This is a genomic window from Anaerobutyricum hallii (assembly GCF_900209925.1).
In the GTDB taxonomy this organism is placed as follows: domain Bacteria; phylum Bacillota; class Clostridia; order Lachnospirales; family Lachnospiraceae; genus Anaerobutyricum; species Anaerobutyricum soehngenii.
In genome coordinates this window covers 3,108,428-3,223,770 of record NZ_LT907978.1, presented here as the reverse complement: position 1 = coordinate 3,223,770, position 115,343 = coordinate 3,108,428, and the positions used below count along the sequence as shown (strand labels likewise).

The 115,343-nt window shown below is 38.9% G+C and carries 94 protein-coding genes, 5 tRNA genes, 1 pseudogene and 1 riboswitch (1 of these 101 cut by a window edge); of the genes and pseudogenes, 72 read left to right on the top strand and 28 right to left on the bottom strand.

The annotated features are described in order from the left end of the window. Nucleotides 1–31: 31 nt before the first annotated feature. From EHLA_RS14595 to ftsH, 4 genes are read left to right on the top strand one after another with little or no spacing between them, the layout of a single operon-like run. On the top strand, nt 32–1,423 hold the full coding sequence (locus EHLA_RS14595; protein ID WP_157908609.1) for a SpoIIE family protein phosphatase: 1,392 nt from the start codon (nt 32–34) through the stop codon (nt 1,421–1,423). Then, the gene (gene tilS, locus EHLA_RS14590) at nt 1,413–2,813 is read left to right on the top strand and encodes a tRNA lysidine(34) synthetase TilS (protein ID WP_162290870.1); all 1,401 of its coding nucleotides are present in this window, start codon (nt 1,413–1,415) and stop codon (nt 2,811–2,813) included. Before EHLA_RS14595 ends, tilS begins: the two co-directional genes overlap by 11 nt. 16 nt (nt 2,814–2,829) lie before the next feature. Further along, complete coding sequence (hpt, locus tag EHLA_RS14585) at nt 2,830–3,429, top strand: hypoxanthine phosphoribosyltransferase (protein WP_242970736.1); 600 nt, start codon at nt 2,830–2,832, stop codon at nt 3,427–3,429. Between the two features lie 4 nt (nt 3,430–3,433). Beyond that, complete coding sequence (gene ftsH, locus EHLA_RS14580) at nt 3,434–5,275, top strand: ATP-dependent zinc metalloprotease FtsH (RefSeq protein WP_123864884.1); 1,842 nt, start codon at nt 3,434–3,436, stop codon at nt 5,273–5,275. 829 nt (nt 5,276–6,104) lie between these two features. Here the strand turns inward: ftsH and EHLA_RS14575 are convergent. After that, nucleotides 6,105–7,019, bottom strand: a complete 915-nt coding sequence (locus EHLA_RS14575; RefSeq protein ID WP_096241314.1) for an Ig-like domain-containing protein — start codon at nt 7,017–7,019, stop codon at nt 6,105–6,107. A gap of 394 nt (nt 7,020–7,413) precedes the next feature. Between EHLA_RS14575 and nadA the strand changes: the two genes are divergently transcribed. From nadA to EHLA_RS14555, 4 genes are read left to right on the top strand one after another with little or no spacing between them, the layout of a single operon-like run. Further along, the gene (gene nadA / locus EHLA_RS14570) at nt 7,414–8,322 is read left to right on the top strand and encodes a quinolinate synthase NadA (protein ID WP_021906359.1); all 909 of its coding nucleotides are present in this window, start codon (nt 7,414–7,416) and stop codon (nt 8,320–8,322) included. Nucleotides 8,323–8,342: 20 nt separating this feature from the next. Then, nucleotides 8,343–9,548, top strand: a complete 1,206-nt coding sequence (locus EHLA_RS14565; protein ID WP_096241313.1) for an L-aspartate oxidase — start codon at nt 8,343–8,345, stop codon at nt 9,546–9,548. Nucleotides 9,549–9,596: 48 nt separating this feature from the next. Continuing rightward, nucleotides 9,597–10,448, top strand: coding sequence for a carboxylating nicotinate-nucleotide diphosphorylase (gene nadC / locus EHLA_RS14560; RefSeq protein WP_096241312.1), 852 nt, complete (start codon nt 9,597–9,599; stop codon nt 10,446–10,448). A 25-nt stretch (nt 10,449–10,473) separates the two neighbouring features. Then, entirely contained in the window at nt 10,474–10,986 is a 513-nt protein-coding gene (locus EHLA_RS14555; protein ID WP_021906356.1) for a transcription repressor NadR, read from the top strand. A 669-nt stretch (nt 10,987–11,655) separates the two neighbouring features. Here EHLA_RS14555 and EHLA_RS14550 read toward each other — a convergent pair. The 3 genes from EHLA_RS14550 to EHLA_RS14540 all read right to left on the bottom strand — a co-directional run bounded on the left by EHLA_RS14550 (nt 11,656) and on the right by EHLA_RS14540 (nt 14,577). Next, a complete protein-coding gene (locus tag EHLA_RS14550; RefSeq protein WP_096241311.1) occupies nt 11,656–12,297 on the bottom strand; it encodes a chloramphenicol acetyltransferase in 642 nt (213 codons plus the stop codon). A 394-nt stretch (nt 12,298–12,691) separates the two neighbouring features. Next, nucleotides 12,692–14,137: a nicotinate phosphoribosyltransferase gene (locus EHLA_RS14545; RefSeq protein WP_096241310.1), complete on the bottom strand. Its 1,446-nt coding sequence runs from the start codon at nt 14,135–14,137 to the stop codon at nt 12,692–12,694. A gap of 5 nt (nt 14,138–14,142) precedes the next feature. Continuing rightward, nucleotides 14,143–14,577, bottom strand: coding sequence for an SH3 domain-containing protein (locus tag EHLA_RS14540; RefSeq protein WP_096241309.1), 435 nt, complete (start codon nt 14,575–14,577; stop codon nt 14,143–14,145). A gap of 443 nt (nt 14,578–15,020) precedes the next feature. On the opposite strand from EHLA_RS14540, the gene ileS reads away from it, so the two are divergent. The 22 genes from ileS to EHLA_RS14430 all read left to right on the top strand — a co-directional run bounded on the left by ileS (nt 15,021) and on the right by EHLA_RS14430 (nt 40,112). Continuing rightward, a complete protein-coding gene (gene ileS, locus EHLA_RS14535; protein ID WP_096241308.1) occupies nt 15,021–18,179 on the top strand; it encodes an isoleucine--tRNA ligase in 3,159 nt (1,052 codons plus the stop codon). 181 nt (nt 18,180–18,360) lie between these two features. Then, nucleotides 18,361–20,796, top strand: a complete 2,436-nt coding sequence (locus EHLA_RS14530; protein WP_096241307.1) for a glycogen/starch/alpha-glucan phosphorylase — start codon at nt 18,361–18,363, stop codon at nt 20,794–20,796. A 289-nt stretch (nt 20,797–21,085) separates the two neighbouring features. Beyond that, nucleotides 21,086–21,748 (top strand): cobalamin B12-binding domain-containing protein, encoded by a 663-nt coding sequence (locus EHLA_RS14525; RefSeq protein ID WP_162290869.1) that lies wholly within the window; start codon nt 21,086–21,088, stop codon nt 21,746–21,748. A gap of 48 nt (nt 21,749–21,796) precedes the next feature. Continuing rightward, the gene (locus tag EHLA_RS14520; RefSeq protein WP_162290868.1) at nt 21,797–23,032 is read left to right on the top strand and encodes a PocR ligand-binding domain-containing protein; all 1,236 of its coding nucleotides are present in this window, start codon (nt 21,797–21,799) and stop codon (nt 23,030–23,032) included. 119 nt (nt 23,033–23,151) lie between these two features. After that, the gene (locus tag EHLA_RS14515; RefSeq protein WP_096241304.1) at nt 23,152–24,219 is read left to right on the top strand and encodes a response regulator transcription factor; all 1,068 of its coding nucleotides are present in this window, start codon (nt 23,152–23,154) and stop codon (nt 24,217–24,219) included. After that, nucleotides 24,206–25,360, top strand: coding sequence for a 1-propanol dehydrogenase PduQ (locus tag EHLA_RS14510; protein ID WP_021907062.1), 1,155 nt, complete (start codon nt 24,206–24,208; stop codon nt 25,358–25,360). The genes EHLA_RS14515 and EHLA_RS14510 overlap by 14 nt, the downstream gene beginning before the upstream one ends. A 234-nt stretch (nt 25,361–25,594) precedes the next feature. After that, a complete protein-coding gene (gene pduA / locus EHLA_RS14505; RefSeq protein WP_005344403.1) occupies nt 25,595–25,867 on the top strand; it encodes a propanediol utilization microcompartment protein PduA in 273 nt (90 codons plus the stop codon). A 43-nt stretch (nt 25,868–25,910) separates the two neighbouring features. Next, a complete protein-coding gene (gene pduB, locus EHLA_RS14500) occupies nt 25,911–26,723 on the top strand; it encodes a propanediol utilization microcompartment protein PduB (RefSeq protein ID WP_021907063.1) in 813 nt (270 codons plus the stop codon). Between the two features lie 190 nt (nt 26,724–26,913). Next, nucleotides 26,914–28,575 carry a propanediol/glycerol family dehydratase large subunit gene (locus tag EHLA_RS14495; protein WP_096241303.1) on the top strand — a complete coding sequence of 554 codons (1,662 nt, stop codon included), beginning with the start codon at nt 26,914–26,916 and terminating at the stop codon, nt 28,573–28,575. 23 nt (nt 28,576–28,598) lie between these two features. Beyond that, nucleotides 28,599–29,246, top strand: a complete 648-nt coding sequence (locus EHLA_RS14490; RefSeq protein ID WP_096241302.1) for a propanediol/glycerol family dehydratase medium subunit — start codon at nt 28,599–28,601, stop codon at nt 29,244–29,246. A gap of 15 nt (nt 29,247–29,261) precedes the next feature. Beyond that, nucleotides 29,262–29,756 (top strand): diol dehydratase small subunit, encoded by a 495-nt coding sequence (locus tag EHLA_RS14485; RefSeq protein ID WP_096241301.1) that lies wholly within the window; start codon nt 29,262–29,264, stop codon nt 29,754–29,756. Nucleotides 29,757–29,788: 32 nt separating this feature from the next. Further along, the gene (locus EHLA_RS14480; protein WP_096241300.1) at nt 29,789–31,603 is read left to right on the top strand and encodes a diol dehydratase reactivase subunit alpha; all 1,815 of its coding nucleotides are present in this window, start codon (nt 29,789–29,791) and stop codon (nt 31,601–31,603) included. A gap of 9 nt (nt 31,604–31,612) precedes the next feature. Beyond that, entirely contained in the window at nt 31,613–31,975 is a 363-nt protein-coding gene (locus tag EHLA_RS14475; RefSeq protein ID WP_021907066.1) for a glycerol dehydratase reactivase beta/small subunit family protein, read from the top strand. A gap of 43 nt (nt 31,976–32,018) precedes the next feature. Continuing rightward, a complete protein-coding gene (locus EHLA_RS16805; protein WP_162290867.1) occupies nt 32,019–32,816 on the top strand; it encodes a BMC domain-containing protein in 798 nt (265 codons plus the stop codon). A 202-nt stretch (nt 32,817–33,018) separates the two neighbouring features. Continuing rightward, nucleotides 33,019–33,837, top strand: coding sequence for an ethanolamine utilization protein EutJ (gene eutJ, locus EHLA_RS14465; RefSeq protein ID WP_021907068.1), 819 nt, complete (start codon nt 33,019–33,021; stop codon nt 33,835–33,837). Nucleotides 33,838–33,845: 8 nt separating this feature from the next. After that, entirely contained in the window at nt 33,846–34,724 is an 879-nt protein-coding gene (locus EHLA_RS14460) for a flavoprotein (RefSeq protein ID WP_096241298.1), read from the top strand. A 12-nt stretch (nt 34,725–34,736) separates the two neighbouring features. Continuing rightward, nucleotides 34,737–35,012 (top strand): EutN/CcmL family microcompartment protein, encoded by a 276-nt coding sequence (locus tag EHLA_RS14455; RefSeq protein WP_021907070.1) that lies wholly within the window; start codon nt 34,737–34,739, stop codon nt 35,010–35,012. Nucleotides 35,013–35,023: 11 nt separating this feature from the next. After that, a complete protein-coding gene (locus EHLA_RS14450) occupies nt 35,024–36,037 on the top strand; it encodes a cob(I)yrinic acid a,c-diamide adenosyltransferase (RefSeq protein WP_021907071.1) in 1,014 nt (337 codons plus the stop codon). Next, nucleotides 36,037–37,443: an aldehyde dehydrogenase family protein gene (locus EHLA_RS14445; protein ID WP_021907072.1), complete on the top strand. Its 1,407-nt coding sequence runs from the start codon at nt 36,037–36,039 to the stop codon at nt 37,441–37,443. Before EHLA_RS14450 ends, EHLA_RS14445 begins: the two co-directional genes overlap by 1 nt. Before the next feature lie 16 nt (nt 37,444–37,459). Continuing rightward, complete coding sequence (locus EHLA_RS14440) at nt 37,460–38,788, top strand: SLBB domain-containing protein (protein ID WP_021907073.1); 1,329 nt, start codon at nt 37,460–37,462, stop codon at nt 38,786–38,788. 17 nt (nt 38,789–38,805) lie between these two features. Beyond that, nucleotides 38,806–39,357 carry a BMC domain-containing protein gene (locus EHLA_RS14435; protein ID WP_021907074.1) on the top strand — a complete coding sequence of 184 codons (552 nt, stop codon included), beginning with the start codon at nt 38,806–38,808 and terminating at the stop codon, nt 39,355–39,357. A 407-nt stretch (nt 39,358–39,764) separates the two neighbouring features. Then, nucleotides 39,765–40,112 carry a hypothetical protein gene (locus EHLA_RS14430; RefSeq protein ID WP_021907075.1) on the top strand — a complete coding sequence of 116 codons (348 nt, stop codon included), beginning with the start codon at nt 39,765–39,767 and terminating at the stop codon, nt 40,110–40,112. Between the two features lie 479 nt (nt 40,113–40,591). On the opposite strand, the gene EHLA_RS14420 is transcribed toward EHLA_RS14430, so the two are convergent. The 8 genes from EHLA_RS14420 to EHLA_RS16705 all read right to left on the bottom strand — a co-directional run bounded on the left by EHLA_RS14420 (nt 40,592) and on the right by EHLA_RS16705 (nt 47,058). Continuing rightward, nucleotides 40,592–41,815 (bottom strand): phosphotransferase, encoded by a 1,224-nt coding sequence (locus EHLA_RS14420; RefSeq protein WP_096241296.1) that lies wholly within the window; start codon nt 41,813–41,815, stop codon nt 40,592–40,594. Between the two features lie 14 nt (nt 41,816–41,829). Beyond that, nucleotides 41,830–43,083: a phosphotransferase gene (locus EHLA_RS14415; protein WP_157908608.1), complete on the bottom strand. Its 1,254-nt coding sequence runs from the start codon at nt 43,081–43,083 to the stop codon at nt 41,830–41,832. Nucleotides 43,084–43,100: 17 nt separating this feature from the next. Further along, nucleotides 43,101–43,580, bottom strand: coding sequence for a EutP/PduV family microcompartment system protein (locus EHLA_RS14410; RefSeq protein WP_021907080.1), 480 nt, complete (start codon nt 43,578–43,580; stop codon nt 43,101–43,103). 34 nt (nt 43,581–43,614) lie between these two features. Next, the gene (locus EHLA_RS14405) at nt 43,615–43,992 is read right to left on the bottom strand and encodes a BMC domain-containing protein (protein WP_005351801.1); all 378 of its coding nucleotides are present in this window, start codon (nt 43,990–43,992) and stop codon (nt 43,615–43,617) included. A 579-nt stretch (nt 43,993–44,571) separates the two neighbouring features. Continuing rightward, nucleotides 44,572–44,835 carry a Txe/YoeB family addiction module toxin gene (locus EHLA_RS14400; RefSeq protein WP_096241294.1) on the bottom strand — a complete coding sequence of 88 codons (264 nt, stop codon included), beginning with the start codon at nt 44,833–44,835 and terminating at the stop codon, nt 44,572–44,574. After that, nucleotides 44,828–45,088, bottom strand: coding sequence for a type II toxin-antitoxin system Phd/YefM family antitoxin (locus EHLA_RS14395; RefSeq protein ID WP_021907082.1), 261 nt, complete (start codon nt 45,086–45,088; stop codon nt 44,828–44,830). Before EHLA_RS14395 ends, EHLA_RS14400 begins: the two co-directional genes overlap by 8 nt. Before the next feature lie 270 nt (nt 45,089–45,358). Continuing rightward, entirely contained in the window at nt 45,359–46,294 is a 936-nt protein-coding gene (locus EHLA_RS16710) for a transposase (protein ID WP_242970779.1), read from the bottom strand. Nucleotides 46,295–46,335: 41 nt separating this feature from the next. Beyond that, on the bottom strand, nt 46,336–47,058 hold the full coding sequence (locus tag EHLA_RS16705; RefSeq protein WP_242970735.1) for a transposase: 723 nt from the start codon (nt 47,056–47,058) through the stop codon (nt 46,336–46,338). 552 nt (nt 47,059–47,610) lie between these two features. Between EHLA_RS16705 and EHLA_RS14385 the strand changes: the two genes are divergently transcribed. From EHLA_RS14385 to EHLA_RS14375, 3 genes are all read left to right on the top strand, one after another. Then, nucleotides 47,611–48,618 (top strand): SpoIID/LytB domain-containing protein, encoded by a 1,008-nt coding sequence (locus EHLA_RS14385; protein WP_157908607.1) that lies wholly within the window; start codon nt 47,611–47,613, stop codon nt 48,616–48,618. 55 nt (nt 48,619–48,673) lie between these two features. Then, nucleotides 48,674–49,489, top strand: a complete 816-nt coding sequence (locus EHLA_RS14380) for a M23 family metallopeptidase (RefSeq protein ID WP_096241292.1) — start codon at nt 48,674–48,676, stop codon at nt 49,487–49,489. Nucleotides 49,490–49,791: 302 nt separating this feature from the next. After that, a complete protein-coding gene (locus EHLA_RS14375) occupies nt 49,792–50,100 on the top strand; it encodes a GIY-YIG nuclease family protein (RefSeq protein ID WP_154580982.1) in 309 nt (102 codons plus the stop codon). Nucleotides 50,101–50,259: 159 nt separating this feature from the next. On the opposite strand, the gene trhA is transcribed toward EHLA_RS14375, so the two are convergent. Beyond that, nucleotides 50,260–50,919 (bottom strand): PAQR family membrane homeostasis protein TrhA, encoded by a 660-nt coding sequence (gene trhA, locus EHLA_RS14370; protein ID WP_096241291.1) that lies wholly within the window; start codon nt 50,917–50,919, stop codon nt 50,260–50,262. Nucleotides 50,920–51,119: 200 nt separating this feature from the next. Here trhA and EHLA_RS14365 point away from each other — a divergent pair, with 200 nt between their 5' ends. From EHLA_RS14365 to EHLA_RS14355, 3 genes are all read left to right on the top strand, one after another. Next, nucleotides 51,120–51,938, top strand: a complete 819-nt coding sequence (locus tag EHLA_RS14365) for a carbon-nitrogen family hydrolase (protein ID WP_157908606.1) — start codon at nt 51,120–51,122, stop codon at nt 51,936–51,938. 222 nt (nt 51,939–52,160) lie between these two features. Then, a complete protein-coding gene (locus EHLA_RS14360; RefSeq protein WP_096241289.1) occupies nt 52,161–53,747 on the top strand; it encodes a DEAD/DEAH box helicase in 1,587 nt (528 codons plus the stop codon). Nucleotides 53,748–53,846: 99 nt separating this feature from the next. Further along, nucleotides 53,847–55,967: a glycoside hydrolase family 13 protein gene (locus EHLA_RS14355; protein ID WP_096241288.1), complete on the top strand. Its 2,121-nt coding sequence runs from the start codon at nt 53,847–53,849 to the stop codon at nt 55,965–55,967. A 920-nt stretch (nt 55,968–56,887) separates the two neighbouring features. On the opposite strand, the gene EHLA_RS14350 is transcribed toward EHLA_RS14355, so the two are convergent. Next, nucleotides 56,888–57,097 (bottom strand): BrnA antitoxin family protein, encoded by a 210-nt coding sequence (locus EHLA_RS14350; protein WP_096241287.1) that lies wholly within the window; start codon nt 57,095–57,097, stop codon nt 56,888–56,890. Nucleotides 57,098–57,111: 14 nt separating this feature from the next. Beyond that, nucleotides 57,112–57,273 (bottom strand): annotated as a pseudogene (locus tag EHLA_RS17075) (BrnT family toxin); the annotation flags it as partial. Between the two features lie 415 nt (nt 57,274–57,688). On the opposite strand from EHLA_RS17075, the gene EHLA_RS14340 reads away from it, so the two are divergent. The 9 genes from EHLA_RS14340 to EHLA_RS14300 all read left to right on the top strand — a co-directional run bounded on the left by EHLA_RS14340 (nt 57,689) and on the right by EHLA_RS14300 (nt 67,133). Then, a tRNA-Tyr gene (locus EHLA_RS14340) sits at nt 57,689–57,770 on the top strand. A gap of 54 nt (nt 57,771–57,824) precedes the next feature. After that, nucleotides 57,825–57,911: transfer RNA gene (locus EHLA_RS14335), tRNA-Leu, on the top strand. Nucleotides 57,912–57,999: 88 nt separating this feature from the next. After that, on the top strand, nt 58,000–58,530 hold the full coding sequence (locus tag EHLA_RS14330; RefSeq protein WP_096241286.1) for a phosphatase PAP2 family protein: 531 nt from the start codon (nt 58,000–58,002) through the stop codon (nt 58,528–58,530). Nucleotides 58,531–58,673: 143 nt separating this feature from the next. Further along, a complete protein-coding gene (locus EHLA_RS14325; RefSeq protein ID WP_096241285.1) occupies nt 58,674–59,594 on the top strand; it encodes an RluA family pseudouridine synthase in 921 nt (306 codons plus the stop codon). A 129-nt stretch (nt 59,595–59,723) separates the two neighbouring features. Next, the gene (locus tag EHLA_RS14320) at nt 59,724–61,394 is read left to right on the top strand and encodes a Na/Pi cotransporter family protein (protein WP_096241284.1); all 1,671 of its coding nucleotides are present in this window, start codon (nt 59,724–59,726) and stop codon (nt 61,392–61,394) included. Nucleotides 61,395–61,646: 252 nt separating this feature from the next. Then, the gene (pta, locus tag EHLA_RS14315) at nt 61,647–62,699 is read left to right on the top strand and encodes a phosphate acetyltransferase (RefSeq protein ID WP_096241283.1); all 1,053 of its coding nucleotides are present in this window, start codon (nt 61,647–61,649) and stop codon (nt 62,697–62,699) included. 1,045 nt (nt 62,700–63,744) lie between these two features. Then, nucleotides 63,745–65,085, top strand: coding sequence for an acetyl-CoA hydrolase/transferase family protein (locus EHLA_RS14310; protein ID WP_021906659.1), 1,341 nt, complete (start codon nt 63,745–63,747; stop codon nt 65,083–65,085). A gap of 28 nt (nt 65,086–65,113) precedes the next feature. Next, nucleotides 65,114–65,767: a DUF4867 family protein gene (locus tag EHLA_RS14305; protein WP_096241282.1), complete on the top strand. Its 654-nt coding sequence runs from the start codon at nt 65,114–65,116 to the stop codon at nt 65,765–65,767. A gap of 742 nt (nt 65,768–66,509) precedes the next feature. Next, nucleotides 66,510–67,133 carry a metallophosphoesterase family protein gene (locus EHLA_RS14300; RefSeq protein ID WP_096241281.1) on the top strand — a complete coding sequence of 208 codons (624 nt, stop codon included), beginning with the start codon at nt 66,510–66,512 and terminating at the stop codon, nt 67,131–67,133. Between the two features lie 529 nt (nt 67,134–67,662). On the opposite strand, the gene EHLA_RS14295 is transcribed toward EHLA_RS14300, so the two are convergent. Together EHLA_RS14295 and EHLA_RS14290 are read right to left on the bottom strand one after the other, a co-directional pair. Continuing rightward, nucleotides 67,663–68,019: a hypothetical protein gene (locus EHLA_RS14295; protein ID WP_096241280.1), complete on the bottom strand. Its 357-nt coding sequence runs from the start codon at nt 68,017–68,019 to the stop codon at nt 67,663–67,665. Nucleotides 68,020–68,031: 12 nt separating this feature from the next. Next, nucleotides 68,032–68,997 carry a cytidylate kinase-like family protein gene (locus EHLA_RS14290; protein WP_096241279.1) on the bottom strand — a complete coding sequence of 322 codons (966 nt, stop codon included), beginning with the start codon at nt 68,995–68,997 and terminating at the stop codon, nt 68,032–68,034. A 184-nt stretch (nt 68,998–69,181) separates the two neighbouring features. On the opposite strand from EHLA_RS14290, the gene EHLA_RS14285 reads away from it, so the two are divergent. From EHLA_RS14285 to EHLA_RS14230, 12 genes are all read left to right on the top strand, one after another. Continuing rightward, entirely contained in the window at nt 69,182–70,165 is a 984-nt protein-coding gene (locus tag EHLA_RS14285) for a hypothetical protein (protein ID WP_096241278.1), read from the top strand. A 141-nt stretch (nt 70,166–70,306) separates the two neighbouring features. Further along, nucleotides 70,307–71,689 (top strand): asparagine--tRNA ligase, encoded by a 1,383-nt coding sequence (gene asnS, locus EHLA_RS14280; RefSeq protein WP_096241277.1) that lies wholly within the window; start codon nt 70,307–70,309, stop codon nt 71,687–71,689. Between the two features lie 507 nt (nt 71,690–72,196). Then, the gene (locus EHLA_RS14275; RefSeq protein WP_096241276.1) at nt 72,197–73,081 is read left to right on the top strand and encodes a vWA domain-containing protein; all 885 of its coding nucleotides are present in this window, start codon (nt 72,197–72,199) and stop codon (nt 73,079–73,081) included. A 7-nt stretch (nt 73,082–73,088) separates the two neighbouring features. After that, entirely contained in the window at nt 73,089–74,444 is a 1,356-nt protein-coding gene (locus EHLA_RS14270) for a serine/threonine protein kinase (protein WP_096241275.1), read from the top strand. A 13-nt stretch (nt 74,445–74,457) separates the two neighbouring features. Continuing rightward, entirely contained in the window at nt 74,458–75,639 is a 1,182-nt protein-coding gene (locus EHLA_RS14265) for a hypothetical protein (RefSeq protein ID WP_096241274.1), read from the top strand. Next, a complete protein-coding gene (locus EHLA_RS14260; protein WP_227084047.1) occupies nt 75,617–76,429 on the top strand; it encodes a vWA domain-containing protein in 813 nt (270 codons plus the stop codon). Before EHLA_RS14265 ends, EHLA_RS14260 begins: the two co-directional genes overlap by 23 nt. Nucleotide 76,430: 1 nt before the next feature. Next, nucleotides 76,431–77,243, top strand: coding sequence for a PP2C family serine/threonine-protein phosphatase (locus EHLA_RS14255; RefSeq protein ID WP_157908605.1), 813 nt, complete (start codon nt 76,431–76,433; stop codon nt 77,241–77,243). Beyond that, a complete protein-coding gene (locus EHLA_RS14250) occupies nt 77,240–77,590 on the top strand; it encodes a TerY-C metal binding domain-containing protein (RefSeq protein ID WP_005351706.1) in 351 nt (116 codons plus the stop codon). The genes EHLA_RS14255 and EHLA_RS14250 overlap by 4 nt, the downstream gene beginning before the upstream one ends. Before the next feature lie 659 nt (nt 77,591–78,249). After that, nucleotides 78,250–79,200, top strand: coding sequence for a serine O-acetyltransferase EpsC (gene epsC / locus EHLA_RS14245; RefSeq protein ID WP_096241271.1), 951 nt, complete (start codon nt 78,250–78,252; stop codon nt 79,198–79,200). A gap of 121 nt (nt 79,201–79,321) precedes the next feature. After that, nucleotides 79,322–79,597 carry an ArsR/SmtB family transcription factor gene (locus EHLA_RS14240; protein WP_021906135.1) on the top strand — a complete coding sequence of 92 codons (276 nt, stop codon included), beginning with the start codon at nt 79,322–79,324 and terminating at the stop codon, nt 79,595–79,597. Between the two features lie 95 nt (nt 79,598–79,692). Continuing rightward, nucleotides 79,693–79,765, top strand: a tRNA-Phe gene (locus EHLA_RS14235). Between the two features lie 583 nt (nt 79,766–80,348). Then, nucleotides 80,349–81,578, top strand: a complete 1,230-nt coding sequence (locus tag EHLA_RS14230) for a phosphotransferase (RefSeq protein WP_096241270.1) — start codon at nt 80,349–80,351, stop codon at nt 81,576–81,578. 112 nt (nt 81,579–81,690) lie between these two features. On the opposite strand, the gene EHLA_RS17070 is transcribed toward EHLA_RS14230, so the two are convergent. Then, nucleotides 81,691–81,756: a DUF6783 domain-containing protein gene (locus EHLA_RS17070; RefSeq protein WP_334293561.1), complete on the bottom strand. Its 66-nt coding sequence runs from the start codon at nt 81,754–81,756 to the stop codon at nt 81,691–81,693. Nucleotides 81,757–81,998: 242 nt separating this feature from the next. Here EHLA_RS17070 and EHLA_RS14220 point away from each other — a divergent pair, with 242 nt between their 5' ends. Together EHLA_RS14220 and EHLA_RS14215 are read left to right on the top strand one after the other, a co-directional pair. After that, complete coding sequence (locus EHLA_RS14220; RefSeq protein WP_096241268.1) at nt 81,999–82,277, top strand: hypothetical protein; 279 nt, start codon at nt 81,999–82,001, stop codon at nt 82,275–82,277. Nucleotides 82,278–82,304: 27 nt separating this feature from the next. After that, nucleotides 82,305–82,748: a hypothetical protein gene (locus EHLA_RS14215; protein WP_096241267.1), complete on the top strand. Its 444-nt coding sequence runs from the start codon at nt 82,305–82,307 to the stop codon at nt 82,746–82,748. Nucleotides 82,749–82,863: 115 nt separating this feature from the next. Here EHLA_RS14215 and EHLA_RS14210 read toward each other — a convergent pair. Then, nucleotides 82,864–82,935: transfer RNA gene (locus tag EHLA_RS14210), tRNA-Gly, on the bottom strand. 99 nt (nt 82,936–83,034) lie between these two features. Then, nucleotides 83,035–83,105, bottom strand: a tRNA-Gly gene (locus tag EHLA_RS14205). 567 nt (nt 83,106–83,672) lie between these two features. Here EHLA_RS14205 and EHLA_RS14200 point away from each other — a divergent pair. The 6 genes from EHLA_RS14200 (at nt 83,673) to trmL (ending at nt 90,638) form a co-directional block, all read left to right on the top strand. Then, complete coding sequence (locus EHLA_RS14200) at nt 83,673–85,541, top strand: B12-binding domain-containing radical SAM protein (RefSeq protein WP_096241266.1); 1,869 nt, start codon at nt 83,673–83,675, stop codon at nt 85,539–85,541. A gap of 338 nt (nt 85,542–85,879) precedes the next feature. After that, entirely contained in the window at nt 85,880–87,331 is a 1,452-nt protein-coding gene (locus EHLA_RS14195) for a VanW family protein (RefSeq protein ID WP_096241265.1), read from the top strand. Between the two features lie 67 nt (nt 87,332–87,398). Beyond that, nucleotides 87,399–88,373: an AIR synthase-related protein gene (locus EHLA_RS14190; protein ID WP_096241264.1), complete on the top strand. Its 975-nt coding sequence runs from the start codon at nt 87,399–87,401 to the stop codon at nt 88,371–88,373. Nucleotides 88,374–88,458: 85 nt separating this feature from the next. After that, on the top strand, nt 88,459–88,941 hold the full coding sequence (locus EHLA_RS14185; protein WP_096241263.1) for an Lrp/AsnC family transcriptional regulator: 483 nt from the start codon (nt 88,459–88,461) through the stop codon (nt 88,939–88,941). Continuing rightward, nucleotides 88,938–90,113, top strand: coding sequence for a pyridoxal phosphate-dependent aminotransferase (locus tag EHLA_RS14180; RefSeq protein WP_021906324.1), 1,176 nt, complete (start codon nt 88,938–88,940; stop codon nt 90,111–90,113). The genes EHLA_RS14185 and EHLA_RS14180 overlap by 4 nt, the downstream gene beginning before the upstream one ends. A gap of 33 nt (nt 90,114–90,146) precedes the next feature. Then, complete coding sequence (trmL, locus tag EHLA_RS14175; protein ID WP_021906323.1) at nt 90,147–90,638, top strand: tRNA (uridine(34)/cytosine(34)/5-carboxymethylaminomethyluridine(34)-2'-O)-methyltransferase TrmL; 492 nt, start codon at nt 90,147–90,149, stop codon at nt 90,636–90,638. A gap of 931 nt (nt 90,639–91,569) precedes the next feature. Here the strand turns inward: trmL and EHLA_RS14170 are convergent. Further along, nucleotides 91,570–93,945 carry an endonuclease MutS2 gene (locus EHLA_RS14170; protein ID WP_096241262.1) on the bottom strand — a complete coding sequence of 792 codons (2,376 nt, stop codon included), beginning with the start codon at nt 93,943–93,945 and terminating at the stop codon, nt 91,570–91,572. Nucleotides 93,946–94,070: 125 nt separating this feature from the next. Further along, nucleotides 94,071–94,361 carry an acylphosphatase gene (locus tag EHLA_RS14165; protein ID WP_096241261.1) on the bottom strand — a complete coding sequence of 97 codons (291 nt, stop codon included), beginning with the start codon at nt 94,359–94,361 and terminating at the stop codon, nt 94,071–94,073. Between the two features lie 245 nt (nt 94,362–94,606). Between EHLA_RS14165 and EHLA_RS14160 the strand changes: the two genes are divergently transcribed. The 6 genes from EHLA_RS14160 (at nt 94,607) to EHLA_RS14135 (ending at nt 102,787) form a co-directional block, all read left to right on the top strand. Further along, nucleotides 94,607–95,563, top strand: a complete 957-nt coding sequence (locus tag EHLA_RS14160) for a 3'-5' exoribonuclease YhaM family protein (RefSeq protein WP_096241260.1) — start codon at nt 94,607–94,609, stop codon at nt 95,561–95,563. 26 nt (nt 95,564–95,589) lie between these two features. After that, entirely contained in the window at nt 95,590–96,975 is a 1,386-nt protein-coding gene (rlmD, locus tag EHLA_RS14155; RefSeq protein WP_096241707.1) for a 23S rRNA (uracil(1939)-C(5))-methyltransferase RlmD, read from the top strand. Between the two features lie 98 nt (nt 96,976–97,073). Then, complete coding sequence (locus EHLA_RS14150; RefSeq protein WP_096241259.1) at nt 97,074–98,504, top strand: diguanylate cyclase domain-containing protein; 1,431 nt, start codon at nt 97,074–97,076, stop codon at nt 98,502–98,504. A 367-nt stretch (nt 98,505–98,871) separates the two neighbouring features. After that, nucleotides 98,872–99,594, top strand: coding sequence for a hypothetical protein (locus tag EHLA_RS14145; protein WP_123864871.1), 723 nt, complete (start codon nt 98,872–98,874; stop codon nt 99,592–99,594). Nucleotides 99,595–99,798: 204 nt separating this feature from the next. Further along, nucleotides 99,799–100,983, top strand: coding sequence for a sugar transporter (locus tag EHLA_RS14140; protein ID WP_096241257.1), 1,185 nt, complete (start codon nt 99,799–99,801; stop codon nt 100,981–100,983). A gap of 214 nt (nt 100,984–101,197) precedes the next feature. Beyond that, nucleotides 101,198–102,787 carry a peptide chain release factor 3 gene (locus EHLA_RS14135; protein ID WP_096241256.1) on the top strand — a complete coding sequence of 530 codons (1,590 nt, stop codon included), beginning with the start codon at nt 101,198–101,200 and terminating at the stop codon, nt 102,785–102,787. Nucleotides 102,788–103,498: 711 nt separating this feature from the next. On the opposite strand, the gene pflA is transcribed toward EHLA_RS14135, so the two are convergent. From pflA to EHLA_RS14100, 6 genes are all read right to left on the bottom strand, one after another. Next, complete coding sequence (pflA, locus tag EHLA_RS14130; protein ID WP_096241255.1) at nt 103,499–104,245, bottom strand: pyruvate formate-lyase-activating protein; 747 nt, start codon at nt 104,243–104,245, stop codon at nt 103,499–103,501. Between the two features lie 339 nt (nt 104,246–104,584). Then, the gene (pflB, locus tag EHLA_RS14125) at nt 104,585–106,837 is read right to left on the bottom strand and encodes a formate C-acetyltransferase (protein WP_096241254.1); all 2,253 of its coding nucleotides are present in this window, start codon (nt 106,835–106,837) and stop codon (nt 104,585–104,587) included. A gap of 602 nt (nt 106,838–107,439) precedes the next feature. Beyond that, nucleotides 107,440–107,525, bottom strand: a riboswitch (ZMP/ZTP riboswitch). Between the two features lie 792 nt (nt 107,526–108,317). Continuing rightward, a complete protein-coding gene (locus EHLA_RS14115; protein WP_157908604.1) occupies nt 108,318–108,752 on the bottom strand; it encodes a threonine/serine exporter family protein in 435 nt (144 codons plus the stop codon). After that, complete coding sequence (locus EHLA_RS14110) at nt 108,749–109,510, bottom strand: threonine/serine exporter family protein (RefSeq protein ID WP_242970734.1); 762 nt, start codon at nt 109,508–109,510, stop codon at nt 108,749–108,751. Before EHLA_RS14110 ends, EHLA_RS14115 begins: the two co-directional genes overlap by 4 nt. Before the next feature lie 215 nt (nt 109,511–109,725). Further along, nucleotides 109,726–110,778, bottom strand: coding sequence for a hypothetical protein (locus EHLA_RS14105; protein ID WP_096241251.1), 1,053 nt, complete (start codon nt 110,776–110,778; stop codon nt 109,726–109,728). Between the two features lies 1 nt (nt 110,779). Next, on the bottom strand, nt 110,780–113,605 hold the full coding sequence (locus tag EHLA_RS14100; RefSeq protein ID WP_096241250.1) for a bifunctional glycosyltransferase/CDP-glycerol:glycerophosphate glycerophosphotransferase: 2,826 nt from the start codon (nt 113,603–113,605) through the stop codon (nt 110,780–110,782). 233 nt (nt 113,606–113,838) lie between these two features. Between EHLA_RS14100 and EHLA_RS14095 the strand changes: the two genes are divergently transcribed. Beyond that, nucleotides 113,839–115,343 carry the 5' portion of an Ig-like domain-containing protein gene (locus tag EHLA_RS14095; RefSeq protein WP_096241249.1) on the top strand. 25 nt of this gene lie beyond the right edge of the window, so the window shows 1,505 of its 1,530 coding nt (coding positions 1–1,505); the start codon lies at nt 113,839–113,841; its stop codon lies beyond the right edge, outside the window.

Here is a 115,343-nt window from a genome sequence, read left to right as displayed (position 1 = left end):
GTTTCCTAGGTTGTATGTGGAGGGGAGCATTATGCATAATAGAAATTATACCGAGCAGGATGCCATACAGCGCCTGCTCCTTTTTGAAGAAGGACTTTCTGGAATTATTGGTCTGATGAAAGAAGAAAAAAAGGATGTTTCGAAAGATGATATGGACTTTTTATGTCAGTCCCTTACACAGGATGTATGCAGAAAATGTCCCAAATATAGAGAATGTTATGGAGTAAAGCAAAAGGAGACGATTGGAGAGATCGCAGCTATATTAGAACAGGCTTACCAGTGTTCCGGTGTAGATGGACGTATGGCTTCAGCAAAGTTTCGCAGAGCCTGTGTGTTTTTTCAGCCATTTATGGAGGAAATCTCCTGGCTGTATCGCCTCATTTATCAAAATATTTACTGGGAACAGCGATATGATGAGTTGAAGCAGGTGATGTGCAGGCAATTAGATGAACAGCGTCTGTTTATAAAAGAATGTAGAGGCCATATGAAAAAGGGAGAAGAAATACAGGGGAGAAAGAAGATTGCTCTAAAGAATCTTTTTTTCAGGAATGGACTTCGCTTTATAAGAGGACGGGAATATGTGGATGGAAGCGGTCTGTTACAGCTTACGGTACTCGTATGCCCGATTTTGGGGACGAAGAAGAGTGTACTTGTAAAAGAATGTCTTGAGAAATATTATGAAAAGGCCTTTTATAAAGGGATGGAAGGAAGCTGGCTTCATCCGGGAGAAAATCGTCTTTCTTTTATAGAAGAAAATGGATTCCATATTCTTTTTGGACAGAAGTGTTGTAATAAAAAGGGTGAGAATGTATGCGGAGATACGTTTTCGTTTACGAATTTTGGACGAAAGAGGGCAGTGATGCTTCTTTCAGATGGAATGGGAACAGGGAAAAAGGCATATGAGGATAGCCGGAGACTGATCGAGACATTAGAGGACTTGTTAGAGGCTGGTCTTTCCGAAGAATTTGCGCTGGAAATGATACAGGACGCCTTGCTTTTTCAGGACAGGAAAGCATTTTCTACCATTGATGCGGCCGTAATTTCGTTAAAAACAGGAATACTGAAACTTTTAAAAGCGGGAGGGATGGCTACATTTATCCGGCATCGAAATTCAGTAGAACGTATCGTGCCGGCGGCACTTCCCCCGGGCTGTCGAATCAACCAGCAGTTTGACTTGAAATATAAAAAGCTATATGATGGAGATATGGTCATCATGGTGTCAGATGGAATGTTGGAGTTTGAAAATATGCCTGAAATTCCATTTCGCATGGAAAGCCTGATTGAAAAAATAAAGACAGACAACGCACAGGTCTTTGCAGATCAACTGATAGAGGCCGTTCCGGTGCTTGAGGATGGTTATGATGATGACCGCACAGTACTGGTTGCGTCAATCTGGGAGAAAGGACACAGAAATGTGGAATAAACAATGGGAGCGCGTGGACCGCTTTTTGAAAAAATGGAAGCTGATAGAAAGAGGAGACCATATTTTGCTTGGGATTTCCGGTGGGGCAGATTCTGTCTGTCTGGCGAGATATTTCCTTGCAAAAAAGGAATCTCTTGCTCTAAATTTGTACGCAGTACATGTGAATCACATGCTTCGGGGAGATGAGGCAAAGCGAGATGAAGAGTTTGTCCGGGAATTTTGCCGGCAGTGGAATATTCCTCTGCATGTAGAATATCGTGACATAAAAAAAGAAAGTCGTGAGAAAAAGTGTTCAGAGGAAGAGGCAGGGAGACTTGCCCGATATGAGTGTTTTACAAACTATGCCAGGAAGCATCAGTGTAGTAAGATAGCAGTAGCCCATCACCAAAATGATGTGGCGGAAACGATTCTTTTCCGGATGATACGTGGGACAGGCGTGCAGGGAATGGCGGGAATCTTACCTGTAAACGGGGAGATTATTCGACCGTTTTTATGTCTGTCCAGAGAAGAAATCATAGATGTTTTAAAAGAATTAAAGCAGGATTATGTGGATGACAGTACAAATAAATGTGAGGAATATAGCCGGAATTATATCAGGCACCGCATTTTACCGGAAATGGAACATATTAATAAGAAAGCAACGGTACATGTCAGTGAACTTGGAATGCAGATGCAGGAATTATTAGCGTATATTGCGCCCAAAATGGATGCATTATATAAGGAAAAGGTAGTTCACAGGGAAAACGGAGAATTGCTTCTGGAAGAACAGGTATTTTATGAGATGGATCTGTTTGAACAAAAAGAAATCTTGCGGCGGATGCTTTTTGAAACATGTGGACATCAAAAAGATATTTCACTTGTACATATTGAGCAGCTTCTTACGCTCATGGGGAATCAGGAAGGAAAACAGCAGGATTGTCCTTATAATGTTCTCGCAAGAAAGACAGGAGAAGGATTGGTTTTAACAAAGAAATCGAAATCTGCGAAATCCGCAGAGCATACGTTAGAAAATTCCTTAGAAAATGCGATAGAAGATTCATTAGAAGTAGAATTTTCTATTTTACCATGGAATGGCGGTAAAGTTGCAAAAAGGGATTGTGTGAAATACTTTGATTATGATAAAATGAAATATAAACCCTGTTTAAGAACCAGAGAGAGCGGCGATTATTTTATTATGGATAAAGAAGGCCACCATAAATCTCTGGCACGTTATTTTATTGATGCGAAAGTTCCTTCTGCCGACAGAGAAAAGCAGGTTTTGCTGGCAGATGGCTCCCATATCATGTGGATCCTGGGAGGACGGATCAGTGAGTTTTACAAGGTAAGCAGCGATACAAAGCGAGTGCTTAAAGTATCGGTGCAAAAAAGAGAAGAAAGTAAAGAATTTTAAAATGGAGGACACAAAGATGGCAGATAAAATTAATGTTTTAATTCCAGAAGAGACAGTGGATGCGAAGATTAAAGAAATCGGAGAACAGATCAGTAAAGATTATGCAGGTAAAGAAGTGCATTTAATCTGTATTTTAAAGGGCGGTGTATTTTTTGCATGTGAACTGGCAAAGAGAATCACTGTACCGGTTTCTCTTGACTTTATGCAGGTATCCAGTTATGGTAATGCAACAGAAAGTTCAGGAATCGTACGTATTAAGAAGGACCTTGATGATACGATGGAGAATAAAGAAGTAATTATCGTGGAGGATATCATCGATTCCGGAAGAACACTTCATTACCTTATTCCTGTATTAAAACAGAGAAATCCGGCAAGTATTCGTCTGTGTGCTCTTTTAAATAAGCCAGACCGTCGTGAAGTAGAAGTTCAGATTGATTATCTTGGATTTGATATCCCGGATGAGTTCGTTGTAGGATACGGACTTGATTATGCGCAGAAATATAGAAATCTTCCATTTATCGGAGTTGTAGAGCCGGATGCAGCAGAAGATGCTCCGGAAACAGCAGAGGGAGCAGAGAATGTTACCGGGGAAGAGAAAGGAGAAAACGTTGAATAAAAATATGAGAAATACCGCCATTTTACTGGTGGTATTCTTAGCGGTATATATGTTTGGCAATTATTTTGCCGAGAAGAGCCTCATGTCAGGAGGCAGAAGCAGCTCGTACTCTTATGAGAGATTCGAGTCCGATATTGCAAAGAATAAAGTAAGATCAGTAGAGGTAGTGCAGAATGCACAGGTACCGACTGGTTCAGCGATCGTAAAGCTAAGTGACGGGGAGAAAAAGGTAGTTCACGTGACAGATGTGAATAAAATCATTGAACTGGCACAGCAGTATAAAGTAACCTGCCATGTAGATGATGTAAAGTCATCTGATGCAGGCTGGCTTTCTATGATACTTCCCTGGATCGTTATCGGTGTGATTCTAATGTTTATGTTTGCTATGATGAGTCGTGCATCCGGAGGAGGCGGCGGTGGAAACAAGATGATGAATTTTGGAAAGAGCCGCGCAAAGATGCAGGATCCGGGAACACAGAATATCCGCTTTGATCAGGTTGCCGGATTACAGGAAGAAAAGGAAGAATTAAAAGAAATCGTAGATTTCTTAAAGAATCCGCAAAAGTATATTGAAGTGGGAGCCAGAATTCCAAAAGGAGTTATCTTAGTAGGCCCTCCAGGAACCGGTAAAACATTACTTGCCAAAGCTGTTTCCGGCGAGGCAGGAGTACCATTTTTCAGTATTTCCGGTTCTGACTTTGTGGAAATGTTTGTCGGTGTCGGAGCTTCTCGAGTAAGAGATTTATTTGAAGATGCGAAGAAGAACGCACCATGTATTGTTTTTATTGATGAGATTGATGCGGTCGCAAGAAGAAGAGGAACTGGTCTTGGCGGCGGTCATGATGAAAGAGAGCAGACATTGAACCAGCTTCTCGTAGAGATGGATGGTTTTGGTGTGAATGAAGGAATCATCGTGATGGCAGCAACAAACCGCGTAGATATTCTTGACCCTGCTATTTTAAGACCGGGTCGTTTTGACCGTAAAGTAGCAGTTGGCAGACCAGATGTAAAAGGAAGAGAAGAAATCCTTAAAGTTCACGTGAAGGGCAAACCGCTTGCGGAAGATGTAGATTTACATCAGATTGCCCGCACAACACCGGGATTTTCCGGAGCAGACCTTGAGAACCTTATGAATGAAGCGGCAATTCATGCAGCAAGAAATAATGCACGCTTTATCCGTATGGAGGATATTAGAAAGTCTTTCATTAAAGTAGGAATCGGAACAGAGAAGAAGAGCCGTCTTGTGCCAGAATTAGAGCGTAAGATCACAGCCTATCATGAGGCAGGTCATGCGATTCTTTTCCACCTTCTTCCAGACGTAGGACCTGTTTATACGGTATCGATCATCCCTACTGGTATGGGGGCCGCAGGCTATACGATGCCGGTACCGGAGAATGATAACGTATTTGAAACAAGAGGTCGTATGATCCAGGAAATCAAAGTAGGTATGGGTGGACGTATTGCCGAAGAATTAATTTTTGATGATGTAACTACAGGAGCTTCTCAGGATATCAAACAGGTAACCGATACTGCACGAAGTATGATCACGAAGTTTGGTATGTCCGAAAAACTTGGCTTTATCAACTATGAAGAGAATACAGACGAAGTATTTCTTGGACGTGATCTTGGACATTCCAGAAGCTTTAGCGAGGAAGTTGCAAGTATCATTGATAAAGAAGTAAAGAAGCTTGTGGATGACTGTTATACAGATGCAAAGAGAATCCTCACAGAAAATATGGATGTTCTTCATTCCTGTGCAAGCCTTCTTCTTGAAAAAGAACGCATAAGCAGAGAAGAATTTGAGGCATTGTTTAAAAATAACGAAGCAGACGAAGAGAATTTATAGTCTTTTCGACAAATTGACAAAAGACGTCAGAATTCGAATGAATCTGCACAAAAATTTTTTTCAATTAAATAAAACTTTATGCACACTTTCGGGTGACCCAATGCTATTATAATACTCGTAACCCCCCCAATACATTATATAGTTTTGCTACACCCAATAAGTAACAAAAATACCTTCTCCAAAAAGATGACCGTTCGTTGGTCATCTTTTTTTGTGTTTTTCTCAAATTATTTCATAGATTCTTGCAAAATAAAAGTTACATCATTTTGACCAATCCTTTACTCTATCCACCAAAAACTATTTATTTCTATATTTATATCAAAAACAGAAAACCAGAAATGATATACAGCATAGAATCTGATGACAGAGCAAATAAAAATGCCGAACAAGATTTTTTGTGCTGTGACAATCTTAGCATTTTATCCTGTATATCATTTCTGGTTGCTGTTTCTTTTCTTCATAAAAAGTATTTTTACAAGTACAAAATTGGTGTTTTTCGTTGAATACTGTAGGAAGTTGTTATATATGAACAAAAGATTGAGTTTAATATTGGCAATGGAGGGTATTTCATTGCGAAAAATGCATAAAAAATATTTTGAAATTTCTTCATGTTTATGCACACTTTCGTGGTAGGGAATGCTATTATAATACTCGTAACCCCCCCCAATACATTATAAGTTTTGTTGCATTTAGTGTAACAAGAATACCTTCTCCAAAGAGAGCAGCGATCGTGGCTGCTCTCATTTTTGCATTTATGAAGAACTAATTATTCATTTACTGTATTATAATGATATATGACGGAATACCGAAAAGAGGCTTTGGTACCGTATTAGTTATTTGTATTTTTCCATTTGGTAAAACCAATCTTTTTCATGCTGTATCCATATTTTTTAAGTAAAATGTTATAATTGGCAAAAGCATCATTTATTCGGTAGATTCCTTTGCTAATATCTTCTGGCCGCGGTTTGCCTTTATAAGGAACAGAAGTTTCTACATCATCATCATAAGCCTCATCTGGATCATCTCCATCATAACATTCCGTCAGGAAAAGCCCCTGTGACTTTCCATCATATAAGGTAGAGATCGTACCATTTACAGAATGAGTATATACAGGATCGACATACAGGTCTCTATAAGAGCTGGAAATTGTACCATTTTTCTTTTTCAGGAGATTCATGGTTAATTCTGTATGATAACTATCCCATGGAGAATCTAGAACGTAATCATAGCTAAAAAGGAGCTTTCCTTTTTCCGGGCAGGCAGTAATACGGACTTCAATAGAATCATCTGTGCCTTTAGGATGAAACTTTGTAGAAATCGTTCTTAGATTCTTTTCTTCTCCTGTACCTTTTTTACCTTTTTTTCGTATAAGGTCATATAGTCTGTTCGCATTGATTCGTTCAACGGTATCTACCGTTACTTTACATTTTAGCTTTTTGCCTCTTACCTTTGCAGTAATGGTGCATTTGCCAGGGCTTAAAGCTTTTACAACTCCCTTTTTGTTTACCTTTGCAATCTTTTTATTACTGCTTTTCCATGTTACTTTCTTTTTAGTTCCAATTACTCGTAGCTTTACAGTTTTTCCTTGAATCAGTGTAACAGCAGTTTTATTCAGCCTCATTCTTGGAGCTGCATTAACAGCTTTTCCCGGAAAAAGAAGGGAAAATAGCAGGCAAAGAGTAATGGCAATGCTCAGCATGGAAATAACAGACCGCTTTGTGGATTTTTTAAAATATGTATTCATAAAGTGACCTCCATTCTTAATAATGTATCATTAGAGTCTTTACTGTATTTGCTCATAGAGTTTCCGGGTCAAAAAAAGCGCCTTTTTGTACATTACAAAAAGACGCTTAAAAAATCAGCTTCATCACATCACGAAAACCGAACAAAAGCGTTCGCCCGATTTTTAAAAATAGAATAGATGTTGTATTGAGAATTGTCAAATAGATCATATCCGGCACCTCCTCTTAATTAATTGTAACATAGGAAAGAAGACTGGGTCAAACACTATCAGAAACTTCTTTACACTTTTTTAACAGGTGTCTTGTCAGATGTAAACTTTGGTGTTATAATGGACAGAAATTTGGCAAAAATCAGAAGGGGGTCTTTAAAGGCCATACCTTACAGGAGGGTATTTCATGACAATTGTAGAAGAAATAAAGAAGTTAAAAGAAGAAAAAGATGCAGTGATTCTTGCACATTACTATGTGCGTCCTGAGGTGCAGGAGATTGCTGATTACATAGGAGATTCATTTTATTTGAGCAAGGTTGCTACAAAGTTAAAGGAGCAGACAATCGTTTTTTGTGGTGTTTCTTTTATGGGCGAGAGCGCAAAGATTTTAAATCCAGAGAAGACCGTTTTAATGCCAGATATGAATGCGGACTGTCCGATGGCGCATATGGCAGAAATCGAGACGATCAAGAAGGTTCGTTCGGAATATGATGATCTTGCAGTAGTATGTTACATCAATTCTACTGCAGCGCTCAAGGAGTATTCTGATGTTTGTGTTACTTCCGCAAATGCAGTTAAGATTGTAAAGGAACTGCCACAGAAGAATATTTTCTTTATCCCTGACCGTAATCTGGCTCACTATGTTGCCAGTCAGGTACCGGAGAAGAATTTTGTTTATAATAATGGATTTTGCCCGACACATGAGCGTATTGAGGCGGAAGATGTTGCGAATGTAAAGGCACAGCATCCAGATGCACAGATTGTTGCCCATGGAGAATGTCAGGAGTCCATTCTCTTAATGGCAGATTATGTTGGAAGTACTTCCGGTATTATTAATTATGTTACAGAGAGTGACTGTCAGGAATTTATCGTATGTACAGAAGAAGGTGTTGGTTATAAGTTAAAGACACAGAATCCAGATAAGACATTTTATTATCCAGACAGGCTTCCAGTCTGCCCGAATATGAAGAAAAATACTTTAGAGAAGATTCTCCATGTATTAAAAACAGGAGAGAATGAAGTGCATGTCAGCGATGCGTTAAGAGAGAATTCTAAAAAACCTCTCGAAAAGATGCTTGAGCTGGCTGCAAAGTAGTAAGCAGGAGGTAAACAGCAATGGATTTTAGGACAGATGTAGTAATAGTCGGTACAGGTGTAGCCGGTGCATTTTCTGCGTTAAATCTTCCAAAAGATAAAAATATTATTATGATTACCAAATCAGATTTAGAGAGCAGTGATTCTTTTCTTGCACAGGGCGGTATCTGTGTTTTAACAGATGAGAATGATTATGACAACTATTTTGAAGATACGATGAAGGCAGGGCATTACGAGAACCGTAAAGAATCAGTTGACATTATGATTCGCAGTTCTCAGGAGATTATTCATGACCTGATTGGTTATGGTGTTGATTTTGCTCATGACGGTGATAAACTTCTTTATACAAGAGAAGGGGCACATTCCAGACCGAGAATTCTTTTTCACGAGGATATCACAGGACAGGAGATTACGAGCAAGCTTCTTGCACAGGTGAAAAAGCTTTCGAATGTAACGATTTATGAATATACGACCATGACAGATATTATTGTACAGGACGGACATTGTGCAGGTATTATCGCTAAGACAAAGGATGGCGAGATCATGCACATCCATGCTGAGGATACGATTTTTGCAAGCGGTGGTATCGGTGGATGTTATAAGCACTCCACAAACTTCCCTCATCTGACAGGAGATGCGTTAGACATTTCTAAGAAGCATGGGATTCGTTTAGAGCATCTTGACTATGTTCAGATTCATCCTACCACTCTTTATTCCAAAGAACCGGGAAGAAGATTTTTGATTTCTGAATCGGTACGTGGAGAAGGTGCGGTTCTCTATAATAAGAACGGAGAACGTTTTGTAAATGAGCTTCTTCCACGTGATGTTGTTACGAAAGCAATCAAGGCACAGATGGAAAAAGACGGAACCAATCATGTCTGGCTTTCTATGGAACATATTGATAAAGAGACGATTCTCAATCATTTCCCTAATATTTATCAGAGATGTCTGGAAGAGGGATATGATGTATTAAAAGAGTGGATACCGGTTGTCCCTGCACAGCATTATTTTATGGGTGGTATCTGGGTAGACAGTGACAGCAAGACTTCTATGGACCATCTTTATGCTGTTGGTGAGACAAGTTGTAATGGTGTACATGGAGCGAATCGTCTGGCAAGTAACTCTCTTCTTGAAAGTCTTGTCTTTGCAAAAAGAGCCGCACGTAAGATCTGTGGTTTAGAACAGACCGTTAAACCTGTAGACTTCAGTGAATCTGCAGCTGTATAAACTTATCGTATAAATTTATGTATTATTTATATAGAAAGGAAACTACCTATGAATACAATTTCCATGAAACTTCAGGCAGACGAATTGATTCGTCTCGCTCTGCAGGAAGACATTTCCAGCGAGGATGTTACAACCAACTCTGTTATGAAAGAGGCTGTAGAAGGTGAAGTACAGCTCATCTGTAAGCAGGATGGTATTGTTGCCGGACTGGATGTATTTAAAAGAGTATTTGAATTATTAGATGAGAACACAAAGACAGAATTTCTCTGTAAAGATGGGGATGCCGTAAAGAAGGGACAGCTCATGGGAACAGTTACCGGAGATATTCGTGTGCTTTTATCCGGTGAACGTGTTGCACTGAACTATCTTCAGCGTATGAGTGGAATCGCCACTTACACACATACGGTTTCTGCTCTTTTAAAAGGAACAAAGACAAAGCTTTTAGATACAAGAAAGACAACCCCTAACATGCGTATTTTTGAAAAATATGCTGTTCGTGCCGGCGGCGGATTTAATCACCGCTATAATCTTTCCGATGGGGTTCTTTTAAAGGACAACCATATCGGTGCAGCAGGCAGCGTAGCAAAGGCTGTGCAGATGGCAAAGGAATATGCTCCATTTGTACGTAAGATAGAAGTTGAAGTTGAAAATCTTGAAATGGTAAAAGAAGCAGTAGAAGCTGGTGCGGATATTATCATGCTTGACAACATGTCTGTTGAGGAAATGAAAGAAGCGATTCGTATTATTGACGGACGTGCTCAAACAGAATGTTCTGGTAATGTAACAAAAGAAAATATTGACCATCTGACTTCTCTTGGAGTAGACTATATATCAAGTGGTGCGCTGACTCATTCCGCACCTGTTCTTGATATTTCACTGAAGAATCTTCACGCTCTGTAATTAATGAAAGGGAAAATGATACACAATGACTGGTTCGAAACGAAGAGAAGAATTAATTAATACAATAAAAAGCAGCACTTCACCAATTTCCGGTAAGACTCTGGCACAGCTTTATGATGTCAGCCGTCAGGTAATCGTGCAGGATATCGCTCTGCTTCGTACCGCAGGTTATGACATTATCTCTACCAACCGTGGATACATTTTGAATGCTCCGCATGCAATTACAAGAGTATTTAAAGTCAGTCACACAGATGCCCAGACAGAAGATGAACTTTACTCGATTGTGGATTTAGGCGGCACTGTTGTAAACGTAATGGTCAATCACCGGGTATACGGTCATATGGAAGCCCCACTTGGCATTTCTTCCCGATTAAAAGTAAAGGCATTTATCGATGATATTAAGAACGGCAAGTCAAGCCCTCTTAAAAACATCACATCTAACTACCATTACCATACAGTAGAAGCAGATTCCGAAAAAACACTCGATTTGATTGAAAAAACACTTGAAGAAAAAGGATACTTAATTACAGAAGTATGAAAACAGACGAAAAAAGAAATAATACCATATCCCATCTGCTCTGTAGTCGCTGTGTTTAAGATGCTCATCCGCATCTTAAACACGCTCCCAAGCCGCATCTGGGATAGAGTATTATTTCTTTTTTCTGTGTTTTGGCTTCACATGGAATGAATGCAATAGTCTTTGGAGAGATGGGAGAGAAATCTGAAGATTACTGGTTGTAGTTTCCTTGCAATTCAGCAAGAAGTTCTATTATAGCGGCTGTCTAATCTCATCCTACAACTTAGTTAATTTACCTACTCCTACCTTATGGAGAATTTTTCTCTGGTTAACTCTCATAATCTTCTGGAGAATCCCCTTCTCTTTCCAACAGAAATCACTAATTTGTTCTTTGTTATCAAAAACAGTCAGTCGCTGAAATAAACTTTTATGCTGAATTGTAAGGAAACTATGGTAAAGAAAAAAGAATGGTTATAAGTATTGCATTTTGTGACTTTGCGCTATGGAATTCTGCCCAGAAAAACAGGAACTTGGGATTCGTTTTTCCCAAGTTCCTGTTTTTCTGGGCAGAATGGAATGCTTAGCGCAACGGAACAAAATCAAACTTATAACCATTCTTTTTTCTTTAGAAGACATACTACAATTCAGCTCAATATCTTCTACTAAAGCGGCGTCTGTGTCCCCAGCAAATTAGTAGTTATTAATTTCTTCCTGAAGATATTGAAAGAATAATCCTACATGATAACCATCTGCTACCGCGTGAGCAATTGTGATATTAACAGGCATCAACACCTTTCCGCCATGCTGCGTATACTTTCCCATCAATACAATTGGGAAAAAAGAAGGTTCGCCATTAGAGACTCTGCTGCCATAACCGGTAAATGTTGTCCATGGCGTGCAGGATATACAGTAAAAATTAGCAGGTTGTCCTTCTTTTGCTTTAATCCCTTTTTTCGTTGCGGCAGTAGCCATATCTTTTAGAATATTTGGATAAAATGTATCAAAATCTTCGGAAAAATCTGTCCAGCAATCAGAAAAAGTATGGTCATCATTATGAAAAATGGTATAATTCGGAATGATTTTGTCCCAGGCACAAAGGTATCCATATTTATCTTTAAACATTTTAAAATTCTCGATGCGGTTTAATGTCTTAGTAACAAGATAAATCATAGCAGGGTAAAATTTGTAACCTTTTGAATGACAAAAATCCAATACATTTTTCACATCAACATTAGCGGTAATATTGTATTCAACTTTTAATTGTTTAGTATAGTATTCGTAATGTTCCCTGCGTGCCCAGGTATCCATATCAATTTTTTTGCAGCCCGTCATATGTAACCCTCCTCCATGTGTTATATTTTCTGGTTGATAAACTAAAAAATGTTATACAATACTTACTCTTAAGATATATTTATTATACAATGTTTTTTCTTTTTTGACTATTAATTATATAGCAGGAACCCTTTCCCTATATTTTAAATATTCTATAAATTTTTCTTTAGAAGAATGTATACAATTCAGCAAAAATATACTCACTTCTGGAGAATCCCCATTCTCACCAACTGTGGATTTAGAATAGTCAGAAAAAAGAAACCATACCCTATCCCAGATGCGGCTTGGGAGCGTGTTTAAGATGCGGACGAGCATTTTAAACACAGCGACTATAGAGCAGATGGGATAGGGTATGGTTTCTTTTTTCGTCTATACGAAATCTACAAATTAGTATTTATTTTTCGTCTCCTAATAACTTGTGTTTCAGATCAAACAGTTTCTGTGAAAGGTCCACATATACGGTCTGAGGGTTCATCAGTCTTCTGTTCTCATCCCACAGTGTATTCAGTTCCTGCTGGCAGTATGCTTTGATGTCCATAACAGTAGGAGAGGAGTAGACGCACTGTCCGTTTAAGAATATTGGAACGAGCATTTCGCGGATCTGATAGCTGCCGGCTGGAAGAATGGACTTTTTCCAGGTGGAGATCGGATCAAAAATCTTCAAATCTTCTGAAGGGTCAAATGTTTCACCGACGAGGCAGATTAAGTCAGCCTTAATCTTACTGCTTTCTTTATCATAAATACGATAGATTGTTTTGTTGCCTGGGTTTGTGATCTTTTCCGGATTTTCGGAAATCTTGATCTTGGCGGTAAATTCTTTGTCACCAGGCTTTTTAATAGCGGCAAGTTTGTATACACCACCAAAGGCCGGGTTATCTGATGAAGTGATAAGGTTGGTACCGACACCCCATGAAGTTACCGTACAGCCCTGTGTTTTTAAACTGTTGATCAGGTATTCGTCAAGGTCGCTGGAAGCGGAAATGATCGCATTTGTAAATCCTGCATCATCTAACATTTTGCGGGCCTTTTTGGACAGATAGGCGATATCGCCGCTGTCTAAACGGATTCCCATGAGTTTGGATGTGATTCCTGCATCACGCATCTCTTTAAATACTTCGATTGCATGTGGAACACCAGACTTTAAGGTGTCGTAAGTATCTACTAAAAGGATGCAGGCATCCGGATACATCTTTGCGTAAGTGCGGAAGGCAGTAAGCTCATCCGGAAAGCTCATAATCCAGCTGTGGGCATGTGTTCCCTGTACAGGAATGCCGTAAAGTTCTCCGGCGAGTACGTTGGAAGTTCCGGTACATCCGCCGATAACGGCAGCTCTTGCACCGAGTGTTCCGGCATCTGGTCCCTGTGCACGACGAAGACCAAATTCCATGACACCACCGCCAGCAGCATAGTCAACACGAGAAGCCTTTGTTGCGATGAGACTCTGGTGGTTGATAATATTTAAAATCGCTGTTTCGACAAGCTGTGCTTCCATGATAGGAGCGATAACTTTGACAAGTGGTTCTTTAGGAAATACAACGCTTCCTTCAGGGATTGCGTAAATATCTCCGCTAAAATGAAAACCGGCAAGATAGGAAAGAAAATCTTCTTTAAAAATGCCGAGTCCTCTTAAATAATCAATATCTTCATAAGAAAATGACAGATTCTTTATATAATCAATTACCTGATCGAGTCCACAGGCAATGGCATAGGCACTGCCGGATGGATTTTTACGATAAAAAACATCAAAGACAACGGTATCATTGTTGCCTTCAAAAAAATATCCCTGCATCATAGTGAGCTCATACAGGTCGGTCATCATAGTTAAATTGTTAGAAAACATAATTCTTACTCCTCTGTTCCAATACGAACGGTTGGTTCTCCTAATTTAGTAATATAATCGCTGTTTACATAGCCTTTGTAGCTCTTTTTTTCTCCGCTTAAGACTTCAACATATGCATAATTTGTGCCGGCAGTAAATTCAAGAACTTCAAGATGTGTCATCGGTTCAAGATCAGTAATTGCATCAGAGTCTGCACTGGCTTCGGAACGAAGAGTGAGAGACTGGTATACATCAGCCACATAAACATTCTTATTCTCGGAATCAGTATCTTCTGTAGTAGATTCCGCTGCATTCTCGCTATCTTCTACGGTAGAAGGCAGGGAAATAGACGCCTTTGCCTTCTGGCTTGGAATGGCAAAATAAAGCAGGCAAAATCCGCCAAAGACGGTGCATGCAACAACAATCGAACAAAGAAAAGATACAATCAGTTTTTTAAACATAGGAACTCCTTTCTAATTAAGGAGTATTGTAGCATAATATAATGTAAAATGAAAGAAAATTTGTTGACAATTTATTCTGCCTAGTATATGATTATCTGTGATAAAAACGTTGATGGAGACAGTAAGAATTTTTGAACGCTTCAGTGAGACGGAGATAGTGGGAACCCGTTGTCAGTAGAGAATATCTGAATATCACTCCTGAGTTGCACTGCTGAAGAGTTACAGTAAGCAGTGACGGAATCTCACCGTTAACAGAGAAGCATATGTCAGTATGTACAGGTGGTATAATGATAGTTCAGGCTTTCATCCTTTTACTGGGGATGGAAGCTTTTTCTTTTGCCAGAAAGTTTGGTCTGCACATCGGGCATAATAATAAAAATTTATTTAATTCTATAAAAATGTTTAAATTTAAGTTGAAGACATTAGATTAAGGAGGAAACGTCGTGTACAAAAAAGTATCCACGAATCTCAATTTTGTAGAGAGAGAAAAAGAAACTGCACAGTTTTGGAAAGATCATGATATTTTTAAGAAAAGTATCGAAACAAGAGAAGGTGACCCTGTTTACACTTTCTATGACGGACCGCCAACAGCGAATGGTAAGCCTCATATCGGACATGTTTTAACTCGTGTTATTAAGGATATGATTCCTCGTTACCGTACAATGAAGGGATATATGGTTCCAAGAAAGGCCGGATGGGATACCCATGGACTTCCTGTAGAGCTTGAAGTAGAGAAGCTTCTTGGTCTTGACGGAAAGGAACAGATCGAAGAGTATGGTTTAGACCCATTTATCCGCCAGTGTAAGGAATCTGTCTGGAAATACAAAGGAATGTGGGAAGATTTCTCAAAGACAGTTGGTTTCTGGGCTGATATGGATAATCCATACGTAACATACAACGATGACTTTATTGAGTCTGAGTGGTGGGCTTTAAAGACAATCTGGGATAAGGGCCTTCTTTATAAAGGATTTAAGATCGTACCTTACTGCCCTCGTTGTGGAACACCTTTATCTTCTCACGAAGTAGCACAGGGATATAAGGCTGTAAAGGAACGTTCCGCAGTTGTTCGTTTTAAAGTTGTTGGTGAGGATGCCTATTTCCTTGCATGGACAACAACACCTTGGACACTTCCAAGTAACGTAGCTCTTTGTGTAAACCCTGAAGAGACTTACTGTAAAGTAAAGGCTGCAGACGGTTATGTTTATTACATGGCAAAAGAATTACTAGATAAGGTTCTTGGTGGACTTGGAACAGAGGAAACACCAGCTTATGAGGTTCTTGAAACATATAAGGGTACGGACCTTGAATATAAAGAATATAAGCCATTATTTGAAGGGGCTGCAAAGGCTGCGGAAAAACAGCATAAGAAAGCACATTTTGTAACATGTGCAGATTATGTAACTATGTCAGACGGTACAGGTATCGTACACATCGCTCCTGCATTTGGTGAGGACGATGCACAGGTTGGAAGAAAGTACGACCTTCCATTTGTTCAGTTTGTAGACGGAAAAGGTAATATGACAGAAGATACACCTTATGCCGGATTATTTGTAAAAGATGCTGATCCGAAGGTTCTTGTTGACTTAGATAAAGAAGGTCTTCTTTTTGATGCGCCTAAATTCGAGCATGATTATCCTTTCTGCTGGAGATGTGATACACCACTGATCTACTACGCAAGAGAATCCTGGTTCATCAAGATGACAGCAGTAAAAGATGACCTGATCCGTAATAATAATACAATCAACTGGATTCCAAAGAGCATTGGTGAAGGTAGATTTGGTGACTGGTTAAATAATATTCAGGATTGGGGTATTTCCCGTAACCGTTACTGGGGAACACCATTAAACGTATGGCAGTGTGAAGGCTGTGGAAAGATGGAGTGTATCGGAAGCCGTCAGGAATTAGAAGAAAAGAGCGGAAATCCAGAAGCACGTACAGTAGAGCTTCACAGACCATATATTGATGCGATCACTCTGACTTGTCCTGATTGTGGCAAGCCAATGAAGAGAGTACCAGAAGTTATTGACTGCTGGTTTGATTCAGGAGCAATGCCTTTTGCACAGCACCATTATCCATTTGAAAATAAAGAACTTTTTGAGCAGCAGTTCCCTGCACAGTTCATTTCTGAGGCAGTAGATCAGACAAGAGGATGGTTCTATTCCTTACTTGCAGAGTCCACACTGTTATTTAACAAGGCTCCATATAAGAATGTAATCGTTCTTGGTCACGTACAGGATGAAAATGGACAGAAGATGAGTAAGAGTAAAGGAAATGCCGTAGATCCGTTTGATGCATTAGAGCAGCATGGAGCAGATGCAATCCGCTGGTACTTCTACTCAAACAGTGCACCTTGGCTGCCAAACCGTTTCCACGCAGATGCGGTAACAGAGGGACAGCGTAAATTCATGGGTACTTTATGGAATACGTATGCATTCTATGTACTTTATGCCAATATCGATGAATTTGACCCTACAAAGTACAGCTTAGAGTATGATAAGTTGTCTGTTATGGATAAATGGTTATTATCAAGACTGAATTCCTGCGTAAAAACAGTGGATGAGTGTCTTGCAAACTACAAGATTCCAGAAACAACAAAGGCATTACAGGCATTTGTTGATGACATGAGTAACTGGTATGTACGTCGTTCCCGTCAGCGTTTCTGGGCAAAAGGAATGGAGCAGGATAAGATCAATGCTTACATGACTCTGTATACAGCACTTGTTACGTTTATTAAAGCATCTGCACCAATGATTCCGTTTATGACAGAAGATATTTACCAGAACCTCGTAAAGAGCGTAAATCCAGATGCACCGGAAAGTATTCATTTATGTGACTTCCCTGCTGTAGATGAAGCGATGATCGACGAAAAACTTGAGAGAGATATGGGTGAGGTTCTTGATATTGTTGTTCTTGGACGTGCAGCACGTAATGCTTCAGGAATTAAGAATCGTCAGCCAATCGGACAGATGTTTGTAAATGGCGAAGCCGCCTTAACAGACTACTACAAGCAGATTATCGAAGGTGAGCTTAATGTAAAAGATGTTATCTTTAAAGAAGATGTATCTGATCTTACCGATTATACATTTAAGCCACAGATGCGTATTCTTGGACCAAAATACGGTAAAGATTTAGGAAAAATCCGTAATATTTTAGCAAACCTTAACGGAAGTGCGGCTAAAAAAGAATTAGACGCAAATGGCTTTTTGACAATAGAGTTAAACGATGATAAAATCAAGTTATTGCCGGAAGAATTATTAATTGATATGTCACAGAAAGAAGGATATGTTTCACAGACAGATCATGGAGTTACCGTAGTACTCGACACGAATCTGACACCGGCACTTTTGGAAGAGGGATTTGTAAGAGAAATCATCAGTAAAGTACAGACAATGAGAAAAGAAGCCGGCTTTGAAGTGACAGACCACATTACTGTATACGAAGATGGAAATGATAAGATTAAAGAAATCATGACCAAATACGCTGATGAGATTAAGAATGATGTATTGGCAGACGATATGCGTGTAGACGCAGAAGGTGGATATTCCAAGGAATGGGATATTAATGGAGAAAAAGTAAGATTAGGTGTCGAGAAAAAAATGTAATCTTAAAACCTTTTAAACACTTGTTTTTAGCAATCGGTTTTTGACCAGCGGCACTCAGATTTTGCGGCGTATGTACTGTGTATGTCTCAAAATCTGAGGCTGACTGATAAAAATCTTCTCACGAAAGCAGGCACGAAAAAGATTCCGGGATTGCACGAGATAATTTAGGAGGATCAGTTCATTGATTAAAAAGGATACTTTCGACAAAGAAAAGTTCAAAAAAGAATTAGAGTCCAATGTCCGTATGCTGTTTCGTCGTAATCTTGACGAGGCAACAACACAGCAGATTTACCAGGCTGTTGCCTACTCAGTAAAAGACGACATTATTGACAACTGGATCGAGACACACAAAGCATACGAAAAGCAGGACAAGAAAATGGTTTATTACATGTCCATGGAGTTCCTTATGGGAAGAGCTCTTGGAAACAACATGATTAACCTTCTTTGCTATGATGAAGTAAGAGAAACATTAGAGGAATTAGGACTTGACATGAACCTTATTGAAGATCAGGAGCCGGATGCAGCTCTTGGTAATGGTGGTCTTGGACGTTTAGCAGCCTGTTTCCTTGACTCTCTTGCCACACTTGGATACCCGGCTTACGGATGTGGAATCCGTTACCGTTATGGTATGTTCAAACAAAAGATTGAGAACGGCTATCAGGTAGAAGTACCGGATAACTGGCTTAAATACGGAAATCCTTTTGAAATCAAGAGAGATGAGTATGCTGTAGAAGTTAAGTTTGGCGGTTATGTAGACGTTGAGATGCATAATGGAAGACAGAAGTTCGTTCAGAAGGGATATCAGAGTGTACGTGCCGTACCATATGATATGCCAATCGTAGGTTATGGCAACCATATCGTAAACACACTTCGTATCTGGGATGCAGAAGCAATCAATAACTTTAACTTAGATTCTTTCGATAAGGGTGAGTACGAAAAAGCAGTTGAGCAGGAGAATCTTGCAAGAACAATCTGTGAAGTATTATATCCAAACGATAATCATATGGCAGGTAAAGAACTTCGTCTGAAACAGCAGTATTTCTTCATTTCTGCATCTGTTCAGCGCGCAGTTGCAAAGTATAAACAGACACATGACGATATCCGTAAGTTCCACGAGAAAGTAACATTCCAGCTGAATGATACACATCCTACTGTAGCAGTAGCAGAGTTAATGAGAATTCTCGTTGACGAAGAAGGTTTAGAGTGGGATGAGGCATGGGAAGTTACAAGAAAGACTTGTGCTTATACAAACCATACCATCATGGCAGAAGCTCTTGAAAAGTGGCCTATTGAGCTTTTCTCAAGATTACTTCCACGAGTTTACCAGATCGTAGAAGAGATTAACCGCCGCTTCGTAATTGAAATCCAGAACAAATATCCTGGAGATCAGGAGAAGATCCGCAAGATGGCGATCCTCTATGATGGACAGGTAAGAATGGCTCATCTTGCAATCGCAGGAAGTTATTCCGTAAACGGTGTTGCCCGTCTTCATACAGAAATCCTTAAGAAACGTGAGTTAAGAGATTTCTATGAGATGATGCCTGAGAAGTTCAACAACAAGACAAATGGTATTACACAGAGAAGATTCCTTCTTCATGGTAACCCATTACTGGCAAGCTGGGTAACAGATAAGATTGGTGATGACTGGATCACTAACTTAGATCATCTTAAACATTTAAAAGTATATGTAGATGATGAAAAGTGCCAGCAGGAATTCATGAACATCAAATACCAGAACAAAGTACGCCTTGCGAAGTACATCAAAGAACATAACGGAATAGATGTAGACCCACGTTCCATCTTTGACTGTCAGGTTAAGAGATTACATGAATACAAACGTCAGTTAATGAACATTCTTCATGTAATGTATCTTTATAACGAATTAAAAGCACATCCGGATATGGATATTGTTCCAAGAACATTTATCTTTGGAGCAAAAGCAGCAGCTGGTTACTACACAGCAAAGCTTACAATCAAGTTGATTAATGCAGTAGCAGACAAGATTAATAACGATCCATCCATCAACGGAAAGATCAAAGTTGTATTCATTGAAGATTACCGCGTATCTAACGCGGAGCTTATCTTTGCAGCAGCCGATGTCAGCGAACAGATTTCCACAGCTTCCAAAGAAGCATCAGGAACAGGTAACATGAAGTTCATGTTAAACGGTGCTCTCACATTAGGAACAATGGATGGAGCTAACGTTGAGATTGTAGAAGAAGTTGGTAAAGATAACGCATTTATCTTCGGTTTATCTGCAGAGCAGGTAATGGAATATGAGAAAAACGGAAACTACAATCCAAGAGATGTATACAACAACAACCAGGACGTTCGTCAGGTACTTACACAGTTAGTAAATGGATTCTACTCACCAGAGAACCCAGAACTGTTCAGAGCACTTTACGACGCACTCCTTGAGAAAGACACTTACTTCACACTGTTAGACTTCGATTCTTACAAAGAAGCTCATAACAGAATCGACGCCGCTTACCGCGATGAACAGCACTGGGCTAGAACAGCAATGCTCCAGACAGCATCCGCAGGTAAGTTCTCCTCTGACCGTACGATTGAAGAGTACGCAAAAGAGATGTGGCATCTTGAAAAAGTGACACTGTAATTTATTAAATAAACAGACGAACCCTAAGAAAGAAAATATCCTAAGATTACAAATATTGGGATTTTTTCTTTCTTGGGGTTCTTTTTTTGCCTAAAATTTCCCCGATTCCTTTTTTTACCGTTTTTATTGCCTGTTTGAATAAAAAAATTTATTGATTACTAGAATAAATTAGTTAAATTTTATATTTTAAAAAAGTATTTTGCAAAAAATACGATAATAATTTGCTTTTTAGGTGTAAAAAGTATAAAATAAACCCATGGAACACTCTGATAGATTTTTGGAGGGAAAGATGGGAGCAACAATAGATGAAATTATTGATTCCCTGAAAAGGGGACAGGGAAAAAGAGTCTCAGATTTGGTAAAAATGGCATTAGAAGAAGGAACAAATCCGCAAACAATTCTGGAGGAAGGTTTTTTGTCCGGAATGGAACAAGTAGCAGAGAAGTTTCGAAAAGAAGAGGTCGGAGTACCGGAGATTTTGAGCGTTACCAGGGCACTGGACAGAGGTGTTTCTACTCTGCGGCATTATAGTGTGGGACGTGCCAAAAAAGAAATTGGGACAGTTATAATAGGAACAGTAAAAGGGGACTTACATGACATCGGAAAGAATCTTGTAAAGATTATGATGGAGAGTAAGAATATAAGAGTGATTGATCTGGGCGTGGATGTTTCACCAAGAAGATTTCTTGAGGAGGCAGTGGGAAGTCATGCTCAGATTGTATGTTTAAGCGGTATTATGCCTCATTCTGAAGAGGATATGAGAGCTGTTGTTGAAGAGTTTGAGATGAAAGGTATTCGGAATCAGTTTTACTTTATGGTGGGCGGTTATTTCCTTACAGAGAAACAGGCGAAAGAAATTGGAGCAGACTGTTATACGGAGGATGCATGTAACTGCGCAGAGAAGGCCTGTCGTTATCTGACAAAGAAGGATAGAAAGAAGAAAAAGCGTTGATTTCTGACCAGTTAGGTTGGATCATACTGATGTTTGGAGGACAAAGCGTTGACGGAAAAGAATAATATCTATATTGAGGACGTAGTAGATGTAAAAGAACTTCAAACTCTGCAGGATAACTGGGCAAAAGCGACAGACCTGGCTTTTGTAACGGTAGACTGTAACGGAACACCGATTACAAAGCAGAGTAATTTTACACCTTTTTGTAAAAGGCTTCGTGAGCTGGATGCATTTCGTGAAAAGTGTTACTACTGTGATGCCTGCGGAGGACGGAAAGCAAGAAGGATTGGCAGAGCATATGTATATATATGTCATGCAGGACTAATTGATTTTGCAATTCCTATTATGATAAAGGGACAGTATGTGGGAGCCTTTCTTGCCGGACAGGTTACCAGTACAGATTTTGCAGATTTAAAGAAGATTACGACACAGAGTGAGGATTGGAAGGACAATCAGGAACTGGTTGAACTCTACAGCCAGGTAAAAGAGGTATCTGTGGAGAAGATTGAGGCTGTAGCACAGATTATCTGTGACAGCTATAATTATTCTGTGGAGAGAGAATATGCGAATAAGGTAAATGCAGAACTTCGTGAAAAGGATTATAAGCTCATGAAAGAAGAGAAGCTTCGTATAGAGATGGAGAAGTCTCTTCGGGATATCGAGTTAAAAGCACTGCATTATCAGATTAACCCGCATTTTCTTTTTAATGTGCTGAACACGATAGGAAGACTTGCATTTTTTGAAAATGCAAAGATGACAGAAGATGTCGTATATGCATTTGCAGATATGATGCGTTACATTTTAAGAAAGAGCAGAGACCCGTTGAGTTCACTTCGAGATGAGCTGACACATGTGCAGAATTATCTTAAGATTCAGAAGATAAGACTGGGAAGCCGGCTGCAGTATTCAATTAATATATCAGAAGCATATTACAGTGTGAAGCTTCCGTTTCTTTCCCTGACTACTCTGGTAGAGAATTCGATCAAGTATGCTGTAGAGAATAAGGCTTCCGGTGGGATGATCGAAGTGAACGGAAGAGAAGAAGATGGAGATTTGTGCATTGATATTATTGATAATGGAGATGGAATGTCACCTTCAAAGATCGTCAGTGTTTTGCGTGGAGATGCCTATAAAGATAATGAAAAAGGCTCTGTTGGACTTTATAATATTAATTCCAGATTGCTTCATTACTTTGGAAATGAATATGCTCTCGTAATTGAAAGTGAGAATAAACCTTCTATGGGAATGAAGGTAACGATAAAAGTGCCGTTGATCCAGGAATAAAGAAAATAGAACGGCGAAACAGCGGAATTACAGAATGATAGCAGAAATAACAGGGATAGTAAAAATAGTAGAAGTAGTAAAAATAGTAGAAACAGCAGAAATAGAAAGGCAGAGAAACCTTGTATAAGATATTAATTGTAGAGGATGAAGAATTAGAAAGAACCTCCATGAAGATTTTTCTGGAGGAGAATTTATTAGATGTAGAGATTGTCGGAGAAGCGAAGAGCGGTTTTGAGGCAGTAGAGATGATTGATTCAAAAGATATTAATCTTCTACTGGTAGATATTAACATACCTGGAATTGATGGTATGGAAGTAATCAAGTATGCGAGGAAAAAACTTCCAAAAGCTGTTATTATTATAACAACTGCATACGATGATTTTAATATTGCGCATAGAGCAATAAAGTTGAAGGTGGATGATTTCCTTCTGAAACCTATTAGAAAAGAGGTTTTACTTGAGTCTGTGAAGTCTTTTTCAAGTCGTTTAGGAGAGGGTAGACAGACCGGTAAGAGTAATAAATTGCTTTCCAAATTTGAAATGGAATTAAAAAAATGCTCTTATAAAGCTTCCGTAGACATTTTAAGAGACTACATAGACCAGTTATACTTAGAGGAGCATGATGTTAATATTATATCAAAGAGACTGCAGGAGGTTGCTAAGACAATCGTGCGGATCAGTGAGGAACTTGGAATCGTTGATACGAATGAACTTGTAGTTCAGATGGAGAAGCTTAAGATTAAGTACCTTCTTTATAATAATAAACATGATGCCTATAATGAAATTATCAAGATGGTAGACATTCTCTTTGATAAGATGAATATCAAGGGTAAGCTCTCAGAAGGGGGCATGAAGGCGGTTATCGATTACATAGAGAGAAATCTCAAGAAGGGAATCAGCCTTGAGGATGTTGCAAACCATGTGAATATCAGCACTTATTATTTAAGTAAGATATTCAAAAAAGAGATGGGTGTGAACTTTATCACCTATGTCACAGACCGGAAGATGGACCTAGCAAAAGAAATGCTGGTCAACACAGACATTCCGGTGCTTAATATTGCCTTGGATCTGGCGTATAATGAAGCGAATTACTTCAGTAAGGCCTTCAAGAAGAAGACCGGATTAACGCCGTCTGAGTATAGAGAAAAGTACAGAAACAGAAAGGAGGAGGAAAATGAAACGGTTTAAACTTTCCACTGAAGTTTTATTCAGTGAAGACGCCATAGACGCACTTCTTGAAGAAAAAGATGAGAATGCGGTCCTGATCACTGATAAGTTTATGGTAGATTCAGGTATGGCAGACATAATCTTAAAGAAGCTGTCTAATTGTAAAGAGGTTTCCGTTTTCAGTGAAGTTGTCCCTGATCCACCAATGGATCTGATTGAAAGGGGTATCGCATTTTTGCAGGATAAGGACTGTGATGTCGTAGTTGCTCTTGGAGGAGGTTCTTCCATTGACGCGGCGAAGGCCATTGTATATATGGCTAAGAAGATTGACGAAAAGCAGAATCCTGATAATCAGAAGAAGATCAAACTGATTGCCCTGCCGACAACAAGTGGTACAGGTTCCGAAGTTACACAGTTTGCTGTTGTAACAGACAGCAAGACAGGGGTTAAGATTCCATTAATTGATGAGAGTCTTATGCCAGATATCGCTATCCTTGATCCGGAACTTGTTAAGTCAGCACCTCCGTTTATTACAGCGGATACAGGAATGGATGTTATTACCCATGCTCTTGAAGCTTATGTTTCAGAGACAGCAAGCGATTGTTCTGACTGTCTGGCAGAAAAAGCTGCAGAGCTTGCTTTTGAATTCCTTCCACGTGCTTACCGCAATGGTTATGATATTAAGGCGAGAGATAAAATGCACAGAGCATCCTGCCTTGCAGGTATGGCATTTAACCTTGTAAATCTTGGTGTAAACCATGGTATCGCTCATGCTTTAGGAGCAATCTTCCACATTCCACATGGAAGAGCCAATGCGTTAGTGCTTCCTTATGTTATTGAGTTTAATGCTGATATGGCAAGAGAAGGCGCAAAACACAGCAATGACGCAGCAAAGAAGTATCAGAAGATGGCAAGAATCGTTGGCCTGCCAGCTCCTACACCTAAAGTTGGTGTGGCTAATCTGATTGCAGAGATCCAGCGTCTGTTAAAATATATGGATCGTCCACAGTGTATGTCCGAATGTGGCGTCAGTGTAGAAGAATTTAATAAACACAGAGAAGAAATTGTGCGTCGTGCATTGGCTGATGCATGTACACAGGCTAACCCTAGAAAGGTTACAGCAGAAGATATTAATAAAATTCTTGATCATATTGCAAAATAGTAGCGTTTGTATACAGAATCATTTGCTGCTCTGTGGTGAATATGGCAACAAAGTATCATGAATATAAATAAATGCATGAGTTTTTATGTGTTTAAAAACTAAAAATTATAGGCACTAGCCAAGTAATTTTGTGAAAAGTGCTATATAATGATACTATCCTGTAAATCAACCAAAATAAAGTCTGCCAGAACAATCAACCACGGGGCAGATAAGAATTTTATAAGGAGGTCAATTATGCAGAAAGAAGCTTTAGGAATGATTGAAACCAAAGGTTTAGTTGGCGCAATTGAAGCAGCCGATGCCATGGTTAAATCAGCAAACGTAACATTAGTAGGATACGAAAAAATCGGTTCCGGTTTAGTTACAGTTATGGTAAGAGGTGACGTAGGAGCTGTTAAAGCATCTGTAGACGCAGGTACAGTTGCTGCAGATAAAGTTGGTACAGTAGTTTCCAGCCACGTAATCCCAAGACCACATACAGACGTAGAAAAGATCTTACCACAATAGAGTTAGTCCTTGTCTGATCAATTATTAATGGAGGTATAATTCAATGAAAGATGAAATGATGGCTAAAATCATGGACGAAGTTATGAAAAAAATGGGTGGCACAGATGCTCCTGCTCAGAGTATGGCTTGCGAAGCTCCTCAGGGAATCAATGAAGACCTTTGCGGTTTAACAGAGTATGTTGGAACAGCTATGGGACACACAATCGGTTTAGTAATCGCTAACCTTGACTACAGTGTTCATGAATTATTAAAGATCGACCCTAAATATCGTTCAATCGGTATCCTTGCAGATCGTACTGGTGCAGGTCCTCAGATCTTCGCAGCAGATGAAGCTGTTAAAGCTACAAACACAGAAGTTTGCATGATCGAGTGCCCTCGTGATACAGAAGGCGGCGCTGGACATGGATGCTTAATCGTATTCGGTGCAGAAGATGTTTCTGATGCAAGAAGAGCTGTAGAAGTTGCATTAAGCTTCGTTGGCAAACACTTCGGTGATGTATACGGAAACTCCGCTGGACATCTTGAGTTCCAGTACACAGCACGTGCTTCTTACTGCTTAGAGAAAGCATTTGGCGCAGTTGTTGGTAAAGCATTTGGTATCACTGTAGGAGCTCCTTCAGGTATTGGTATCGTATTAGCCGATACAGCTTCTAAGACAGCTACTATCGATCCTATCGCTATCGCTACACCAGGTAATGGTGGAACATCCTTCTCTAACGAGGTTAACTTCTTCTTCACAGGAGATTCAGGAGCAGTTAGACAGGCTATCATTGGTGCAAGAGAAGTTGGTAAACAGTTACTCAAAGCTTTAGAGCCAAGTGAGCCACTGGAATCTGGTACTGTTCCATATATCTAAGAAACGCTCTGATTTTTAAAGCTTCTTTATACGGGGTGAGAGCCGCATAAGGAATAATGCATGAGATATCCACAAAGCGGGGGTGAGAGCCTGCAGATGGATATTGTAATCCTTTTATTTTAAATAGATTTTGAACAGATGATTTAAAGTAAAAGATAGTTTAATTGAGAATTTGAGAGGTGTTGAGACCGTGAGAAGTAAACGTTTTGAATATTTAGATCAAAGACCTGTTAACCAGGATGGTTATGCAAAAGAATGGCCAGAAGTAGGCTTCATTGCCATGAACAGCCCATTCGATCCTACTCCATCTATCAAGATCGTAAACGGCGAAGTCGTTGAGATGGATGGAAAAACCAAAGAAGACTTTGATATGCTTGATGCATTCATTGCTAAATACGCTATTAACCTTGACTTTGCAGAAGAGGCTATGGCTACAGATTCTCTGCAGATTGCACGTATGTTAGTAGACATTAACGTACCAAGAGCAGAGTGCTTAAAATATACTACAGCAGTTACACCTGCTAAGTTAGTTGAAATCGTTGGTAACCTGAACGTACTTGAAGTTATGATGGGTATTACCAAGATGAGATGTCGTTTAAAACCAGCTAACCAGTGTCACGTTACAAACGTAAAAGATAACATGATTCAGATTGCAGCAGATGCAGCAGAAGCAGCAGTTCGTGGATTCGCTGAGATGGAGACAACAGTAGGTATCGTACGTTACGCTCCATTTAACGCTATCGCTATTATGTTAGGTGCTAACGTTGGACGTCCTGGTATCCTTACACAGTGTGCTGTAGAAGAAGCTACAGAGCTTGACTTAGGTATGAGAGGTTACACCGCTTACGCTGAGACAGTATCCGTATACGGAACTGAAGACGTATTCATGGATGGTGATGATACTCCTTGGTCAAAAGCTTTCTTAGCATCCTGCTACGCATCTCGTGGTGTTAAGATGAGATTTACATCTGGTACTGGTTCAGAAGTTCAGATGGGTATGGCAGAAGGAAAATCCATGCTTTACCTTGAGGCTAGATGTCTTGGTGTTACTCGTGGTGCTGGTGTTCAGGGAACACAGAATGGTTCCGTATCTTGTATCGGTGTTCCAGCCGCTGTACCTGGTGGTATCCGCGCCGTTGCATGTGAGAACTTAATCGCTGCTATGCTTGACCTTGAGAACGCTTCCTCTAATGACCAGACATTTACACATTCTGATCTTCGTAGAGTTGCTCGTTCTATCCCTCAGTTCATTCCTGGAACTGACTACATCTGTTCCGGATATTCTGCAACACCTAACTACGACAACATGTTCGCAGGATCTAACTGGGATGCAGACGATTATGATGACTGGGTAGTAATCCAGCGTGACTTAAGAGTAGATGCTGGTCTTCTTCCTGCAAGAGAAGAAGAAGTTGTTGCAGCACGTAACAAAGCTGCAAGAGCTATTCAGGCACTGTTCCGTGAATTAGGTTTACCTGAAATTACAGATGAAGAAGTTGAAGCTGGTACATATGCTCGTGGATCACAGGATATGCCAGACCGTGACGTTGTAGCTGACCTTAAAGCTGCTACAGATATGCTTAACCGTGGTGTTACAGGTATTGATTTCGTTAAAGCTCTTTACAAGGGTGGTTTCGAAGACGTTGCAGAGTCTATCTTCAACATTCAGAAAGCTAAAGTTGTTGGTGACTACTTACATACAGCTTCCATGCTTGATGATAAATTCCATGTAATTTCTGCTGTTAACAGCCCTAACTGCTATGAAGGACCTATGACAGGTTACCAGATCAGCCCAGAACTTTGGGAGAAACTGTCTGATATCCGTACTGCAGTAGATCCGGCTAAACTTTAATCGAGTAAGGAAGGTGAACCATAATGGCAATTGATGAAAAATTATTAAAAAGTGTTATCGCTGAAGTTCTTAAAGAAATGAACACAACTTCCTCAGCAGCAGCTGAAGAAGCTTATGAATGCCCTGGTATGCAGATCACTGAAATCGGTGACGCTGAAAAAGGTACAAATCCTAACGAAGTTGTTTTAGGTTTAGCTCCTGCATTCGGAGAATCCCAGACAACTAACATCGTTGGTGTTCCTCATGCAGCTATCGTTAAAGAAATCATGGCTGGTTTAGAGGAAGAAGGAGTTTCCTGTAGAATCGTTAAAGTTTACAGAACATCCGATGTATCTTTCATCGCTCATGATGCTGCTGAATTATCAGGATCAGGAATCGGTATTGGAATTCAGTCCAAAGGTACAACTGTAATCCATCAGAAAGACCTTCCACCGCTGTCTAACTTAGAGTTATTCCCACAGTGCCCACTTATTGACCTTGAAACATACAGAGCAATCGGAAAGAACGCTGCTCAGTACGCTAAAGGTGAATCACCAAATCCGGTACCTGTAAAGAATGACCAGATGGCAAGACCTAAATTCCAGGCTTTATCCGCTGTACTGCACATCAAAGAAACAGAGCATGCAGACAGAGATAAAGCTCCTAAAGCTCTTAAAGTTGTATTTAAATAAACGGAGGTGTCAATCGTGGATCAGGAATTATTAGTAAGACAGATTATGCAGGAAGTTATGAAAAACATGCAGGGTTCTGCCGCAGCCTGCGAATGTGAAGGCAAGGTTACGGTTGAAGATTACCCACTGGGAGAGAAAAAACCAGAATTAATCAAGAGTGCTTCTGGAAAAACTTTAGACGAGTTAACATTACAGGGTGTTATCGACGGTAAGTTAGACGCTAAAGATTTCCGTATCACAAAAGAAACTCTGGAATTACAGGCTCAGGTTGCTGAATCTGCAGGACGTGGATTCTTCGCAACAAACTTAAGAAGAGCTGGTGAGTTAATCCCAGTACCTGATGCAAGACTTCTTGAGATTTATAACGCTCTTAGACCATATCGTTCAACAAAAGCTGAATTATATGCAATCGGTGATGAGTTAATCAATGAATACGGTGCTACAGTAAGTGGTAACTTCGTTAAAGAAGCTGCAGACATTTACGAAAAACGTAACCGTTTAAAAAAATAATTAGTTGATTGATTTCAACGGAGGTATGAGAAGTGAAATTAGTTGCGGGCGTTGATATTGGCAATGCAACAACGGAAACTGCGATTGCCAGAATTGATGGTAAAAATGTGACGTTTCTTTCCAGTGGTATTACAAGTACCACTGGAATCAAAGGAACGAAACAGAACATACACGGAGTTTTTCAGTCACTGAAGAAGGCACTTGATAAAGTTGGCTTTGAAATCAGTGATCTTGATGAAGTTCGTATCAATGAAGCCGCTCCCGTTATCGGTGATGTCGCTATGGAGACCATTACCGAAACTATTATCACGGAATCTACTATGATTGGACACAATCCCAATACTCCTGGTGGTATTGGGATTGGTGTTGGAATATCTCAGCGCATCGACAGATTAGATACTGTCAAAGATGGAGGAGATGTAATTGTGGTTATTCCGGCAGAAGTTTCCTTTGAAGCTGCCGCTGCACTCATTAACCGATATAACAAAATATTTAACATTACAGGTGCCATTGTCCAGCGCGATGATGGCGTTTTGATTAACAACAGGCTTGAAAAGAAGATTCCTATCGTTGATGAGGTGGGTATGATTGATAAAGTACCTCTCGGAATGTTATGTGCAGTAGAAGTTGCCCCTGTTGGCGGAGTTGTCGAAGTACTCTCTAACCCATATGGTATCGCAACATTATTCAAACTGTCACCGGAAGATACAAAACAGGTTGTACCGATTGCCCGCGCGTTAATCGGAAATCGTTCTGCCGTTGTCATTAAAACACCGGAAGGAGACGTAAAAGAAAGACGTATACCTGCCGGTTCTATTGAGATTATAGGCGCAAAGAAAAAAGTAATCGTTGGCGTAGAAGAGGGAGCCGAGAAGATGATGGAAGCTGTAAACAGCGTCCCAGTCATCGAAGATATTAAAGGTGAACCTGGAACCAATGCCGGCGGTATGCTTGAAAAAGTTCGTCAGGTTATGTCAAATCTTACAAACCAGCATCCAAAAGATATCAAAATTCAGGATTTACTTGCTGTAGATACTTATAATCCTCAGAAGATTAAAGGTGGTCTCGCAAATGAATTTTCTTTAGAAAGTGCAGTAGGAATTGCTGCCATGGTTAAGGCAGACCGTCTTCAGATGAAGATGATTGCGGAAGAATTGACAGACCGATTAAAAATCCCTGTATATGTTGGCGGTGTTGAGGCAGATATGGCTATTAAAGGGGCTTTAACTACACCGGGTACAAATGTACCACTTGCCATAGTAGATATGGGAGCAGGATCAACGGATGCTTCAATTAAAGACAGAGAAGGAAATGTAAAGCTTGTCCATCTGGCAGGAGCCGGAAATATGGTAACTTTACTTATTCAGTCAGAACTAGGGCTGGAGGATTTCAATACAGCAGAAGATATTAAAAAGTATTCTCTTGCAAAAGTTGAGAGCCTTTTCCATATCCGTCACGAAGATGGAACGGTTCAGTTCTTCGAAAAACCGTTAGATCCAAATGTATTTGCAAAGGTTGTCTTAGTCAAAGAAGAGGGAGAGCTTGTTCCAATTGAGGGACAGGATTCCATGGAAAAGATTAAGATGGTAAGAACCAATGCAAAGAAGAAAGTATTTGTAACAAATGCGATTCGTTCATTAGCGAAGGTAAGTCCTACCGGTAATGTTCGTGATATCGAATTTGTAGTATTAGTAGGTGGTTCTGCACTCGACTTCGAGGTGCCGACTCTCGTAACTGATGCATTATCACAATATAATATAGTAGCTGGTCGGGGAAACATTCGCGGATGCGAAGGCCCTCGTAATGCGGTAGCAACAGGACTTGCGATGTCTTGTGCTGATGTATAGGAGACAATTATGGAAGGAAGCAATACAGTAATTGATAACAGACCTTCAGTGAAAGTTTTTTATGACTGTGATCACCTTTCTGAAGCTGATTTTGTCAGTGTCCTTCTTGGAATCGAAGAGGAAGGCATCCCCTATGATGTTCAGGCAGAGCATTGCAGTTCCGTATTAGAACTTGCACATAATGCCAGCTTGAATTCAAGATTAGGGGTGGGCGTTGGTATCAGCAAAGAAGGCGTTGTTCTTCAGCATGAGAAGCTGGATAAGGCGGCCCCTCTTTTTAAGATTAAGTTATATCAGACAGAGCTGTTCCGGAAAATCGGCGCTAATGCCGCAAGACTGGTAAAGAAAATGCCATTCAAAGTTCTGGATTAAGGCTTTACAATCAATTAATTCTGAAATGTGAGGAGGTGTGAAGGTGTCTAACAATAAATGTCTTGGTTTCATCGAAACCTTTGGTTTAGCTGCCTGTGTGGCAGCAGCAGATGCGGCTGTTAAGTCTGCTAATGTAAGACTGCTTGGTTATGAATATGCAAAAGGCGGCGGAATGTGTACTGTAAAAGTAGAAGGTAACGTCGGAGCATGTAGAGCAGCAATCGCAGCAGGTAAGAAAGCAGCAGAAGCAGTTAACGGTTCATTAAGTGGAACAAAGAGTACACTGTTAAAGGCAAGACCGGCAGACGGCATGAGAGAATTACTCGTAGACAACAGAGAAACTGTTGGTGGAGATATCGCTCTTGCAGAAGGTTATCGTCCAAAGGGAGATACTAAGAAACCGGTACTTGTAAAGAACTGGAAACCAAAAACAGAACCAGAGGTTGAGGTAGTAACTGAGGAAGCACCTGAACCGCCTGTAGTGGAAGAATCCGAAGAAGAAGAGCCGACATCAGAAGAACCTGAAACGGAAGAGGTCAAAGAGGAAGCTCCTGTAGAGGAACCAAAAGCAGAAGAACCTGCAGAGGAACCTCCTGTAGAAGAAGCTCCAGTGGAAGAAGCTCCTGTAGAAGAGCCGAAGGCAGAAGAACCTGCACCGGAAGCTCCGGCAGAAGAGACTCCAGTAGAGAAACCGGAAACAGAGGAAGCAGCACCTGAAGAGACTGAAACGAAGAAAGATTCTGATAAAAAAGCAGAACCTTCTAAAGGAAAGACTTCAACAGGAAATAGAAGAAGCAGATCCAGAAGAAAAAAGAACACCGATAATAACGATAACAAATAAATCGGAATAATCGGCTCTGGATTATCAATTTAGAAATCCGGCAGGGAAGGCTTCCCGCCTTTCCTGCCATAGTATCAATAATAACGTACTTTTTTGTACATACAAATATGCGCAATGGATGCATGTGGATACCGAGACAGACACATGCAATCCTGACAATAATGATTCGGTATTCGAACATTAGAATGAATAAGGGGATCACATGAACGATTACAATAACGTTTTAGTTGGATTTTCGGAGCTTATCAAAAATGAAGAATTTCGTCCCTATGAAGGGGATTTGAGATTGGGTGTCGATCTTGGAACCGCCAACATTGTAGTATCTGTTGTAGATTCCAATAACACACCAATTGCCGGGGCCTCCTATCCGTCCACGGTTGTACGGGATGGAATCGTTGTGGATTTCATGGGTGCATCCAGAGCGGTCAGAAATATGAAAGCCAAGCTGGAAGACCTGATGGGAGTGGAGTTTTACGAAGCTGCCACAGCTGTTCCGCCGGGAATTATTTCTGGAAACGTAAAGGTAATTTCTAACGTAGTTGAATCTGTTGGACTGGATGTAATCAATGTTGTTGATGAACCAACTGCCGCCGCTTCTGTTCTTGGTATTACAAATGGAGCAGTAGTGGATGTCGGTGGTGGAACAACCGGTATCAGTATTCTCAAAGATGGAGAGGTTATCTTTACTGCAGATGAGCCTACAGGTGGAACACACATGACTCTGGTTCTTGCTGGAAGTCTTGGATGCTCCTTTGAAGAGGCCGAGAGAATCAAAAAAGATCCGAAACAGGAAATGCTGGTATTTCCTGTGGTTAAACCGGTAATTGAAAAGATGGCAGCAATCGTTGCCCGTTTTATCCAGGGATACGATGTGGACGTTATTTATGTAGTAGGCGGTGCCTGCAGCTTTAAAAAGTTCGAGAGTGTTTTTGAGAAGGAAACTGGGGTTAAGACGATTAAGCCGAAAGAACCTTTACTGGTTACTCCATTAGGAATTGCCATGAACTGCAATAAGCAATAGGTGGCATAATGAATAGAAAAGAATTTGAAGAAGCGCTTATGTCAACCATTGTGGAATACATTTCAGATCAGGTCATCTTACGATACGCACAGGCCTGTAAGAAGGCAACTGTTCTTTTCTCTGGAGCTTTGATCGGATATAAGGATGCAGTAACATCCTTAAATGAACTGAAAAAAGACGGCTGGACATTGACAGCAGTACTGTCAAAGGCAGCAGGAGAAGTAATTACAGAAGAACGTATCAAAAATGACATTGATCCGGATGCCATTTATGTTGAGGGCGCTCCGGTTAACGGCAGACAGATTGTAGACGACAGTCAGTTTGTAATTATTCCGTCCCTGACAATTAATACAGCCGCAAAGGTTGCAAATTGTATCAGTGATAATCTTCTTACCAATATGATTTCCAGAGCGATGGCTACAGGAAAGCCAATCGTGGCAGCAATTGATGGCTGCTGTCCGGATAACAAGGTAAGAGAGCAGTTAGGCTTTAAAGTAACAGAAGCTTATAAAGCGAAAATGCGGCATAATCTTGAAGATATGCTCGCATACGGAATCACATTGACTACAGACTATAGTCTGTGCAGTAAAGTAAATGAAGTTTTCTCTGCAAAGATTTCTCTTCCGGCACTGGATAACAGTAAGCCAGCACCAAAAAAAGAGAGAATTGTTTCCGCAAAGATGGAGCCGGCAGTACAGTCAGTAAGCCAGCCTGTTAAAAAAGCGGGAGCAACCGGTAGTGTAAAACTTGATAAAAAAGTAATCGGCAGAGTCGATATAGCAAAGAATGCGAGATTTAAAACAATCGTTGTAAGACAGGATGCATTAGTTACCGGTCTTGCAAAAGACGAAGCTTTAAATCGCGGAATTACGATTGTAAAAGAGTAAGTAGGTGAAGACATGTATTTAGGTAAAGTGATTGGTACAGTAGTTTCTACTGTTAAGGCTCCAAGCCTGACCGGCAGTAAGTTTCTTATCGTTGAAAAGATCAATCAGGATCTTACAGCAAAGAAACAGACAGAAATTGCTGTTGATACTGTTGGAGCCGGCGATGGTGAAACCGTAATTGTCGTAGGCGGAAGCTCCGCACGTATGTCAGATGGTAAAAAGACTGACCTGCCAGTAGATGCTGCGATTGTCGGCATTGTCGATACCGTAGAAATATCACAGTGTTAAGGGTGTGAATAATGTCAAATATTTATACAAAAACAGGTGATAAAGGAACAACGGGTCTGTATGGTGGTTCCAGAGTTGACAAAGATAGTTTAAACGTTGATGCTTACGGAACTGTCGATGAAGCAATCTCTTCTTTGGGAGTTGCCTATACCCTGACTGATTCACCGGAAATAAAAGAATATATTAATCATATTCAGAAGAGGATGTTCCAGGCAGGTGCTGAATTAGCCAGTGATGCAAGAGGAATGGAAATGCTCAAAGATAAGATCGGGGAAGCTGATATCAAGTACCTCGAAAATATCATTGATAAATCCACCGAAGTGAACGGGCTGATGCGAGAATTCGTAGTACCTGGAGTTAATCCTTCCTCCGCAGCCTTACACGTTTCAAGAACAATTGTAAGACGCGCAGAGAGAATAATGACAGCACTGGCAAAACAGGTTCCTGTTCGTGAGGAGTTACGCAAGTATATCAATCGTTTATCCGATGCATGCTTTGCAATGGCTCGTCTCGAAGAGGCAAGAGCAAAAGATCAGGAGATCGAAGAATTAAAAGACACAGTGAGACAGGTAGTTGAAACCTTAGGATCTATGAGAAAGGAAGAAAACAGCATGGATATGTCAATGGAAAGCTTGAAAAAGATGGCTGGATTCATAGAAGAAAAGGCAAAAGAAATTGGTGTTCCAGTTGCATTTTCCGCAGTAGATGAAGGTGGAAACTTATTATACTTCCAGCGCATGGAAGGAACCCTTTTGATCAGTACAAAGGTGTCTCAGGATAAAGCATACACTGCCTGTGCTTTAAAGTGTCCGACATGTGATCTTGCTGATGTGACGAAACCAGGTGAGAGCCTGTGGAGTCTTCATAATTCTGGTGATGGCAGAATTATTTGTTTTGGAGGCGGATACCCGATCAAGAAAGATGGCAAAGTAATCGGAGCTATCGGAGTAAGTGGTGGTACCGCTGAAGAGGATATGGCAGTAGCGACATACGCATTAGAAAAAATGCAAGGAGGAAAAGCATAATGAATATCGATGTTGAATTAATTGAAAAAGTCGTTAAAAAAGTTTTAAACGATGTTGAGACTGGCTCCTGCGAAAGTGAATATGGATATGGTATCTTTGATACTATGGATGAAGCAATCGAAGCTTCCGCAAAAGCACAGAAAGAATATATGAACCATTCCATGGCTGACAGACAGAGATACGTTGAAGGTATCAGAGAGGTTGTTTGTACAAAAGAAAACCTTGAGTACATGAGTAAGCTCGCAGTAGAAGAAAGTGGAATGGGTGCTTATGAATATAAAGTAATCAAAAACCGTTTAGCAGCAGTTAAATCCCCAGGTGTTGAAGATTTAACAACAGAAGCTTTATCAGGTGATGACGGACTTACATTAGTTGAGTACTGTCCATTCGGTGTAATTGGTGCTATCGCTCCTACAACAAACCCTACAGAAACAGTTATCTGTAACTCCATCGCAATGCTCGCTGGTGGAAACACTGTAGTATTCAGCCCACATCCACGTTCAAAAGGCGTTTCCATCTGGTTAATTAAAAAACTGAACGCTAAATTAGAAGAACTGGGCGCTCCTAGAAACTTAATCGTAACTGTAAAAGAGCCATCTATCGAAAATACAAACATCATGATGAACCATCCAAAGGTTCGTATGCTTGTTGCTACAGGTGGTCCTGGAATCGTTAAAGCAGTTATGTCCACAGGTAAGAAAGCTATCGGAGCTGGTGCTGGTAACCCTCCAGTAGTAGTAGATGAGACAGCTGATATCGAAAAAGCAGCAAAAGACATCGTTAACGGATGTTCTTTCGATAACAACCTTCCATGTATCGCAGAGAAAGAAGTTATCGCTGTAGATCAGATCGCTGACTACTTAATCTTCAACATGAAGAACAATGGCGCATACGAAGTAAAAGATCCTGAAATCATCGAAAAGATGGTTGATCTTGTAACAAAAGACAGAAAGAAACCAGCTGTTAACTTCGTAGGTAAGAGCGCACAGTACATCCTTGACAAAGTTGGAATCAAGGTTGGACCAGAAGTTAAATGTATCATCATGGAAGCTCCTAAGGATCATCCATTCGTACAGATCGAGTTAATGATGCCTATCCTTCCTATCGTTCGTGTTCCTAACGTAGACGAAGCTATTGACTTCGCTGTAGAAGTAGAACATGGTAACAGACATACAGCTATGATGCATTCTAAGAATGTAGATAAACTTACAAAGATGGCAAAAGAAATCGAAACAACTATTTTCGTAAAGAATGGCCCATCTTATGCAGGTATCGGTGTTGGCGGAATGGGATATACAACATTCACAATTGCCGGACCTACAGGTGAAGGTTTAACATCTGCTAAATCATTCTGCCGTAAGAGAAGATGTGTATTACAGGACGGTCTCCATATCAGAATGAAATAATTAAGAGGTGAGTTAAATGGAAAAAAACCTTATTGATATCATTGCAAAATCCGGTATCGTTGGTGCCGGTGGTGCAGGTTTTCCTACTCATGTAAAAATGAATGCTAAGGCTGAATATGTCATCATTAATGGTGCTGAATGTGAACCGTTATTAAGAGTCGATCAGCAGCTTATGGCCGTTGAGACAAAGAAAATTCTTGATGCATTAAAGCTCTGCATGGAAGCAGTAGGTGCAGACAAGGGTGTAATTGCCTTAAAAGGTCACTATGAAGCAGCAATTAACAGCTTTAACCAGCTCTTGGGAGAGTATGAAGGCATCAGCCTTCATCTCCTTCCAAACTTCTATCCAGCTGGTGATGAACAGATTACAGTATACGAAGTTACGGGAAGAATTGTACCAGAAGGTGGAATTCCTCTACAGTGTGGAGTTATCGTTTCCAATGTAGAGACCATGCTTAATATTTACAATGCTTACTTTGAAGACAAACCAGTTACAGATTCTTATGTGACATTTGCCGGTGAAGTAAAGAATCACATTACATTGAAACTGCCACTTGGTATGACAGTAAAAGAAGCATTAGACCTCGCTGGAGGAGTTACCGTAAATGGACCATATGTCGTAATTAACGGCGGTCCTATGATGGGTAAACATGTTGCGTTAGATTCTAAGATTACAAAAACAACAAAAGGCTTAATCGTATTACCGGAAGATCATCCATTAATTCAGGATGTAAAACTTCCAATACCTAAGATGCTTCATATGGCAAAAGCTGCATGTTGTCACTGTAGTATGTGTTCAGAAGTATGTCCTCGTCATCTGATCGGACATAGAATTGAACCAAACAAGACTATCAGATTTGCAAGCTACGGAAGCTTATGCGATGGTTCTGATACACCAATGATCGCATTCTTATGTTCAGAATGTCGTCTTTGCCAGTATGCATGTATCATGAACCTCCAGCCTTGGAAGGTAAATCATGAACTGAAAGGTATCATGGCAAAACAGGGTATTAAGAGTACATTGCATAACCAGCCAGAATCAGTACATCCAATGAGAGAGTACAAACGATTCCCTATTAAGAAGTTAATTGCTCGTCTTGGACTGACTCAGTATAATGTGCCAGCTCCTCTGACAGAATTAACAACAGAGATAGATCACGTATCTATTCCTGTAGGACAGCACATCGGCGCACCTGCAGTTCCATGTGTAAGTGTTGGTGATACCGTTGCAAAAGGCGATGTGATCGCTCAGCCTGCAGAAGGTAAATTAGGTGCTTGTATTCATGCTAGTATCAGCGGTACAGTCAAAGCAATCGCTGACGGTTGTATCTCAATCGAAAAATAAAGGATGGTGTTTACACAGTGAGAAAAGCAGTTGGATTCGTAGAAATTAAAAGCATTCCTGTTGGTATCCAGACAGCAGATGAAATGGTTAAAGCAGGTAATGTAGAATTATTACTGTCTACACCAATTTGTCCTGGTAAATATGTAATTATTGTTGGCGGACATGTAGGTCCTGTAAAAGCTGCTATGAGCAAAGCTGAACTCGTAAGCGGAATTTACTTAATCGACACACATATCCTTGACAATATTCGTGAAGAAGTTCTCCCAGCTATTGCTGGAGTAACTCCAACTCAGCAGATCCAGGCAGTTGGCGCAATTGAGACAATTTCCGCTTTAACAGCAATTATTGCAGCCGATACAGCAGTAAAGGCTTCCAAAGTCAGCATCGTTGACTTAAGAATTGCCAGAGGTTTAGGCGGTAAAGGATACTTAGTAATCACAGGAGAAGTATCCTCTGTAAGATCAGCAGTTAATGCATGTCTTGCAAAATTAGGAATCAGTGGAGAAGTAACATCTACTTCAATTATTCCACGTCCACATCCACAGATTGTTGAAAGTTTATTGAAGTAATAAGCCCTCACATCATGGATAGTTAATTATAGTAGTTATAATCAACTTAAGTATATAAGAAAGGTTGTCCGCATAAATCGGGCTTTCGCCTCAGCCATACAGGGCCAGGAGGGAAAGATTCCCGTAGGCGGGCAGCCTTTTTCGGCTATAAAAAGGAATTAGTGTCAAGAAAAAAAGTCCTAATTTCAATATAGACAAAATAAAAAAGAGGATTATAAAGTAAGTATCATAAAGGTATCTTGTGAATTAATTTAAATATCTATAGAATTAGTTCTGAATAAATACAGAGTTGGTCGCAGCAAGAATGCCGGGCATTCTTGAAATTTAATATAGACAAAACAAAAATAATGTGAAAAAATATAAACAGATATATAACAAAAATATAAAAGGACAGGAGTAAAAGCAAAATGGGAAAAACATATATTCCAATCACAGAAGCTAACAAAAAGAACATCTTAAATTTCATCGGAATGTGCCGCATGAATGGTTTAGAAGGAATGGCAGAGCCATCATTTTCATTTAAAGATAACAGAGAAGAAATCGGAACAGTAATCTTTGATGTATTCTATAGCTGCAGAGGAATCACAGAACCATCCTGGAATATGACAGTTAAAGTAGACAGCGATGTACGTTTCCATGACAGCGCAGCATCGAAAGCAGGAGAAACATACTGCTATTTAGATTCTTACAGAATCGAAAAAGACAGTCTTGAATTCAAGACAAAAACATCAAAATTTAACGTATTTTCTTTCTAAGATTATTATTTAATTCATTAGGAGGGAACAGACGAAAATAAAAATAATAGACCATTGCAAATATAATGTGAGAGCAAGTAAAAATGCCGAACAGGCATTTTCTACGCAGTGATATCTTTATATTTGCAATGGTCTATTCTTTTTATTTTCTGTGTGTTGGTATCACATGGAATGAATGAAATAGTCTTTGGTGAGAGAAGGGGGAGAGGTCAGGAGACTATTCTTGCTCGGAAGATATCTCTATCAGGGATTTTTATTGAGAAAATGGCATCAGAATAAGCCACAACCTTCTGTCCTCTTCCCCATCTCTTTCCCAAATACTATTGCATTCATTCCTTCCGGAGCCAAAACACAGAAAAAGAAACAATGCCATATCTCAGATGCGGCTTCGGAGCGTGTTTAAGATGCGGATGAGCATCTTAAGCACAGCGACTACAGAGCAGATGGGATATGGTATTGTTTCTTTTTCGTCTATTTCTCTAGAATAATACATTTACAATATCTTCAATGACTTCTTTAACATCATTATAAGAATCCCATTTTTCAAACAGAATCTTATCGATCGTAACAGAAGCAAATTTCGCCTTTGTGCGGAGTGTATTATCTTTGATGCAGTCAAAGTCGGCTGTATCCATATCACCACATACGCGGCTGAAGTTTACGCAGGCGGCAAAGCCAAAGCATTCTCGTAAGATATCAAGTGCAAGGCTTTCTTTGTAGCCGTTTGTAATCTTATATTCAAGCTTCGCATCTTTTTCCCAGTATTCAAAGAAGAACTGAATATAGTAAGTATAGAGCATCTCGATAAGGGAGATGAGATAAGCGACATAGTTCTTTCGATGCGTTTCCGTATCAAATGGGCGGACAGCTGCGGAGCAGGCCTGAGAAATAATATTTGCAATGATGAATCCGAGATCGTATGAAAACGGTGCACCAAAGGTATATTCCATATCGATAACTTTCAAATGTGTATCATCTGCAAAGATATTGGAAGTATGGAAGTCGCCATGAATCAGTGTTTCTGACTTGCTCATAAAGAGATGGCGCAGTTTATATCTCTGGAATTCAAGATTTGGGTCAAAGCGAATTGACTTGCAATATTCTTCAAATTCCGGACCGCAGGCAGGGTCGTACTGATCTGCTCCGAAAATATTGAGGAAGATGCCGTTCTCCATAACAACACGCAGTTCTGCGTTCATAAAATGTGCGAGAAGCTTGCGGTATTCTTCTGTTGGAAGATAGAATTCTGAAGTATAAAAATGTGTGGCAGCAAGATACTGTGCGCCCTGCTTTGCCAGTTCCGGGAAAAGATGATTTTTATTCATTTGGAAACGAATGAGCTTTAGATTTGAAACATCTTCCATAATAAATACATTGTTTTCCGGGTCGCCAAGATACAGAGCGGGAACATACTGCGGAACAATCTTTGCCCTAAGTTCCATAATCTCGTACTCGAAACGGTTACGAGTCGGAGTGAGGGCACGCCCACGCCGTTTTAATTGTTCTGTGGACTGCTTTATAATGTAAGAATGTCCATCGGCATCACTGACGCGAAAAACGTAGTTACAGTAACCGTCTCCTTCCACGTCTTCACCGAGGTCGCCTTCTCCAATCATAGAAACTTTAACCGGCTCTTTTAACTGCAGGGAAGGCACATGCTCTTTTATATAAGAAAGAATATTTTCCTTTGTAAGAATAATCATAATGTGCCTCCCTTTTATAATTTCAAATCTTTAATATTTCTACAGTAGATTTCTTCTATAGTAAGGATGTCCTGAATAAATTCATCAATAGAATTATAAGATTCCCATTTTACAAGCATTTCCCTGTTTAAAATGATAGAGAAACATTTAGCGTTGTGACGCTGTACATAATCGTCAATATCATCGTAATCCGGATATGGAATAAGATCGCAGATACGACCAAGCATTGCACTTGCAGCAAAGCCGATAAACTCGCGAAGAGCTGTCAGGCAGAAGTCTTCGGCAAGCCCCGGAATATTCTGGTACTCAGGCTTGCAATCTTCTTTGCAGTACTGTGTGAAATATTCACAATATTTCACATAGGTTTCACGAATCATAAACAGGCAGTATGCTTTAAATTCCTTACGAGCCTCTTCTGTCTCAAATGGACGGAAAGCAGCGGCAGCATACTGTGCGATAAAGTTCGCGGTAAAATATCCCATATCATAAGCAAAAGGTCCGAAGAAGGAATACTCCATGTCGATTACCTTTGCTTCAGTCTGGCTGGCAAAAATATTGGAGGTATGCAGGTCGCAGTGAATCAGGCATTCTCCCTTAGACATAAAAAGATGTCTCAGTTTTTGTCTTGCTAAGAGAACAGCAGGGTCTGCACAGATTCTCTTGGAAAATGTAATGAATTCAGGATCAAGAGGTCGTCCGACGGTATCCTCCGGTGTTACACTTGTAAGGAACATGCCGACTTCCATAATCTTTCGCATAGTTGTATTCATGAAATGAACACTCAGATCACGAAAACACTTTGTATCTAAATAATATTCAGATGTGTAAAACTGTGTTGCTGCCATATATCTTGCAATCTGGTCTGCAAGCTTTGGATAAGTAACACCCTTTAAAAGCTGGAAGCGGGAGATTCGAAGATAGGAAACATCTTCTGTAATAAATACACGATTCTCCTCATCACAGTCATATAACTTCGGAATCAGATCTGGTACGATCGCAGCACAGATCTTCATGGCATCGTATTCCAGCTTATAGCGGTTTAAATCCAAAGTGAAGCTACCCTTAGAACGAGCTTCCAAAGTAGACTGCTTTACAATTAAATGATGCTCTCCGTCAGAAACACGATAGACAAAGTTAATAAAACCATCTCCGTCTTCTTCTACACTACCTTCTCCAATTGCAGAAACTTTAATGTCTCCATCTGGATTAAAAAAATCGAGCCTTGACTTCACATAATCAACGACATTCTCCTTTGATAGTGTAATCAAGCCTACCACCCCCTGTTCTAATCAAAATAATCATCGGCATAACGGCTTTTATTCTCTTCCCTGTACTTATTCACCATATCGTGGAATCCCTGAGACAAAGCCTCCACACCTTCTCCGGTATAGGAACTCACCTCAAAAATAGTCGTACATCCGGCAAGCTCCAGATAGGAACGAGCCTGCTTTGGATTCGAATCATCCTTATCAATCTTCGTGATAACACCGACAACCGGTTTTTCAAACTTACTTGTAAGCCCACCGGAAAACCAGCAGTCCTCACTGCTAGAATCCTGTACCAGTCCGATAATATCCGCATCGTGGGAAGTGATGGTCAAAGAACCCCAGTATCCCCTCTGCTGCATATATTCACCCGGCGTATCAATAAAATTGCCAATATACTCCACTGCCTGCGTCTTATCATACTTAATCTCTTCATCAATAAGACGCTGAATCAGCGTAGTCTTGCCCGCTGCCGACGGACCAATCAACATAATTTTCATAAAAAAATAATCTCCAAACTAAAGTGTATCTAAATCAAGTCTTTGTAATAGAAACGGTATCAAAACCGAGCTTATTATAGAAGGTGGTAATAACACTGTTTAGTGCAGATTCCACATTAGAAGTAGAACCTACAATAATAACAGAACCAGAAAAACGGTCTACAAAACCTAACTTAATAGAAGCCGCCTTCGTACAAATATCTGCCGCAATAATTGTTGCCTCAGAAGGAGTGATTGTCAAAATACCGATCGCATCATGATAATCATCCGGCAGACCAAGCTTCTTATAAACAGAAGCCTTTGGACGGGTTACCATATGAGCAAGCGTAATCTGCTTACCCGGAACATACTCCTGAATAATACGGGACTTATCATCTGAATTAACCCCGTTATTGATCATATCCTTCGTCATGGATTCCTCCTTTCGTTATCCATCAATCTGTTTTTATCGTTCATATCAGTAAACCGTTCTACAGCTAAAAAGTAGCCACAGAGAACAAGATTTGTCATATCAATGCAAATAAATGTAAAAAGCAGACCAATGCACACACTAATCCATCATGATTTATGCTATATGTGTATATTATATAAAAATGTGTCCGTAAAGTAAATGCAACTCCGTCATAAATTACAAGTATTCTTTTGTGATTTTACAAGAAGAGAGGAAGGGGAATAACAATTTAATTCATTAACAAACAAACGAACCGTGAAAAAGTCCAATATAGAAAATATAAAAGTCGTCGCGGACGCAGAAAATGCTCAGTCGCATTTTTGTTGCTCCCATATTATATTTTCTATATTGGACTTTTTCACGGTTCTGTTTTTTGGCTGTAGAAGATATTACTTAAATTGTTATTCCATTGGGAAAAACAGGGGGATTCGGTCGGAAGATTTTTGCTTTCTCTCATATTTTCTATATTGTTTTTTATTTTCGTCTGTTTTCTCCTAATGAATCAAATAGTTATTATCCGGAGTGTTTTTTAAACACATTCTAGTATTCATAATGTCCCCGACAGGATAAAATTTTAATATTTTGAAGTTCGTCAATTTCATAAACTAAGCGATTTGCTTCATCAATTCTTCTTGAATATCCAGGACGATATTTTAATTTTTCTGGCTTTCCAGTTCCCTTCATGGCTCCATTTGCTCGTATATCTTTTAAAAGAGAGTTAATTCTTTTCATTGTTTTCTTGTCCTGAATCTGCCAATAAAGATAATCCTCAAATGCTTCCTTTGTAAAAGTGAAATCATTCATCTGCCATGCGCTCCAGTTCTTCCATAGACTTTATGACAACTTCCCCTTGTTTTAATTGTGCGAAACTCCTATCTAGTTTTGCTAAATATTCTGCATTACGCTTTGCTCTTTGAAGTTCATTATATTCCTGTTCCGAAATAACAACTACATTTTTATTTTCTTTCCTTGATACGACAATGGTTTCACCGTTAAATGCTAAATCAAAATATTTTTTTATATTTGCCCTAAGATCCATTTGCTTTGTTGCTATCATATATATCTCCTTTCTGTACCAAAAAAAGTACGGTTTTTAGTACCTTTATTTTATTATATTATGCTCGAAGAATCAATGGATTATTAAAAAATTCATAAAATCCAGAGGAATTCTTAAATTACATAACAGCCAAGTCATTGAAATAGCCAATCTGTTCTGTCCTCCCCCCTCAGCCTGTCCGAAAACCTTATTTTTAGGCATAAATTTAGCCCCTTTCCTTCATCTGTGACATTGAAAACTGAATAAAATACACAGGATGAAGAAAGAGGCTTATGCCTGTTCCATCAATTCCATCATTTTTTGAAATCCAAGGAGATTCTTCGCCCGTTCCAGGTTATAACCCAGACAAAAGAGCGCAAACTCTCCAGCCACTTTCCGTATTCCCCTTAAAAGAAAATAAGTGGCTCCCATTGCTCGTTTTATTGTTCCAAACGGATGCTCCGACAGGCACATCCTCCGGCTCATCTTTTCTTTATCCGGTTTCAGGAAAAACTTCACAACCTTTCTTTTTTCATAATGCCATTTTTCACCCGTTTTCGTTTCCTCCGGCTTCTTTCCTTCGGCTTCCAGCCAGCCCTTACATGGTTTTACCAGCTGATCTTTGGTAAAGTCGATCTCTTTCCATTCGCCTTTTCCCTTGTAACACTTATTGCGGTTCGGGCAATGTTTACACGCATTTTTATTGGCATAGCGGATATTCCCGTTTTTCTTTATGCTCTTCTGTCTCAGGATTTCCCCAGCCGGACAGTATACTAGGTTTCTCTCAGGATCTCTGACAAAATAACCTTCTTTTGCTTTTTCCTGCATTTCCTCAGGACTTCCATAAACACTGCTGTTTTCCCGTTTTTCATCCACCACTTTACGACGGACTGTTTCTACCTTCATATCCTGTATCACTTCTGCATAAACTTCCGGTATCTTACCTGCATGCAGTGCTTTCTTCAGTTCTTCTGGCTCTGTGCTGGCAGTATCCGTTTCTGCCTCTTCATAAGGGATTTCTATGTCATAACCGTCTTTTCCATCATCTGTTATGACATGTGGGATAATACCGTTCTCCAGACACTCCACCATATCTTCCACAGCTTCATAACCTTTATCTGCTACTACTTCTATGATCTTTTCCGGTTCAGAGCTCTTTATCCCCTGCATCGTACTTTCCAGCAATCCATGGTCGGTTACCTGATTGGTCATCTGAAAATCTCGGATCAGATGTGTTTCAGAATCTACCGCCGTCTGTGGGTTATATGCTACTGTAAACCCATTTTTATTTTCATGAGTTTTGCATCCGCATCTGTGATCGAAAGCTGGGATACCCCGGTTTCTTCCATCAGCTTCTGATAACCTTCGTATCTGGCAAGTCTCTCCTGTGCTTCTTTTAACTTGGCTTCAAGACTTTCTCTTGTCAGTTCTCCTGAAATCACGTCTGTTTCTTCCTGCTTGTCCATTTCATTCAGGATCCTTAGATACTCATCTGTATGGCCATTCAGCCATTTGATCCTGTCATCCAGTTTGTTTTTGGTGAAGTTGTTATCTTTTGCGTTATCCGCCTGGATCTTTGTTCCATCCACGGAAGAAAATCCCCATTCCACTGCACCGGAGATCCGGCGGTTGAATTCATAAAAAATCTCTTTCAGGCTCTCTATGTTGTTTTTCCTGAAATCTGCAATGGTGCGAAAATCCGGTTCTACACCTCCGATCATCCATTTTACTTCAAGATTTACTTTACAGCTTTCAGCCAGTTTCCGTGAAGAACGGATACCTTTCCTGCTTCCGTAAATATATATCTTATAAAGGCTCTTAGGATCGTAAGATGGACGGCCTTCTGCTGCCACAGGTTTTACACCGTATTTCCCTATATCAAGATGGTTCACAAACGCATCAATTATCCTTGCAATACTTTCTTTATCTACAAATGCGTCCCATGAACAGCACATCAGCTGGTCACGGTCAAAACCTGAAACATATGGCATCTCAATTCACCTCAGAACAATTTTTCTCTGGTTTCATTATACTATATCTGAAACATAGATGCACGATTTCTGTGTACTTTATTCAGTTTTCAATGTGCAATTTTAATTTATATTGAACGCTCACAAGAGCATATCAATCTTTTTCTCATCAGATTAGATTATCCGAGTTTTCGGACAGTCTCCCCTTCCCTCTCAAAAACTATTACATTCATTCCTTCTGGAGCCAAAACACAGAAAAAAGAAATACTACCATATCCCAGATGCGGCTTCGGAGTGTGTTTAGGATGCGGATGAGATCATCTTCTGAGCAAGCAGTAGTCTTCTGATTTCGCCCCCTTCTCTTTCCAAAGACTATTGCATCCATTCCTTCTGGAGCCAAAACACAGAAAAAAGAAATACTACCATATCCCGGATGCGGCTTCGGAGCGTGTTTAAGATGCGGACGAGCATCTTAAATACAGCGACTACAGAGCAGATGGGATATGGTAGTATTTCTTTTTTCGTTTGTTTTCTCTAATGAATCAAATAGTTATTTCCCGCATATATTATACAATGAAGAAATTAGCGTTATATCTCCTTTTCATTTTCGGTGCCCTCTTTATCCCCGTTATTAGCACCCTTCTCATCTCCGGGAATATGGGCGTTGCGGACAGGAAGATGGGAATTACTGTTGAGATGAAAAATGGAGAAAAGATGGACGGAGAACAATTTGTCATCGGCATGGCTGCTTCCGAGTTATCCTACATAAAAGAGGAGGAAGCATTGAAAGCGTGGATGATTGTTTGCAGAACAAATTTTGTGAAGGTAGCTTCCGGTGAAAATAGCAGCAAAAATGCATCAGCTACACAGAATGAAGGTAAGGTAGCAGATGTAGCAAACATAGGAATAATAAAAAATATAAAGCAAAAAAATCTGAATCTTGATTATGTTTCCATGAAAGAATTAGAGGAAAATAATGGGAGAAAAGCGTATTTAGAAATAAAGAAAAAACTCGAGGATGCTTCCGATGCAACTTTTGGACAGGTGCTTACTTACGAGAATAAATATGCGGATGCACTTTATCATGAAGTCAGTATCGGGAAAACGGTTTCCTCGGAAGAAATCTATTCCGTAGCTGTACCGTATTTAATCAGCGTGGATAGTAGTCAGGATGTGGAATCGTCCGATTACATGGATGTGAAGATTCTTCCTTATGATGAAGTACTACAGAAGCTTATCAAAGCGGATAAGAATGGCAGGCTGGAAAAAATCGATAAAAAACAGAATATAAAAATATTAAAAAGCAGCTTGAAAATCACAAAACATACGGACAATGGATTTGTGCAGGAAATTATGGCACAAGACAATAAATGGACAGGAGAAGAATGGAAGAAAATCTTTGACCTAAACTCCACCAATTTTTACTTGGAAAATTATAATGGAAAACTCCGCATGGTTACTGTCGGAAAAGGACACGATATGGGAATGAGCCTTTACGGGGCAAATGCATTGGCAAAGAAGCAGCTTTCTGCGGCAACGATATTATCCTATTATTATCCCGGAACGAAAATTTTAGATTAATTTTTGGTGTATAAATTTCATTTTTCTGGTAAAGACTATAGCCAGAGGTGATGATATGAAAAGACCAAATAACTCATTCCAAAAAAAATATATTTCAAGTTTGGTGATTGCAGCTTTTTTAATTTTATCAGTGCTTACTGCTTACAATATTAAGATCGGGAATGCCGATGGGAGAAAGTCTGATAACAAAACAAAAACAGAGAATACAGAAAAAAGTAATGATGTGATAGGCCCGGTGTCTGGAAGTGATACGGATTCAGCAGCAGGTTCCGCATCAGATTCTACAGAGAATAATGATATGGATGCAGAATGGGGCGAAGAAACGAATGATAAGACGGAGACAAATGACAGAGCAGTTACAGAGAAAGAAGATTCTGATGAACAAAAAGATGAACAAACGACAGATCGTGAACGAAGTGGAAGTGGAATAGAAAGCAGTGATGCTGTGTACAACTATAATGGAAGAAAAAAGTTGACATGGCCGGTGATGGGAAATATTATCCTTCCTTATAGTATGGATGCGACGGTGTATTACACAACACTTGACCAGTATGCCTGCAATGACGGAATTATTGTCGGGGCGAAAGTAGGAGAGGAAGTTGTTTCTCCGGGAAATGGACGGATTGTTAATATAGAAGATACAGATCGTTATGGGAAAATGGTGACGATCTTACTTGGGAATTACTATAAGGCATATTGTGGACAACTTGAGAATGTTGACTATGAGATTGGGGATGACATTCAGGAAGGCGATGTGATCGGAACAGTGGCAGAGCCTACCAGATCATTTGTTTTAGAGGGACCAAATGTATTTTTTAAGATGACATATAAAGGAAAAGCGGTGAATCCGGTGAAGTATTTGCGTTCCTAGAGGAACGTCCGAATTTATTTTGCATATAGTAGTTGCATACAGGAATAAAAATACAGCCGGAATCTGCCAACATGTGTATCATTCTTATTTATTTTCTATATTTTACAGGTGACAGCCAGTCATTTGCCATATCGTCTGATTTACCGATCGTTCCGGCTGATGAAAATAGGGGAGTCCATTGATGTGGGCTTCCCAAAAAGAAAATACAGATAAGAGAAAATATGTTATACTAAAGTATAAGTATGTTGGAAAGAAACCATTGGAAGATAGCAATTAGAAGGTAATAATTTAGAAGGTAACAGATGGAAGAGAGCAGAATAGAAAGAGCAGATGATAGAATACCCAATACATCTCAGGTGAATTATACATACATTGTAAAATGTAGCGATGAGACTCTTTATACAGGCTGGACGAATAATCTTGAGAAGAGGTTGAGGGCACATAACAGTGGAAAAGGTGCTAAGTATACGAAGAACCGCCGCCCGGTGGAGCTGGTATATTTTGAGGAGTATGATACGAAACAGGAAGCGATGAAAAGGGAGTATGCGATTAAGCAGCTTCCCAGAGAAAAAAAGCTCGCTCTTATTCGATGTTGTCAGAGTATTTTTTAAATATACTCTGATAATAAAGGATAAGAGAGGGCTTTTTTTTATCTTTGTTGATTTAAGGATATAAAGTGTGTTATAAGTTATCTATAGAATATTAAGTAAGGCAGATACAGAATTGCTGGTTATGCCGGATAATTCAAGAATGCCCAGGCAGTATAAGCCTTACATTAGATAGGCATACATAAAGATGAAATGGCAGATACTTCCGCCCATAACAAAGAGGTGGAAGATTTCGTGGCTGCCGAAGTCTTTTGGAAGCTTATCAAAAATCGGAAGTTTTAATCCGTAGATAATACCGCCGACAGTGTAGATGATGCCTCCGGCAAGGAGCCATGCAAATGCACTGGCTGGCAGGCTGGCAAGGAGTGGCTTGAAGACAAGTACACATGTCCAGCCCATTCCGATATAGATGATGGAACTCACCCAGTGTGGGCAGTTAATAAAGAAGATCTTTATAATAATGCCGATGATCGCAGTAGACCATACGAGAATGAGCAGTGGAATTCCCTGCTTTTTATCAAGTGCCAGTAAGCAGACAGGTGTATAGGAACCGGCAATCAGTACGAAGATCATAGAGTGATCAATTCTTCTAAAGAAGAGATTTACCTTCTTGGAAATATCCAAAGAATGATAAAGGGTGCTTGCTCCATAGAGAAGGATCATGCTACTGATAAATACGCTCATGGCAAAAACGACAATAGAATTATTCGTGTGTACCGCCTTGCCGATTAGTGGGAAGGCACAGATAACTGCACCGATCATAGCGATTAAATGAGTAATGGCACTGCCGGGATCTTTAAACTTTTTGCTTGTTTTGTTCATAATGATAACCTCCTGTCGTAAAATGAATATAAGATTCATATAAATATTATATGATGTAGTTTTAAAAACCATGTATCGTTATCATGAATATTAGCACAGAAAGTTTGGGAATTCAAGAGCGGTTTTTCAGAAAAAATATAAATAAGAGAAATAAAGAGAATAACTTAGTTTTTAACAGAAAAAAGGAGAAAAAGACGTATATGCGAATTGGAATGGCCCAGATGGATATAAGCTGGGAGAATATTGAAGATAATAAAAAGAAAGTAGAAGAGTTTTTTCAGAAGGCAGTGGAGAATCAGGTGGATTGTATCGTATTTCCGGAAATGACACTGACCGGGTTTTCAATGAATGTGGAAGAAACAGGAGAAAAAGCAGAGAAACAGGTTCATTTTTTTGAGGAGATGAGTAGAAAGTACAAGATGCTGACTGTTTTTGGATATACAGAACCAGTACCAGAGGAGCGCTTGAAAGAGCATCCGGATTGGAATCATTATTATAACCGTCTTGGGATTGCAGAGAACGGGGAGTTGAAGTTAAATTATGCAAAGATCCACCCATTTTCTTACGGATTTGAAGGGGATTATTATCAGGGAGGCAGAAAGTTAAAGTCAGTAGAATGGAAAGATACAACGCTGGGGGCATTTATATGCTACGATTTACGTTTTCCGGAGATTTTTCAGATCAGTTCAGAAAAAAGTGAGATTATATTTGTGATAGCGAACTGGCCAAGGTCAAGGATTGATCAGTGGGATACACTTCTTAAAGCAAGAGCGATTGAAAATCAGGTATATATGGTTGGGGTGAACCGGACAGGAGACGGAGATGGTCTGCATTATAACGGACATTCTGCGATATATTCGCCGGAGGGAGATGTGATAACAACAATTCGAGAAGAGGAATGTCTTCTTATTGGAGATATCGATCCGGGAGTCATCAAAGAAATGCGTAAAACATTTCCTATGAAGAATGACAGAAGAGAAGAACTTTACATTAAAATGTGGAAAAACTCAATGCTTTAGAAAAAAATGTGGAAAAGTGCTGTATTTTAACGGGAAAAAGGAAGAAATTTTCTATTTGACGGCTATTTTTACCTGTGCTATGATATTTAAGAAGAAAATGTAGATAACAGTTAAAGACAAGAGTGCCGTTAACTTAGCTCTATTTCCTGTTGGATGATAGAGCTTTTTTTTTGCGATAGAGAATAGCTATTGCATCCTTAATTATAGAAAGAGAGACATTACATGGAGACAGTAAAATTTACAGAACTTGATATAAGACCGGAGATTTTAAAAGCGGTTGCCAATATGGGATTTGAGGCGATGTCCCCAATTCAGGCAAAGGCGATTCCGGTAGAGCTTTCCGGAAGAGACGTGATCGGACAGGCGCAGACAGGAACAGGTAAGACGGCAGCGTTTGGTATTCCTATTTTACAGAAGATCGATCCGAAGCTTAAAAAACCACAGGCAATCGTTCTTTGTCCGACAAGAGAGCTTGCAATTCAGGTTGCGGATGAGATTCGTAAACTTGCAAAATATATGGCATCTGTAAAGATTCTTCCAATTTACGGAGGACAGGAGATTTCCAAACAGATTCGTTCGTTAAAGTCAGGTGTACAGATCATCATCGGAACACCGGGACGTATGATGGATCACATGAGAAGAAAAACAGTGAAGTTTGACAATATCCATACGGTTGTTTTAGATGAGGCAGATGAGATGCTTGATATGGGATTTCGTGAAGATATCGAGACAATCTTAAACGGAGTGCCTGAGGAAAGACAGACGATGCTTTTCTCTGCGACAATGCCAAAGCCGATCATGGAGCTTGCCAAAGCTTACCAGACAGAGCCGGAGACAATTAAAGTGATCAGAAAGGAACTGACAGTTCCGAATATCACACAGTATTATTATGAAGTACGTCCTAAGAATAAGAGCGAGGTATTATCAAGACTTCTTGATATTTATGATCCAAAGCTGTCTGTTGTATTCTGTAATACAAAGAAGGGCGTAGATGAATTAGTAGCTGACCTTAAAGGAAGAGGTTACTTTGCAGAGGGACTTCATGGAGATATGAAGCAGACGATGCGTGATCGTGTTATGCACCGTTTCAGAAGCGGTAAGACAGATATTCTTGTAGCGACAGATGTAGCTGCCAGAGGTATTGACGTGGATGATGTAGATGCGGTATTTAACTACGACCTTCCACAGGATGAGGAATATTATGTACATCGTATCGGAAGAACCGGTCGTGCGGGAAGAACCGGTATGGCATTCAGCTTCGTTGTAGGAAGAGAAGTTTATAAGTTAAAAGATATCCGCCGTTACTGCAAGGCAAAGATCAAGGCACAGCCAATTCCATCAATCAATGATGTAACAGAAACAAGAGTAGAGAAGATTTTTGATCGTATCGACAACTATATCGAAGATCAGAACTTAAATAAATACATTTCCATGGTAGAAGATTTCGTAAATGAAAAAGACTATACAGCAATGGATGTAGCAGCAGCTTTCCTTGCAGAGATTCTTGGAACTGCAGATGGAAGGGATGCCGGCAATAAAGAAGACTTCGGTGATACTGGTGCAGAAGAAGGAATGGTTCGTCTCTTTATCAATATCGGAAAGAAACAGGGAATCCGTCCAGGAAATATTTTAGGTGCGATTGCAGGAGAATCCGGAATTTCAGGTAATCTTGTAGGAACGATTGATATGTATGACAAGTATACTTTCGTAGAAGTACCTAGAGAAGTTGCTTCTGATGTATTAGAAGCAATGAAAAATGTAAAGATTAAAGGTAAATCCGTTAACGTAGAACCAGCAAACAGAAAGTAAGAAAGTAAGCAAGAAAGAAAAGCTTTATTTGCAAGGTGTAAAGTAATTACGAATAGATTATAAGTAGACAGAAAACAAACAGCAGAGGGGTAGTTTATTATGGAGATGGTTCAAAATCTAATACGGAATCTTTCCGTAGCAGAAAAACTGCAATTTCACAGCTATCATACAAAACCGGTATTGAATTTTCAGGCGTTATTTACAGATGGAAGCAGCAACTATATGAATCCACTCGAACCAAAGACAGGGGATGAAGTAACGGTTCGCTTCCGAACTGCAAGAGAGAATGCAGAACATGTATATTTATGGGTCAATGGTGAGAAAAAGGAAATGCGCATCGCATCCAAAACAGAGAGGTTTGACTTTTACGAGAGCAGCTTCCTTATGGGAACAGAAATAGCGGATTACTATTTTGAGATTCATTCCGGAGGTATCTGCTGCTATTTCAATAAGAAGGGTCCGGCAAGAGACTTAGAGCCGTTCTTTAATTATAAAGTAACACCAGGCTTTTCGACACCGGACTGGGCAAAAGGAGCAGTTTTCTATCAGATCTATGTAGATCGATTTGCAAATGGCGACACGTCAAATGATGTCTTAAACAGAGAATATATTTATATAAAGGAGCCATCGAAGAAAATCGATGACTGGTATTGTTATCCGGAACAGATGGACGTGCGGAACTTCTATGGCGGAGATCTGCAGGGCGTGCTTGATCATCTTGACTATTTAAAAGAACTGGGCGTGGATGTCATTTATCTCAACCCGATTTTCGTCTCTCCTTCTAATCATAAATATGATATTCAAGATTATGATTACATTGATCCACACTATGGAAAGATTGTCGTAGATGAGGGAAATACATTACCTGAATGGGAAAATAATAACATGAATGCGAGCAAATATATTTCTCGTGTTACAGATAAGCGCAATCTTGAGGCAAGCAACGAATTCTTTGTACATTTTGTAGAAGAAGTGCATAAAAAAGGAATGCGCGTTATCCTCGATGGTGTATTTAATCATTGCGGTTCCTTCAACAAATGGATGGATGCAGAGCGGATCTACGAGAATCAGTATGGCTATGAAAAAGGTGCATTTGTTGATGCCAACAGTCCATATCGCCATTTCTTTAAATTTTATAACCAGAATGCATGGCCGTATAACGATGATTATGACGGCTGGTGGGGACACAAAACTTTGCCAAAATTAAATTATGAAGAATCAAGACAGCTTTATGATTACATTTTGCATATCGGAAGAAAATGGGTTTCCCCTCCATATAATGCAGATGGATGGCGCCTTGATGTGGCAGCCGATTTAGGGCAGAGTGAAGAATTCAATCATCAGTTCTGGAGAGACTTCCGAACAGCAGTAAAAGAAGCCAATCCGGAAGCCATCATTCTGGCAGAACATTATGATGATGCAGGCTCCTGGCTGATGGGAGATCAGTGGGACACTATCATGAATTACAGTGCATTCATGGAGCCGGTTACCTGGTTCTTAACCGGAATGGAAAAGCACAGCGATGAGAGAAGAGGAGATCTTCTTGGCAACACACAGGCATTTGTTGATGCAATGGTATATCATATGTCAAGATTTCAGTATCCGTCACTTATGGTATCCATGAATGAGCTGTCCAATCATGACCATTCCCGTTTCCTGACAAGAACGAATCAGACAGTAGGACGTACCGCAAGCCTTGGACCAGAAGCTGCCAACCAAAACATTAATAAAGGAATCATGCGGGCGGCAGTAATGATACAGATGACCTGGCCAGGCGCACCAACCCTCTATTACGGAGATGAAGCCGGACTATGCGGCTGGACTGACCCGGATAACAGGAGAACCTATCCATGGGGCAGAGAAGATCAGGAACTCATCCAGTATCACAGAGATATCATTGCAATTCATAAAGCAGAAACTGCACTGATGCGAGGCTCACTCAAATACCTCCATGGCGGCTTCAAGGTAATCTGCTATGGGCGTTTTACCGATACCGAAAAAATGATCGTATTGATTAATGCTGGCTTTGATGAAGCAAGAGTTAAAATTTCTGTATGGGAAGTCGGCGTTACAGATAACGAGGATATGGTGGAAGTTATCATGAGTAATGAGGAAGGCTATACGATGGAGAAGAAGGTGCATCCGGTAACATCAGGAGTGCTGGATATCACCCTTCCAAGAGTATCCTCCATCCTATTAAAAAGCATAAAAAAATCCTAATTTGCCGGGGAGACAGACGCCGCTTTAATAGAAGATATTGAGCTAAATTGTAGTTAGCCTTCTAAAGAAAAAAGAATGGTTATAAGTTTGGTTTTGTTCCGTTGCGCTAAGCACTCCATTCTGCCCAGAAAAACAGGAACTTGGGAAAAACGAGTCCCAAGTTCCTATGGTCAGAATTCCATAGCGCAAAGTCATAAAATGCAATACTTATAACCATTCTTTTTTCTTTACCATAGTTTCCTTACAATTCAGCATAAAATTTTGTTTCAGCGGCTGGCTGTTCTTAATAAGGAATTAGTATTTTAGTCTGAGGGAAAAAGAGGGGATTGTCCAGAAGTCTATGGTTTCACTAGAATAAAAATCTCCAGAGGAGAATATTTTTCCACTGGATTTGTAGTCGATCTTCTAAATCAAAAGGAATTGTAAGGACATTATTATAGGGAAAGAAATCGGATTAATTGGAAGATTTTGACCTCCACTGCTATTTTCTTATGCGGAATAGTTCTTTGATTAAAAATCATAGCCTTCTGGACAATACCTTTATTCCTATCCAAGATTTAAATACTAATTTTCATCTGGAACCAAAGTAGAGAAAACCAGAAATTTAAGATAGAAGAAAATGTGATGTCGGAGCCAGTAAAAATGCCGAACAGGCATTTTCTACGCCGCGACTATCTTCACATTTTCTGCTATCTTAAATTTCTGGTTTTCGTTTCTTTAGTCCCTCAAATTAGTTATTTAATCCCCCATTCTCACCAACTGTAGATTTGGATAGTCAGAAAAAAGAAAAAACTAATACATCCCAGATGCGGCTTCGGAGCGTGTTTAAGATGCGAACGAGCATCTTAAATACAGCGACTACAGAGCAGATGGGATGTATTAGTTTTTTCTTTTTTCGTCTACACGAAATCTACAAATTACTATTTCCATGTCATTTGTAATTGCTTTTTTTGTGCTACGCAATCAGCAAGATATAAATTAATTAGAGTCTGATAGGGAATCCCTGATTGCTTCGATTGTTCCTTAAAATAATCTATGGTATCTACATCAATGTTAATAGTAATCTGTTGTTTTAACTGCTTAGCATATGGATTCTTCCTGGCTTTTGTAAAATCATATTCATCTTTCATAATACATTCCTCCATTAAAATAGATTCTTATTATAAGATATAGTTTCTCTTACAGTAGCTTTTCTTGCAGATATAATGCGTATAATTGTATCGGATTTTCTATAGCAATGACAGACAACCAGAAGATTAGCCTTTTTACTAAGACCTAAAATTATGAAACGCTCCTCCTCTAATGAATGTTCTGGGTCGTCCTATTGAAATTTGATATCATTCATAATTATATTATAATTATAAAGTAAGAAAATGTCAATACTATTAAATCTTTACTTTGTCACTCGTTGATTATCCAGTCCTTTAAGTAGCCATAACCTTCCGGCAATTTCTTAAGTTACTTCAATATTAAATTTTAATTTCGTTTCTGTAGCCATAGACAGCTGCTAAAGAAAGACAATATCTTAGAACGAGGATTGAATGTGAGCCATTAAGCGAACACTCAACCCACAAGTGATAGAGTCACAGATATAGGATATTGTCTTTCTTTGGGCGCGTCTGTTTTGGTAGGTGAATCAAAATTTAATAAAAAATCTCTTGATTTTTGAAACAAGATAGTATATAATACGATATTGTCAGGCGCAGTAATGCGACTTGAATGGGTGGATTCCCGAGTGGCCAAAGGGGACAGACTGTAAATCTGCTGCAAATTGCTTCGGTGGTTCGAATCCACCTCCGCCCATTCGTCTGAGTAATATCAGGCATAAGAAGTACCGGATTGTCCGGTTTTTTCTTTGCCGGCGTGGCGGAACTGGCAGACGCACAGGACTTAAAATCCTGCGGGACTTATACTCCCGTATCGGTTCGATTCCGATCGCCGGCATTATAAGAAAGCAGATAAGGCATAAACTTTTTTAAAGTTTATGCCTTTTTTACTTTATGGGAATTCTTGAATAGGAGGAAATGGTTTTATGGGGATTGAATTACAATTTTTGAATTTGATACAGGAAATACGAACTACGTTTCTGGATGTTTTCATGAGTAATGTTACAAAGCTTGGGAATGTAGGTTTTATATGGATTCTTTTGACAATAATCTTGTTAGTTATTCCAAAAACGAGAAAAAGCGGAGTGATTCTGGCGGCAGCATTAATTGTGGATCTGATATTATGTAATGTAATCTTGAAGCCGCTTGTCGCAAGAATACGACCATTTGATGTGAATACAGCGATTCAGTTGATTATTGCAAAGCCACAGGATTATTCTTTTCCATCAGGGCATACTGCAGCGTCTGTTGCATCGGTAGTGGCGCTTTATTTAGCGGGGGAGAAGAGACTGTGGAAGATTGCGCTTATCTTAACCTGTTTTATTGCATTTTCCAGAATGTATTTATATGTTCATTATCCAACAGATGTTTTAGGTGGAGCTGTCGTGGGAGTAATTTCGGGTTATATAGGGTATAAGGTTACATTAAGAATGTCGAGACATTCTGGGATAAATTGATGTACTTTCAATGTATTTTCAGTTATTTTTTTCAGATAATTTTTAATGACAGTGTCTGAAGTTTAGTAATGTATTTTTTTTAGGGACTAAAAGTTTGTGCAAAACTGACAAAAAAGTTTCATATATTTTTTCTGGAGGTAAGGATGGCACATTTTTTACAATATCGGCTGGGTCCTGCTGACGATGGGAAAGAGGTTCTTTTTTTGATGCAAAAGGTACTGGGACTTACAACAAAAAAGGTCCGCTCTGTGAAGCATGAAGAGCGGGGAATTTTGCTGGATGAGGAAAGAGTGACAGTAAGAGCAAGGGGAAAAGAAGGGCAGCTCTTAAAAGTGATGTTGGAAGATTCGCAGGAAAAGCAGAATAAAATTGCACCGGTAAAGATGAATCTCCATATTTTGTATGAGGATGAAGATTTGCTTTTTGTGGATAAGCCGACTGGAATTGTGTCACATCCATCGAAAGGGCATACATGTGATAGCCTGATTAATGGGGTGCAGGCATATTTTGAGGAGAAGGGAAGCTTCAATAATAAGAGAAGTAATATACATTTGATTGGGCGTTTAGATAAAGAAACTTCGGGTATTTTAGGGATTGCAAAGAACAGCGTGACAGCAGAGAGGCTTATCAGACAAAGGAAGAATGGTGTTTTAGTAAAAGAGTATCTTGCGCTGGTAAAAGGAAATCTTCCTGAGAACGGAGTTCTTGAAATTCCAATGGAAGAGATGCGGGATTCTAAGGATGGAGATAAGTTAAAAATGAAAGCGGGACTGGGTGAAAATGCAAAAACAGCAAAGACATTTTTTCGGGTTGTGAAGCGTTTTGAAAAGTTCAGTCTTGTATCTCTTGTGATTGAAACCGGAAGAACACATCAGATTCGTTTTCATATGTCTTCGATTGGCTGTCCGCTTTTAGGGGATTCTTTTTACGGGGATGGTCCGGAAATGGGGATTTCCCGAACAGCATTGCATGCGCATAGACTGACATACATACATCCGTTTTGTCAAAAAGTAATGAGAATCGAGTCGGAAATGCCAAAAGATTTGACTTTTCTTTTAGGATAAAATATATTAGAATACATAATGGCATGTAAAAAAAATGTAATGGTTAAGTAAAAATTTGGGTAAGATTTAAGTAGAAACCTGAAGAAATCATTACAAAATTATGTAGAAAACAAAAGAGAGGATAATATCATGTTAGTTATGCTTACAGAACTGCTGAGTGGACTTGCCTTGTTTTTATTTGGTATGAAGTTCATGAGCGAGGGGCTGCAGAAGGCTGCGGGTGACAAGATGCGTGTCATTCTGGATCGCGTGACCAAGAATCGATTCGTTGCAGTTTTCTTTGGTGCGATATTTACTGCGATTATTCAGTCGTCCGGGGCAACTACGGTCATGGAAGTCAGCTTTGTTAATGCAGGACTTCTTACATTGGAACAGTCCGTTGGTATTACATTTGGTGCCAATATTGGTACGACAATTACTGCACAGCTTGTTTCTTTGAAACTGACTGCCATTGCACCATATATCATCTTTGTAGGTGCCTGCCTGATGATGTTTGGCAATAAGCCGATAACAAGAAAGATTTCAGAGGTAATCTTTGGATTTGGTGCATTATTCTTAGGAATTAACAGTATGACAGGTGCATTGAGCAGAATTCCGGAATATCCGGTGATCATGCATTGGTTCTCTTATCTGAAGAATCCATTTATCGCATTACTTGTCGGATTGATTTTTACAGTAGCAGTACAGAGTTCCTCTGTAACGGTCAGTGTATTAGTTTTATTAGCAGATTCCCATCTTGTAGGACTTGGAAGTTGTCTGTATTTTATTCTTGGTGCGAATATCGGTTCCTGTACACCAGCAGTTATGGCAGCAATGAATGCCAATAAGAATGCAAAGCGTACAGCGTTGGTACATTTCTTATTTAATGCATTAGGTATGATTATTATCGGAACAATTCTGTTCTTTGCAAGAAACCAGATTGTGGATGCGATTTCTGTTCTCGGTGGAGCAGATAATGCGAAACGTTTTGTTGCGAATGCAGATACAGCATTTAAAGTATTCCAGACAATCATTTTCCTTCCATTTGCATCACAGTTTGTAAAACTTACGAAGCTTCTTATTCCTGGAAATAAAGAAGGTGAGGAAGAGGATAACGGATTACATCTTGAATATATCAGAAAGGCATCAAGCAAGTTTGTGCCATCTACAGCCGTAGTAGAAATTATTCAGGAAATCGAGAGAATGGCTGGTCTTGCCAGAGAAAACCTTGTTGCTTCTATGGAGGCATTAGCAGATAAGAATCTTGATAAGGTAAAGGAAATTAATGCCAGAGAAAAGATTATTGATTACTTAAGCAGCGAGATTACGGACTACCTTGTAGAAGTAAACCGCTATGAGCTTCCACTTGCCGATTCCAGAAGAATTGGTGCATTGTTCCATGTTGTTATCGACCTTGAACGTATCGGTGACCATGCAATCAATATTCTTGAGAATGCAGAGAAGAGAAGCAAGCTTAACGAGAAGTTTACCGGAGCAGGTAAAGAAGAACTTACAACCATGTACAAAGAAGTGCTTGAGCTTTTTGATAAGAGTATGGAAATGTTCGTTACAAATAAAAAAGATAACATTGACCAGATTATTGATATGGAAAATGACGTAGATCAGATGCAGATTGATTATCAGAACCAGCAGGTAAAACGTCTTTCTAAAGGTATCTGCGGCGTTGAAATCGGCCTTATCTTTACGGATATGGTAATCGGTCTTGAGAGAATCGCCGACCATTCCACTAACATTGCCTATTCTATTTTCCATGAGAATCCGGAAGATGCAGAAGAGCAGCAAAAAGCAGCATTGGAATAAAATATATCAGATGTGAGATGACTTTCTCAAATTTACAAGAAAGTATAATCACAATATCAAAAAATGAAAGGTGCATCGGAATTTTTACACAAATTCCGATGCATTTTTGTGCTTTCTTTTATATGATGTAGTCAAAAAATTATATCAATGCGTTGTTGAAAAAAATGTGCGCAGGGCTTACTATATAAGTAGCGTATTTTGTACTATTATTGATACTACTTTTCAGACAAAGATATATTTGGGAGGTATCTTATGTTAACAAAAATGATTGAAACATTAAAGAAGAATCCTCGTACTATCGTATACACAGAGGGTACAGATAAAAGGATTCTTGAGTCAGCCCATCGTCTGACACAGGAAGGAATTCTCGGCGTTGTCCTTCTTGGTAAGCCAGAAGAAGTTAAGGCTGCAGCAAAAGCAGGCAACTTTAATATCGATGCCTGCCAGATCATTGACCCTGAAAACTACGAAGGAATCGATGCTATGGTAGCAGAGATGGTTAAGCTTCGTAAAGGTAAGATGACAGATGAACAGGTAAGAGCAGCTCTTTCTAAGAGCAACTATTTTGGAACCATGCTCGTTAAAATGGGTGGCGCTGACTGTCTGTTAGGCGGAGCTACTTATTCAACAGCAGATACAGTTCGTCCGGCTCTTCAGCTCATCAAAACAAAACCGGGCAATAACATCGTAAGCTCCTGCTTCATCCTTGTAAGAGGAGACGAGAAGATTGCTATGGGTGACTGTGCGATCAACATTGATCCATCCGAAGACGACTTAGTAGAGATCGCTATCGAATCCGCTAAGACAGCTAAGATTTTCGGTATTGATCCTAAGGTAGCTATGTTATCCTACTCAACACTTGGATCAGGTAAAGGACCTTCTGTAACAAAGGTTGCTAACGCAACAAAGAAGATCAAAGAAGCTGCTCCTGAATTAGCAGTAGAAGGTGAGATTCAGTTCGATGCTTCTGTATCACCAGAAGTAGCAGAAGTAAAATGTCCTGGTTCACCAGTAGCTGGACAGGCTAATACCTTTATCTTCCCAGACATCAACGCAGCCAACATTGGATATAAGATTGCTTCCCGTTTAGGCGGATACACAGCAGTAGGACCTGTATTACAGGGACTTAACGCTCCAATCAACGACTTAAGCCGCGGATGTAACGCAGAAGAAGTTTACAGCATGTCTATCGTAACAGCTGCATTAAGCGTTCCAGAAGAAGAAACTGTAGACGAAGAAGGATTAGAAGCTGTAGTAAGAGCTGTAGTAGAAACAATGATCGCAGCTAAAAAGCTGAATAAATAATTCTTATTTGTAAAGCTGAATAGACGAAAAAAGAAAAAATGACATATCCCAGATGCTCTGTAGTCGCTGTGCTTAAGATGCTTGTCCGCATCTTAAACACGCTCCGAAGCCGCATCTGGGATATGTCATTTTTTCTTTTTTCTGTGTTTTGGCTCCAGAAGGAATGGATTCAATATTCTAATACTTTCTTCTTTCGCTATATGTAGCGCAGGATATTTTATAATATTTTCTACACAAAAAATGAAGGTTTAAAATCTTCTGATATTCTTGAAATTATTTTTGTAATCGCACTGTTAATCCCAAAGAAAAAATTAAATTTAATATGTTGCGAATCATTCTTTTATCATTCGTTTCAAAATAATACATACTTCATTTTTTACTTTTCCTATATAGTGACAGGAATTTTATTTTGAGGGAAAGAGGGGGATTGTCCAAAGGTCTACAATTTTCATTCAAATAAAAATCTCCAGAAATAAATCTGTCTAATTATTTTTATCTTATGAAGAAAGGGTTCTATAAGTAAAACTTTACGCTGAATTGTAAGAAAACGATAGTGAAGAAAAGAGAATTTTTATAAGTATTGCATTTTGTGACTTTGTGCTGTGGAATTTTGACTCTGAAAACTTCGGACTTATTTTTCCGAAGTTTTCGTTTTTTGAGGCAAAATGAAGCGTTTAGCGCAACGGAACAAAATCAAACTTATAAAAATTCTCTTTTCTTTAGAATCTTATATATAATTCAGACCTATAATCTCGTTTCAGCAATATCTGTCTCCCTATCAAACCATTCCACTTTAGAGTAGACAGAAAAACAGAAATGTTAGATTATCTCCAATGTGATGTCGGAGCAAATAAAAATGCCGGTCAGGCATTTTCTATGCCGCGACTATCTTCACAGTGGAGATAATCTAACATTTCTGTTTTTCGTCTATTCTCAATCTACCTCTTGTTATTTAGCACAAATTTTGGTAAAATAACAGTGAAAGAATTGGAAGAAATGCCAGTACAACTGGCGAAGAAGAGAGAAATACAGAGAGGAGACAACGGTGTTAAAGGATTTTACAACTGAGTACAGACAAAAGCTTTGTACACCGGAGGAGGCGGTAGAAGTAGTAAAGAGTGGAGACTGGGTTGATTATACCAGCTCACTTGGAAAGCCGGTTCTTTTAGATCGGGCTCTTGCTAAAAGAAGAGATGAACTTTTTGATGTAAAGATTCGAGGGAATCTTATGGAGGGACCGATTGAAGTGGCAGAATGTGATGAAAGTCAGGAACATTTTGTCTATCATACATGGCATTGTTCTGCTTATGAGAGAAAGCTTTGTGATAGAGGACTATGTTACTATATTCCGATGGTGTTTCACAATAATGCAGCCTATTATAAGTATTTTTTGAATGTCAATGTAGTAATGGTCAGCGTTTCACCGATGGACAAGCATGGATATTTCAATTATTCGGTAAATACCGGAGTAGCCGGACCTATCGTGCAGAATGCAGATATTGTTATTGTAGAGGTTAACGAGCATATGCCGAAGATTCATGGTGGATATGGGGAATGTATTCATGTGTCAGAAGTGGATTATATCGTAGAAGGAAGACATGAACCTATTACGACAGTCAGGCGCTATGCACCGACTGAGACTGATCGAAAGATTGTACAGAATATTCTACCGTATATTTGTGATGGATCAACCTTGCAGCTTGGAATTGGAAGTATGCCGAATGCAGTTGGTGAACTGTTTGCGGAGTCAGATCTTAAGGATCTTGGAATGCATACTGAGCTTTGCTCAGATGCGTACCTGCATTTATATAAAGCAGGGAAGCTTACCAATAAAAAGAAGACAATCGACAAGGGTAAGGGTGTATTTGGTGTGGCTATTGGTTCGGCAGAACTGTATGAATGGTTAGATGATAATCATGGTGTAGCAGCATATCCATTGGAATATGTGAACAGACCGGATGTAATTGCCCAGATTGACAATATGGTGTCCATCAATAGCTGTGTTTCTGTAGATCTGTATGGACAGGTATCATCCGAGAGCTTTGGTGCAAGGCAGATCAGTGGTACCGGAGGACAGCTTGACTTTTTAATCGGAGCATCTTCAGCCAGAGGGGGTAAGGCATTTATCTGTATGGGCTCTACGTATAAAGATAAAAGCGGACAGCTTTTTTCAAGAGTATTGCCACAGTTTAATGGAGATATTATTACATCTCCGCGGAGTCAGGTATATTTTCTTGCAACAGAATATGGAGTGATCAACATGGAAGGGCGTTCAACATGGGAGAGAGCAGAGGGGCTTATTTCCATTGCCCATCCGGATTTCAGAGATGAACTGATTAAGGAAGCCGAAAAAAGAAAGATATGGCGGCGTTCCAACAAGAGATAGCCGCATATAAAGACAGGGGGACTTTATAATGAAGGTGAAACAGGTAACAGACACTTCTTTTAGAAAGTATGGAAAGATTTTAACAGGCATTGATTTCTCAGAGATTTATAATGTATTGGAAGGAATGGATTATCCAGAAGATGTAGAATATGCAGCATCTTTCGGACCGTTAGAAGAACCAGAATTCCGCCAGAAATTATCTAATACACTTTACGGTGAACTTTCTGTAGAAATCGGATATTGCAGTGGACATAATAAGATACTGAATGCATTAGAATATCATCGTTCTTCTGAGGCAAATGTTGCAGTAACAGATATTATTTTATTACTAGGCCAGCAGTCAGATATTACAGAAGACTTTACATATGATACAGCACAGTTAGAAGCATTTTTCGTTCCGGCAGGAACCGCAGTAGAGCTGTATGCAACAACACTCCATTACGTACCGATCGGAACAAAAGAGAACGACTACGCATTTAAGATGGGAGTTGTTTTACCATTCGGAACCAACTTCCCACTTGGTGTAACACTTGGAGCAGAAGCAGAGAAAGAAAAACTGCCAGAAGAAAAGTTACTTTTTGCCAAGAATAAATGGCTCATCGCTCACGAAGAAAGTGGGGAAGAAGGAGCTTTTATCGGACTTACCGGAAAGAATATTTCTGTGGATGATCTGGTAATTTAATTACACTAGAGCGTGTTTGAAAAAGCCTTTTTCAAACACGCTCTAGACAATTCTTAAAAAAGAAGATACCCTATATCTGTGATTCTATCACTGCGAGGTGAATGTTTTCTTAAAAGCTTTACATTCAATCCTCATTCTAAAGCCACAGATATAGGGTATCTTCTTGCTTCGGGAGCTTGCTTTAGCGGGGTTAAAATTATAAATCATATTTGTAAACGAGTCAGATTTTATTCATTTAAAACCAGAGCTTGTCGGCATGCCCATTCACCTAGTCAACTACCCACGACCTAAAGGTCATGGGCTTGTAACTGCCCAGTCGTACTAACGGCTTACACCTCCGACCTTTAATCCCCGATAGATATTGCTATCTAAAGTGGCGTTACATCATAGGGTGGCTGACAGCACCCTTTACAGACAAGACATGCTCATCTGTAACTGTATCAGGTACTAAACTTCCCATGCTATACAGTAAAAAAATCTTTTACGGTTAAGATTTTACGCAATACACGAATTTCGTATTGCAACCTCATATCTTGTCAATGTACAAAAGAGTGTCTTTAATGAGCAGCACATCTAACGGTTTTCTCTTTAAGAACTGCTACGGCTATTGTAGCATATTAGGTAACAGTTAACAAGGCTCCTCCCACCACCTAAAGGTAGTGGGTTTCCGCCTATGGCAAACGAAAGGATTTTATTTATGAATTAAATTAGACAGAACTTTTTAGAGAGGAGTAAGAAGAGTATGCGATATTATATTTCAGATCTGCATTTTTTTCACGAAAGTCTAAATACACAAATGGACTGTCGTGGATTTAAGGATGCAGCACAAATGAATGCTTATATGATAAAACAGTGGAACAGTAGAGTGCGAACCAGAGATGAGGTGGTGATTCTTGGCGATTTTTCCGTAGGAAAAGCAGAGCAGACAAATGAGATTTTAAATCAGCTTAACGGCAGACTTTATATGATAAAAGGAAATCATGACAGATATTTAAAAGAAAGCGAGTTCAATAAAGAACGCTTTGTCTGGATAAAACCTTATGCGGAGATGCATGATAACCGCCGAAAAGTAGTCTTATCCCATTACCCAATTTTCTGTTACAACGGACAGTATCGCAGAAATAAAAAAGGCGAACCACTCACCTACATGCTCTACGGTCACGTACATGATACACTCGATGAACAGCTTGTGCGGCAGTTCTGCCAGATTACAAGACAGACAAAAAAACAGGGGAAATACGATGAAGAACCTATGCCGATTCCCTGTAATATGTTCAACTGTTTTTGCATGTATTCAGACTATATACCACGAACCTTAGATGAATGGATTGATTACTATTCATTAGGAGGGGACAGACGAAAATAAAAAGAATAGACCATAGCAACTGTAAAGATATCGCTGCGTAGAAAATGCCTGTCCGGCATTTTTACTTGCTCTCACATTACAGTTGCTATGGTCTATTCTTTTTATTTTCTGTTTGTTGGCTCCAGAAGGAATGAATGCAATAGTATTTAGGGAGGATAAGGGGGAGAGGTCAGAAGATTGTGGTTTATTCTGATGCCATTTTCATTATGCTGAATCTTTTTTCAAGTTTCACTGCTGATAAGAGATACTGCAAGCTATTGCTGTACATGATGAATATATTATTATTTATTTAGGAGAGGACAGACGAAAATAAAAAGAATAGACCATAGCAACTGTAAAGATATCACTGCGTAGAAAATGCCTGTCCGGCATTCACTCCTTCTGGAGCCAAAACACAGAAAAAAGAAATACTACCATATCCCAGATGCGGCTTCGGAGCGGGCTTAAGATGCGGATGAGCATCTTAAACACAGCGACTACAGAGCAGATGGGATATGGTAGTATTTCTTTTTTCGTCTATTCCTTTAAATTAATCTAAAAAATGTACCCAGTCCATTATCATTTCATCGATATTTTCATAAAGTTTATCGATCTGATGCGCATCTGGTTCCTCGACAAAGATGCCGCCGGTACATAGCACGCGTTGACCGGTCTTTTTGCAGAGGTTTTCTGCAATGTATGGGCAGAAGAGATCTTCTGGATTCTCTACATCTGTAATGACAGATGTTTCGCATTCGACAGGGTCGGTGTCTGGAAGCGGTGTGGAAAATGCGGTACATCCAAGGCGGTTTTCACCACCACAGGTAAGAAGTACGTGGAGATCATCGCCTATCGGTGTGATATCCATCTGGATAGAAGTAAATAGTAAAACTCTGTGAAATTTCATAGTGTCCTCCAATTAATTTTTCTTGCAGGATAGTTCGGCCATATCGTAAAGCACCTGAATTGTCTCATCGTGTCCGTAAAAGAATGTATTTACACATAGATCATAATTGCCGGCGTATCCCCACTGACGGCCTGTGTAATACTGATAATAATTCTTTCGTTCCTGATCCATTGTTTTTACTTTAGCAGAAGCAGTTTTATAGTCGCAGGCAGCAATACCCATTTCGTATTTTACTCTTTCTTTAAATGGGGCAGATAAGAAAATGGAAAGATGAGGGATGTTATTATTGGTGAGAACGACATCAGCACATCGTCCCATGATAATACAGCTTTCCTGTGCGGCCATTTCGCAGATAAGATTACTTTGGGTGAAAAAGAGCATATCAGACTGTATGGAGAAGAACTTTTTAGAAGCTTTTCCAAGATTACTCAGTATTCCGCGGCTGCTTCCAGAACTATCAATGCCATAATCTACAATTTCTTTTGAATTTAACCCCATTCGGTCACAAGCTAAGTGTATAATCTCTTTATCGTAGTAAGCGATGCCAAGACGTTGAGCAAGTTCAAACCCGATGGTGTGGCCTCCAGTACCGAACTGTCTGCTGATACATATGATAAGATTATTATCAGAAGAAAAACGACGGGAGGCAACAGCATCGTTATTATCGATACTGTGTGGTAAAATAATAGCAGGGTTATAGGCGAGAATATCCTTCTCTAATTCGTCATATTCCTGTTTGAGTGGGGCAGATTTCTCTTCATCTTTGATTGTACCGATCATATTGGCGATCAGGGTCATTTCGTTTTTAAGAAAATATTCCCGGTTAATCTTAAGGGAATCAATGATTTTCTCTAAAGCGAACGATGGACTGGAAGGAAAAACACGACCTAAAGTACTGCCGGTCGTTTCATAAACTTTTTTATCGAGGTTATACAGCCGGGAGGCTATATTCCTTTCCTGTTCGTCCGTTTTTTTCATAGTATACCTCCTCTTTGCTACATATATATAGTAATTATACTATACTACATTTTATAAAAAAATTACAGTTTAACTATGTAAAAAGTTAAAAATGACCAGTATGCTACTGCGTTGCATGACGCGCATCTTGCAGTAGGAATGACGAGGTATTTTTGAATAATAAATTAAAAGAAAGGAAAGACTTATGAGAACAAAAAAAAGAAAGATACTGTGGATGATGTTTTTTGCATTTGCTTTTTGTGCTGCATTTCAGAGTCATTGTGTAAAAGCAGAGGCAAAGGTAGTAAAGCGGGATGTGACACCAAGAGAACCGTCATCTAGTGATCTTCAGGTAGTGCGAAAGGTTACAAAGCTTGCATCAAAAAGGTGGGTCCAGTCGTTTACGATGGATTCGAAATATTATTATTATATACAGATGACAAAGCCTTACAGTGGAAATCTGCGGATCACCAGAGTGAAATACAGAGGACTGGGACGCTATACGAGAGATCATATGGATTTAAAAAGATTTGGACATGCAACGAATCTGGATTGTTCTACGGTGAATGGAAGAACCTGGTTATGGACAGGCAGTGATTGTAAAAAGGGAAGTGATGTATCTAGAGCAATCTCAGGATTTCCGTATCGGAAAAACACAACACTTCGAAAACATGGAGCAATCCGATATAAGATTCCAGATATAAGAATTGGCAAGTATATGACAAATGTTTATCCGGCAATTAATGAAGATAATACGCAGATGGCGGTACGTTATACATATAATAACAGACAGTATTTTCAGATTTACAATCTGATTGACGGGAAGTTTATTAATCCGAGAGGTCCTGTAAAGAGATTTAGTCTTGATGCTACTTATGGGGATTTTCAGGGATTTGATCTGTATGGAAGTTCTGTTTATACAATAGACGGAAGTCCAAGAAGGTCTTTTTTGAAAGCATATAATCGGGAATATAACTGTTCCGCAGTATATCATCCGACAAGAATTCGAAGATATGATTTTGATTCAGGATCCAGCAGAAGAGTAGTGATTCGCGGGGCAAAAAGGCTTTCCTACAGAGAACCGGAAGGGATAAAAGTTGTCTATGGCAGAAGCATTTATATCATGTATATATCTAATACATTAACCAATCAGTCCTGTAACATATACAAAGTAAAAAGATGGATATAAAAATGATGAAAACAGAGTCAAAAAACAGTAGCAATTCAGCGAGGTTTGCGATAAAATAGAAACGGGATTTTCTAATTAAAAGTAATTAGAATACATATCTAAAAATAATTAAAAATAATTATAAGAAAGGATTGCTACATTATGACAATTCGAGAGATTTATAAGAACAGTGAACAATTTTTAAATAAAGAGGTGAAGCTTGGCGGATGGATTCGAAGCATTCGTGGTTCAAAACATTTTGGATTTTTAGTACTTCATGATGGAACGTTTTTCAAGCCGATTCAGGTTGTATATGAAGAAAAACTTGCCAACTTCCAGGAAATTTCTAAAATGAATGTGGGAGCTGCAGTGATCGTAGAAGGAATTCTTGTTCCTACGCCACAGGCAAAGCAGCCGTTTGAGATTCAGGCAACATCTGTTACTTTAGAAGGCGCTTCTGCACCAGATTATCCACTTCAGAAAAAGCGTCACAGCTTAGAATATTTAAGAACAATTTCTCATCTTCGTCCAAGAACGAATACGTTTCAGGCAGTATTTCGCATCCGTTCTATGGCGGCTTATGCGATTCACCAGTTTTTCCAGGAGAGAGGCTTTGTTTATGTGCATACACCACTTATAACAGCAAGTGACTGTGAGGGTGCAGGAGAGATGTTCCAGGTGACAACACTTGACCTGAATAATATTCCAAAGGATAAAGAAGACAAGGTTGATTTTACACAGGACTTTTTTGGCAAGCCAACGAATCTGACAGTAAGTGGACAGCTTAATGCAGAAACATTTGCACAGGCATTCCGCAATACGTATACTTTTGGACCTACATTTCGTGCAGAGAATTCTAATACTGCCCGTCATGCGGCAGAATTCTGGATGATTGAGCCGGAAATGGCATTTGCAGATTTAAAAGATGATATGGAAGTAGCGGAATCCATGCTTAAATATGTTATTTCCTATGTTATGGAGAATGCTCCGGAAGAGATGGATTTCCTGAACCAGTTTGTTGATAAAGGATTAAAAGACAGACTGAATCATGTGCTGAACGCAGAATTTGGACATGTAACCTATACAGAGGCTGTAGAGATTCTTGAGAAACATAACGATGAATTTGAATATAAAGTATCATGGGGAACCGATCTTCAGACAGAACATGAGAGATACCTTACAGAAGAGGTGTTTAAACGTCCTGTATTTGTGACTGATTATCCAAAGGAGATCAAGGCATTTTATATGAAGCTGAATCAGGATGGCAAGACGGTAGCGGCAATGGATTGTCTTGTACCGGGTATTGGAGAAATCATTGGAGGAAGCCAGAGAGAAGATGATTATGATCTGCTTAGAAAACGTATGGAAGAAGTTGGATTAGATGAAGAGAACTATCAGTTCTACTTAGATCTTCGTAAGTATGGCTCCACACATCATTCTGGATTCGGACTTGGATTTGAAAGATGTGTTATGTATCTGACCGGAATTTCTAATATCAGAGATGCGATACCATTCCCAAGAACAGTGAATAATTGCGAATTGTAATTTGCCGCAGGTAAAGTAGACGCCATCTGGAAATATAGATTCTTTTATTTCCAGATGGCTGTGCTTTGGCTGGAGAAGCAAAATCAGAATTCATGTTGTAGGATTTGGATATCATTCATAAGAGTATAGCTTTCCATGAAATGAAATATTAAGGATTGACACGCAAACTGTTATTATATTGAATTGATTTGTAGGATTGAAATACACAGAACCCACATCTCCTGTAATCTATAAAAATGCGCCTTAGAGCAAGTTCAAGTTGCGGATGAGCAGCTTGGACGCAGTGAAATGAAGCATTTTTATAGATTACAGGAGATGTGGGTTCGTCTGTTTATTTCTTCAACCTTACAAATTTTCGTGCAAGAATTTATCTCAAAGAACTAGATAAAGCAGTTTGTAAAATAGGTAAATTGTTATATAATGGTGACAGGATGGCGTTAAAGACCGGAAGAGAAATGCTGGTCTTGTCATAGCACGTGAAAAGATAATTCCAAAGGGGGTACTTTTATGCCAAAGTGGCTTGATTTAAATGAAGTGGATGATGATGAGATTCTTTTGAAAAAGAATCGAATGAGCAGAAGTCTTGTTCTTGACACACCGGAAGTATCAGAAGTGGCAGATGCGGCTGAGGAGGATTTCCTTGATACGATGGAACCGGCGAAGAAGAGTATGACGATCTTTTTTATGATTGACGTGTCCGGCAGTATGAAAGGAACGAAGATTGGTTCTTTGAACAGTACGATGGAGGAATTATTGCCTTCATTGATTGGTGTTGGTGAGGCTTCTACAGATGTGAAGATCGCGATCATGAAGTTTTCTACAGATGTAGAGTGGGTGACATCAGAACCGGTGAAGATTGAGGAATATCAGTACTGGAATCGTCTGGAAGCAGACGGTCTTACATTTATGGGAGATGCATTTTTGGAGCTTTCTAAGAAGCTTTCACGCAGTACATTTTTAAGTTCTCCTTCCCTTTCTTTTGCGCCGGTTATATTCTTGTTATCCGACGGTTCTCCGAATGATGACTGGAAGAAAGGGCTTGATACATTAAAACAGAATAAATGGTTTCAGCATGGGTTAAAGATTGCGCTTGGTATCGGTTCTAAGGTAAATATGGATGTACTTCGTGCATTTACCGGGAACGATGAGCTTGCTGTTCAGGCAAAGAATGCAGATCAGCTTAGGGAATTGATTAAGCTTTTAGCAGTCACTTCTTCTCAGATTGGAAGCCGCAGTCTTGCTTTAGTTGATTCGAATGGAAGACAGCCAGCAGAAGAGGCTGTGGCACAGGCGAAGCAGCAGGTTCTTGTGGAAGAGATTCGTACAGGAGCAAAGGATATTCTTGGTGAAGCAGTGGATCTTGGTGCTGTGAATTACGATGAAGGATGGTAGAACATAGATGAGAGAGTTAAAGATTGGAGAGAGAATTCCAATAGAGGCAGGCGGCGAGGCCGTTGTCTCAAGAGAACTTGGACGAGGCGGGCAGGGTATTGTTTATCTTGTGCGTTATAATGGCAGAGAATATGCGCTTAAATGGTATTTTATCAGTCGGATAAAGAACCCGGAAGCATTTCGTAATAATCTTCGTAAGAACATTGAAGATGGTGCGCCGGAAGGCGGAAAGCAGTTTATCTGGCCGTTATTTCTGACAGAAACGAAGAAGAACGGAGCTTTTGGTTACCTGATGCGTCTTGCACCATCAGGCTATGAGTCTTTTACAGATATTTATAATGGATATCGCTGGGAAAAGCCTCGTGTAAAAGGACAGCCGGCAAGAAAGATCAAGGTGAAGTTTGCTTCTCTTGATGTGATGCTCACAGCAGCGATCAACATTGTTAAGGCATTCCGGGCACTGCACCTTGCGGGTAAGAGTTACCAGGATTTAAACGATGGCGGATTTTTTATTGATACGAAAACAGGGGATGTTTTAGTTTGTGACTGTGATAACGTAGCAGCAGATGGAGATAACTTTGGAATCGGAGGGATGCCTGGTTTTATGGCACCGGAAGTTGTGCGCGGTATTGCAAAGCCAGATGTGCTGACAGACAGATACTCATTGGCAGTTGTTTTATTTAAATTATTTTTCCGCGGAGACCCGTTAGAAGGAAGCAAAGTATTGCAGTGTGTTGTTATGACAGAGGAGAATGATCTGATCCATTACGGAAAAGATCCGGTATTTATTTATGATCCGAGCAATGCATCAAATCGTCCGGTGAACGGTGTCCATGATAACGTGATCAAGTTATGGAAGATTTACCCTGACTTTATCAGAGAGGCATTTACATTATCCTTTACGTATGGAATTCAGGAACCGAATGCCAGAATTATTGAAAAGAGCTGGATTCAGATGCTCATTCAGTTAAAGCTTGATATTATTCACTGTAGCTGTGGAAAGACGGCATTTTCTTCTTCTTTTGAAAAGACAGGGGAGCATACACTGCGTTGCCGTAATTGTGGAAGTACCATTTATACAATGGGAGTAAAAGATTATGAACTTCCGTTGAATCTTGGTGCAAAGCTCTATAAATGTCTGACGACGAAGAATAGTGATGACTTTGAATCGGTAACAGGAATGGTGATTGAGAATCGTTTAAAGAAGGGGCTGTTCGGTATTAAAAATATGTCAGATGATGTCTGGAAGGCAAAGTTTCCGGATAATTCCATCAGAGAAGTTGCACCGGGCAAGGGCGTACCGATCTGGACGGGCTTAGAGATTGATTTTGGAGATAATCTGATCGCAAAGATTCTCCTGTAGGTAGGAGGATAGGATGAGTGCATTTAATAAAAATGGCTGGGTTTCTCTTGCAGAAATATGTGACGAAAGACAGCTTGTAACAGACGTAGAAACCGGAAAAAAGGTTTTAAGAGCAGCATATTTTTCTTCAATGAATGCAATGATAGAAGGAGCATATCAATTTGCCCGTTTTTTTGAAGAGCTGCATCAAAACGGTAAGGTTTACTGCAGTATTTCTCCGGAAGCATTTTATTTTAATCTGAAAAGTGGAGCATTTCATTTTGAAGGGGAAGAGCTTCTTGGCGAAGCCTATGTGCAGGCTCCTGATGCCGAAAAGACAGACTTTACGGAGTTCCTTGCTCCTGAGTTAGTGGAATCCCTTGCAGAAGAACCAGAAGAGCAGGAAAGCCCTGAAGATGTTGAAACATTCAGAGAATGTTATTCTTTTGAGACAGACCGTTATTTTATGGCGGTATATTTATTTGAATATTTCTTCCATACAGGTTCTCCATTTGAAGGGAAAAAGATGGTGAACCGCTGTTTCCTTTCTCCGGAGGAAAAGGAACTGTTCCGGGCAAAAGAAGGACGTTTTTGCATGGAACCGGGTGAGGAGGAGAATATTCCGGTTAAGGGAATTCAAGATAAATTGATTCAATACTGGAATGAATATCCAGAGATTTTACAAAAGATGTTCCAGAAAGCATTTCTCGATGGCGGAAGACTAAGAGAACTTCGACCGACAGAGGTGGACTGGAAGCAGCTTCTTGTAAGAATGGCGATGGATTATAAGTCCTGCCATTGCGGATTTCATGGATTTTCTTATAGATTACTGCAAAAAGAGAACGGAACATTAGCCTGTCCGAAGTGTGGAAAGATATATTATCCATTAACGAACGGGTTAGACCGGATTCTTCTTGCAGAAGGGGAGAAGCTTTATGAGTGTCAGACCGGCCGGAATCCGATGGATAAAGATACGGTCACAGGTCTGATCGTGGAGAATCGCCAGAAAAAAGGCCTGTATGGTATTAAAAATGTAAGTCAGGGTGTCTGGAGAGGATTTTATCCTGACGGGAAATTAAAAGATATTCCAAATGGACAGGGAATTCCTATCTGGAATGGAATGTCTGTCCGATTTGAATTGGGTGAAGAATGGAATCTTAGTCTGGTACAGCAGACGGAGGAGAGAAAGGAAGATGAGGATGAGCAGACAGTTTGAAGAACAGAGTATAGAGGCAATTGATCCGTTAGAGACTATGCCACCTGCCAAGAAAAGTATGGTCATTTTTTTCCTGGTAGATACTTCAAAAAGTATGGAAGGTTCAAAGCTGGAATCTTTAAATCGTGTTATGGGAGATATCTTACCGGAATTGATCGGTGTCGGTGAGGCAGGAACCGATGTAAAAGTTGCTGTAATGTCGTTTTCTTCCGGTTGTGAATGGATTACACCGGAACCAGTATTAATTGAAGAATATCAGAGATGGGAGAATCTTTCTGCAGATGGAGTAACCGATTTGGGAGATGCCTGTGAAGAGCTTTGTCAGAAGCTTTCAAGAAACAGTTTCTTAAGAGCACCTTCCCTTTCCTATGCACCGGTTATCTTCCTGATGACCGACGGATATCCGACAGATAACTACAAAAAAGGTTTTGAAATGTTAAAGAAAAACCGCTGGTTTCAGTATGGTTTAAAGATTGCACTGGCAATTGGTTCCAATGTCGATCTTGATGTACTCCGAGAATTTACAGATGATGAAGAATTAGTACTTCAGGCATGCGGTGCAGAAATGCTGAAAAAGCTTGTTCGTGAAATCGCGGTTACTTCTTCTAAAATCGGAAGCACGAGTATGACACTTACCGATGCGACCGGTGAGCGTTCTCTTGCAGAAGTAGCGGGAGCAAAGAAGGAACAGATGATAGAAGCTGTACAGGAAATGAAACAGGATATCATGGGAGTAGACGATCTTACCGATCTTGGCGATATGGATATTGAATTTGATGAGGGATGGTAGAATGTTTCAGGGAGTACATTCTACAGTAATCGGAGACAGCCATATTAGAAAGGGCATTGTCTGTCAGGACAGTTCAGGAACCGTAGTTACCGATCAGTTTGCCATAGCCGTAGTAGCAGATGGACATGGCAGTGCCAAGCATTTCCGCAGTGATGTGGGTTCGAGGATTGCTGTAAAGATTACGACAAAGTTATTAAAAAATTATATGAACCGTTCTGATTTTAAAGAACAGTTTTTCAAACATCCGGAATTTATTCTGGCCCAGATGGAAAAACAGATTTTAATGAAGTGGAGAGAAGCGGTAGAGGAATATCATTTAGAAAACCCACTCACAAAGGAAGAAGAAAGCAAGATTCCCGAAAAGGCAAAAGGCAGACTAAGAACAGCCGTTATTTACGGAAGTACCGTACTGGCAACAGTTTTGACAAAAGACTTTTCTTACGGAATGATTCTCGGTGACGGAGGGTTTGTCGTACTCGGAGAGAATGACGAATTATTTATCCCGATCGAGGATAAAAATTCCCACGCAAACTATACATCTTCCCTCTGTAATACCGATGCAATACATTTTTTTGAACACTGGTATACAACAGAAAAAGTAAAGGCATTATTTGTATCCACAGATGGACTGTTTAAATCATTTGCAAGCGAAGAAGACTTTTTAAAATATCATGGATTACTTTCCCATATGTTTCATGATACCGAAAAAATGAAAAAGAGTTTAAAACGGAATTTTGAAAAGAGAACGAGAGAAGGCAGCGGAGACGATATTTCCATTGCTTTCGTTTATCAGGAAGGAGAGACAGTGCAATGAAGAAAGAGGCAAGCGTAATTCTGGCAAAATGTGCACAGGATAAGCTTTACGGAATTCGAATTGAAAAAAGAGATAATGACTGGGTTCGTACATGGGCCTTTAAATTAAAAGAAGAAACTGCAGAAAAAGAAGGCTTCGATAAAATCAACTTTACCGGAAGCTTTTACACAGACGAAGAATACCCAGGCTGCCCTTACTGTGGAGCAAAGAAGTGTTTTGTCTGCGGAAACTGCGGAAAAGTAAGTTGCTATGACGGCTCCGATAAAGTTGTGTGTAACTGGTGTGGTTCAAACGGAACAGCAGCAGACGACGATGGAAAGCTCGATGTTTCTGGAGGCGGCTTCTAAAATACTAATTTGTAGATTTCGTGTAGACGAAAAAAGAAATAATACCATATCCCAGATGCGGCTTCGGAGCGTGTTTAAAATGCTCATTCGCATCTTAAACACGCTCCGAAGCCGCATCTGGGATATGGTATTATTTCTTTTTTCTGACTATCTAAATCTATGGTTTAACAACATGGAATGTGCCAGAAGGCTATGATTTTTAATCGGAGAACTGTTTCACCATGAGAAAATATTCTTCTCTGGAAATTTTTATTCCAGTGACTGCCTGGTTTTGATAACAAATAGTAAATTAGTAATTTCTAACCATAGACTTCTGGGCAATCCCCTTATTCCCATCCAAGCTTTAAATACTAATTTCCATCTGGAGCCAAATAGCAGAAAAGCAAAAATTTGATATAGAAGAAAATGTGATGTCGGAGCCAGTAAAAATGCCGGTCAGGCATTTTCTACGCCGCGACTATCTTCACATTTTCTTCTATATCAAATTTCTGCTTTTCGTCTCTTTAGTCCATCAAATTAGTATTTGGGAATTGTATTTTCTGTAGTTGTTTGTTATAATTTAGCATAAATATAGGTATATCAATATACCTCAGAAGTGTACTCTTTATATTGTAAGTGAGGGGTATATGCTTCTGAAAATTTGTTGGGAGACTTAAATTATGAAAGAGACAATGAAAGACATTATTTTGAATGCATCCGTTCAGATGACGGAAAGTTGCCATAAAACAGATTTTATCGTATCAAGGGGGGAACGATGTCTTCCTGATCGTTCTTGTATTATTCGTATTTTAAAGGATTTAAAGAGGATAATGTTCCCTGGTTATTTTGGAGAGGAGAATATTGCGTTGATTTCTCCGCAGTATTTTATCGGTGACCGTCTGACAGATATTTATGGTAAGTTAAAACCGCAGATTGAGATTTCTTTGTATTATAGAGATTATGAAAAGTATACAGAGGAAGAGATCAGTGAGCGGGCAGAAGAAGTCTGTGAGGAATTTTTTAAGAGGCTTCCACATGTACAGCAGATGCTTTTAAAAGATGTGCAGGCTGGATTTGACGGTGACCCTGCTGCAAAGAGCAGAGAGGACGTTGTGATTTCTTATCCGGGGCTGTTTGCTATTTTTGTTTATAGAATCGCTCATGAGCTGTATACACAGGATGTGCCATTCCTTCCTCGAATTATGACGGAATATGCACATAGCCGTACAGGAATTGATATTAACTCTGGCGCACAGATTGGGGAATATTTCTTTATTGACCATGGAACTGGTGTTGTAATTGGTGAGACAACAGAGATTGGTAATAATGTGAAGTTATATCAGGGAGTAACTTTAGGTGCACTTTCTACAAGAAGTGGACAGAAGTTAAAGGGTAAGAAGAGACATCCGACGATCAAAGATAACGTTACGGTATATTCTGGAGCCAGTATTCTTGGTGGAGAGACAGAAATCGGTGAGGGTGTTATCGTAGCAGGTGGAGCATTTGTAACGAAGTCTGTTCCGGCACATACAAAGGTAATCGTAAAGAATCCGGAAATCAAGATTAAAGATTCTGATAAGAAGATTGAGCTTCAGACAACGGAGAACAAGGAAGGAATCTGGGAGATTTAAGCAAAGTTCGCCGAAGTTTTAGCTTGCAGATGTTTATGGTATTCGCTTATAGAAGTGACTTTAGATGAGAAGACGTTCACTTCTATAGGCGGTGGGGAATGAAAGGAGTATCATATATAATATGAATAAAAAGTTTGTTGTTCACGCAAGAGTACTAAAAGCTATGTCGGATGAAAATCGACTGCGGATTCTTGAATTACTTCGTGAAAGGGAATATAATGCCAGCGAACTTTTAGATGAGATGGACTTTGGACAGTCTACTTTGTCGCATCATATGAGAATTTTATTGCAGGCAGGAGCGGTAAAGGCTCGAAAGAATGGCAAGTGGACATATTACAGTCTGAATAAAGAAATATTCTCTACGGTTGCGGAGTGGATCGCGGAGTACGGAGAATAAGAATTTTGAATTTTTTTAGACTTTTTTATGCATTTTGTATTGACAAAATTTACTTTATAAAGTAAAATATTAGACGTTGTAGCAATACAATGAATGCCCAGATAGCTCAGTTGGTAGAGCAGAGGACTGAAAATCCTCGTGTCACTGGTTCGATTCCGGTTCTGGGCATTTTTTTATTGCCTTTTTTTGAGAAATAGACGAAGCTCGATAATAGATAATATATATATAAACTGTTCCATATCACTGCACTCTTAACGCTCAGCCGCATTAAGAGCTTGCTCTAAAGTCACAGTTTATATATATATTATCTATTATCGAGCTTCTGTTTTTCTAAGACAGGCAATAAAGAATGCCAGAAGGAATCAAATTTAATATTATTCATAATATGAGTCACAGCAATTGGGGTTAATCTTCACAGCATCTAGCTTGTAAAGTGGCAAACATGGAATGTTCAATACACAGAAAATCTGAAAATCCCCATATATCACAAATGCGCCTTAGAGCAAGTTCAAATTGCGGTTGAGCAGTTTGGACGCAGTGATACGAAGCATTTGTGATATATGGGGATTTTCAGGTTTTCGTCTGTTCCCAATGCCACATTTTTTCCCACCTCACAGACAAACATTTTGCTTTTTTTATTCATAATATTAGGCTATAATAATTATGAGAAAGTTTGTCTATAGAGTTAAATAATAATCAGAAAAAATGTAGATAAATATAGATTCGGATAGAAGATTATTGGGGGAATTATATGATTAAGATTACGAAGGAAAATATTATTCCATATTTAAAAGAGCATTTGCCGGATTTTGATGATTCTCTCCCTGTGAATATTAGTATGGTTGGAGAGGGAACAGAGGAAGAAGACGGAGATGGCTATGTGAATTACATTTACAGAGTGCAGACACCGAAGGAATCTCTGGTATTGAAGCAGGGAACGGATATCAGCAGAGTAAGCCAGCAGGAGATCGCAACGTACCGTAATCGGTTAGAGTACAACAGTATGCGTATTTTTTATGCGATCACACCAGAGTATGTGCCGTATCTTAAGTTTCAGGATAGAGAGAATAATATCTTTGTGATGGAAGATGTTTCGGATTTAAAAGTTGTCCGTTTTCAGTTGAATAAGAACAAGATGTTCCCGGAGCTTGGCCGTCAGTGCGGTGAGTTTATGGCAAAGACCGAATTCTGTACATCAGAGTATTATCTGTCTCGTGAGAAGTATCGTGGACTGCAGAAGCATTTTGAGAATACAGAGCTTCGAAAGATTATGGAAGACCAGATGTTTTTAGACTGCTTTGGCTGTGATGTTGATTATTCGTTAGGGAATAACTTTGCAGATTTTGCAAATCAGTTCAGTAAAGATTCCAGATACCGCACAGAGCTTTATAAGCTCCGCCGTAAGTTTATGAGCCATGCAGATGGATTGATTCATGCCGATTTGCATACATCAAATATTTTAGCTTCACGAGATAAGATGAAGGTCATTGATATGGAGTTCGCTTTTATGGGACCATTTGGTTACGACCTCGGCTATCTGGTTGGCAACCTCATTTCCCAGTACTGTGCAGCCTGCTTTAAACGCTTCCCGTCCGAGCAGAGCAGAAAGCAGTTTAAGGTATATCTGTTAGCAACGATTCAGTCATTAATCGAAACATATATGAAGACATTTACTTTATGCTGGGAAAGAAGTGTGAAGGAAAGATACCGCGGACAGCAGGGACTTTTACAGAGCATTTTACAGGAAGTTATGGTGGACATGCCGGGATATGCCAGCATGGTGAACTGGTTCCGCTCTGTAAGTGATATACCATATCCGGATTTTGATGTGATTGAGAACAAAGATGCCAAACGTAATGCAACGGTACTGTCACTCATGATAGACTGGGGAATTATGTTTGGAAGATATAAGTATCAAAGTGCAGACGATTTGATCGAAACAATTATAGGAATTGAAGAAGAGTTTAGAAAGTCATTGTAAGAGATAGGTTGAATCAATTTTGACCAGAGAATTTTTTATACAGTTTAGAGCGTGTTTGAAAAATCATTCCTACAACCTGCACGCCTTAATTTACGGTATATTTTGCCTTCATTCAGTTGCCGTAGCCCGCTACGCCGCCTTCATTCAGGCGAAATCTCCCGCAAATTGCGATGCACATCTTGCAGAAAGCATTTTTCAAATACGCTCTAGAAGAAGTCGGTTATATAGCTGGCTTCTTTTTTTATCTCAGTCGAGAAGACTCCCACCTCTTTCAGGTGGTGAGTGACTGCTCGACTTGAATGAAAAAAATAATCATTAACCGGAAGTGGTTTGTTTTGAAAAACTGGATAAATAGATGTATTATAAAAAAGTAATAATGCCCTAAAGAAAGCAAAAAATTAAAACGAAAAGAGGTCTATTATGAAAAAAATAGTAGGAATGATTATGGCAGTGACAATAGCGTTGTCATTAAATGCTTGTACTTTTACAGACCAGTCAGAAACAAGTGATATGGTTGATGAGTCTGTTTCTGTTGACCAGGGAGGACAGGTCATAAGAGTTGATATCCCTAACGGAGATGGTACATTCACTACGTTAGAAGGAGAAAAAGCACAAAAATGGTATGATAAAGCAGGTGAAGAAGATCAACAGGAAGCTGCCGAAGAAGCTTCAACGCAATCAATAGAAGATGTTAAATAATACATCTAGATATAAAGGAGCAAGGTAATGAAAAAGAAGACATTTTTAGTATTTATTTTATTTTTAACATGGCTTAATTATTTACTATCTTATGAATATGTAAAAATTATGATGGATACGGCGGATGGTTCTAAAGTTAGTAATACAATAGTGTTGTTGATCTTTCCTATAATGTGGAATTATGGAGCAGCTATTATAAAAATTATTAGTTCTATCGCAGTGATTATCATCACCTTGATATATCAAACTAATGAATATGTTGATATAAGAAAAATTTGTTATTCGTCCGATGATTCGCTGATATGGAAGATTGTAAGTATTTTGTTTTATATTGCGATAGTATTGTTTGTTGCGTATATGCTATGGTCAAATGTTAAATATAGTTTCTTTGGTATAACATGGTTCTTATCAAGTATCCTGTTGGCAAGTTCTTATTTTATATGGATTAAAAATTTATCCTTTCGTTCATAGGATGGCTAATTACTATTAAGTAGAAAAAACGGAGATGTTGCAGTATATTATTATAATGCAACATCTCCAAATTTAATTCTAGTATAAATTAGTTGAGTAAAAAGACAACAAAAAAAGCACGAGACGGGATTCGAACCCGCGACCCTCGCCTTGGCAAGGCGATACTCCACCACTGAGCCACTCGTGCATAAAACTTAAATGAATTATTCAACTATATTTAGTATATCATATATTTTCTAATTGTCAAGAACTATTTGAAATGTTTTAACAACTTTGAAAAAATAAAAGCGGGTGATGGGAATCGAACCCACGTATCTAGCTTGGAAGGCTAGTGTTCTACCATTGAACTACACCCGCATGTGATGTGCTGTCTCACAACGAAATTTATTCTAGCACAGTTTTTTTGAAAATGCAAGGGCTTTTTTTGAAATTGTTCAGAAGATTATAGCTTTATAGAAAACTAAAGTTCATTAATTCACTTTTCTAAGTTTTTAACAGACTTGCCAGATTGGGAGTTTGTAGTTAGGAGGTTTAAGAATGGACAGCCCCCTTATCCTCTGTAATATACAAAAATGCGCCTTAGAGCAAGTTCAAGCTGCGGTTAAGCAGTTTGGACACAGTGATACGAAGCATTTTGTATATTACAGAGGATAAGGGCGTCAGTTTAGCCATTTAAACAACATTCCCCTATTAAAAACGCTCATCTCATGTTATACTGAAAACGTTCGAATGAAAATCAGCCTGCGGAGTACATTTCCGTAGGTTTTTTACTCAGACAGAGCCGGGAGTTCTGTTTGAATCCCATATTGAATAAAAGAACCTGCCTGGCAGGATATATCTTAGTCGAGAAGACTTCCACCTCTTTCAGGTGGTGCGCCAAGTCTCGCGGTGGCTCGACTTGAATTTTGTTGGAAGGAGTATGTAATGCGCTTTTTATTATGCGGAATTAATGCAAAGTATATCCACTCCAATCTGGCGATCTTCAGCCTGAAAACATATGCTGACAGGAAGAAGATTCCGGGAGCGGAGATTCTTTTAAAAGAATATACGATCAATAATTATGTAGAGGATATTTTACAGGATTTATATGAGGCGAAGGCCGATGTGATTATTTTCTCCTGTTATATCTGGAATATTTCTTTTGTAAGAGAGTTAGCAGCAGAGCTTAAGAAGGTAAGCCCTGCTGTAAAAATATGGGCTGGGGGTCCGGAAGTTTCTTATGCGGCGAATAAATTTTTAGAGCAGAATCCAGCGTTTGATCTTATTATGCAGGGAGAGGGAGAAGAAGTTTTTTCTGAACTGATTCGTTTCGCGCTAGAAGACAAACATTTCGTAGGAGAAGAGAATATCAACTCAATGAATTTTATAGATATGATAAAACTTCAGAAGTTACAGGGAATCGCCGTTCGGGATTTTTCCGAAAAATCAGCTTTGGAAATTGGCGAGAGCAGTATGGAGAGTAAATCGAAAATCATCAATACAGGTTTTGCTGCTTTGATGAATATGGATACGATTCCTTTTGTATATGAAGATTTTCATCTGTTTGAGCATAAGATTTTATATTACGAGACAAGCAGGGGATGTCCGTTTCGTTGCAGTTACTGCCTTTCTTCTGTGGATAAGACGGTGCGGTTCCGTTCATTGGAGCTTGTGAAAAAGGAGCTGGATGCATTTCTTGAGGCAAAGGTTCCGCAGGTGAAGTTTGTTGACAGGACATTTAACTGTAATCGGCAAAGAGCGATTGATATTTGGAGTTATCTGGTGGAACATGATAATGGTATTACGAATTTTCATTTTGAGATTTCTTCGGATCTGCTTGGAGAGGAAGAGCTGGAACTTTTTGCAAAGATGCGGCCGGGTCTGATTCAGCTTGAAATCGGAGTGCAGTCTACGAATGGGGAGACGGTTGATGCGATCCATCGGCATATGGACTTAGACAAGCTTTTTCATTATGTGGACAGAGTACATAAACTGGGAAATATTCACCAGCATTTGGATTTGATCGCGGGGCTTCCCTATGAAGATTATGAGAGCTTTGGAAAGTCTTTTAATGATTTGTATGCACATAAACCAGATCAGCTTCAGCTAGGATTCCTTAAAGTTCTGAAGGGGACAGTGATGGAAGAGGAAGTTAAAAAATACGATATTATCTATAGAAATCAGTCTCCGTATGAGGTGCTTGGCACAAAATGGCTTTCTTATGACGAGATTATTTTATTAAAAGGTGTGGAGGAACTGGTAGAGCTTTATTATAATAGCGGGCAGTATGCGCTGACATTGAAGTATGCCGTACCATTTTTTGAAAGTCCGTTCCGTTTTTATGAAATGTTCTCAGCATCTTATCGGAAAAAAGGTTACCATAAATTGAATCATAATCGTCTGGAAAAATATAATATTCTTCGTGAATTCTTAAGAGAACATATGCAGGAAGTCAGATGGAATATTTTAGATGAGATTATGCTGTATGATATGTATCTTCGAGAAAATGTAAAAGGCAGACCGGCATGGGCGAAAGATACCGCAAAGTACAAGAAAGAATGGAAAATGCTGTATAGAGAACAGGGAGAAAAACTTTTCCCGGAAGAAGTACAGGCAGGCACATATGATTCAAAAAAAGCAGCGAATCAGAGTCATATTGAACTATTTGAAATTGATATAAAGCAATTTGAGGAGAATGGAACGATTGTAGAAAAGAAAGTATGTTGTTTGTTTGATTATAATAAAAGAAATCCGTTAAATCGTGCTGCAAGGACTGTGGAATGGAATGTTTCGCCCCAAAAGGGTAAAATCTAATAAAATACATACTTGAATGTAAGACAGAAATGGCTTAGAATGTAACTATTCGACATTGAAGATGTTTTTTACTGTATAGAAAGTACAGAAATATGATTTAGAAGAGAGGAATATATTATGAAGTCAAATGGTACAAAGAGAAGGCAGAGAATCGCTACGATTGTAGTAGCAATAGTAGTAATCGCAATGGTAATCACTACAGTAGCGCCGATGATGATGTAGGCAATGTGTATTTTGGCAGGGATATGACCAGAATTTTTATGCAGTTGTAAAGTTGTTTTGTCTATATTGTGAGAATACAATAGATAAGTTTTAGAAAGAAAGTGAAAAGGTGTGAGATGAAGAAAAGAATAGGGGTTATTGTGCTTGTATTACTCCTTCTTCTTTTGGCAGGCGCCGGAGCGGGATTTTATTATTACTATTCTAAGTATATTAATATTGACGCGATTTATCCGGGAGTAACGATTCAGGGGATGTCTGTTGGCGGAATGACGCAGGAGGAAGCGAAGGCAAAGGTACAGGAGTACGTAGATCAAGTATCACAGGAAACAGTGACATTACAGGTAAGGAAGAAGGAGACCGCATTTCCTCTTTCAGATATAGGCTTGAAGTGTACAAACATGGATGCGGTAGAGGAAGCATATAATCTTGGGAAGACAGGTAATGTTTTTAAGAGAGTGATGGAAGTCAGGGAGCTTGAGAAGAAAGGAACCGACTTTCCACTTACATTTTCTGTAGATAAAGAAGAAACAAAGAAGGTTGTCGCAAAGAAGGCAAAGAAGTTTCTTGCAAAGAAGAAGGATGCGACAATTAAGCGTGTAGATGGTAAGTTTGTTATTACAAAACATGTACATGGTATTGCTATCGATTTTGATGCGAATGCAGAGAAGCTTGCAGAAGTTTTTGATAACAAGGACTGGGATCATAAGTCCGTTGTATTTCCGATGGACTATACTTTAGATAAGGCAAAGCACACAAAGAAGGAGCTTTCTGCAATTAAGGATGTACTTGGCACATATACAACATCCTATGCCGGATCTGCTTCCGGAAGATGTGCGAATGTAGAGAATGGAGCAAGCCTCATCAATGGAACCGTATTATATCCGGGAGAATCCTTCTCTGTATACTCTAAAGTTGCACCATTTACAGCAGCTAACGGATATCATCTTGCGGGTTCTTATTCAAATGGGCAGACAGTTCAGACCTATGGTGGTGGAATCTGTCAGGTTTCAACGACTCTTTATAATGCAGTTCTTAGAGCAGAGTTAAATGTAACAGAGCGTTTAAATCATTCTATGACGGTTCATTATGTTCCTTTATCTGCCGATGCGGCAATTTCCGGAACAGATAAGGATTTAAAGTTTACTAATAATTTAGATCATCCGATCTATATTCAGGGAACCGCAGGTGGAAGCAGTATTACATTTACTATTTATGGTAAGGAATATCGTGCTTCAAACCGTAAAGTAGAATACGTATCACAGACCCTTTCTGTAAGAGGTCCTTCCGAAAAAGTGATTAAAGATAATACGATGGAAGAAGGAAAGCGTGTTGTGGAATCTAATGGACGTACCGGTTATACAGCAAGACTGTGGAAAGTTGTATACATAGACGGCAAAGAGACAAAGAGAACACAGGTGAATTCCAGTTCTTACATGTCAACGCCATCTGTTGTTCGTGTTGGAACAAAGAAAAAAGAAGTTCCAAAGCCAACGACAGAAACTGGAAAGGAAACAACAAAGGCAGAGGATAAAGCCAAAGCCGATGTGGAGCAGCCAAACGGTAATTAATGAAGAGTAATGAATGAAAAATAGATAAAACGGAGCAGGTGTATGCCTGCTCTGTGCGGGAGATATTATGCGGATAGGAAAAGTAAAAGAGAGTATTTTAAAACGCTCGGTACTAAGACAGTTGCATAATCACAGTGAAGAAGGCTCTCCGGCATCCGGTGAGGATGCCGGGGTTCTTTTTATGCCGGAATTTTCAGAGGATGCCGGTGTAGCATTATCGGTGAATCCGATAGAAGGCTGGACATTTGCGGCAAAGAGAGCTGTTTATGGCGCTGTAAATAGTATGCTGGCAGCCGGAGCAAAAATCAGGGCAATTTCACTTAGCGTTCTTATGCCACAAGATACAGAGGAAAAACAGTTAAAATCTTTAATGAAGGAGATTGATGCACTTTGTACACAGGAAGACATTCTGGTAATTTCAGGACATACAGCAGTGTCTCCTTTTGTAAGCACTCTTATTTTATCTGTGACAGCAATGGGAATTCAAAAGAAAGAAGAGGAAGCTCGGGCAGAATATACAGATTTAGATCTGGTTATTGCAGGAACTATCGGAAGAGAGGGAGCAGCAATGATCGCAACGGAGCATGCGAATCGTTTGGAAGAAAGATATGCGCCATCTTATATTGAAACGGCAAAGCATTTATTTGATGACGGTTCGATGTCCGCAGTATCTGACATTTTACAGGAAAGAGAAGTTATTTCTATACATGATGTAAGAGAAGGTGGTATTTTTGCCGCACTGTGGGAAACGGCAGCCGCAAAGAACGTTGGTCTTTCTGTTGATTTAAAAAATATACCGATCAGACAACATACAATCGAAGTATGTGAATATTTTAATTTAAATCCATATATGCTTCGGTCCGGTGGAACCTTGCTTCTTGCCTGTGCAAATGGAGCTAGATTAGTAGAACAGTTTCAGAAAGCTGGCATAGAATCGGCAGTGATCGGTCAGACAACATCAGGAAATGACCGCCTGATCCACTACGATGAAGAGGCTCGTTTTTTAGAGCCCCCGAAAATGGATGAATATTATAAAGTATAATTATTGTAATATAAATAGGCATTGCCAACGATGTAATAGTAACGATATCATATTGATAGTGACAAAATATAAAGGAGAGTAGCAGATGCGTAATGAGATTTTAAAAATGCTGGAAAATAACAGCAGAATAGACTTGCATGATCTGGCAATCATGCTTGGAACCGATGAGAGTATGGTGTTAGAAGAAATCGAAAAAATGGAGAATGAGGGCATTATCTGCGGTTATCCTACACTGATTAACTGGGATAAAACAGATACAGAAAAAGTAACCGCATTTATCGAAGTTCGTGTTACCCCACAAAGAGGACAGGGCTTTGAAAAACTTGCAGAAAGAATTACGAACTATCCGGAAGTAAAGTCAATATATCTTATGTCCGGAGCATTTGATTTTGCAATCTTTTTAGAAGGAAAAACATTAAAAGAAGTATCCATGTTTGTATCAACGAAGCTTTCAACATTAGAGGCAGTTGCCGGTACGGCAACACATTTTGTTCTGAAAAAGTATAAAGATCATGGAATGATTCTTATTGATAAAGAGCCAGCTAACAGAATGAAGGTGACACCATGAGAAATCCCTTATCTGATAAAGTAGTGGAAATGAAACCATCGGGAATCCGCAAATTTTTTGATCTGGTACAGGAAATGCCCAATGCGATTTCTCTTGGGGTAGGTGAGCCGGATTTTGACACACCATGGCATATTCGTGAGGAAGGCATCTATTCTTTGGAAAAAGGACGCACTTTTTATACATCGAATGCCGGACTGTTAGAACTTCGAAAAGCAATCGCACACTACATGTATCGTAAATATGATTTAGAATATGACCCTGTACATGAAATCGTAGTAACAGTCGGCGGAAGTGAAGGAATTGACCTTGCACTCCGCGCAATGATTAATCCGGGAGATGAAGTTATTTTACCGGAGCCGGCGTTCGTATCCTATCTTCCTTGCATTAAGCTGGCAGATGGAGTTCCGGTCACGATTAATTTAAAAGAAGAGAATCAATTTAAATTACAGCCCGAAGAATTACTTGCCGCGATTACAGATAAAACAAAGATTTTAATTTTATCTTATCCGAATAATCCAACAGGTGCAATTATGACTCGCGAAGACTTAGAGCCAATCGCCGAAATTATAAAAGAAAAAGATCTGTATGTCATTTCCGATGAGATTTATGCAGAACTTACCTACGGACAAGATCACTGTTCTATCGCTTCACTTCCGGGAATGAGAGACAGAACGATTATCATCAATGGATTCAGTAAGTCATTTGCTATGACCGGATGGAGAATGGGATTTGCTACAGGTCCGGAACTGATCATGCAGCAAATATTAAAAATTCATCAGTTTGCGATCATGGCAGCACCGACAACAAGTCAGTATGCCGCAATCGAGGCAATGACAAACGGAGAAGAAGACGTACAGATTATGCGGAATGCATATAATCAACGCCGCCGATTTGTATTAGAACTTTTCTCAGAAATGGGGCTAAAATGTTTTGAACCGGAAGGCGCATTTTATCTGTTCCCATGCATCAAAGAATTTGGAATGAGCTCCGATGAATTTGCAAACCGTTTCTTACACGAAGAAGAAGTAGCAGTCATTCCAGGAACCGCCTTTGGTGACTGCGGAGAAGGGTTCCTTAGAATCTCTTATGCGTATTCCATCGAAGAATTAAAAGAAGCATTAGGACGTTTAGCAAACTTTGTTGAAAGACTACGTAAAGAGAAAAACCTGTAATAGTAGTAAATAAAGAAATATCGAGGAATAATTATGGTAAACATTGTATTACATGAGCCGGAAATGCCGGCAAACACCGGAAATATCGGAAGAACCTGCGTAGCAACCGGAAGCGTTCTTCACCTGATCGAGCCACTTGGCTTCAAAATCAACGACAAAATGCTCAAACGTGCCGGACTTGATTACTGGGATAAATTAGATGTCCGCACCTATGTAAACTTTGAAGACTTTCTTGCGAAAAATCCCGGAGCAAAAATTTACATGGCAACAACAAAGTCAAAACAGACATACACAGATGTAGAATACGAAGACGGCTGCTACATCATGTTCGGAAAAGAAAGTGCCGGAATCCCGGAAGAAATCTTACTCGAACATAAAGAAACCGCTGTTCGTATCCCGATGCTCGATCATATCCGCTCACTGAATCTTGGAAACTCTGTAGCAATCGTTCTGTATGAAGCATTAAGACAGCAGGGATTCAAAGAACTCGAGCTCGAAGGACAGCTCCACAAATATGAATGGTAAATACTAATTTGTAGATTTCGTGTAGACGAAAAAAGAAATAATACCATATCCCATCTGCTCTATAGTCGCTGTGTTTAAAATGCTTATTCGCATCTTAAACACGCTCCGAAGCCGCATCTGGGATAGGGCAGTATTTCTTTTTTCTGTCTAATCTAAATCTACAGTTTGGCAATATGGAATGCACCAGAAGACTACAACTTTCCGAGAAATTAAATTCTAAAGGGTTGACATTCAAATTTTTGGTTTTCATCCCTTTAGTCCATCAAATTAGTACTTTTGTTTAAGAAAAAGGGGATTGCCCAGAAGAGGATATATTCCTGCTGAATTGTATGGAGTCTTCTAAAGAAAAAAGAATGGTCATAAGTTTGATTTTGTTCCGTTGCGCTAAGCATTCCATTCTGCCCAGAAAAACAGGAACTTGGGAAAAACGAATCCCAAGTTCCTATGGTCAGAATTCCACAGCGCAAAGTCACAAAATGCAATACTTATAACCATTCTTTTTTCTTTACCATAGTTTTCCTACAATTCAGCATAAAATTTTGTTTCAGCGGCTGTCTGATTTTGATAACAAATAGCAAATTAATTATTTTTGTTGGAAAGAGAAGGGGATTCTCTAGAAGATTATGTGAGCTAACCAGAGAAAAATTCTCCATGAGGTAGGAGTAGGTAAATATAATTTTTATACAATCGAATAAGAAAGTATCTTCTTCTAGAGATATTCATTCTAATGAAAACCATAGCCTTCTGGGCAATCCCCATTCTCACCAACTGTAGATTTGGATAGTCAGAAAAAAGAAATAATACCATATCCCAGATGCGGCTTCGGAGCGTGTTTAAGATGCGAATGAGCATTTTAAACACAGCGATTACAGAGCAGATGGGATATGGTATTATTTCTTTTTTCGTCTATACGAAATCTACAAATTAGTATTTATTTAAAGGTTACGATTGTTACCCCCGCATCTCCTTCGCCGAATTCTGCGAGTTTATAGGATTTGACAAATTTGAGCTTACGGAGATATTCGTGGATTCCTTTTCGTAAAGCGCCGGTTCCCTTTCCATGAACAACGCGGACGGAAGTAAGGCCGGCAATCATGGCATCATCAAGATATTTTTCAAGACGGGCAATTGCCTCGTCCACAGTATTTCCGAGAAGGTTAATTTCTGGATTGATGGTTGCCGCTTTATTAATGCTGTAGCGGTCTTTTGGCTGATGCTGTGGTTTTGGTGCTTTTTCAGGGGCGAGGAGTTCTAAGTTTTTATAGTTTACTACCGAACTTAGGAAGCCCATCTGGATTATAAGGTCCCCATCTTTGTTGGCGGCTTCTTTTACGGTTCCGTTTAGAGAAAGTGTAGTTACAAATACGGAATCGCCTACTTTAAAGTCAGAAGGATCGGAGATAGTGGAAGATTTCTTTGCTTTGTAAGCAAGTTTTTTATCAAGCTTACTCATGCGGCCTCGAAGGTCACTTCTTTGTGCTTCCATTTTCTTCATGTTGTTCTGCTTTGGATGCTGTCCCCATGCGTGGTATTTGCGGATGGATTCATCGGCAACTTCCTTGGCTTCTTCGAGAATATTTCGAGCTTCCTCACGAGCGTCCCGGAGCATTTTGTCTCGTTTTTCTTTGATATCATCCTGTTTTTCTTTCAGGCTGTTTTTTAAGTTTTCGATTTCCTGTTTTGTCTTGTAAAGTTCAGACTGCTCTTTTTCGATTTCCGCTTTATTTTTCTCTAATTCAGAGAGCATATTTTCAAAGTCGATAGCCGTAGCATCAATCTGGGAGCGGGCCTGCTCGATGATATAGTCCGGAAGACCGAGGCGTTCACTGATGGAGAACGCATTACTTTTTCCAGGAATACCGATTAAGAGGCGGTAAGTTGGAGAAAGTGTTTCAAGGTCGAATTCACAACAGGCATTTTCGACGCCTTCTGTATCCATTGCGTACATTTTAAGCTCCGCATAATGCGTTGTTGCAACAGTACGAATCTTACCTGTATGTAGATCATCTAAGATGGCAATCGCAAGTGCCGCACCTTCTGTCGGGTCGGTTCCGCCACATAACTCATCGAGTAAGACGAGAGAATTGGGGTCAGCTTCGTTTAAAATGTGGACAAGGTTCGTCATATGAGAAGAAAATGTGGATAAGTTCATCTCAATACTCTGTTCATCGCCAATATCAGCAAAAATATCGGAAAATACAGCAAGGCGGGAACCCTGAAATGCCGGAATATGAAGACCGGCCTGTCCCATGAGCTGGAAAAGACCAACTGTTTTTAAAGAAACCGTTTTACCACCGGTGTTTGGTCCGGTAAGAAGGAGCATATTGAAATCTTCTCCAATATAAATATGAATCGGAACTACTTTTTTCGGATCAAGCAGAGGATGTCTGCCCTGTTTGATATCTACAATGCCGTCGGTATTAAAGATCGGTTCTGTTCCCTGATATTCTTTTGCATATTTTGCTTTGGCAAAAATAAAGTCAAGCTTTGTGAGAATCTTCTGATTCTCTTCTAATTCCCGGCTGCAGGAAGCGGCCTGGGCGCTTAAAGACTGCAGAATCTTTTCGATTTCCATTTTTTCTTTAATATCTAATTCTTTTAAATGGTTATTTAACTGTACGACAGCCATCGGTTCGATGAAAAGTGTGGAACCGGATGAGGACTGATCATGAATCATACCAGGAAATGCATTGCGGTATTCTGTTTTTACGGGAACACAGTAACGGCCGTTACGGACAGTAATCAATGCATCCTGAAGCATAGTTTTATTATTTTGTGAGTTGATAACGGAAGTCAGCTTATTGTGAATGGAAATATTTGTCTGCTTGATTTCCCGCCGGATATCTTTTAATGCGGAAGAAGCATCATCACTGATTTCATCTTCTGATAGGATGCACTGGGTAATTCGCTGATACAGGAATTCGAGCGGGTCAAGTTCTCCAAAATAACTGTTTAAAGAGTCATAAGCCAGCACTTCATCTTCGGTATCTCCGTATTCGACTGCCTGTGCCGTAATAGAAAGAAGACGGGCAATCTCAAGAAGTTCCTTTTGATTGAGTGTGGAATCAATTTCTAGTAGCCTTAAATGTGGGCGGATATCGGAAAGTCCCTGAAAAGAAAGATAACCCGTCTTATAAAGCCGGGTTAATGCATCCTTTGTTTCTGTCTGTGCGGATAAGATTTCTTCGTAGTCAGAAGAGGGAAGCAAATCTTTGCAAAGCTTCTTTCCCATTGTGGAAGAAGCAAAAGTTTCCAGCTTTTTAATTATTTTATCATATTCTAATGTGATAAATGCCTTTGTATTCATAAATAAAATCCTCTCAGATAAGTTAAATGTACTCTTACAAAATCAAGCAAAAAAAGATTCCGAGAGTACATGTTAAGATTTTCATATATTCATTATCTGTTGATACAGTATCGTATATGAGATTATTAATAGCGTGCCCGGAATCGGGTTTCTTTTGCTGCATTTACGGAAGGAATATCTGAGATATCCAGTCTGTCAATGCGGATAAAACCATTCCCACCTGGCCGATCAGAGGATAACTCCTGTAAAAAGAGGTCCACGCGGTGTTCAAGTCCCTGCACTTCCATCTCTACTGTACCGTCATAAAGATTGCGAACCCATCCGGTTACATTATATTTTTTTGCGAAACCGGTTACTGTAAATCGAAGACCAACGCCTTGTACGCGGCCATGTGCAATAATATGTTTTCTGATCATAGTGCGTTTCTACAGTCCGATAATGTGCCGGACTATTCCTTTCTTTAATTTAGTAAATTTAAGATAAAAAATAATGTAAAAGTAATTGTGACACGAAACATTCGATTTGTCAATCAAGATGGGGGAGAAAGCTTTTGAAAAAGCGGAAAATTCTGCAAAATAGACGATTTTCTTGGTTGTCAGCATATGAAATTTACGCTATAATATGTGAAGTAATTAATGAGAAAGCTAGAAAGGAAACGTATATGCGTTATATTAATGAACTCAGAGAAGGAGATAATGTCTCTGATGTATACCTTTGTAAAGTAAAGAATATTGCAAAAACAAAAGCAGGAAAGACTTATTATTCCATGATCTTACAGGATAAAACCGGTGTAATAGATACAAAGATCTGGGATTTGAATAATGGAATTGATAATTTTGAGCAGATGGATTACATTCGTGTTGAGGGGAATATCACAAGTTTTCAGGGTAGCCTTCAGTTGAATGTAAGAAGACTCCGTAAAGCCAGAGAAGGCGAGTTTGCCATGGAAGATTATATTCCTTGCTCTAGCAAGAGTATCGATGGCATGTTTAAAGAGCTATCTAATTATGTGAATCATGTACAGAATATTTATTTAAGACAGCTCTTAGTTGCCTTTTTCGGAGATAAAGAGTTTGCTGCGAAGTTCAAAGCACATTCAGCAGCAAAGAGAGTGCATCATGGATTTATGGGTGGATTATTAGAGCATACACTGAGTGTAACGAAGCTGTGTGATTTCTACTGTACCCAATATCCGATCCTGAATAAAGATTTACTTATTACAGCAGCAATCTGTCATGATATTGGAAAGATTGATGAGCTTTCTAATTTCCCGGAGAACGATTATACAGATGTTGGACAGTTAGTTGGACATATTGTTATGGGAACGATGATGCTCGATGAAAAGATCAGAGAAATTCATGGATTCCCACCAAAGCTGGCGAATGAATTAAAGCACTGTATTCTTGCACATCATGGTGAATTAGAATACGGTTCCCCGAAAAAACCTGCCTTAATCGAGGCGCTGGCTCTTAACTTTGCAGATAATACCGATGCGAAGATGGAGACATTTATTGAAGCACTTGCCGAAGAAAGCCGTCAGAGTGGCGAATGGAAAGGCTACAATAAATTATTTGAAACGAATATCAGACCGACAAGTCATTTAGGAGAAAAGGATTGAATGAGAAAGTGAAATCAGAGAAGAATTTGAACTTGAAAAAGAATCAGGAAGTTTCACTTACAATCGAAGATTTTACAAAGGAAGGGGAAGGTCTTGGGAAGTACCAGGGCTTTCCCCTCTTTGTTAAGGATACGGTAATCGGTGACGAAGTGAAAGTTTCCATAACAAAGTTAAAAAAGAATTACGGATATGCCCGTCTTGTGGAGATTATAAAGTCATCAGAAGACAGAGTGACCCCTCTGTGCCCTGTTGCAAGACAGTGTGGCGGTTGTAAATTACAACAGATTTCTTATGACAAACAGCTCCACTTTAAGAAAGGGCTTGTAGAAGGCTGTCTTACCCGTATAGGCGGTTTTGAAAAAGAAGATATAGAACAGAAGATGGAGCCGGTATATGGGATGGAAGAACCTTGGCATTACCGCAATAAAGCACAGTTTCCTGTAGGATATGATAAAGAAGGGAATCTTGTCGCTGGATTTTATGCGGGAAGAACCCATTCCATTGTGGCAAATACCGATTGTGCGATTCAGGCAAAAGTAACTCATCCAATCGTTGAAAAAGTACTTGCATATATGAGGGAGAATAAGATCTCTGCCTATGATGAAAAGAATCATAGCGGATTGATCCGTCATATTTTAACACGAGTAGGATTTACCACAGGAGAGATCATGGTATGCCTTATCATGAATGGAACCGCAAAACAGTTAAAGAATATCAATAAACTTGTCGATAAACTAAAAGAAATCGAGGGTATGACAAGTATTATCGTAAATACAAATACAGATAAGACAAATAAAATTTTAGGATTACATTGTGAAACAGTCTGGGGTCAGGATTATATTGAAGATTATATCGGCGATATTAAATATCAGATCGGACCACTTTCTTTTTATCAGGTGAATCCACAGCAGACAAAAGTACTTTATTCAAAAGCATTAGAGTATGCGGACTTAAAAGGCCAAGAACTAGTCTGGGACTTATACTGCGGAATCGGAACAATCTCTCTATTCCTTGCACAAAAAGCTAAACAGGTCTATGGTGTCGAAATCATAAAAGAAGCGATTGATGATGCAAGACGTAATGCCACACTGAATCATATGGATAATGTTGAATTTTTCGTTGGAAAGGCAGAAGAAATTGTTCCTGCCCAGTATGAAAAAACAGGAATCCATCCAGATGTTATTGTAGTAGATCCACCGCGAAAAGGCTGCGATGCTGCCCTTTTAAATACGATGTTAGATATGGCACCGGAACGTATCGTGTACGTGAGCTGTGATCCGGCAACATTGGCAAGAGATTTAAAGATACTATGTGAGGAAAAATACACTTTAGAGAAAGTAGCCGTCGTAGATCAGTTTAGTCATTCTGTGCATGTTGAGAGTGTTTGTGCTTTGAAGCGAGTGGATAAATAATTTTGACATACCATGATGTTGGGGACAAAAGGTATCATACCATATCATAAGTTCTGAAATAACAAGACGAAAAATGAGCAGGGAGGCACAATCAACCTATGAAGTCAATTAAGAGATACGAGACAATTATCAATGAAGCACTGCGTTCAGTACTTGAATACGATACTCCCGAGGGACAAATTAATGAATTTATCAGTTTTTTTGGAAAACACATCGGAGCTGACAGAATTTATATTTTTGAAGATGACGTAGAAAGTCATGTTACAAATAATACATATGAATGGTGTGCCGAAGGAGTCCAACCACAGATTGATGATCTTCAGGGCGTAAACATGGAAGTTATTGACTGGTGGTATGATAGCTTTAATGAAGGAAAAAGTGTAATTATTTCTGATGTTGAGGAACTAAAGGGAGTGCATCAGGTATCTTATAATATGCTATGTTATCAGAAGGTACATAATGTAGTTGTCAGTCCGTTACGTCACAAGGGACAGATACGGGGATTTTTCGGTGTGGATAATCCACCAGAAGGAGATTATACTGCTTTGACCCTGTTTTTGGATATGATTGGTACGATGCTTATATCCTTTTTAAAAATAAGAAATACATTTCAAAAAGAGCAATATAACGCAAGTATGAGCAGCTACTCAGCACTTTCTGAGATTTATTTATGTATGCATTTAATTAATATAAAAACAGGAAAGTATGAGGAGATAAAAAATGCAAAACATGTAGAAAAAGAATGTGAAGAACTTGATCAGGAGAATTTTTCAAAAAGAATATATACAGTTATGAAATACTTCTGTACAGAAATGTATTTATCAAGCGTACTGGAGTTTGTGGACTTATCAACATTAGATAGACGATTAATGGAAACAAACACAATCGTTCATGAATTTATAGGTACAGTTTCCGGATGGTGTAGGGAGCGTTTTATCAAGGTAGACAGCGATGAAAAAGGTCGTCCGTGGCACGTTCTTTACTGTGTGGAGGTTATTGATGAACAGAAACGCCGTGAGAAAAAGCTACTGTATCTTTCAGAAACGGACTCCATGACAGGAATTAATAACCGAGGAAGCGGAGAGAGAAAGATTAAGGAATTTCTTGAGAAAAAGAAAGGCGGTCTTTTATGTCTTCTAGATTGTGATAAATTTAAAAAAATTAATGACACATATGGACATACAGTAGGAGATACTGTTTTAATCCAGCTTGCATCGGCACTTCAGAGAGCCTGTCGTGAGAATGATATTGTTATGAGACTCGGAGGGGATGAATTTGCGATGTATCTTCCGGGAATATCAGATAAAGAACAATCAGAATCATTCTTCAAACGTTTATTTATACAGATAGATAAGATTTTCATACCGGAAATGCAGGGAGAGAAAGTTAATGTAAGTCTCGGGGCTTCCTTATGTTTAGATGATGATAGGGCAACCTTTGATAAATTATATCATGAGGCAGATGCAGCAATGTATGAAAGTAAGAAAATCTTGGGAAATCATGCAATAATATATCTTGATTTGGATTAGATAGAAGACCGGGGGAAGCTCCGGAAGTATAATCGTAGAGTAGTCCGGAAGTATTTTCAGTTTTAAATTTTTAATTTGGTTCTATCATTGGGAAGAGGAAATAACAAGGAAAGGCTTATCATTGTGTCGGAACATATATCAGGAAATTTATTGTGTGAAGAGTCAATATATTTCAGTAAAAGGACAGCAATTTTCATATATCTTCTATTTAAATTGGTATTAGATTAGTGTTATAATAAAGAAAATATGACTATTCAGAAACAACTTGCAGAATTTTATTTGCGAGGTACGTGGCTATTCTGAACAGTTACAGTTTATTATAACCAGAAAACCAAAGTATACATATTGGGAAAGGGGTAGAAAAGACATGATAGATAACAAGAGACAGGAGCTGATTCATAGTCAGGTAATGGAGATTCTTAAAGAGAATCAGCTGGCATTTTCTAACGTTGCCCGTCCAAAGCCAACAAAAGCTTCTACAGCAACTTCTGCATCATGGTCTAAAGATTTAGCGCCAAAAGCTTCCGCAGCAACACAGGGAGCATGGGACAGCACGAATACACCTGGCGGTGTTTCTTCCTTAGCAAAGGAAAAGTGGAACGTGCAGGAAATCGCAGCACTTGTAACAAAAGCATTAGAGTCTAATAATGTAAAGGTTGCATTCTCTAATAAACCAATTCCGGCGCCAACAACAATCTCAAGTTCTACACAGCCAGCATGGAAGAAAGAGGAAGAAGCTCCTCGTAAACCAGCAGCAGGAACGCAGGGAGCATGGGATACAACAGATACACCAGGTGGACTTTCTTCTGAGACAAAGAAAGTATGGAACCTGGATGCAATCGCAGCTTTAGTAAGAAAAGAATTAACAGAGAATCTGGAATTCTATAACAAACCATTACCAAAGCCAACAACAGTATCAAGCTCTACACAGCCAGCATGGAAAGATGACAGTGAGGAGTATAAACCAAAAGAATCTGCATCTGCTCAGGGAATCTGGGAGAGAGGCAATAAGATTTCTGCATCTACTCAGCCAGCATGGAAGGTAGATGAGATTGCTGCATTAGTAACAAAGGCATTACAGAATAAATAATAATAAATAATAAACGTTTTGTGAGAATGTACAGTGATTCTTAGACGAATTGGTCAGTTTATACTGATAAGAATCCTGTATCAGTCTCCTGTGCGTTTACTATGGATGGGTGTCTTAAAATAGAAAACCAGAAACTTTATATAAAGTTTCTGGTTTTTGTCTGCTTTCGCACAACAATTTGTATTGTAGAAAGGATTAAGAATTATGCGAAGTAAAATGTCACTTAAGGAATGGCTTCCGCTTTTCGGGATTACTGTTTCTGCATTTATATTTAACACATCAGAGTTTATGCCGATTGGTTTGTTGACAGATATTGCTGACAGCTTTCATATTACAGAAGCACATGCAGGGGTACTGATCACAGTATATTCATGGATTGTTATGTTACTGTCTCTGCCGTTGATGCTTTTGTTGAATAAAATTGATTTTAAAAGACTTTTGTTAGGAACAATTGCACTCTTTGGAATCTTCCAGATGCTGTCCGCTTTTTCTGCTTCGTATGGAATGTTAATGGTATCACGTATCGGTGTAGCGTGTACGCATTCTGTATTCTGGTCGATTGCATCACCGGCGGCAGTCAGTGTTGTATCAGAAAAGTTTCGCTCACTTGCACTTAGTATGGTAGTAACTGGAACCTCAATTGCGATGATTCTTGGACTTCCGTTAGGAAGGGTTATAGGACTTCATATGGGCTGGAATATGGCATTTTTCTGTGTGGGAGTAATTGCATTTATCACAACAGCATATATGATTTTTGTATTCCCAAAGGTGCCGGGAGGCGAGTCATTCTCTATTAAGCAAATGCCGGAAATATTGAAAAATAAAACATTGATGGGAATTTTTCTTGTCACATTTTTATTTGCCACATCGTATTATACGGGATACAGTTATATTGAACCGTTCTTACAGAAGGTGGCAGGTCTTTCTGCTAACTGGGTTACGACAACACTTACTATATTCGGGGCAGCAGGTCTTTTGGGAAGTTTTTTATTTTCTCATTACTATGACAAGAATAAATATCTTTTTATAAGACTGGTCATGATCAGTGTAGCAGCAGCCTTACTTTTATTGTATCCGGTATCAAAAGCACATATGGCGGTTGTTTTATTATGTGCATTTTGGGGTATGGCTGTTATGGCATTTAATGTAACCTTTCAGTCAGAAATTATTACTTATGCACCGGTAGCGGCTTCTTCTGTAGCAATGGCAATCTATTCAGGAATCTATAATCTTGGAATCGGAAGCGGAACATGGATTGGAGGAAGTATCTGCACACATCTGTCCATTTCCTATATCGGAATGATTGGTGGCGTGATAGCGGTAGTGGCAGCGGTGATATGCATATTTGTTGTGATAAAATATATGAAGGAATTTGATAGGGCAGATTGATTTTAAAGCGGGTATTTATACTCGCTTTTTTTCTTAAGATAGAAAATTTATGAGAAGTAAAAGGACGTAATCTGAAATATGTAACAAAAATAAAAGATGTACTTGCGAAAATGACGATTTTATACGATAATAGGTACTGTTTGACTATAAAAGCTACAGGTAATTACTGTAGTGCAGGTGATAAAATCTGTTGAAAAAATGTAAGGAGAACAACATGAGTAGAATAGATGAAATAAAAAAACGACGTACCTTTGCGATTATTTCGCATCCGGATGCCGGTAAGACCACATTAACAGAGAAATTCCTTTTATATGGAGGAGCGATCAACCAGGCTGGTTCCGTTAAGGGAAAAGCAACCGCAAAACATGCGGTATCTGACTGGATGGATATTGAGAAAGAAAGAGGTATTTCCGTAACTTCTTCCGTATTACAGTTTGAGTATGGCGGATGCTGCATCAATATTTTGGATACACCGGGACATCAGGATTTCTCTGAAGATACGTATCGTACATTAATGGCAGCCGATTCCGCTGTTATGGTAATCGATGCATCGAAAGGTGTGGAGGCACAGACAAGAAAGCTTTTTAAAGTTTGTGCCATGCGCCATATTCCGGTATTTACTTTTATTAATAAAATGGATCGTGAGGCAAGAGATATTTTTGACCTCTTAGATGAAATCGAAAAAGAACTTGGAATCCCAACTTGTCCGGTAAACTGGCCAATCGGTTCCGGTAAACAGTTCGCAGGCGTTTACGACAGAAAAAGCCAGAAAATCGATTTATTTGAAGACACAATGAAGGGTACAAAGATGGGAACGATGAAAGAAATCGCCCTCGATGACCCGGAAATCAGTAACTATGTTACAGACGAAGCAAGAGAAGTATTAGAGGAAGAAATTGAGCTTTTAGATGGGGCCAGTGCAGAATTTGATCAGGAATTAGTTGATGCCGGAGAACTCTCTCCAGTATTCTTTGGTTCTGCCCTCATGAACTTTGGCGTAGAGAATTTCTTAAATTACTTCCTGAAAATGACTTCCTCCCCACTGCCAAGAACTTCTGATCAGGGAACAATCGACCCAATTGAGGAAAAAGATTTTTCTGCATTTGTATTTAAGATTCAGGCAAATATGAATAAAGCTCACCGTGACCGAATCGCTTTTATGAGAATCTGTTCCGGAGAATTCGAAGCAGGAATGGATGCTTTCCATGTACAGGGAGACAAAAAGGTACGTCTTTCCCAGCCGCAGCAGATGATGGCAAGTGAGAGAAAGATGATTGATAAAGCCTATGCCGGAGACATTATCGGAATCTTTGACCCAGGCATTTTCTCTATCGGAGATACCATCACAACTTCACCGAAGAAGTTTGCCTATGAAGGAATCCCAACCTTTGCACCGGAACATTTTGCAAGAGTGCGCCAGGTAAACACAATGAAGCGTAAACAGTTCATTAAGGGAATCAATGAAATTGCACAGGAAGGTGCCATCCAGATTTTCCAGGAATTTAATACTGGAATGGAAGAAGTTATCGTAGGTGTAGTAGGAACACTGCAGTTTGATGTATTAAATTATCGTCTGCAGCATGAATACAATGTAGAAATCCGCCTTGAAAAACTTCCATATGAATATATCCGCTGGATTGAAAACACAGAGATTGACCTTGAAAACCTTCGCGGAACATCGGATATGAAGAAGATTAAGGACTTAAAGGGACGCCCACTGTTACTGTTTATTAATAGCTGGAGTGTGGGAATGACCTTAGAAAGAAACGAAGGACTAGTACTCTCTGAATTCGGAAAAGCATAAAATAACTATTTGATTCATTAAGAAGAAAACAAACGAAAAAAGAAATACTGCCATATCCCATCTGCTCTGTAGTCGCTGTGTTTAAGATGCTTATTTGCATCTTAGACACGCTCCGAAGCCGCATCTGGGATATGGAAGTATTTCTTTTTTCTGTGTTTTGGCTCCAGAAGGAATGAATGCAATAGTCTTTGGAGAGAGATGGGGAAGGGGACAGAAGGTTGTGGCTTATTCTGATGCTGGCATGCTGATAAGATGATATCGCCGGCTATCATTGTATACGATAAATTCACTACTATATTGTGGCAATATATCATCTTTTTCTTCTGGATGATATACCTTTCGAGCAAGTAGTAGACTTCTGACCTCTCCTCCTTATCCCCAAAAAACTATTGTATTCATTCCTTCTGGAGCCAACAAACAGAAAATAAAAAGAATAAACCATTGCAAATGTAATGTGAGAACAGGTAAATAAAATTCCATGACAAAGATGTCTTCCGAACAAGCAGTAGACTTATGACCTCTCCCCCTTAATTTCTCCCAAAAACTATTGAATTCATTCACGTGGAGCCAACAAACAGAAAATAAAAATAATAGACCATTGCAAATATAATGTGAGAGCAAGTAAAAATGCCGAAAAGGCATTTTCTACGCAGTGATATCTTTATATTTGCAATGGTCTATTATTTTTATTTTCGTCTATTCCCTAATGAATTAAATAGCAAGAATTTTCTTTGCGTTCTCCACTCGTTCTTTTGTTGGTGGTTCAATTCCTTCTAAAGGATAATCTAGTCCAAGTTCTTTCCATTTATAAATACCCATCGTATGATAAGGTAGGATTTCCACCTTTTCTACGTTATTAAGAGAGTGAATGAAATCGGCTAATCTCGTTAAATATTCATCTTTGTCGCTTCGTTCTGGTACAAGGACATGGCGAATCCAAATCGTTTTTTTAATATCGGAAAGATAGCGAATCATATCAAGAATATTTTCGTTACTGCGGCCAGTTAAAACTTTGTGGCATTCGGTATTGATGTGTTTGATATCTACTAGTAACAAGTCAGTGTATTTCATCAGTTCCTGAAATTTAGAAAAGAAAGGTTCCTCTCTTGTAAATGGTCCTCCGGCTGTATCAATAACGGTGTGGATTCCTTTTTCTTTTGCCTTTTTAAAAAATTCTAACAAAAAATCAATCTGTAATAAAGGTTCACCGCCACTTACAGTAATACCACCACCATTTTTCCAGTAAGGACGATAACGGAGAGCCTGATTTAACAGTTCATCTGCACTTTTCCAGACAGCTCCGGTTTCCTCTGTCATCTTCCATGTATCTGGATTGTGGCAGAATTGGCAACGCAAAGGACAACCCTGTAAAAAAATAATAAAACGAACTCCCGGCCCATCGACAGAACCAAAACTCTCCGTAGAATGAACAAGAGCCATCGCATTTTTATCACTCATAAATAACACCTCATAATATTTTCATTATAATTTCTATTTCTATTACAGTGTAAAAATAAATTATCAAGGAGAAAGCAGGTAGCAGCACATGGACAGGTGCATATCAAATATTAAAATATCCTAATGAAGAAAAAAGAGAATACTTTTATCATTCCGTACTATGGAATTTTGACCGTAGCTGCTTCGAACTACTTTCTTCGAAGCGGCTGTTTTATCGGGCAAAATGGAATGTTCAGTACGGTGCATAAAAGTCTCTCTTTTTTCTTCATCAGGATAGGAGCTAACTAGGCTATGCACCTTTCAAGCACAACATCCTGCTTTCGGTATAAATTATTTTTACTACATTCTATCGTGGCATGTTCTGGAAATGACATCTAACTGCTGTTCTTTTGTCAGTGAGATGAATTTAACAGCATAGCCGGAAACACGAATTGTGAAGTTTGCGTATTCTTCTTTTTCCGGATGTTCCATGGCATCAATCAGTTTCTCAACACCAAATACGTTTACATTTAAGTGGTGGGCTCCCTGTGAGAAGTAGCCATCCATAACATTTACTAAGTTACCAATACGTTCTTCTTCGGAATGTCCAAGTGCATCGGGGTTGATTGTCTGTGTATTGGAAATACCATCTAATGCCCATTCGTAAGGAAGTTTTGCTACAGAGTTTAAGGAGGCTAAGAGACCGTTTTGTTCTGCACCATAACTTGGGTTTGCGCCTGGAGCAAGTGGTTCTCCGGCTTTTCTTCCATCTGGAAGGGAACCGGTTGCTTTACCATATACTACGTTAGAAGTAATGGTAAGGATGGATGTTGTAGGTTCAGAATCGCGATAAGTATGGAATTTCTCCAGTTTCTTCATGAATGTCTGAAGTAACCATACAGCGATATCATCTGCGCGGTCATCATCATTTCCGTATTTAGGGAAATCGCCAGTTGTCTCATAATCAACAACAAGACCTTCTTCATTGCGGACCGTTTTTACTTTGGCATATTTGATCGCACTTAAGGAGTCTACTACATGTGAGAATCCTGCAATACCGGTAGCAAAAGTACGACGTACATTTGTATCGATTAAGGCCATTAGTGCATATTCATAGTAATATTTGTCATGCATGTACTGGATGAGATTCAATGTATTTACATACAAACCTGCTAACCAGTCCATCATGATATCGTATTTATGCATTACTTCATCATAAACAAGATATTCGGAAGTAATTGGTTTATATTCCGGTCCAACCTGCTGGCCGGTCTTTTCATCCACACCACCATTGATTGCGTAAAGAAGACATTTGGCAAGGTTAGCGCGGGCGCCGAAGAACTGCATTTCCTTACCAGTCTGTGTAGCAGAAACACAGCAGCAGATGGAGTAATCATCGCCCCATACCGGACGCATTACATCATCATTTTCATACTGGATAGAACTTGTTGTAATAGAAATATGAGCGGCATAATTTCTGAATGCTTTTGGAAGACGCTCAGAGTAAAGTACAGTGAGGTTTGGTTCTGGAGCAGGTCCCATATTTTCTAATGTATGAAGGAAACGGTAGTCTGTCTTTGTAACCATAGAACGACCATCCTGACCAAGACCACCGACTTCAAGTGTAGCCCATACAGGATCGCCAGAGAAGAGCTGATTGTAGGATGGGATACGTCCAAACTTAACCATACGGAACTTCATAGTCATATGGTCAATTAATTCCTGTGCTTCTTTCTCTGTAAGGATGCCCTTATCCATATCACGTTTGATATAAATATCAAGGAAAGTAGCGATACGTCCGATACTCATAGCAGCACCGTTCTGTGTTTTAATTGCTGCAAGATAACCAAAGTATGTCCACTGAACAGCTTCTTTTGCATTAGAAGCAGGCTCAGAAATATCATAACCATAGCTTTCTGCCATAACTTTCATATCTTTTAATGCTTTAATCTGCATGGAGATTTCTTCTCTTAAGCGGATTACATCATCTGTCATCGTTCCATCGCCACAGTTTGCGAAATCTTTTTGCTTGTCTTCAACTAATAAATCAATACCATAAAGAGCAACACGACGGTAATCGCCAACGATACGTCCACGTCCGTACGTATCTGGAAGACCGGTAATGATTTTGTTGTGACGAGCTTTCTTCATCTCAGGTGTATAAGAATCAAATACTGCCTGATTATGTGTTTTATGATAATCTGTAAAAATTTTATGCAGTTCTGGATTTGGTGTGTAACCATAAGTTGTACAGGCTTCTTCCGCAGTACGGATACCACCAAATGGCATAAAGGCACGTTTTAAAGGTTTATCTGTCTGAAGACCTACGATCTGTTCTTTTTCTTTTAAAGCTTCAGAAATATAGCCTGGTTTGTGTGAAGTAAGGCTTGATACAATCTCGGTATCCATATCAAGAACGCCACCTTTGTCACGCTCAGCCTTCTGCAATTTCTGCAGTTCGTCCCACAGCGTATTTGTAGCTTCTGTAGGTCCCTCCAGGAAAGAAGCATCTCCATCATATGGAGTGTAGTTATCCTGGATAAACTCTCTTAAATTAACTTCTTCTCTCCAGATACGTCCGTTAAATCCCTGCCATTGTTCTTTTTGTAACATCTTAGTTGACCTCCCTGTTTGTAAAAAATTCTTAAGTCAAGGCTTTGAAATATGTTTGCTAAAAAATCAAAAAAGTGTCAGATGATTTCTTAAATAATTAGTCTAAACTTATTCAAGTTATAATCATCTAACAACATTATTAGCATGATTTTTGATAATCGTCAAACAAATTTTTGATATTATGTGTTCTTTTTTCTGAACATATACACTAAAAATGTTCTTAGAGCCCTTAAAATCAAGGGATTTAAGCTGTTGATAAAAAAATATCAAATCGTACAAATATACGGATATTGATACAATATCAACAAGAAAATATCAAAAATTTCACCTGGCTTAATTATGATTTAAAGTTATTTCTTCTCGGGGATATCGGATAGAATATTCATCCTGTCAGAGTAAATTCAAGTCGAGCCGCCGCGAGACTTGGCGCGTGATTCTGGTCAGCGTAAGCTGACATATTCTTTACAGAATCACTGCGCATCCTCGCGGAGCGTTTATCTCAGTCGGAGATTGGACTCCCACTGAGACAAATTTGCTGTCACTCACCACCTAAAAGAGGTGGGAGTCTTCTCGACTGAGATAAAAAAAGCCGATATCCAGACAAGAATTGCCCAGACGGTCGGCTAAATAAGAATCTCATACTTCATGTGGTTCATTCCACTTACTTCCGTCAGTCGTATAAGTAACCTAACTATAACCAAAAGCCAATCAAATGTCAAGGGGTAACTATTTAATTCATTTGGGGAAAACAGACGAAAATAAAAAGAATAGACGATAACAAATGTAAAGATATCGCTGCGTAGAAAATGCCTGTTCGGCATTTTTACTTGCTCTCACATTACATTTGTTATCGTCTATTCTTTTTATTTTCTGTGTTTTGGCTCCAGAAGGAATGAATGGAATAGTCTTTGGAGGAGAGAAAGAGGGGGAGAAATCAGAAGTTTACTGCTTGCTCGGAAGGTATCTCTGTCAGGGAATTTTATTAATCTGTTTCCACATTACATTTGTTATAGTCTATTATTTTTTATTTTCTGTGTTTTGGCTCCAGAAGGAATGAATGCAATAGTCTTTGGAGGAGAGAAAGAGGGGGAGAAATCAGAAGTCTACTGCTTGCTCGGAAGGATATATAGTCAGAAGTCTATTTTCTCTCTTTAATGAGTAGTAAAAATGAAAGAGATTGTCATTTTCCAGAATATTAAAGAAATCGCCTTTATATTTATAGTACACAATGATAGTTGGTGATATCATTGTATCATCATTGACAATATCAGAATAAGCCACAACCTTCTGTCCCCTTCCCCATTTCTTTCCCAAAGACTATTGCATTCATTCCTTCTGGAGCCAAAACACAGAAAAAAGAAATAATGCCATATCCCAGATGCGGCTTCGGAGCACGTTTAAGATGCGGATGAGCATCTTAAACACAGCGACTACAGAGCAGATGGGATATGGCATTATTTCTTTTTTCGTTTGTTTTCCCCTAATGAATTAAAGAGTAAACCCTTCTTGCCATATCGTGGAATATCCATATGAGACTCATTCCGATGGCAAGTCCTAATGCACATTGGACGGTTTTAGAACCATATATTGCGGCATACTGCCATTGCCTTTGAACAGCATAGCTCATCGTGTAGTAGAGAGAACCGCCGGGAATCAAAACAACAACAGAGATGATAAGAAAAAGTGTGGTGGGAGCTTTTCTTATTTTTGCAATGACTTCGGAGTAAATCGCAGCAAAGGCGCTTGCAAATAGTGAGGAAATAAAAATATCGAACCCCCAGGTATTAGCAATAACATAAATAACCCAAGTCAGTACGCCACCTAAAGCTGCAGGAAAAATGTGTCTAAACTGCAAATGAAACAGGAATCCGAATCCGGCAGCTCCGATAAAAGCCGCAAAGAACTGAAGTATCATAATACACCTCCCACAAACCAGATAGCGCACATGAATCCACAGGCAAGAGCGCCAGCCCATAGAAGAGATTCTACGAGTCGCATTATACCGGAAATCGTATCTCCGATTAAAATATCCCGTATAGAATTGGTCATAAGAATACCGGGAATCAACAGCATAATATCTCCGATCATAACTTTATCTACATGAATTACCGGAAAAAAGAAGGCAGTAATACAAATGCCGGTACCGATAAAGAGGGAACAGAAAAATTGAAGAATAAAGGTATTACTGCATATAGAATTTAAATGCCTTTGTAAAAAACAAAGGAGAAAAGCAAAGATAACAGCAATAGCCCCATCTAAGATCGTTCCACCGAAAAAGACAGAGAACCCGCCGGCACCAAGCATACTTCCCAGATAAATAGTATAAGGTGCAGGTTTTATTTTTGAAATTTTGTTTATTTCATCTTTCAAATCTGTTAAAGAAAGGGGGGCGGCACAGCATTGTCTGCTTAATGCATTTGCCTGTTCTAATTTAAAAAAATCTGTGCCGGCAGGGGTGGTAATCCTGCGAGTTTGTGTATATTCTTCTCCCTCAGGAAATACCATTGTAACAACAATACTTGATGTAATTGCAAAAACATTCATCTGACTGGCACCGTAGGCATGTCCCATTCGATTAAGCGTTTCCTCCACACGACTGACTTCGGCGCCATTGGTCAGCATAATTTCAGCCAGATTTAATAATTCATGTAAAATAGCATTCGGTGAGCTCAATGAAATTCTCCTTTCAACAAAATATGATATAGTATATCACAAATTTAAAGTACTATTGGAATCTTTTTAATCAGAGAACTATTTCACCATAAGAAAACAGCAGAGGAAGTCAACAGGAAAAACGGAATTCCTTATATAAATATCAGTTTCTTGAAATTTGATTTTCTGGAAAGTCATATCTTTCTGGAAAATCTTCATTCCCACCAATTGTAGATTTAGTATTTGAAAAGCTTTTCAATTGTTTCTAATGGATTTTCTGTTGGGTCATAAGAAAATTCTTGGCAGAAGTTTTTCTGTTCAGGTGATAATTCAGTGTTACTAAAGTCAAGTGTCAGTAATTGCTCCAGGTCTTTCAAATACATAGATGGATAAAATTTCTTTATAAAATTACCAAATATTTTTGGAAGATATTCCAAATAATAAATAGGCTTTTTGGTGATTGAGAAGTTTCCGGCATGTTTGCTGCTGTTTGTAATCAACATATCGGAAAGGTACATCATATCATTAAGCGAAATTTTATTTTTAATATAACCAAATTTAGAAGAATATTGGTATGGTAACTGGTAGGATAGTTCTACAAGATCCCAGTTATTTGTAATTACAAACCAGTCATCGTCTATATAATCCATGATTTTTTTTAGGTTAAAATTATCAAAAAGGTTTACAGGTTCTGAACCATCTTCGGGTTCGGGTTTTTGTCCAACTAAAAGTATGGATAGTATTTTTTTACCTTTTGCTTGCGGAAAATAGAATTCCAATTGTTTTTTTACAGTAGTTCTTTTCTCTTCTTGAAGAATATCCCAGGAAATAGGTAGAGGAATATCATCTAAAAAGGTAACATTATCTTCCCATTCATAAAAAGAGTGGAAAAGTTTAGCTGTAAATGGAGAGCCGGGCATTACATGTGTACAGCGTATGAATGTCTGTTTCTTTGGTTGGTCAGGATTATCATGGTATTTCATAAAAATATTAAATTGATAATCAAAAGGTGTTGCTAAGAGCAAACGGCGCTCTCTTTCGGAAGCACTAGGTATTTTGATTGGAATAGAAGGATCCATACAAATGATATTTTGGGCTTCAGTACAAAAAGTTCGGCGTGCATCTTCCATTTTAGTATTGATTAGAGGAATCTTTGTTGCTGTTTTGTTGAGATAGTATTCAAATTCCACTTCTGGAAGAGCAGTCATGAGATTGTCTTTTACAAGCTGCAGATCAGTGTTTAGTCCACGTCCACGGGTACTTACAAATGAAATAGTTTTTTTACTCATTTTACTTTCCCTCCATGTATGAATTAATCAGGTTTGCAATTCTTTCACAACTATGTCCATCGCAGGCAGACATATATTTTTCAACAAAAGAATTCATCTTATTTGTAAGAATATGTTTTTCAGGATGTGTTAAATAGTCTGTCAGTTCTTCTTGATTTGTATATACATCTCCAGGCAGATCTTCTGGATAATTAAGATAAAATCCTCGGTCATAGGTTGGCAGATCATAGCAGAAGAATGCGATAGGTTTACGAAGTAGTGCATATTCAAATATAACAGAAGAATAATCAGTGATTAGCATATCTGAAATAAGCATATAATCATTTGTTGAAAAATCTCTCATTACGCGTATGTTTTTGTATTTTTTTGGAAGAATATCGTTCTTCATTACCGGATGTGGGCAGATTAAAAGTACTTGATTAGGAAGTAAATCTTTTGAAAGACGATCAAAATCAAGTTCAGGATGGAATTCACTTCTATCACATCCAACATCTCGGAAAGTAGGCGCATAAACAAGAACAGATTTTCCAATCAAACTAGGATGCCGGAAATAGATTTTTCGTTTTGTTTTAGTAATCAGATGTTTGTTAAAGTAATCATCTGTTCGTGGGCAGCCTAATGCTTTTACTTTATTATAATTTACATCAAATGCATCCGCATAGATAGAACGTAAATTTTCTCCACTTACACATACAAGATTATACTGTGCATGTGTGGCTCTGTCTTCAGGTAAAGAAAGATTTGTTCCGCGCTGTCCAAACTTTTTAAATGCACCGCAAGCATGCCATAGCTGAATAACTCGCTGTTCCGGGCGTAAAGGGAAATATCTTAAATATTTTACATAGTCATCTGTTACGATTACCTTACTGGTAAGGATTTCCTCAGTCATTTCAAGGGCTGTTTGAGGATTATGTGGTAAACGTTTTGCACAGATTGTCTTTTTACCTTTGATAAAGGGATATAGAGCCTTTGCATTTCCTTCAAGATGCCCATCTGCACGGGGAGAAACAAATAAAACCTGATTTTTCAGTGGCTTTTTCTGGAAAGAAGCTGCCTTTTTATTCCATGCTTGTTCTTCTTCCGTCTCATCAGAGAGAAGACGGAATTTCATGCCAGATTCTGCCGGAGAGTAGAGTATTTCAGCGCTATTTAATGTAATTGTTTTATCTTTTAAGTATTCTTTAATAAAAGATAGAGTTTTATCTGTTGCAATGTAATCAATAAAAGTTTCTTTTTTATTATTGTAAAGAAGCAAACCATCTAAGCGGTATGCGTAACTGCCTTTTGTATAACATAATTTTATCAATTCTGGAAGCTCTTCGCTAAAATCTAAATGGAGACTTCTTACAAAATCAACACAGAAGAATTTGTTAGCTAATGTAGCATCCATAAAGAGGGAAAAATTATATTTCATTCCATTTTTTAAAGATGTAGAGGCGATTTTACTGAAAAGCAATGGCTGTGGATTATCATATTCTTTATGATAAATTCCCTCACTGATGAAATCATACTGCTGCTTCATAAGCTGCCGATAAGCCAGGCGGAAAGAACCAACGGCATAAGTGATTTCAGCATCACAAAAAGTAATATATGGTGTCTGAGCATTATTCAAAGCAGTAGCAAATAATTCTTTTTTAGAATTACTATCTTCAAAGAAAAGATTATCTTGTAACAACCCTTCTTTTTCGATATCAGCTTTCATAGAAACAGGTACAACTATTTTCATAAATATGAGATTCTGTTTTATTAGTGAATCTAAAGACTTCATAAAGTTGTCTTTATTTGTTTTATCACCATAGAGTACTGCAGTAAAAAATGCGTTTTTAAGAACGTCCTCTTTAGATGACTTAATATCATATAAAGAAAATTCTGGGAAAGAGAGACTGAGGGTAGAAATTACTTTCATATCCAGAATCTTTAATTTGTTATTTATTTCATCCACAAGTAACTGAATTGTGTTTGAATCTAAGGACCAGAACTGAATATAAAACTGGTTCAGCATAATCTGTAGCTGCTTTTGAATAATTGTATTCAAGTAGTTATGAATATCTGGATTCTGTTCTCGTGCATCATCAATAGAACTGTACTCAGGATAATCCCTTAAAAAGCTTTCTTCTGCAGAATGAAGAATCATCTGATGAGCAGTAATGTAATCTTTGATTTTACTTGGTGAGATAGAGGCCGTAATAGAATCCATATCATCATATCTTCGATAATGGAAGATAATATAATCCAATCCAACAATTTTTGAGCAGCGATATAAAAACTGAGTAAGAAAAGCGCCATCTTCTGAGTAAGAAATTGGTGGTAAGCGAAGATGATGTTTTTCGATAAGACTTCTTCTGAAAAGTTTATTAGACAGAGAGAAAGTCCATAAAATATCGGTGTTATACTTATCAATTTCTTCTAATTCAATTAAATTATCGAGATTATGGATTTCTATAGTTGTATGTCGGTTAAAAATATCGTATTTTCCGATTAATAAATCAGAATGTTTTTCAGAAATCGTATCATACATAGTGGATAAAGCCTCGGGTTCTAGAAGATCGTCCGCATCAAAAAAGAAGACATATTCTCCCTGTGCAATATCTAGTCCTGCATTTCTTGCGGAAGAAGGACCGCCATTTTCTTTATCAATAATAATTAAATTAGGGTAATTCTTTTTATAAGAATTCAATATAGACAAGGTATTGTCAGAAGAACCGTCATTAATTACGATAACTTCATATTCGGAATTATCCATTGTCTGTAAAAAAATGCTGTCCATTGTTTCAGACAGGTATTCTTCTGCATTATATGCAGCAATAATAACTGATATTTTTTTCATATCTATTCATCCTTTTTCCTAATAAGTGGTTGTGTAATTGTAAAAAATATATATTTACAAAACATGAATATATTTTTTTATTATATACTATTTATTATATTATGACAATATTGTGGAGAAATTTAGTAATAATATGTTTGGAATATCGTAAGTTAAGAGATGTTTTTTTACGTTGATAAACGATATATTTAGTGATAATATATGTAAAGCGACTTTTAGAAAGAGAGGGAAATATGCTATTTAAAGAAAAAAAATTTATAAAGTTTACTGTAATAATAGTTACATTATGTATGTTGTTTTTAGGAGAGACAGTATCTGCAAATGCAAAAGTAGATAAAAGAAAGGATTTATCAGAAATAAAAACAATAAAAATAGTAAATAAGAAAAAAGTTTTGTATACAAATACATGGTATACCTTAAAAGTAAAAACGAATAAGAAAAAAATTTCTAAGAATATAATCTGGAAGTCAAGTAATCCTTCTGTTGCAAAAATTTCTACAAAAGGAAAAATAACTGCAAGAAAAACAGGAACTACCAGAATAACTGCAATAGAAGAAAAAAGTAATATTCATACTTCATACACTGTTCAGGTGAAAAAATCCAAAGGATTAAAAAAAATTAAGATAATTTCCAAAAAGAAAAAGCTATTAGAAGGAGAGTCTGTAAAGCTGCGTTTGAAAAGAATTCCTGCAAATACAACTTATAAAGACGTAAAATGGATATCCAGTAATAAAAATATTGCAACAGTATCTGAAAAAGGTGTTGTACAGGCTAAGAAAGCAGGAGTTGTCACTATCAGAGCAAAAGAACCTTTTACGAAGAAAACATCAAAGATTAAATTAAAGATTAAAGAACAGCATATTCCAGTGACAGGAATTTGGTGGAAGTCCAAAATAACGTCTATGGAAGTTGGAGAAAAGATTAAATTAAATGCACAGATAGAACCATGGAATGCAACAAATAAAAAGATTATTTATTCCTCGAGTGATAAAACAAAAGTATCAATTGATACAAACAGGGGGGTGCTTACAGCTCTTCGTCCAACGGAATACGTAGAAGTAAGAGCAACTAGTGTTGATGGAAAGTATAGAGCAACATATCAATTGAAGATTACAAAAAGTAAAGGTTATCTTACAAAACAAAGTCTTGATAAGTTAAATCTTACGAATGTAACAAAGCTTATGATTGTTGCACATCCGGACGATGAAACTTTGTGGGGAGGATCCCATTTGATTGATTCGGATTATCTGGTAGTCTGTATGTCAAATGGCTGGTATAAAAAAAGAAGTTCTGATTTTGAAAGGGTAATGAACCAGACAGGTGACCCACATATTATTTTAGATTATCCAGATATAAGAAAAGATTGGGTTACAAATGGTCAATATGCATATGAAATGGACTTATATTCTACGTGTAAAAATGCGATGCAGGAGGATATAGAACTTTTATTAAATTATAAGAAATGGGATGAAGTTATTACACATAATCCAGATGGTGAATATGGGAAGTTACATCACCAAATGGTAAGCGATATGGTTACAAAAGTATTTCAAAAAAGCCTTAAAGGTAAATCGAAGCTGTATTACTTTGGTCATTATTATAAAAAAGGGGAACAAATTCCGGGCAATAAAATCAGTGAGGAAAACCTTCAAATAAAAGAAAGATTGGTTAATGAATACCAGCCAACAGCAAAAGGAGCAATAGAAGCATTTGGACATATGATACCTTATGAAAACTG

Excerpts from the sequence above, each read along its gene's own strand:
- EHLA_RS14595 (WP_157908609.1), top strand. The coding sequence starts at position 32 with ATGCATAATAGAAATTATACCGAGCAGGATGCCATACAGCGCCTGCTC.
- tilS (WP_162290870.1), top strand. The coding sequence starts at position 1,413 with ATGTGGAATAAACAATGGGAGCGCGTGGACCGCTTTTTGAAAAAATGG.
- hpt (WP_242970736.1), top strand. The coding sequence starts at position 2,830 with ATGGCAGATAAAATTAATGTTTTAATTCCAGAAGAGACAGTGGATGCG.
- ftsH (WP_123864884.1), top strand. The coding sequence starts at position 3,434 with ATGAGAAATACCGCCATTTTACTGGTGGTATTCTTAGCGGTATATATG.
- EHLA_RS14575 (WP_096241314.1), bottom strand. The coding sequence starts at position 7,019 with ATGAATACATATTTTAAAAAATCCACAAAGCGGTCTGTTATTTCCATG.
- nadA (WP_021906359.1), top strand. The coding sequence starts at position 7,414 with ATGACAATTGTAGAAGAAATAAAGAAGTTAAAAGAAGAAAAAGATGCA.
- EHLA_RS14565 (WP_096241313.1), top strand. The coding sequence starts at position 8,343 with ATGGATTTTAGGACAGATGTAGTAATAGTCGGTACAGGTGTAGCCGGT.
- nadC (WP_096241312.1), top strand. The coding sequence starts at position 9,597 with ATGAATACAATTTCCATGAAACTTCAGGCAGACGAATTGATTCGTCTC.
- EHLA_RS14555 (WP_021906356.1), top strand. The coding sequence starts at position 10,474 with ATGACTGGTTCGAAACGAAGAGAAGAATTAATTAATACAATAAAAAGC.
- EHLA_RS14550 (WP_096241311.1), bottom strand. The coding sequence starts at position 12,297 with ATGACGGGCTGCAAAAAAATTGATATGGATACCTGGGCACGCAGGGAA.
- EHLA_RS14545 (WP_096241310.1), bottom strand. The coding sequence starts at position 14,137 with ATGTTTTCTAACAATTTAACTATGATGACCGACCTGTATGAGCTCACT.
- EHLA_RS14540 (WP_096241309.1), bottom strand. The coding sequence starts at position 14,577 with ATGTTTAAAAAACTGATTGTATCTTTTCTTTGTTCGATTGTTGTTGCA.
- EHLA_RS14525 (WP_162290869.1), top strand. The coding sequence starts at position 21,086 with ATGGGAGCAACAATAGATGAAATTATTGATTCCCTGAAAAGGGGACAG.
- EHLA_RS14510 (WP_021907062.1), top strand. The coding sequence starts at position 24,206 with ATGAAACGGTTTAAACTTTCCACTGAAGTTTTATTCAGTGAAGACGCC.
- pduA (WP_005344403.1), top strand. The coding sequence starts at position 25,595 with ATGCAGAAAGAAGCTTTAGGAATGATTGAAACCAAAGGTTTAGTTGGC.
- pduB (WP_021907063.1), top strand. The coding sequence starts at position 25,911 with ATGAAAGATGAAATGATGGCTAAAATCATGGACGAAGTTATGAAAAAA.
- EHLA_RS14490 (WP_096241302.1), top strand. The coding sequence starts at position 28,599 with ATGGCAATTGATGAAAAATTATTAAAAAGTGTTATCGCTGAAGTTCTT.
- EHLA_RS14475 (WP_021907066.1), top strand. The coding sequence starts at position 31,613 with ATGGAAGGAAGCAATACAGTAATTGATAACAGACCTTCAGTGAAAGTT.
- eutJ (WP_021907068.1), top strand. The coding sequence starts at position 33,019 with ATGAACGATTACAATAACGTTTTAGTTGGATTTTCGGAGCTTATCAAA.
- EHLA_RS14460 (WP_096241298.1), top strand. The coding sequence starts at position 33,846 with ATGAATAGAAAAGAATTTGAAGAAGCGCTTATGTCAACCATTGTGGAA.
- EHLA_RS14455 (WP_021907070.1), top strand. The coding sequence starts at position 34,737 with ATGTATTTAGGTAAAGTGATTGGTACAGTAGTTTCTACTGTTAAGGCT.
- EHLA_RS14450 (WP_021907071.1), top strand. The coding sequence starts at position 35,024 with ATGTCAAATATTTATACAAAAACAGGTGATAAAGGAACAACGGGTCTG.
- EHLA_RS14445 (WP_021907072.1), top strand. The coding sequence starts at position 36,037 with ATGAATATCGATGTTGAATTAATTGAAAAAGTCGTTAAAAAAGTTTTA.
- EHLA_RS14440 (WP_021907073.1), top strand. The coding sequence starts at position 37,460 with ATGGAAAAAAACCTTATTGATATCATTGCAAAATCCGGTATCGTTGGT.
- EHLA_RS14430 (WP_021907075.1), top strand. The coding sequence starts at position 39,765 with ATGGGAAAAACATATATTCCAATCACAGAAGCTAACAAAAAGAACATC.
- EHLA_RS14420 (WP_096241296.1), bottom strand. The coding sequence starts at position 41,815 with ATGATTATTCTTACAAAGGAAAATATTCTTTCTTATATAAAAGAGCAT.
- EHLA_RS14410 (WP_021907080.1), bottom strand. The coding sequence starts at position 43,580 with ATGAAAATTATGTTGATTGGTCCGTCGGCAGCGGGCAAGACTACGCTG.
- EHLA_RS14405 (WP_005351801.1), bottom strand. The coding sequence starts at position 43,992 with ATGACGAAGGATATGATCAATAACGGGGTTAATTCAGATGATAAGTCC.
- EHLA_RS14400 (WP_096241294.1), bottom strand. The coding sequence starts at position 44,835 with ATGAATGATTTCACTTTTACAAAGGAAGCATTTGAGGATTATCTTTAT.
- EHLA_RS14395 (WP_021907082.1), bottom strand. The coding sequence starts at position 45,088 with ATGATAGCAACAAAGCAAATGGATCTTAGGGCAAATATAAAAAAATAT.
- EHLA_RS16705 (WP_242970735.1), bottom strand. The coding sequence starts at position 47,058 with ATGCCATATGTTTCAGGTTTTGACCGTGACCAGCTGATGTGCTGTTCA.
- EHLA_RS14385 (WP_157908607.1), top strand. The coding sequence starts at position 47,611 with ATGAAGAAATTAGCGTTATATCTCCTTTTCATTTTCGGTGCCCTCTTT.
- EHLA_RS14380 (WP_096241292.1), top strand. The coding sequence starts at position 48,674 with ATGAAAAGACCAAATAACTCATTCCAAAAAAAATATATTTCAAGTTTG.
- EHLA_RS14375 (WP_154580982.1), top strand. The coding sequence starts at position 49,792 with ATGGAAGAGAGCAGAATAGAAAGAGCAGATGATAGAATACCCAATACA.
- trhA (WP_096241291.1), bottom strand. The coding sequence starts at position 50,919 with ATGAACAAAACAAGCAAAAAGTTTAAAGATCCCGGCAGTGCCATTACT.
- EHLA_RS14365 (WP_157908606.1), top strand. The coding sequence starts at position 51,120 with ATGCGAATTGGAATGGCCCAGATGGATATAAGCTGGGAGAATATTGAA.
- EHLA_RS14360 (WP_096241289.1), top strand. The coding sequence starts at position 52,161 with ATGGAGACAGTAAAATTTACAGAACTTGATATAAGACCGGAGATTTTA.
- EHLA_RS14355 (WP_096241288.1), top strand. The coding sequence starts at position 53,847 with ATGGAGATGGTTCAAAATCTAATACGGAATCTTTCCGTAGCAGAAAAA.
- EHLA_RS14350 (WP_096241287.1), bottom strand. The coding sequence starts at position 57,097 with ATGAAAGATGAATATGATTTTACAAAAGCCAGGAAGAATCCATATGCT.
- EHLA_RS14330 (WP_096241286.1), top strand. The coding sequence starts at position 58,000 with ATGGGGATTGAATTACAATTTTTGAATTTGATACAGGAAATACGAACT.
- EHLA_RS14325 (WP_096241285.1), top strand. The coding sequence starts at position 58,674 with ATGGCACATTTTTTACAATATCGGCTGGGTCCTGCTGACGATGGGAAA.
- EHLA_RS14320 (WP_096241284.1), top strand. The coding sequence starts at position 59,724 with ATGTTAGTTATGCTTACAGAACTGCTGAGTGGACTTGCCTTGTTTTTA.
- pta (WP_096241283.1), top strand. The coding sequence starts at position 61,647 with ATGTTAACAAAAATGATTGAAACATTAAAGAAGAATCCTCGTACTATC.
- EHLA_RS14305 (WP_096241282.1), top strand. The coding sequence starts at position 65,114 with ATGAAGGTGAAACAGGTAACAGACACTTCTTTTAGAAAGTATGGAAAG.
- EHLA_RS14300 (WP_096241281.1), top strand. The coding sequence starts at position 66,510 with ATGCGATATTATATTTCAGATCTGCATTTTTTTCACGAAAGTCTAAAT.
- EHLA_RS14295 (WP_096241280.1), bottom strand. The coding sequence starts at position 68,019 with ATGAAATTTCACAGAGTTTTACTATTTACTTCTATCCAGATGGATATC.
- EHLA_RS14290 (WP_096241279.1), bottom strand. The coding sequence starts at position 68,997 with ATGAAAAAAACGGACGAACAGGAAAGGAATATAGCCTCCCGGCTGTAT.
- EHLA_RS14285 (WP_096241278.1), top strand. The coding sequence starts at position 69,182 with ATGAGAACAAAAAAAAGAAAGATACTGTGGATGATGTTTTTTGCATTT.
- asnS (WP_096241277.1), top strand. The coding sequence starts at position 70,307 with ATGACAATTCGAGAGATTTATAAGAACAGTGAACAATTTTTAAATAAA.
- EHLA_RS14275 (WP_096241276.1), top strand. The coding sequence starts at position 72,197 with ATGCCAAAGTGGCTTGATTTAAATGAAGTGGATGATGATGAGATTCTT.
- EHLA_RS14270 (WP_096241275.1), top strand. The coding sequence starts at position 73,089 with ATGAGAGAGTTAAAGATTGGAGAGAGAATTCCAATAGAGGCAGGCGGC.
- EHLA_RS14265 (WP_096241274.1), top strand. The coding sequence starts at position 74,458 with ATGAGTGCATTTAATAAAAATGGCTGGGTTTCTCTTGCAGAAATATGT.
- EHLA_RS14260 (WP_227084047.1), top strand. The coding sequence starts at position 75,617 with ATGAGGATGAGCAGACAGTTTGAAGAACAGAGTATAGAGGCAATTGAT.
- EHLA_RS14255 (WP_157908605.1), top strand. The coding sequence starts at position 76,431 with ATGTTTCAGGGAGTACATTCTACAGTAATCGGAGACAGCCATATTAGA.
- EHLA_RS14250 (WP_005351706.1), top strand. The coding sequence starts at position 77,240 with ATGAAGAAAGAGGCAAGCGTAATTCTGGCAAAATGTGCACAGGATAAG.
- epsC (WP_096241271.1), top strand. The coding sequence starts at position 78,250 with ATGAAAGAGACAATGAAAGACATTATTTTGAATGCATCCGTTCAGATG.
- EHLA_RS14240 (WP_021906135.1), top strand. The coding sequence starts at position 79,322 with ATGAATAAAAAGTTTGTTGTTCACGCAAGAGTACTAAAAGCTATGTCG.
- EHLA_RS14230 (WP_096241270.1), top strand. The coding sequence starts at position 80,349 with ATGATTAAGATTACGAAGGAAAATATTATTCCATATTTAAAAGAGCAT.
- EHLA_RS14220 (WP_096241268.1), top strand. The coding sequence starts at position 81,999 with ATGAAAAAAATAGTAGGAATGATTATGGCAGTGACAATAGCGTTGTCA.
- EHLA_RS14215 (WP_096241267.1), top strand. The coding sequence starts at position 82,305 with ATGAAAAAGAAGACATTTTTAGTATTTATTTTATTTTTAACATGGCTT.
- EHLA_RS14200 (WP_096241266.1), top strand. The coding sequence starts at position 83,673 with ATGCGCTTTTTATTATGCGGAATTAATGCAAAGTATATCCACTCCAAT.
- EHLA_RS14195 (WP_096241265.1), top strand. The coding sequence starts at position 85,880 with ATGAAGAAAAGAATAGGGGTTATTGTGCTTGTATTACTCCTTCTTCTT.
- EHLA_RS14190 (WP_096241264.1), top strand. The coding sequence starts at position 87,399 with ATGCGGATAGGAAAAGTAAAAGAGAGTATTTTAAAACGCTCGGTACTA.
- EHLA_RS14185 (WP_096241263.1), top strand. The coding sequence starts at position 88,459 with ATGCGTAATGAGATTTTAAAAATGCTGGAAAATAACAGCAGAATAGAC.
- EHLA_RS14180 (WP_021906324.1), top strand. The coding sequence starts at position 88,938 with ATGAGAAATCCCTTATCTGATAAAGTAGTGGAAATGAAACCATCGGGA.
- trmL (WP_021906323.1), top strand. The coding sequence starts at position 90,147 with ATGGTAAACATTGTATTACATGAGCCGGAAATGCCGGCAAACACCGGA.
- EHLA_RS14170 (WP_096241262.1), bottom strand. The coding sequence starts at position 93,945 with ATGAATACAAAGGCATTTATCACATTAGAATATGATAAAATAATTAAA.
- EHLA_RS14165 (WP_096241261.1), bottom strand. The coding sequence starts at position 94,361 with ATGATCAGAAAACATATTATTGCACATGGCCGCGTACAAGGCGTTGGT.
- EHLA_RS14160 (WP_096241260.1), top strand. The coding sequence starts at position 94,607 with ATGCGTTATATTAATGAACTCAGAGAAGGAGATAATGTCTCTGATGTA.
- EHLA_RS14150 (WP_096241259.1), top strand. The coding sequence starts at position 97,074 with ATGAAGTCAATTAAGAGATACGAGACAATTATCAATGAAGCACTGCGT.
- EHLA_RS14145 (WP_123864871.1), top strand. The coding sequence starts at position 98,872 with ATGATAGATAACAAGAGACAGGAGCTGATTCATAGTCAGGTAATGGAG.
- EHLA_RS14140 (WP_096241257.1), top strand. The coding sequence starts at position 99,799 with ATGCGAAGTAAAATGTCACTTAAGGAATGGCTTCCGCTTTTCGGGATT.
- EHLA_RS14135 (WP_096241256.1), top strand. The coding sequence starts at position 101,198 with ATGAGTAGAATAGATGAAATAAAAAAACGACGTACCTTTGCGATTATT.
- pflA (WP_096241255.1), bottom strand. The coding sequence starts at position 104,245 with ATGAGTGATAAAAATGCGATGGCTCTTGTTCATTCTACGGAGAGTTTT.
- pflB (WP_096241254.1), bottom strand. The coding sequence starts at position 106,837 with ATGTTACAAAAAGAACAATGGCAGGGATTTAACGGACGTATCTGGAGA.
- EHLA_RS14115 (WP_157908604.1), bottom strand. The coding sequence starts at position 108,752 with ATGATACTTCAGTTCTTTGCGGCTTTTATCGGAGCTGCCGGATTCGGA.
- EHLA_RS14105 (WP_096241251.1), bottom strand. The coding sequence starts at position 110,778 with ATGAGTAAAAAAACTATTTCATTTGTAAGTACCCGTGGACGTGGACTA.
- EHLA_RS14100 (WP_096241250.1), bottom strand. The coding sequence starts at position 113,605 with ATGAAAAAAATATCAGTTATTATTGCTGCATATAATGCAGAAGAATAC.